Source organism: Cellulomonas humilata (assembly GCF_013359775.1).
In the GTDB taxonomy this organism is placed as follows: Bacteria; Actinomycetota; Actinomycetes; order Actinomycetales; family Cellulomonadaceae; genus Cellulomonas; species Cellulomonas humilata.
This window is the reverse complement of the sequence record NZ_JABMCI010000071.1, coordinates 57672-171673: the sequence shown is the minus strand read 5'-3', so window position 1 is coordinate 171673 and position 114002 is coordinate 57672. Positions and strand designations below refer to the sequence as shown.

Sequence of the window (114002 nt, the reverse complement as noted above, 5' to 3'; positions counted from 1 at the left end):
CGGCGCTGGGCGCCCGGCGTTCGCGGGCCCAGCGCCAGGCGACCAGCAGGAGCGGGCCGGTGTACTCGATGAGCAGGGCGATCGCGACCGGCAGCCGGTCGACCGCGAGGTAGTACATGGTCGACGCGGTGGCGACGCCGAGGATGCCGAAGCCGAGCACCGTGCGCCACTCGTCGCGGAGCACGTGCCAGCGCCCACGCAGTGCCCACGCCGCCGGACCGGCCAGCAGCAGGGCCGCGACCGACAGCCGCACGAGGATCGCGGAGCCGGGGGACCAGCCGGCCACGAGCAGGGGCTTGACCACGGGACCGCTGGTGGCGAAGGCCACGGCCGCGATGAGGCCGGCGACGATACCGGCGGCGCGACCGGGAGCGGCGGTGGTGGACATAGGGAGCCCCTGCCAGGGATGTCATGAGTGAAATAGCGTTACGCTCGTGACGCTAGCCCATCCCGCCGACAGGAGTCAAAGTGGTTTTCGCACCTGACACCGAGATGAGCATCGCCGCGGCCGTCGAGCTGGTGAACACCGCCCGTCGCCGGGACGGGCACGACGCCATGGCAACGGTCGCGGACGTGGACGAGTTCTACACGCGGTGGGGCTACACGGTCCGGCACGACGGTGACGCCGAGGAGCTCGCCGCGGTCCGCGACGCGCGCGACCAGATCGCCGCCCTGTGGGACGTCGACCGCGACACCGCGGCCTCCGTGCTCAACGAGCTGCTGGCCCGCGGGGGAGCCGTGCCCTTCCTCGTCCGGCACGACGACGTCGACTGGCACCTGCACGGCACCGCACCCGACGCGCCGCTGGGCACCGTGCTGCTCGTCGAGACCGCGATGGCGATGGCCGACGTGGTGCGCTCCGACGAGTGGGACCGGCTCCAGCGCTGCGAGGCCGACGACTGCGACGCGCTGCTCGTCGACCTGTCCCGCAACCGCTCCCGCCGGTTCTGCGACGTGAACGGCTGCGCCAACCGCGCCCACGTCGCCGCCTACCGGGCCCGACGCGCGGGCGGGCCAGCGCTCAGGTGAGGCGCGCGAGCAGTGCCGCGGTGTCGCGCTGGTGCCGGGGTGTCGGCATGTCGTACTCGAGGCACCACAGCAGCTGGTAGACCGCGGCGCGCTCCCGCCACCCGTCCGCGGCCGGGCGGTCGTGCCGGTAGACCGACCAGAACACGGGGTCGGTCATGTCGTCCCAGAACGCCATCCGCGCGACGTCCGACTCCGGCGGGCCGGCCCACGCCTTGTCCCAGTCGAGCACCGCCGCGAGGCGCCAGCCCGTCGCGTGCGGGCGGAACAGCAGGTTGGCGTGGTGCAGGTCGTCGTGCGTCAGCGTCGGCACCACCGGCTCCGCGAACAGGTCGGCGTGGCGGTCCAGCACCGCCTGCGCGAGCGCCCGGCGGTCCTCTCGCCGTGTCCGCAGCGCGATCCGGTCGTGCAGCGCGTCGAGCAGGGTGCGCCCGCCGGGGTCGTCGAGGCTGCCCCAGGAGGGGAGCGTCACGGACTGGATCCGCAGGACGGCCCGGGCGATGTCGGTCGACGCCGTCTCGATCTCCGCTGCGTCGAGCTGCGGGCGGACGTGCCGCCAGTCGACGCCCTCGACGTGCTCCTGGAGCAGGTGCTGGAGGACGCCGTCGTCGCCGACCGCCACGACGGCCGCGACGGGCACGCCGGCGGCCTCGGCCAGGCGATGTGCCGAGGCCGTCCTGGCGTAGTCGACGGCGGGCCGGGCGTCCGACCGCGCCAGCTTCAGCACGTGTCGGGTGCCGGGCGCGTCCACGCGGAGGACGGCGTGCTCTCTCGTCGAGTCGAGCACCTCGACGCGGGGGCGCGCGACGTAGCCGGTCATCAGCTCGCGCGTGATCCCGATCCAGTCGGGCGCCGCCACGGTGCCCATCTCAGCCCTCGACGCCCGTGGCCGCGTGCGGTGTGCCGACCGGCTTGGACTCCGGGGAGCCGCGTTCGCGCAGGTAGATCGACAGGACGACCATGGCAGCCACCGCCAGGAACTCCGACTGCCAGTTCTGCAGCGTGCGGCTCCAGAAGTCGGGCAGCAGCAGGTACTGGGACCAGGTGACCGGGTCCTGGAGGTCGTGCATCTGCTGCTCGCTGTACGCCACGGCGCCCGTCACGGACTGGGTCAACCAGGACAGGACGAAGATCGTGCCCATCACCAGGCTCAGCGATCGCGAGTAGAGGCTCAGTCGCCATCCCCGCACGCGGGCCCAGGCGGGGGAGTCGGCGGTGGAGAACTCGGCGACCTTCTGCTTCTCGTCGCTCTCACGGCCGGGGTCGTCGAGCGGCTTGGACTCGGGCGACCCGCGCTGGAGGAAGAACACGGTGGCGCCGACGAACAGCAGGAACTGGAGGAACTCGGACTGCCAGTTCTCGGTCACGTCGACCGCGAACGCCGAGGTGGTGACGTACTCGCCGATGCCGATCGGGTCGAGACCTGCGGACCGTTGCTCCTCGTTGAACAGCGCCACGCCCGAGATCGCCTGCCCGACGAGGGCAGCGACGAACAGCGCGCCGAAGAACAGGCTCAGGCTGTTCCGGCGGAGTCCCGAGCGCCGCGCGGTCATCGGTGCAGCACCCCGAGAGCGAAGCAGTAGACCAGCCCGAGCAGGATGCCGACGAGGCAGGTCCAGAAGAGCGCGCGCACCTCACGCTCCTTCCAGGACGCAGTCGTACGGCCGGTCCGGTCGCGGGTCGCACCCTGCCGCGACGATCCGCCAGGTGGTGCCGGAGACGGTCAGGAACAGGACGTCGTCGGCCAGCACGACCTGCGCCTGACGTCCCGCCACCGTCGCCGACCCCGACGCGTCGCCCGTCCGCGCGGTGAGCGTCTCGCCCACCTCGCCGTCGAGGACCGCCTCGCTGCACGACTCGTCGGCGTCGTCCTCCAGGCTCTCGACGGTGACCGGAGCCAGGAGGTCGCAGGCGGCACCGCCGTCCGCTCGGTCGACGGCGTCGTAGAACGCCACGGCGACGTCCACCGCCGAGGTCGACGCCGGGCGAGCGGGAACGCACGCCGCGAGCGCCGTCCCGACGACGACGACCGCGGCGCCCCGCGCCAGGCGTCGTCGCCGGTCACGTCCCTCGGTCACGCGCCGATCGTAGGTCGGCGCTCGCGGACCGGCGCGCTGACCCGGCGCCGCGGGGCTGCTCAGGGTGTGAGCTCGTCGAGGAGGCCGCGGTAGCGTGCACAGGTGGCGGAGTACACGCTCAACTCGGCGGCGGTGGAGCACCTGCGCGCGCTCATCGACGCCCGCCAGTACGTGCTGGACAGCGACTGGGGCGAGGCGCAGCCGGACGCCGCGGCGCAGAACGCGTACCTCGAGGGGCACCCGTGGTCGGACTACGCCTCGTGGCACCTGGGCCTCACCGTCGGCGCCTCGGACGAGACGAAGGCGCGGTACGCGTTCGTGGCCGGGGACTTCCGCCGGGTGCACCGCTCGGCGCTGATCGCGTGCGTGTACCGGGCGTCGGAGTGGCGGCACAAGGACGTCGAGCTCGCGGCGCACGACCTGCTCCAGCAGCTGGACCGCATCAGCGGCTGAGGGGGCGTCCTCTGCGCCAGTGCAGTGCACGCACGCTCTGCGCGTGCCAGAGGGCGAGCGCGGCCCGCGCCCACCTCCGCAGCCCGCTCTGCCCCTGCGCCACGCTCCAAGTCTGTGGCCGCGCGTCGTGGCGGGCGAGTCGAGGTCGCGCCGGCGCGTGCGGTGACGGAACCTGGGTGGCGTGCCCAACCGTCTGGTGAACGCGACGAGCCCGTACCTGCTCCAGCACGCCGAGAACCCCGTGGACTGGCAGGAGTGGGGGGACGCGGCCTTCGCGGAGGCGGTCGCGCGGGACGTCCCGGTACTGGTCTCGGTCGGCTACGCCGCCTGCCACTGGTGTCACGTCATGGCCCACGAGTCGTTCGAGGACGCGGGCGTCGCCGCCTTCCTCAACGAGCACTTCGTGTGCGTCAAGGTCGACCGCGAGGAGCGGCCCGACGTCGACGCCGTCTACATGGCCGCCACGCAGGCGATGACGGGTTCGGGTGGCTGGCCGATGACCGTGTTCACCACGCCGGCGGGGGAGCCGTTCTTCTGCGGGACGTACTTCCCCCCGCGGCGCGTCCAGCAGATGGCGTCGTTCTCGGAGGTGCTGGCCGCCGTCTCAGCGGCGTGGTCGGCGAGGAGGGAGGAGGTGCTGTCCACGGCGGAGGCGATCGTGGAGGCTCTCGCCGAGCGGCCCGCGGCGCGGCACCTGTCGGACGCACCGTACGGCGAGGTGGTCGAGGCGGCGCTGACCGGCATCGCGACGACGTTCGACCCCGCGCGCGGCGGGTTCGGCGGTGCGCCGAAGTTCCCACCGTCGATGGTGCTCGAGTGGTTGCTGCGACACCACGCGCGCACCGGCGACCCGCGTGCGCTCGACATGGTGGACCGCACGCTCGACCCGATGGCGCGGGGCGGCATGTACGACCAGCTCGCGGGAGGCTTCGCGCGGTACGCGGTGGACCCGACCTGGACCGTCCCCCACTTCGAGAAGATGCTCTACGACAACGCGCTCCTGCTCCGGGTGTACGCGCACGCCTGGCGCGCGACGGGCGCACCGCTGGCGCGGCGGGTCGCCCAGGAGACCGCGACCTGGATGCTCGAGGAGCTGGCCACGCCCGAGGGCGGGTTCGCCTCGTCGCTCGACGCGGACAGCGAGGGCCGGGAGGGCGCGTTCTACGCCTGGACCCCCGAGCAGCTGCGCGACGTGCTCGGCAGGGACGACGGGGCGTGGGCGGCCGGGGTGCTCGGGGTGACCGAGGAAGGAACGTTCGAGCACGGGACGTCGGTCCTCCAGCGGCGCGGCGACCCGGCCGACGAGGTCCGGTTCGCGGACGTCCGGGACCGGCTTCGCGCGGCGCGCGAGCTGCGACCGCGCCCCGCACGCGACGAGAAGGTGGTGACGGGGTGGAACGGACTGGCCGTCGCGGCCCTCGCGGAGTCGTCCGTGCTCCTCGACCGTCCGGAGCTCGCCGACGCGGCGGTCCGGGCGGCCGAGCTCCTCGTCACGACGCACGTGCGCCGCTCCTCCGACGGTTCGACCCGGGTGGTGCGCGCGTCTCGTGACGGCGTCCCCGGCGACGCGGCCGGCGTGCTCGAGGACTACGGGAACCTCGCCGAGGGGCTGCTGGCGCTCTCCGCCGTCACGGGTGACCAGCGGTGGTTCGAGGTGGCCGGCCGACTGCTGGACACCGTGCTGCACCACTTCGCGGCGGCGGACGGCGGCTTCCACGACACCGCGCAGGACGAGACCGACCCCGTCGTGACCCGCCTCGGCAGGCCGCAGGACCCCGCCGACGGTCCGACACCGTCGGGTCAGTCCGCCGCGGCGAGCGCCCTGCTCACCTACGCCGCGCTCACGGGGTCCGCGGGCCACAGGGAGGCGGCGGAGCGGGCGCTGCGCGGTCCGCTGGCCCTCGCGGTCCCGTACCCGCGCGCGGCGGGCGCAGCCCTGGCGGTGGTGGAGGCCGCGCTCGACGGCCCGCGGCAGGTGGCTGTCGTCGGACCCGTCGACGACCCACGCAGGGCGGCGCTGCACCGCGCCGCGATGCTGTCCACCGCCCCCGGGCTCGCGGTGGCGGTGGGGGAGCCCGGCGGAGGCGACGACAGCCCTGCGCTGCTGGACGACCGGCCGCTCGTCGGCGGTGCGCCGGCCGCCTACGTGTGCCGGGGATTCGTGTGCGACCTGCCCACGACCCGCCCCGACGACCTCGCTCAGCGGCTGTTCCGCGGTGCGGGAGGTGCGGATTCGGTCACCGCGACCGGGTAGCGGTCCGGGCGCGTTCGTGCGCCGACGCCTCGACGACGGCACCACCGGGCAGGACGACCGTGACCTCGACCCCGCAGGAGCCGCTGCGGCGCTGGAACTTGCCGATCGACGCGGCGGCACCGCTGCCGAGGTAGGACACCCCCTGGAGGTCGACCACCGCTCGTGCCGTGTCGCGGGCGCTGAGCGCGAGTGCATCGAGACGCGGCGAGAGGTCCTGGTAGCTGCCGAGATCGACGATCCCGCTCACCGTGAGGACCCGGTCACCGCGTGCGTTGCGCGCCAGGACCGCGACGACGGTCGTCGCGGGAGGAGCCGGCTCGGCGGCGCCGCCGTCCAGCGCGTGCAGCATCAGGTCGTCGACGTGCTCTCGGGTAGGGCTCGGGAGGCAGCCGGCGCCCTCGGCGCAGCTGACGATGCGGTCGGCCAGGACCCGGACCCGCACGTTGCGCTCCTGGGAGGCCGAGCGGAGCAGGCCGAACGCCGTGGCGGCATCCATCCCGTACTCGAGCATCAGCACACCCTTGGCCTGGTCCACCGTCGTCCGGGACTCCAGAGCGAGGCCGAGCTGCGCGTTGGTGCTCGTGGAGATGGCGCGGAGCCTCGGCGCGGTGGCGTCGGTCACCAGGCCGGTGATCGTCGTCCGCGCGCCGCTCACCGCGCTCCCCGCAGCCGCCAGGGTGGCCAGGTGCTCGGTGCCCTCGAGGTCGATCAGCCGGTAGTCGCACCCGACGTCGGTCTCCCACGACGCGGTGAGCGTGGCGTCGACCAGGTCGGCATCCTCCGGGTGCACGTGCCAGAGCAGGATCTCCCGGGTGGGGGCGACGTCACCGCGCGTGAGGCCGTGGATGGAGAACAGCGCGTCCGACCACCACCAGTGGTCCGACGGCCTCGACCATCGGAAGCTCCCCACGGTGCTCGGCGTCGCGATCATGGTCTCCCCTGGCCACCGGCACGTCCTGGGGTGGTGTCTCGAGGGGGCCGTCTGCGTGACCGAGGTGAGAGACGTCCGCCGTCGTGCACGGAGCCGTGCTCCGAGTATGTGCCCTCCGCGGCCCGGGAGCGCCGGATCGGGCCGTGCAATGTGCAGGGCCGCGGTACAGGCAAGATGGGGACCTCACCACTCAACCGCCGGCGCGAGAGGGACCTCATGGCAGCTGCTGCCCTGTACCTCGGCGCCGCGCTGCTCGGTGGGCTCGTCGCGGTGCTGTTGCGGCTGCCCCCGCTCGTGGGCTTCCTGGCCGCCGGGTTCGCCCTGGGCGCCGTCGGAGCCCCGACCCTGCCCTACCTCGAGCCGATCGCCGACCTCGGTGTGGTGCTGCTGCTGTTCGCCATCGGCCTCAAGCTCGACGTCCGCACGCTGCTGCGCCGGGAGATCTGGCTGACCAGCGTCGTGCACATGGCGCTGAGCGTCGCGATGGCGCTCGGCTTCCTGGGCCTGCTCGCGGTGATCGGGTTCGGCTACGTGGCCGACGAGTCGTTCGGCGCACTCGCCCTGGTCGGGTTCGCCCTCTCGTTCTCCTCCACCGTGTTCGTCGTCAAGGTCCTCGACGACCGCTCCGACACCACGTCCCTGTACGGACGCATCGCCGTCGGTGTGCTCGTCATGCAGGACGTCGCCGCCGTCGTCTTCCTGTCCATGTCCAGCGGCGAGCCGCCGAGCCCGTGGGCGCTGCTGCTCTTCCTGCTGATCCCCGGTGCGTGGGTGCTGCACCGCATCTGGGACCGCGTCGGGCACGGCGAGCTCCAGGCGCTGTTCGGCGTGTGCGTGGCGGTCGTCCTGGGCTACGGGCTGTTCGAGCTGGTCGGCATCGACGGGGACGTCGGCGCGCTCGTCGTCGGGGTGCTGCTGTCGTCGCACCCGCAGGCCGGCGAGCTGTCGCGGTCCCTGATGACCTTCAAGGACCTCATGCTGGTCGCGTTCTTCGTGCAGATCGGGCTGCACGGGACGCCGCACCTGTTCGAGATCGGCCTCGCCCTGCTGATCCTCCTGCTCCTGCCGTTCCAGGTCGCCGCCTACGCGCTCGTCCTGTGGCTGATGCGGTTGCGCCGGCGCACGTCGTTCCTCGCGGGACTGGTGCTGTCCAACTACTCCGAGTTCGGGATCATCGTCGTGGCCGTCGGCGCGAGCACCGGGCTGCTCGATGACCAGTGGGTGGTGGTGGTCTCGCTCGCCGTCGCGTTCAGCTTCGGGCTGTCCGCGGTCGTCAACCGCCGTGGCGTCGAGCTGGCCAGCCGGATGTCGCGCCTGCTCCCGGCACGCGACAGCGACCGGCTGCACCCCGACGACCGGCTGGTGGACATCGGCGACGCGGATGCCCTGGTCCTCGGCCTCGGGCGCGTCGGAGCGTCCACGTACGCGCGGCTGCGGGACGAGTACGGGCTCTCCGTCGTCGGCGTCGAGCACGACCAGACCCGGGTGCTCGCCCTGGAGGACGAGGGCTACGACGTCGTGCGCGCCGACGCCACAGACCTGGAGTTCTGGAACCGCGTGCAGCGGGCCGGCCGGGTCAAGATGGCCGTCCTCGCCATGCCGTTCCACAACGCCAACCTCATCGCCCTGGCCCGGCTCCAGGCCGCCGGCTTCACCGGCAAGGTCGCCGCCGTCGCGCGGTACGACGACGACGTCGCCGAGCTCCAGCGGCACGGCGCGGACGCGGTGTTCCACCTGTACGGCTCGGCCGGCTTCGCGCTCGCCGACCACGCGGCCGAGGTGCTGCTGGCCGCCCGCGGAGGGGCACCGCCGGAGCACCACGCACCGGCCCGCCCCGGCGACGAGCTCGACGTCCTCGACCCGCTCGACCGCCGCGCCGAGTCCGCCTGACCCGCGGGTCAGTGCGCGCCGGGGACGACGAGGCCCGTCTCGTAGGCGAGCACGACCGCCTGGGTGCGACCGCGCAGCCCGAGCTTGGTGAGCACCCGGCTGACGTGCGTCTTGACGGTCTCCTCGCCGACGACGAGGTGCGCGGCGATCTCCGGGTTGGACAACCCTTGGGCGACCAGGAGGAGCACCTCGCGCTCCCGCGGGGTGAGGGCGTCGAGCGCAGCGGTCGGGGCCGGGTGCCGGGACCGGAGCCTGGCGAACTCGGCCACCAGCCGCCGGGTCACTCCCGGTGCCAGCAGGGCGTCCCCGGCGGCGACCACCCGGACGGCGTCGAACAGCCGCTCGGCCGTGACGTCCTTGAGCAGGAACCCGCTGGCCCCGGCCTCGATCGCGTCGTAGACGTGCTCGTCGAGGTCGAACGTGGTGAGGATCAGGACGTGCGGGCACGGCTCCGCCGCCACGATGCGGCGCGTGGCCTCGATCCCGTCCATCACCGGCATGCGCACGTCCATGAGGACCACGTCGGGCTGCTCGTCGTGGCACACCCGCACGGCCTGCGCGCCGTCGGCCGCCGTGCCGACCACCGCGAAGTCGGACTGGGTGGCCAGCAGCGCGCCGAACGCCGCACGGACCACCTCCTGGTCGTCGACCACGACCACCCGCGTGGGCGTCACGGTGACCCCGGGACCGGCAGCTCCGCGCTCACCAGGAAGCCCCCTAGCGATCCGGCACCCGTCCGGACGGTCCCGCCGGCCATCGCGGCCCGCTCCCGCATCCCGGCGAGGCCGTGACCGGGATCGCCGTGACCGACGCCGTGACCGACGTCGCCGTCGATCGCCGCGGGTCCCGGACCGTTGTCCCGGATCCGCACCACCAGCCGGTCCGGTCGGTAGTCGAGCTCCACGTCCACCGCGGCGCCGGGCGCATGCCGCCGGGCGTTGGTGAGCGCCTCCTGCACGATCCGGTAGGCCGTCACCTCGATGCTCTGGTCGAGGGGGGCCACCTTCCCGCGCACGAGGAGGCGCGCCCCGCCCGGTCCGGCGTCGCGCACCTCGTCGAGCAGCTCCGTGAGCTGGGCCAGCCCGGGCTGCGGGCGGCGCGTGACCACGTCCGCCCCGTCGGCGTCCTCGCGCAGCACCCCGAGGAGCCGGCGCATCTCCGCGAGGGCCGTCCGCGCGGTCGCGCCGATCGCGAGCAGCCGCTTCTCGCCCTCGGGCGGCATGCCCGGCACCGTCAGCCGCGCCGCCTCCGCCTGGAGTGCGATCAGCGAGACGTGGTGGGCCACGACGTCGTGGAGCTCGCGGGCGATGCGGGCGCGCTCCCCGCGGGCCAGGTGCTCCAGCGTCGACTCGTGCGCGGCTTCGACGACTGCGTCGCGGCGTCGACCCTCGTCGCGCACCCGCCACGCGATCCCCCCGACGCCGGCCAGGAGGGCGACGCCGAGGACCACGACGGTCGCCGACACGTTCTCGACCGGCAGGGCGAGAGCGGCGACGAACGGCGCGACGAGGACGAGGACGGTGCGCACGCGGTGCCGGAGCCCGACCACGGCGTACACCGTGCCGAGCGCCAGCAACCCGCCGACGGTCGGCGGCACCTGCGCCCCGAGGCCCAGCAGGGTCGCCGCCGCGATCAGCATGGCGGCGACCACGGGCCAGGTGCCGGCGAGGGCGACGGGCGCGGTGGTCGCCAGCGCGAGCAGCACGGCGACCAGCACGTCCTGCGGCCGCTCCACCGTCGAGACCGCCGGCCCCGTGCCGACCGCCCCGGACACGGCCGCGTTCCCCCCGGCGGCCGCCTGCGCCACGGCGAGCACGGCGAGGACCACGGCCGCCACCGAGGCCCGGACCGTCGGCGCGGGTCGCCACGTCATCTGCCCATTGTCGCCGGGGTGTCATCCCCCGAGCGAGGGACCGGATCGCTCGTGCGAGGGGCCGCACAGATCCCGCACGGGCGTGACGACCCCGCGGCGCACCGTCCGTAGCGTCGTCGGCATGGAGCCATCGTTGGAGGTCCGGGACGTCCGCAAGACCTACCGCGGCGTCGTCGCCGTCGACGGTCTGTCGTTCACGGTCCGGCCCGGGGAGGTGACCGGGTTCGTCGGGCCCAACGGCGCGGGCAAGTCGACGACCATGCGGCTCCTGCTCGGGCTCGACGCCCCCGACCACGGCGAGGCGCTGGTGGACGGGAGCCGGTACGGCACCCTGGACCGGCCGCTGACCCGGGTCGGTGCGCTGCTCGACGCCGACGCCGTGCACCCGAGCCGGCGCGCACGCGACCACCTCCTGTGGATGGCGCGGAGCAACGGGATCGCGGACCGGCGGGCCGACGAGGTGCTCGATCAGGTCGGTCTCGCGGCCGTGGCCCACAAGCGCGCGGGGGGCTTCTCGCTCGGCATGCGGCAGCGCCTGGGGATCGCGGCGGCGCTGCTCGGTGACCCCCCGGTGCTGATGTTCGACGAGCCCACCAACGGGCTCGATCCCGACGGCATCGTGTGGATCCGGCTCCTCCTGCGCGCGCTGGCGTCGCAGGGCCGCGTCGTCCTGGTCTCCAGCCACCTCATGGGCGAGCTCCAGGACACCGCCGACCGGCTCGTCGTGATCGGCCGCGGGCGGCTGGTCGCGGAGACGGCCGTGCCGGACCTGCTGGCGTCCGTGTCGAGGGACCAGGTCGAGGTGGTCACGCCGCAGCGGTCGGAGGCGATGACGGTCCTGGCCAACGCCGGGGCGACGGTCACCGTGCAGGCCGCCGACGGGATCGTGGTGGAGGGTCTGCCGGGCAGCGAGATCGCGTCCCTGCTCGGTGCGGCCGGCGTCACGTTCGTCGAGCTGCGACGGCACCGCGCCTCTCTCGAGGAGGCCTACATGGAGCTCACGCGCGGCGCGGTGGAGTTCGCGACCGCGGACGAGGACGCCCGATGAGCGCCGTGCTGGCGGAGTGGACCAAGCTCCGGTCCGTGCCGCGGTGGATCGCCACGCTGGTCGGCGCGGCGGTGCTCACCGTCGGCCTGAGCGCGCTCGGGGCGGCCGGAGGCACCACGGACATCAACGACCACCCCAACTTCGTCACCGGCCCCGACGGCGACCCCGTCGCGGACGGCTTCGGCTTCGCGCACCGGACGGTGACCGGGGACGTGTCGGTGACCGTGCACGTCACATCCCTCACCCCGACGGGTGCCCGTGCGGACCGAGGAGGTCCGGACCGCGGCACCGTGGTGCCCCGGACACCGTGGACCGACGTCGCCGCCGGCATCACGCTCAAGGACGGCACGGAACCTGGGTCGTCGTACGTGTCCGTCCTGCTGACCGGCTCGAACGGCGTGCGGATGCAGTCCGACTTCACGCAGGACGTCGCCGGCACCCCGAGCGCCGACGACCGGTGGCTGCGGCTGACGCGCACGGGCGACGAGGTCACCGGGTTCGAGTCCGCCGACGGGGTGGAGTGGCAGCAGATCGCCACCATGACGCCTGCGGCCGTGCCGGACACCGCGGAGGTCGGGCCGGCGGTGCTCTCGGCCCCGGCCGTGTACGTGGCCCGCGGCATGGGCGGGGCGTCGATGGGGGAGCACCCGGAGAGTGCCGTGGCGACGTTCCAGGACGTCACCGTGACGCCGGCGTCCGACGGGACGTGGCGAGGCACCGCGGTCACCATGCCGATCACGGACGACCTGATCGCGATGGGCGCGGCCGAGGCGCCGTCCGGGCCGGTCCTCACCGAGCGCTCCGGGACGTACACGGTCACGGGCTCCGGCAAGGTCGGTCCGCAGGCGCCGGACGACGACGTGGTCGAGGCGGCGCTGCTCGGCGTGGTCGCCGGGCTGATGGCCCTCATCTGCGTCGGCGCCCTGTTCGGGACGTCGGAGTACCGGCGCGGCATGATCCGCACGACGTTCACGGCCGTGCCCCGGCGCGGGCAGGTCCTCGCCGCGAAGGCGACCGTGCTCGGTGCGGCGACGTTCGTGCTCAGCCTGGTCGCGGTCGTCGCGTCGTTCGTCGTCGCCGTGCCGATCCTCCAGGACAGCGGCATGGCGCCGCCCGCCTTCCCGACCCCGTCGCTGACCGACGCCGCCGTGGTCCGCGCGCTGGTGCTCACCGCCCTGTTCATGACGAGCGTGACCCTCGTGGCGCTCGCGGTCGGGATGCTCGTGCGGCGCAGCGCGGTGGCCATCACGTTCACGATCGTGCTCGTGGTCCTCCCGCTCGTCGCCGGCACGGTGCTCCCCGGCACGTCGCCGCGCTGGCTGATGTACACGACCCTCGCCGGCGGTCTGGCGACGCTGCGCGCGAAGCCCCCGACCGCGACGCTCGCCGAGCCGTGGGCGCTCATCGGGCCCGGCGCCGGCATCACCGTGGTCCTCTGCTACGCGGCGGCCGCGCTCGGTCTGGCGTGGTGGCAGCTGCGCCGGCGGGACGCATGACCGGCGCCCTGCGGGCGGAGTGGACCAAGGCGCGCTCGCTGCCGAGCACGGGGTGGCTGGTGTGCGTGGTCGCGCTGGGGATGGTCGCCCTGGGGCTGGCCGTCACCGGCACGCTGCGGGTCGACGAGTGCGGGGACGACCCGTGCGTGCTCGACACCGTGCGGCTCAGCCTGGCGGGCGTCAACGTCGCCCAGGTGGGTGCCGCGGTCCTGGGGGTGCTCCTGGTCACCGGCGAGTACGCGACCGGGACGATCCGACCCACGCTCGTCTCCGTGCCGCGGCGGGGGGAGGTGCTCGCCGCCAAGGTCGCCGTCGTGGGGGTGCTCACGGCGGGTGGCGCGGCGCTCGGCGTCGGCGGCGCGCTCCTGGTCGCGCGGGCCGTGCTGCCCTCGCGCGGGTTCACTGCCGAGGCGGGTTACCCGGACTCGACCTTGCTCCATGACCTGACGCAGCGCGCCGCGGTCGGGACCGTCCTGTACCTGGTGCTCGTCGCGCTGCTCGGCGTCGGGATCGGGCTGCTGGTCCAGGACACCGGCGGTGCGGTGACGCTCATGATGGCGGTGCTGTTCCTCGGCCCGGTGCTCGCCCTGTTCGTCTCCGACCCCGACTGGCAGGCCTGGCTCCACCGGTACGCCCCGACGGACGCCGGGTTGGCTGTCCAGGCGACCCGCGACCTCGCCGCGCTGCACATCGCCCCGTGGCCGGGCCTGGGGCTCGTCGCGGGGTACGCGGCGGCGGTCGTGCTCGCCGGCGGAGTGGTGCTCTGCCGGCGGGATGCGTGACGAACGGTCGATCGAGCGTTCAGGACGCGGCGCGCTGATGCTCCGCCGTGTCGGCGCTGCGGGCGGCCGTGCTGCGGGCGACGTGCGACCGGGCGTGCTCGAGCGCGGGTGCGAGGTCGTCGAACAGGTGCTCCTCGTGCCGCAGCTCGTCCAGCACGCCCACCCGGGTGAGCAGCTGGAGGTGCTGGGGCTGGACGCCCTTGACCAGGACGGTGACGCCGGAGAGCTCCAGGGCGGCCACGAGCTCGGCCAGGGCGTGCGCGCCCGTGGCGTCGACCAGGCGGAGCTGCGAGAGCCGCAGGACGACGACGAGGGCGTCGGCGCTCGCGCGGATCTGGGCACCGATCCGGTCGGCGGCACCGAAGAACATCGCGCCGTCCAGCCGGTAGAGCGCGATGTGCTCGTCGCCGGGCTGCGCCGGGCCGGGCAGCGGTTCGCGGTGCACCGAGGTCGCACGCGAGACGGAGCGCAACGTGAAGAACGCCGCGACCAGCAGGCCGATCTGCACGGCCTCGATCAGGTCGACCGCGATGGTGATCACCGCCGTGACCACGAGGACGAGCGCGTCCGCCCGGGTGGACATCATCACGGCGCGGACCGCGGCCACCGAGACCATCCGCGTGGCGGTGACCATCAGCACGCCGGCGAGGGCGGCGAGCGGGATCACGGAGACCGCTCCCGTGGCCAGGTAGATGACCCCCAGGATCACCACGGAGTGGGTGAGGGCGGCCAGCCGCGTCTGCGCGCCGGCGCGGACGTTGACCGCGGTCCGGGCGATGGCGCCGGTCGCGGGCATGCCGCCGAACGCACCGGAGGCGATCGAGGCCAGGCCCTGGCCCACGAGCTCCCGGTCGGGGTCGTAACGCCGGGAGTCGTCGTCCGGTGCACCGCCCGACGTGGGCATCGCAGCGGCGACCCGGGCAGATAGCAGGGACTCGATCGCGGCCAGCGCGGCGACGGCCACCGCCGGGCCGAGCAGGGCGCGGAGCAGGCCCAGGTCCACGGTCGGGAGCAACGGCAGCGGCAACGAGTCGGGCAGGGCGCCGATCCGAGCCAGCGGAGCGTCCGCGAGCTGGGAGACGGTGGTGACCAGGACGACCGCCACGAGCGACGGGGGCAGGCCGGGCGCGAACCGGGGGAGCACGAGCATGACCGCCGCGACGACCGCGACGGACCCGAGCGCCCACCACAGCGACGCCCCGGCGTGCGCGACCGCGTCGATCGCGACGACGAGCGGGTTGCCCCCGACAGAGGCGTGGACTCCGACTGCGGCGGGAACCTGCTGGAGGAAGATGATCGTCGCGATGCCGAGCGTGAACCCCTCGACCACCGGCCACGGGATGAACGTGACCACGCGTCCCAGCCTCGTGGCGCCGGCCAGCAGCACGATGGCGCCCGCGAGGATGGCGACGAGCGGGACCGCGCTGGGGCCGTGCGTCGCCACGATGGGCGCCAGCACGACGGCCATGGCACCGGTGGGTCCGGAGACCTGGACCCGCGAGCCCCCGAAGACCGCCGCGACGATGCCGGCGACGACGGCCGTGATCAGCCCGGGGGCCGGGCCGACGCCGGCGCTGGCGCCGAACGCGAGAGCCAGCGGGAGCGCGACGATGCCCACGGTGACCCCGGCGACGAGGTCGGCCCGGACCGTACGTGGGCGCAGGTCGACGTCGGCGCGGCTCGGGAGCAGCCCGCGTGGTGACCAGCTCAGGACCCGTCACCGCCCCCGTGAACGTCCGAGAGCGGCGGGAGGTCGTCGGCTGCGGCCAGCTGCGCGCCGGACTCGCTGAGGATCTCCCGCAGGAAGGCACGCGCCACGACGAGCAGCTCGGCCACGAGCGGGCGGCTCAGCCGGTACACGACCGCGTTCCCCGTCCGCGCCGACGCGACGACGCCTGAGCGCTTGAGGACCGCGAGGTGCTGCGACAGGGCGGAGGCCTCGGCGCCGGTGGCAGCCAGGAGCGTGCTCACGGAGGCGGCGTGGTCCGGCGCGGCGCTGAGGACCTCGAGCACCTGGATGCGCGTGGGGTGGGCGAGCGAGCGGAACAGGTCGGCCTTGATGGCGTAGAGCGGCGCGGTCAGTTCGGTGGTGGGCACGTGACCTCCTCGATTGAGGAGTTTAGCAAACCCTCAAGCCACTCTCGACCGCGTCAGTCAGTCGGGGTGGCCGGGGAGTGCGGGAACGGGTGCGCCAGCGGCTCGTCGGCGCCGGGACCACCGCCGACGATCGTCATCGTGATGCCGTGCGCGGCGCTCTGGCGCAGTGCGGTCGTCAGGACGTCGGCGGCCGCGGACCCGATGCGCACCACGCCGCGCAGATCGACCGTGACGGTGCCCCCGGCGGACGCGCGCAGCAGCGCCAGCGTGATCGCGGACGCCAGGTCGTCCCGGTTGGACAGGTCGACCCGGCCCAACGCACGCAGGATCGACGTGTCGCCCTCCCTCTCGGTCCGCAGCTCCAGGATCGGGCTGCGCCGGGCCTGGGGCGCAGGGGGGTCCTCGGCGAACACGGTGCTCAGCGCCTCGTCCAAGCGTTCGCGCGCGGTGGACTCCAGACCGGCGGCCGCGGCGTCGATCACGCGCCCGGCGAGCGACCGCAGGCGGACGTTGCGCTTCTGAGAGCTCTGCTTCAGGAGCCGGAAGGCAGCCTCGTCGTCGACGCCGTAGATGAGCATGAGGATGCCCTTCGCCTGGTCGATCGCGGCGTGGGACTCCAGCGCGAGCGCGAGGTCCGCGTTGACGCGCTCGGCGAGCAGGGTGTCCCGCGCGGCGGTGACGTCGACGAGGAACCCGGTGACGTCGTCTCCCGCGCCACCCGCGGCCGCGAGCACGACGCGGTGGGCCTTGCCGGACAGGTCGAGCAGGGAGTACTCGCACCCGCGCGTGTCGGAGCCCGCGACGCTCTGGTCGAGGACGTCGGCGACCACCTGTCGGTCGTCGTGGTGGACGTGGGCCAGGAGGAGCTCGCGGGTCGGCACCACGTCGCCCGGACGCATCCCGTGGATGAGGAACATCTGGTCGGACCACCACCAGCGCTCGCCGGCGGACGCACAGCGGAACTGACCCACACACGTCGTCGTCGCCGTCATCGAATCCCCCAGAGTGGTGTCGGACGAGCCTGCGGGACGCCGGGTCGCGCCCGCCACGGACGTTTCTTCCGAGACTAGGCCCGAGGCGTGCGCCGAGCATGCGGGTTCGGGCTCGGCTCCCGCCGTCCGTGGGCCGCCCGCCGGCCGTGCTGGGTGGAGGATGGGCGGATGGAGCTCAGGTCGGTGGAACCGTGACCAACCGCAGCGCGGTCCTGGCCCGGCTCGCCAGGCTGGTAGCCGCGGGGGACCGCGACCTGCCTCTCGCCTCGCGGCTGTGTGCGGCCTGCGTGGAGATCCTCGGCGCCGACGGGGGAGCGATCACCCTCGCGTCGACCCGCCCGGAACGGCTCACGGTGAGCACGTCCGACGGGACGTCCGCGCGGATCGAGGACCTTCAGGACGTCCTCGGGGAGGGCCCCGGGCAGGAGGCGTTCCGCGAGGGCCGGGCGGTGGTCACCCACGTCGACGGTGCGGAGGGCGGCCCCTTCCCGATGTTCACGGAGATGGCGGGGGACATCGCCGGCCCGGTCACGGTCTGGGCGATCCCGATGCACCCCGGCGGTACGACGATCGGGGTGATCACGCTCTACCGGTCCGCCGGTCCGCTGACCGAGAGCCTCGACGACGCCCAGTTCCTCGCCGACGCCGTCGGTGCGGCGCTGCTCGACGAACGCGCGACGGACGGGTCGGCACCGTTCGCCGCCTGGTCGGACCGCGCGCGCGTGCACCAGGCGGCCGGGATGATCGTGGCCCAGCTGGCGATCGCGCCCGCCGACGCGCTCGCCATCCTGCGCGCGCACGCCTACGCGAGCAGTGCGACTCTCGACGAGATCGCCGCCGACGTGGTCCACCGGCGCCTGAGCTTCACCCACACGAACCAAGGTGTGTCCCACGACGCGGCATCCTCGGACGACAGCACGGGAAGTGGTGAGCGATGACCGCACGGACATCGGCGCAAGCCCTCGCGGACGTGGCGAGCGCCCTGGTCGAGGACCACGAGATCACCGGGCTCCTGGCGCGCCTCGTGTCGGACTGCGCGGCCCTGCTCCCTGCCGACGCCGCGGCCGTGCTGGTGCGCACCGGGGACGGCGCCTTCGAGCTGCTCAGCGCGACGTCCCACCGCGTCGACGAGCTCGAGCTCTACCACGCGCAGCGGGACTCCGGTCCGTGCGTCGACGCCGCCCGCACGGGTGAGCGGTCGAGCGCGGTCGGCAGCGACGCGATCGTGTCGCGCTGGGGCGACGTCGGCAGGGAGATCGTCGACGCAGGCTTCCTGTCGGTGCACGCCTTCCCGATGCACTGGCGCGGCCACGCGATCGGCGGGCTCAACCTGTTCTCCGTCACCGCAGCGGACCTCACCGAGCCGTCCGCCGTGCTCGCGCAGAGCTTCGCCGACTTCGCGACTCTCGCCATCGTGCAGCCGGCGGCCCTCGGCGACGAGGACCTCGCGGAGCGCGTCACCGAGGCGCTCGAGGGACGGGTCGTCGTGGAGCAGGCCAAGGGCGTGCTCGCGTTCCAGCTCGGCCTGGAGATGGCCGAGGCCTACGACGAGCTGATCGCCCGGGCGTCCTCGAACGGGTCCACCCTGGCGCAGGTGGCGCAGCACGTGGTCCGGACCGCTCAGGAGCGCTGACGCCCGGGTGCCGGTACTAGTACCAACGTCTGATGGTGCGCACTACCTCCTTCAGGGGAGAAAGGACTCGTCAACGCACACCGTTCGAGGAGTCCTGATGATGAAGCGCATGATCGTGTTCACCGCGGCCGCCGCCCTGGCCGCCATCCCCGCTGCGGCGGGTCTGGCCGGCAACAGCAGCCTCAGCCCGTCCGTGCCCGTGGACCCTCCGACGCAGGCGGTCGTCGTGGACGACCGCGGTGGCCTGACCGCCCGGGACGACCGGACCGAGGACGGCGACGACCGCGCGGTGCAGGGCGGTGTGCCCAGCCCGTCCGCGACGCCCTCGCCGTCGGCCGGCGATGACAACGGCGGGTCGGCCGACCGCGACGACCGTGTCGAGGTGGGGGACGACCGCGACGTCAACGGGAGCCTCCCCGCCCCGGTGCCCGCTCCGAGCGCGACCATCTCGACGGACGACTCCGGCCACCGTGGCAGGAGCGGCGACGACTCGGGATCGGGTGGCGGCGGCGCGGACGACGGGGTGGGGCACGACGTCGGCGACGACCACGGTGGTCATGGCAGCGACGACTGACCCGGCGGGCTCCGCGGGCATCGACCCGCCGCAGCACGGCCTTAGGGTGAGCCCCGTGCGGACCACTTCCGACCGGCCCGTCGAGACCGGATGGGTCCCGGTCGGGCGGGTCGGTGCCGGGCGGGCCGGGGCCGAGGAGCGCCCAGTCCGGACCTGGCGGGTGTTCGGCCAGCTGGTCGGCGCGGCTGCCGTCGTGCTCGTCCTCGTCGCCTTGCTCGGGCTCACCGCGAGCCGCCGCATCGCCGAGCAGGAGTCGGTCAACGACGCCGCTCGCCGCACCGACCTGATCGCCGACGCCGTGGTCCAGCCTGCGCTCCTCGACGGACTGCCGACCGGTGACCCGGCCGCCGTCGCGGCTCTGGACGCGGTGGTCCGCGGCGGCGTGCTGAGCGACGGGATCATCCGGGTCAAGGTCTGGGACCGTGCCGGGCGGATCGTCTACTCGGACGACGACCGCCTGATCGGTCGGACGTTCCCGCTCGACGACGACGAGACGGCCGTGCTCACGGCGCCGGCCACCGAGGCAGAGGTGAGCGACCTCGGCAAGCCCGAGAACGTGTACGAGCGAGGGCAGGGCAAGCTGCTTGAGGTGTACCGGCCCGTGTGGACCCCGGACGGCACCCCGCTGCTGTTCGAGACCTACAGCCGGTACGACGTCGTCACGGACCGCTCGACCGCCCTCTGGCGCGGGTTCGCCGGCATCACCGTGACGAGCCTGCTGCTGCTCGTCGTGCTCATGCTCCCCGTCCTGTGGACGCTGCTGGACCGGTTGCGTCGCGGACAGCGGCAGCGCGAGGTGCTGCTCCAGCACGCGGTCGAGGCCTCCGACCAGGAACGGCGGCGCATCGCGGCCACCCTGCACGACGGCGTGGTGCAGGAGCTCGCCGCGTCGTCCTTCGTGCTGGCGGGTGCGGCGGAGCGCGCGGAGAGGTCGACGGCTCCCGAGCTCGGCGAGCCGCTGCGGGAGGCGTCCGAGACCGTGCGGGCCAGCATCAAGGGCCTGCGCTCGCTCCTGGTCGACATCTACCCGCCCAGCCTCCGGACCGCCGGGCTCGGGGCCGCCCTGACCGACCTCGTCGGCGGGCTGGCCGCCCGCGGGAGCGAGGTCCGTCTCGACCTCGACGCGGACGCGGCCGTCGGGCTCGCTCCCGAGCAGGAGCAGCTCGTCTACCGGGTGGCCCATGAGACGGTGCGCAACGCCGTGGACCACGCGCGTGCCCGTGCGGTCGTCGTGCGCCTGACGCGCGACGGCGGCCAGGTGGTGCTCGAGGTCGAGGACGACGGGGTCGGCTTCGACGTGCTGGAGGTCCTTGCCGCACCGCCCGAGGGACACTTCGGGCTGCGGCTGCTGGGCGACCTCGCGACCTCGGCCGGCGCGGAGCTCGCGGTGCGTTCCGCGCCGGGGCAGGGCTGCCGATGGCGGTTGAGGGTGGACGGGGGGACCTATGAGTGACGACGACGTGACCGTCCTGCTGGCCGACGACCACCACCTGGTGCGGTCCGGTCTGGCGGGTCTGGTCGACGGCGCCGCGGGCCTCCGTGTCGTCGGCCAGGCCGCCGACGGCGCCGAGGCCGTGGCACTGGCAGCGGCGCTGTTCCCGCAGGTCGTCCTGATGGACCTGTCGATGCCCGTGCTCGACGGGGTGGAGGCCACACGCCGGATCGTCACGGCGCAACCGGGGACGCACGTCGTCGTGCTCACGTCGTTCTCCGACACGACCCGGGTGGGCGACGCGCTCGCCGCCGGTGCGATCGGCTACCTGCTCAAGGACTGCGACCCGCGGGACCTGATCGCCGCTGTGCGCTCGGCGGCGCTGGGCTTCGCGCCACTGGATCCCCGCGTCGCGCGAGCGCTCCTGCCGTCGACCACGGTCTCGCCGGCGGACGGGCTGAGCCCGCGCGAGCTCCAGGTGCTGCGGCTCCTCGGCAAGGGGATGGCGAACAAGCAGATCGGACGTGCGCTGGGGATCAGCGAGCGCACCGTGAAGGTCCACGTGGGGCACGTCTTCCGCCAGATCGGCGTCACCGACCGCACGAGCGCCGCGCTGTGGGGGACGCAGCACCTCCCCGACGAGTGAGTCGCCGGGGTCGAACTCCGTCGATCAGCCTCCGCGCGGCGCGTGTCGCCCCCGCGGGCGGGGCACCCCGGCCGCACGCAGGTCGGCGCCGCACGAGGCGAGCAACGCCAGCTGTCCCGTCGCGCCCGCCGCGGGACAGGGGGTGTGCACGAGGACGCGCTGGCCCGGGTCCTCCGGCAGCGGGATCGAGTGCGTCTCGAGCGTGAGGTGCCCGACGAGGGGATGGTTGATCTCCCGCACCCCGGCAGTGTCGGAGGCCACGTCGTAGGCGGCCCAGCGCGTCCGGAAGTCGGTGCTGTGGGCCCTCAGCTCGGTGATGAGGCCGGCGAGCCCGGGATCGACGGGGTCCCGGCCCGAGCTGCCCCGCAACAGCGAGACGGCCAGGTCGGCCATCGCGTCCCAGTCGCTCCAGTAGTCCCGGGACGCCGCGTCGTAGAACGTGAAGCGCGCCTGGTTCACGGGCCTGTCGGCACTCTCGTAGAGCGGGAGGTACAACGCGCGGGCCAGGTCGTTGGCGGCCAGGACGTCGAGCCGGTCGTCGAGCACGCAGCACGGCAGGCTCGTCGCGGCGAGCAGCTCTTGGACGAACGGTCGCACCGCGTGCGCCGGTGGGGCCGGGTGGCCGAGCCGGCTCGGTGACGAGCCCCGCACCAGGTCGGCCAGGTAGGCACGCTCCGCGTCGTTGAGCTGCAGGGCCCGGGCGAGTCCGGCCAGCACCGACGCCGAGATCCCGCCGACCACCCCGCGTTCCACCCGCTTGTAGTAGCCGGGGCTGATCCCGGCCAGGGCGGCGACCTCGGCGCGGCGCAGGCCGACGACGCGGCGCCGATCGCTGGGCGACGGGAGGCCAGCACGTTCCGGGGTGATGCGAGCCCGACGCACCATGAGGAACTGGCGGAGCGCTTCGTTGCGCACACTCGATGCTAGACCGGGCTACCCGACCCTCCGAGCATCGGCACCGGGGAGGGGGACCACACTTGGTCCCCCCTCGGGGGTCGACGACCGCGCGGTGACCGGAGTGTCATCGGCAGGATCCGGACCGTGACCCAAGGACCCGCCCGGGATCCGGGTGCGCGGACCGTGCTCGAGGGGGAGGGGCTGGCGATGACCTCGGTGCGCAGTGGTCGGAGTGGACGCAGGGGACGACGCCTGGCGGCGGGAGTGGCGGCGGCCGCCGTGGTCATCACGGTGCAGACGGGCTCGCCGGGCGCGGCGGCACCGGGTGACCCGTGGATGAACACGGCGTTGTCACCCGACCAGCGTGCGGTGCTGCTGCTCCAGGCGATGACGCTGGAGGAGAAGGTCGAGCTCATGGCGGGCGACCAGGGTTCCGGGCCGGCGGCGTTCTACAGCGCACCGATCGAGCGGCTGGGCATCCCCGAGCTGAGCATGGCCGACGCCACGGACGGCATCGCCTCCCGGGGGTGGGTGCTCCCCGACACCGCGAACACCGCGACGGCCATGCCGGCCACCCTGGCGCTCGCGGCGACGTGGGACCCGGCCCGGGCCCGCGACTACGCGGGGGTGGTGGCCGACGAGGCGCGCCAGACCGGGCACGAGGTCCTGCTCGGCCCCAACTCCGACCCCACCCGCAACCCGTTCTGGGGCCGGCAGGCCGAGTCGGCGAGCGAGGACCCGCAGCTCAACTCCGCGATCGTTGTGCCGTTCGTCCAGGAGGTGCAGGCGCGCAACGTCATCGCGGACCTGAAGCACTACACCGCCTACACCCAGGAGCGGTACCGCGGCGGTGAGCAGAACGTGGTCGTCGACGAGCGCACCCTGCGCGAGGTGCACACCGCGGCCTACGAGGCGGCCATCCGCGACGCGAACCTCGGCTCGGTGATGTGCTCGTTCAACAAGATCAACGGGGTCTACTCGTGCGAGAACGAGTCCACCCTGAACGAGATCCTGCGCGAGCAGCTCGGGTTCCAGGGCTTCGTGCTCACCGACTTCGGGGCGATCCACTCCACCGAGGCGTCGATCGTGGCCGGGACGGACATGGAGACCGGCACGCGGGCGTTCTACGCCGACGCGCTGCTCGACGCGGTGAACGGCGGCAGTGTGCCCGTCGCGCTCGTGGACCGGTCGGTGCTGCGGATCCTGCGCACCATGTTCGCGATCGGGATCTTCGACAACGACTACACCCCGACGGCCATCCCGGTCGAGGAGCACGGAGCCGTGGCACGCGAGGTGCAGGAGGACGCGATCACCCTGCTGAAGAACGACGCGGCGGCGCTGCCGCTCGACGGCGACGCGATCGACTCGATCGCCGTCGTGGGCGCCGACGCCACCATCCCGTCCGCGCTCGGCGGTTCGGCGTACATCCAGCCGACGTACGAGGTCTCGCTGCTCGACGCCCTGCGCGAGCGGGGTCAGGAGATCGGTGCGCAGGTGCGCTACGCCCAGGGGAACGACCCGGTCAACGGCGCGAACATGATCGAGACGCTCGACATGACGGCCGTGCCGTCGTCCGTGCTTCGTCCCGAGCGGGGGATCGGTGACGGGCTCACCGCGCGGTACTACCCCAACGCGACGTGGTCGGGCGCCGCCGGGCTGACCCGCACCGAGCACCAGGTCGCGTACGACGTCGGGTTCATCGGAGGGCAGCCCGCCTTCGCGAGCCTCTACGGCTCGCAGGTGCAGCCGACGCCGGCCCTCGACGGACTCGGCCCGGCCGGCAACGGCGACCAGTCCGTGCGGTACACCGGCGGACTCGTCGCACCGAGCACCGGCGCCTACGTCCTGGGGGCGACGGGGTGGGGCGACGCCAAGGTCTACCTCGACGGCGGCCTGATCATCGACATGACCGGCGAGGACGGTCGTCGCGACGTCCGCTCCGAGCCGCAGCAGCTGACGGCCGGGCAGGAGTACGACCTCGTCGTCGAGTACACCCAGAACCGCCCGCTCGTCGGCCTCCAGCCGGGGACGTTCCTGCTCCAGTGGTCCACCCCGGCCGACGCCGTGCCGCCGTCCGTGGCGGAGGCGGCCGACGCGGCCGCGGCGAGCGACGTCGCCGTGGTCTTCGTCCGCACCTATGAGAGCGAGGAGCGGGACATGGTCTCGCTCAAGCTGCCGCAGAACGCCGACCAGCTCATCCGTGCGGTCGCCGCGGCCAACCCGAGGACCGTCGTGGTGGTCTCCACCGGTGCCGGGGTCATCATGCCGTGGGCCGAGGCCGTGCCGGCGGTGCTCCAGAACTACTTCGGCGGGCAGGAGGAGGGCCACGCGCTGGCCGCCATCCTGTTCGGCGACGAGGACCCGTCCGGTCGGCTCCCGGTCTCCTACCCGAGCAGCGAGGACGCGCTGCCGGCGGGGGTGCAGAACCCGTGGCTGGACGACCCGGACGTCGAGTTCACCGAAGGGCTGAACGTCGGCTACCGCGGCTATCTCGCGGCTGGTGTCGCCCCACAGTTCGCGTTCGGCGAGGGGCTGTCCTACACGCAGTTCGAGATGGACCGGCTCCGCGTCGGCAACGTCATCCGGGCGACCGGCGGTCAGGACACGGTCGACGCGCGGGTGCGGCTGCGCAACGTCGGCGACCGGGACGGCACCGAGGTCGTGCAGGTGTACCTCGGGCCGCTGCCGGGCGTCGCCTCTCCGCTGCGCAAGCTCGCGGGGTTCGCCAAGGTCGAGCTCGGTGCGGGCGACCGCCAGCAGGTGCGGATCGAGCTGGACCGCCGGGACTTCTCGTACTGGGACGCCGACGCCGACCAGTGGGTCACCCCGACGGGCCAGGTCGCCGTCTACATCGGACGCTCGTCCGTCGACACCGAGCTGGCGGGCGCGGTCCGCGTGCGTCCCTGAGGCCGCGAGAACGCCGGTCCGTGGTCAGATCCGGCCGCGGACCGGTGTCCGCTCGCTGGGGTCCGCGTCCTGAGGCATCGTCATCTCGGCGCGCACCCCCAGCAGCCGGACCTCGCGGTCCTCGAGGGTGTCCGCCAGCGCCATGACCGCGCCGACGATGGTCTGCGCGTCGCGGGTGGGCGCCGGGAGCTTGCGGCTCGTGCTCTTCGTGACGAACGGCGCGTAGCGCACCTTCAGCGCGACACGCTCGACCGACCGGCCATCCTCGGCAGCGTCCTCGACCACGTCGTTCGCCAGCCGGAGCACGGCCTCGCGCACCTGGTCGGGGGTGGTGAGGTTCTGCTGGAACGTCGTCTCCCGGCTGTGGCCGCGCGGGATCCAGGGGCTGTCGTCCACGGTCGTCGGGCCGATCCCTTGTCCGAGCTCGTGGTACCAGACGCCCATCTTCGGCCCGAACTCTGCGATCAGGGCGTCGACCTGCGCGGCGGCGAGCTCGCGGACCGTCGTGACACCGAGGGCGGCGAGCCGGCGCGACACCTTGGTCCCGACGCCCCACAGGGCGATCGTCGGTCGGTCGCCCATGACGTCGAACCAGTTCTCCGCGGTGAGCCGGAACAGCCCGGCGGGCTTGCCGAACTCCGTGGCGATCTTGGCGCGGACCTTGTTGTCGCCGATGCCCACGGAGCAGTGCAGCTGCGTCTCGTCGAGGACCGCCGCCTGTGCCTGCCGGGCCAGCGACTCGGGGTCGTCGGTCGTGGCACCGAGGAAGGCCTCGTCCCAGCCGAGCACCTCCACGACGGCCCCCAACGACCGCAGCGCCTCCATCACCCGTCCCGACACGGCCTCGTACTCGGCGCCGTCGACGGGCAGGAACACGGCGTCGGGGAGCTTGCGGGCCGCGATCCGCAGGGGCATCCCCGAGCGGACACCGAACGCACGGGCCTCGTAGGACGCGGTCGAGACGACGCCCCGCTCCGTCGGATCCCCGCGGCCTCCGACGACGACCTGCCGGCCCGCCAGCTCGGGGCGGCGCAGCACCTCGACCGCCGCGACGAACTGGTCGAGGTCGACGTGCAGCACCCACGCCTCACGCGTGCCCATGCGCCGAGTCTGCCCGGTGTCCGGCCTCTGCGTCGCCCGGTATCGTCGCGAACGACCGGTCAGGAGGCCATCCCCGGTCGCAGCACCGTCCGTCGCGGAGTGTCGCCGAGCGAAGGGGCCACCATGGTGAACGAGCAGCTCGATCAGCGTGTGACGACCGGAGAGATCGATCCACGGTACGGAGACCCGTCGGCCACGGCACCGACGTGGTCCGCCATCGAGGGACGGCTGGCGGACGCGCAGCTCTACTGGATCATCACGGTGCGGACGGACGGCCGTCCGCACGCCGTTCCCCTCGTGGGCGTCTGGGTGGACGGGGTGTTCGCCTTCTGCACGGGCGCCGAGGAGCAGAAGACGCGCAACCTCGACGGCAACGCTCGCGTCGCGGTGACCACGGGAAGTACCGGCGCGGGCGGCTGGGACAGCGGCACCGAGCTGGTGGTCGAGGGGACCGCGGCGCGGGTGACCGAGCCGGACGCCCTGCAGAGGCTGGCGGACGCCTGGTTCGCCAAGTACGGCGACGACTGGAAGTTCGAGGTCCGCGGCCAGGGGTTCGTCGAGGCCGGCGACACCGGCGGCGGGTCCGACGGTGCGTGGGTCTACCGGGTCGTCCCCGCGAAGGTGCTCGCCTTCGGTGGCGGGCACGGCCAGACGGCGTACCGGTTCTGATCCGGTCGCGCGGGCGCTGCAGAACGCCGCGCTGCTGACTTCTCCGTCGATCGACGGCCGGGGTTGGCACACTGTCCGGCATGACGGATCGTGCCGCGCGGGAGGGCGTCGTCCGCGTGCGGGACACCCCCCGCGGACGCGTGCGGCTGTTCGCCGCCGCCGCCTTCGCGGTGGCCGCCCTGGCGCTCGGGGCGGCGGCGGCCAGCTATGTGCTCGACAACGCGGCACTGCGCCGTGACGGGGTGGTCACCACGGGCACCGTCGTCGAGCACACCTACGGCGGCAAGTGGGGTTCGCACGTCGCTGGGTACGTCGTGCGGTACGCCCTACCCGGCGCGGACGCGATGCGCGGAGAGGTCCCCTCGGACGACGACGACCCGCTGCTGGCGGTGGGGGAGCCTCTCGATGTGCTCGTCAACCCGTCAGAGCCCGAGGACCTCGCGCGCGCGGACAGTGGGCCCGACGACACGGCCGCCGTGGTGAGCATCGTCCTGACGGTGCTCGCGGTGCTGGCCGCGGTCGCGTCGGTGCCGAAGCGCCCTCGGCACCCCCTCGTCAACGCCTGAGTCCGGGGGCCGGCCGGCGCAGCCCGTGCATGACTGGACCCTGCTCGCCGAGCCGCACCGAGCTGACCCGGACGAACCCGTGCGACTCGTAGAGGCGCACGTTCGCGTCCACGGTGGTGTTGACATGGGCGGGTAGGTCCGCGGGGATCGCGGCGAGGCCGGCCTCGATGAGCGTCCCCCCGATGCCCTGGCCGCGCCGGTCGGCGTCGACGCCCAGGAAGTGCAGCAGGGCGTGGGGTTCCTCCGGCAGCTGCCCGTGCATGGCCGCGAAGCCCGAGCGGACGAGTGCGACGTGGTCCGCGGGCACCAGCAGGTCCACCATCGCGCGCCCCGGGAGCTCAGGGCCGCCGTCCGCGGCGGTCGGCTGGGTCACGGGCACGGACCACGCGGCCGCCCCCACGGCGCGCTCGTCATCGATCACCAGCCAGGCGGTGCCGGCCAGGGTGTACGCCTCGATGGGCGCCCACAGGAACGCCGCGACCACGGCCTCACGGCGGGGGTGGGACCCGAAGATCCAGTCCATCAGCGGGTCGTGCGCGAGGGCGCGCGCCAGCACGGCGCGGGTCGCGGGCAGGTCCGTCGCACGGGCGGGCCGCACGTGACTCGGCGTCCCGCGCGCACCGTCCGACACCACCACCGCGACTCCTCACCGGGACCGTCCACCGGGCCGACGTCCGCGGCGGCGGAACCATCGTGGCGCGCCGCGGCCGGTCGTGTCACCCTCCTGGTGCACGACGCGCGGGGTCACCGCACGATGTGGACGTCCTCGTGCTCGAGCGCGGAGATGTCCTCCGAGGTGGCCCGCAGCAGGCGGTCGGCGAGGTCGCGCAGCGCCCTGGCCGCGGCCAGCTCGTCGCCGATCTCCGGGACGTCGGGGTCCTGCGGTGCCCGACGGGCACGTCCCTGACCCTCGAGGCGGGTGCCGCTCGACGTGGTGAGCTCGGCGTGCGCCTTCGTGACGTCGCCGTCCCCCCGCAGGTCGTCGGTCTCGAACAGATCGATCCGGACTCTCCAGGTACGCGTCATCGCACTGCTCCCTTCCGCCCGTGGCAGCCCACCCGTGCGGCGGGCGGCCTCCCGTTCAGCGTCCGCCGGGACTCCGCCCGTGGCGTAGGGCCCAAGGTCCCCGCTCGCGGGTCCAGGGCCGAACGGCTCTACCGTCCGCAGCCACCCCGGTCGGACGATCGGTCCGACAGCCGAAGGAGCAGCGCCAGAGGTGGTGACCGTCGTGGCGGAGACAGTCCCGACCCCCGTGATCGTGGTGGGGGTGGACGGATCGGCCAGCGCTCTGGGTGCGGTAGCGGTGGCCGCCGCTGAGGCGCGACTGCTCGCGTACCCGCTCGAGGTCGTCCACGCGTTCGTCTGGACCGAGCTGCGGGTGCCTCAGGGATCCGCCGCGACGGGGTCCGGGGCGCCGGGGCTGCGCCACGAGGCCGAGCGCGTCGTGGCGGAGGCGGTCGAGGTGGCCCGTCGTGCCGCACCCGACGTCGCAGTCACCGGCCGGGTGGTGCCGGGTGCACCAGCGCCCGTGCTCCTGCGCGCGAGCGTGGACAGCGCGCTCGTGGTGGTCGCCGACCGCGGGCTGGGCGGGTTCACCGGGCTGCTCGTCGGCTCGGTCGCGGTTGCCCTGGTCACGCACGGGCGCTGCCCGGTGCTCGTGGTGCGCGGGCGCCCGGAGCCGCACGGTCCGGTCGTCGTCGGGGTCGACGGCAGCGACGCCGCCACGGCTGCGACCGAGCTCGCCCTCGCGTTCGCGGCTGCCCACGGATCCACGCTGAGGGCGGTCATGATCGCCTCGTCGGGGGCCGACGCGGGCGTCCTCGATCGCGCCCTGCGGCACCACGACCCGCGCGGGGTCACCGTCGTGCGGGTCGTCGTGGAGGGCGACGCTCGCCAGGCACTCATCGCTGAGAGTCGCGGCGCGAGCCTCGTCGTCGTCGGCTCTCGCGGTCGTGGGGGGTTCGCCGGCCTGCTGCTCGGCTCCGTGAGCCAGGCGGTGCTGCACCACGCCGACTGTCCGGTCGCCGTCGTCCCGCGCCTCGCGGGGCAGCAGCGGCTCGTCACGTCGTAGCCTGCTGCACCCGGGGGCGGCGGCGGTTCCTCAGTCGCTCGGGGCGTCAGGTGCTGCGCGCGCGCGTCGAGCGGCTTCGGCCACCCGGGTCGGGCCTGAGACGAGGGCTCTGCGCCAGGGCAGGACACCTTCGATCTCGACCTCGAGCGAGAAGCTGAGCACGGTGCGGATCAGGACGATCAGGCCCAGGACCACCACGTTCTCGAGCGTGGGCGCCACCGCGACCGTCCGGATGAGGTCGGCGGCCACCAGCACCTCGAGAGCGAGCAGGAGTGCCGCGCCGAAGGACCGTCGCAGCGTCACGAATCCGGTCTTGCCGTCCGACGTGCGGCGCCATGCGGAGCCGGCGAGCGCGAGCGACCACACGAACCCGAGCACGAGGATCAGTGCGCCGAGCGCCTCGAAGGCTCGGGCGACCTGCTCCATCACCTCCGAGAAGCTCACGCGGTCACCGCCCCCCAGGCGCGCCGTCGCACCGATGTGGCGACGGGGTGGCCGAGGACGTCGACGCTGTCGGTGCGTGCCGGACGGAGCGGCATGGCAGACCTCCTGGGTGAGCGCGTCGCCGGCCTCGATCGAGGCGATGATCGCGTGGATCGGGCTGCGTACGTCGTCACGCGTACTCGTTCCGGCGCAGCCAGCGCATCGCGGCCGCTCCCCAGACGGGTGGCAGGTAGAACGTGACGAGCCGGAAGGTGATGGCGGTCGAGACGGCGATCTCGCTGGGGACCCCGACGGCCTGGAGGCCGACGGTGAAGCCGACCTCGGCGACCCCCATCCCGCCGGGGACGGGCATGAGGCCGGCGAACAGGCTCACGGCGGTGTTGACGAGGATCAGCTGCGAGAACGAGACGGTCTGGCCGAACGACTGCAGGCAGAGCGCGAGGACGCCCGCCTGCAGGAGCTGTGCGCCGAGGTTCCCCCCGAGCATCGCGGCCACCTTGCCCGGCCTGCGGAGCACCCCGAGCGCGGAGCGCGCCGCACGACCCTGGTCGGCAAGCGCGGCCCGGGCGCGCGGGATCAGGGCGGTGAGGCGGTGACGCAGCCGGGGGACGAGCAGGGTGACCCCCACGCCGATCACGACGAGCGCCACCAGCAGGACGACGAGCGAGGGGCTGGTGGGGTCGGACCCCGCGGTGCTCGAGGCTGCGGGCAGTGCCGAGGTGAAGCCGGGCAGACCGCTGACGAGGATCAGCACGATCAGTGCGACCTGCACGACGAACCCGCTGACGCTGTCGATGAGGCCGAAGGACAGGGCGGTCGCGGCGGGGATGCCGAACTTCTGGAAGACCCGGACCTCGAGCGCGAGCCGGGCGGCGGTCGCGGGCAGCACGAGCGAGATGAACTGGATGGCGTACTGCAGCATGAGGACCGGGACGTACCGCAGCCGCGCGGTCGCCGCTCCCATGGTCGCGCCGGCGAGGGCCATCTGGATGGTCGGGGAGAGGGCCAGAGCTGCCACGAGCCAGGCCCAGTCCGCCGACGCGAGCGCCGAGGCGACGCTGGCGAGGTCGACGCCGGCCAGCAGGGTGACGAGCACGTAGACCAGGAGCCCGACGAGGAGCAGCCTCCCGATCGACCGCGGGGTCACCCGCCGCAGGCGCTCCAGCGGCGGATCCTCGACACCGGCGGCGGTGACGGCCGCCGCGCGCAGCTCGTCCAGCGTCCAGCTCGCTCCTCGCAGCTCGGCACGAGTCCGGCTCCCGAGCGCCGCCGGCTGCACGTAGGGCAGCACCGCCGCGAGGCCCTCGGGTCCGACGACGCCGACCGCCGCGGACAGCGCCCGGTCGATGCCGACCGCGAGCGCCGTGACGACCAGGAGCCGGGCCTGGTCGGTGCGCAGGTCACCCTCGTCGGAGGCATGGGCAGCGGCGTCGAAGTCCGCCAGGGCGACCGAACCGTCCGTGCGGACGACGACACTGCTGCTCTCGATCCGTCGGTGCGCGATCCCCGCGGCGTTGAGAGCCACCACGGCGCGCCAGACGTCGCCGAGCGTGTCGTCGCCCAGCGCCCCGGACTCGAGGAGGCCCAGGTGCGCGTGGGGCGTGCTCGTCACCAGCAGGGCGTCGCCCTGGTCCGCCAGCCCGACCGCGACGACGTCGAGCGTCGGCACGCCCACCTGCGCGGCGAGCATCGTGTAGAGGGCCTCGTGCTCCACGCGGGACCGGCGGGTGCCCCACACGTGTGCGCGCTCACCCCGACGCGTCAGGGCCGTCCACAGCGATCCGACGACCTGGCTGTCCCACGCGTCACGCCCGTAGACCTTGACGAGGAGATCCGTGCCCTGCTCCGTGCGCGCGACGAGGACGTTCTCCGCGGCGACGCGTGCCGGAGCAGCGGTCACCCGGGTGGCCAGGACGCCGAGGTCAGCGAGCGCGACCTGGACCTGCGCGTCGGTCAGTCGTCCCTGGGGCGACCCCATCACGAGGTGCGCGACTGCGGCCGCGGCGATCCCGACGGCGATGGCCGCGCTCGCACCGATGAGGTTGGTCGCATGCAGCCCGATCGCTGCCACGGCGCCCAGCCCGACGACGAGCCGGCTCGCGTACCTCCAGGGTCGGGCCAGGTGCGGCGAGGCCGTGACGACGACGGCGGTGACGATGGCGACCCGGGTCGCGACGTAGACCACCGGTGGGCCGGAGGACACCAGGCCGTCGACGATCAGCGACGGGTCGGTCCCGGCGAGTGCCCCCGCTCCGAGCGCGGCACCGAACGCCACCGCCGAGGCGATCAGCTGGTCGACCAGCAGCAGCCGCCGTCCTCGGCTCGCGGCGGCGAGCAGGACGACGCCCACTGCCCAGAGGGTCAGGACGGCGTAGACGATGCTCCACAGCCAGCCGAACAGCGGTTCGAGCCGCGCGAGAGCCGCGTCGAGCGCGTGGTCGGCACCGGTCGGCCCCGGCGCCGCCAGGGCGAGGAGCCCGAGGGCGAGGAGGGAGGTGACCAGCAGGAGGACGTCGGTCGGCCGACGCAACCTCGGGGCGTCGGCCGCGGACGACCAGACGCGGACCAACCCGCTGTCGCGAGCCTGATCCGCGGTGACGGCCATCGAGCCTCCTGGCATGACGACTGACCTGAGGCGGTGCGGCCGAGAGTGCGGCAGGTCAGCACGAGGCTACTGGGCACCAGGGCTCCGGCGTCGGATCTTCGCCGGACGTTCGGACGTACCGGTCAGCGAGTTCCTGCGTGCGCCACGAGGAGGAACTGCCCACCGCCCGGCTCGACGGTGGCGGTCGCCCGAAGCTGAGGCGCGAACCGCGAGAGCCGGTCCACGAGCCACACGGCTGCCTCCTCGGCGTCCGCCCTCGTCGGGCAGCGACCCACGACCTCACGCCCGCCCTTGCGCGTCAGCCGTTCGACGGTCGACACGATCGGCGCGGGCTCCACGACGAACAGGGTGGGCGACCAGGCCACGACGGGCTTGACGGCTCCCTTGCGGGTGTTGCAGGCCCGGTGCGCCAGCCGCTCGGAGCCCGGTGCCGCCTTCTTGCCCTTCGGGGTGGCACCGCCGTCGATGCTCGGGCCGCGGTCGGAGTTGACAGACGCGTCGGGGTCGACCGGCTCGTCGCACAACCAGCACCGCCATGCGTCGCGCTCGCCGACCTCGTCAAGGGTGCTCATGGCCGGAGGCTACGGGGCTCCGGGAGCCGATCCAACTCGTCCCGCGGAGCGCCGGGACGTGTGGTCCCGACCGGCGCCCACGAGTCCGCGCGAAGCCCGTCGACGATCATCGGGCGCGGGCGACCGCGTTGCTGCGCCTACGACCGCTGTCACGACACGCCGAAGACATGAGGCGCCGTGTCCCTCGTGGGTGTGAACGGACGGGTGAATGGCCTCGGCCGTCGTCCCATGACCGCCCGGCGTCGGCGATGCTGGCTCCCATGGGCAACGACGAGACGGCGTGGCGGCTCGACGTCACGGACGACGACATCCGCGCTGCGAAGCGAGCCTGGCTGGATGCGGGCGATCACGGTGCCGACAACGACGAGATCGCGTCGCGGTACGCGACCTACCGGCAGCTCGTGGTGGGTCAGGCTCAGCAGATCGCCGACAACTTCCGCGCACGCCGCGCGAGCTGAGCCGGGATCGTCGCCTCCGACGAGTACGCGAGCGACGCGACGGCCGGCCCGCCCCTGACCTCTCACGTGCGCCCGAACCGGGCGGCGAGCTCCTCGGACCCCTGGGCGAGCAGCGTCACGTCGGCGCCGACGAGCACGAACGAGGCGCCGGCCCTGGCGTACGCGTGCGCCAGGTCCGGGTCGAACGCGTTGACGCCGACCGGCTTGCCTGCCGTACGCACGGCGTCGAACGCGCGGTGGACGGCGGCGACCACGTCCGGGTGGTTCTGCTGGCCGAGGAGCCCCATCGAGGCGGCGAGGTCGGACGGCCCGACGAAGACCCCGTCGACCCCGTCGACCCCCGCGATCGCCTCGGCGGCGGCCACGCCCTCGGCCGTCTCGATCTGCACGAGGACCGACACGTGCTCGTCGGCGTGCGCCAGGTACCCCTCGACGCGGTTCCAGCGGGCCGACCGGGCGATCGCCGAGCCGACGCCCCGGCGGCCGCGGGGTGAGTAGCGCACGGCCTCGACGACGGCCCTGGCCTGCTCCGCCGACGACACCATGGGCACCAGGAGGTTCTGCGCCCCGAGGTCCAGGACCTGCTTGATCGTGACGACATCGTCGGTCGGAACCCGGACGACCGGCGTCACCGGGTAGGCGGCGACGGTCTGGAGCTGCGCGAGCACCGACTCCAGCCCGTTGGGGGAGTGCTCCATGTCGACGAGCAGCCAGTCGAGCCCGGAGCCCGCGCAGATCTCGGCGACGAGCGGGCTGGCCGTGCACACCCACATCCCGAGGAACGGACCGCTGGTCGGCCCGGTGGCGTGCGCGGCGAGGGCGTCGCGGAACGTCGGCGTCAGGCGAATCGGCATGTGATCGTCCCCAGGTCGCGGTAGTCGGCGAGCACGGTGTCACCCGGCTGCACCCAGATCGGGCGCGTGAACGAGCCCGCGAGCACGATCTCACCCGCCTCCAGGCGGTCGCCGTGCTGGGCCAGCTTGTTCGCCAGCCACGCGACTCCGAGGCCGGGGTGGCCCAGCACCGCACCCGCGACGCCGGACTCCTCGATGGTCCCGTTGCGGTGCAGCAGCGCGGCGACCCAGCGCAGGTCGACGTCCTCGGGCGCGACGCGGGAGCCGCCGACGACCATGGCCCCCATCGCCGCGTTGTCGCTGATCGTGTCGACGATCGTGCGGCCCGCGAGCTCGATGCGGGAGGACAGGATCTCCAGGGCGGGCACCACGTACTCGGTGGCCCGCAGGACGTCGTCCAGGGTGGCGTCCGGGCCGTCGACCGGCTCGGCCAGCGCGAATGCGAGCTCGACCTCGATGCGCACGTTCGAGAACCGGCCGTGCTCGATCACCGCGCCGTCCTCGTAGACCATGTCGTCGAAGATGGCCCCGTAGTCGGGTTCGTCGATGCCGGTCGCGGCCTGCATCACCTTGGACGTCAGGCCGATCTTGTGGCCCACCAGACGTCGACCGGCGGCCATGGCGCGGCGCCGCCACTCGCCCTGCACGGCGTACGCGTCGTCCACGGTCATGCCCGGGTGGCGAGCGGTCAGGAGCGGCATCATCGTCCGGCTCCGCTCCGCCGCGGCCAGCTCGTCGGCGATCGCCGTGACGGTCTGCGCCGGCAAGGACGTGCCGCTCACAGCTGGTGCCCCAGCTTGTACTCGCCCTGCTTCCAGCTGGGCAGCTCATCGGGGGCGTCGCCCTTGCGGGTGTAGGAGAACCCGTCGGCCCCGATGGTCACCTCCATCTCGCTGCTGTCCGTGCGCGCGACCACCGGCTGCGGGACGCCGTCGAGGTCGAGCACCAGCGACGCCTCGGTGTACCAGGAGGGGACCACGGGGTTGCCCCACCAGTCGCGGCGCTGGTTGTCGTGGACGTCCCAGGTGACCACGGGATTGTCCGGGTCGCCGGTGTAGTAGTCCTGCGTGTAGATCTCGATCCGGTGCCCGTCGGGGTCGCGCAGGTACAGGTAGAACGCGTTGGACACGCCGTGGCGGCCGGGGCCCCGCTCGATCCGGTCCGACATCCGCAGCGCGCCGAGCGTGTCGCAGATCGCGAGGATGTTGTGCTTCTCGTGGGTGGCGAAGGCGACGTGGTGCATGCGCGGGCCGTTCCCGCCGGTCATCGCGGTGTCGTGGACGGTGGGCTTGCGGCGCATCCAGGCGGCGTACGTGGTGCCCGCCTCGTCCTGGATGTCCTCGGTCACCCGGAAGCCGAGGTCCTCCATGTACTTCACGGCCCGCGGCACGTCGGGGGTGACCTGGTTGAAGTGGTCGAGCCGCACGAGCGTGCCCGGCGTGTACAGGTCGTAGCGCCACGCCAGCCGCTCGACGTGCTGGACGTCGTGGAAGAACTCGTACGGGAACCCCAGCGGGTCCTGCACCCGCACGGAGTCCCCGACGCCCGTCACGAACCCGTCGGCCCGCCGCTCCACCCGGCACCCGAGCTCGCGGTAGAACGCGACCGCCCGGTCGAGGTCCTCCGGGGATCGGACCCGGTAGGAGAGCGCGGCGGCGGCTGCGACCGGACCCGCGCGCAGGACGAGGTTGTGATGGATGAACTCCTCGTAGGTGCGCAGGTAGATCGCCTCGCCGTCCTCCTCGGTCACGACCAGGCCGAGGACGTCGACGTAGAAGTGCCGCGACGCCGCGAGGTCGGTGACGACGAGCTCCATCGAGGCGGCGCGCAGGATGTCCGGGGGCGGGGAGGACGGCGTCGGGATGGGGGTCGCGCTCACGTCAGTGTCCTTTGCCGAAGGTCGGGTTGTGCGCCTCGCCGAGCGTGACGTGCACGGCCTGCTGGTGCGTGTAGAAGTCGATCGAGCGGTAGCCGCCCTCGTGGCCGAGGCCGGACGCCTTGACCCCACCGAACGGCGTCCGCAGGTCCCGGACGTTGTTGCTGTTGAGCCACACCATGCCGACGTCGAGCGCCTGCGCGAAGGTGTGCGCCCGACGCAGGTCGTTGGTCCACACGTAGGCCGCGAGCCCGTACTGCACGCCGTTGGCGAGCGCGAGCGCCTCCTTGTCGGTGTCGAACGGGGTGATCGCGACGACCGGGCCGAAGATCTCCTCCTGGAAGATCCGGGCGTCGGCCGGGACGTCGGCGAAGACGGTCGGCGCCACGTAGTTGCCGGTGGGGAAGCCCTCGGGCCGACCGCCGCCCGCGACGAGCCGACCCTCGGTCCTGCCGAGCTCGATGTAGCGCATGACCTTCGCGTAGTGCTCCGGGTGCACCAGCGCACCGACCTCGGTCGTCGGCTCGTGCGGGGGGCCGACGACGACGCGCTGCGCCCGGGCGGCGTACCGCTCGACGAACTCGTCGTAGATCTCGCGCTGGACCAGGATCCGGCTGCCCGCCGTGCACCGTTCGCCGTTGAGCGAGAACACCCCGAAGATCGTCGCGTCGATCGCCGCCGCCAGGTCGGCGTCGGCGAACACGACGGCGGGGGACTTGCCCCCGAGCTCCATGGAGAGGCCCTTCAGGTGCGGGGCCGCGTTGGCGAAGATGAGCTGGCCGGTCCGGCTCTCACCCGTGAACGAGATGAGCGGCACGTCCGGGTGCTTCACCAGGGCGTCGCCCGCCTCCTCCCCGAGCCCGTGGACCAGGTTGAACACGCCGCTGGGCAGGCCGGCCTCCTCGAAGATCCCGGCCCACAGGGATGCCGACAGCGGCGTGAACTCCGCCGGCTTCAGGACGACCGTGTTGCCGGTGGCGAGCGCGGGTCCGAGCTTCCAGGACTCGAGCATGAACGGCGTGTTCCACGGGGTGATGAGCCCGGCGACGCCGATCGGCTTGCGGTTCACGTAGTTGAGCTGGCGTCCGGGCACCTTGAACGCGTCGTCGGTCTGGGCGACGACCAGGTCGGCGAAGAACCGGAAGTTCTCCGCGGCCCGGCGCGCCTGGCCGAGCGCCTGGGTGATCGGCAGACCCGAGTCGAAGCTCTCGAGCTCCGCGAGCCGGGCGTCGCGCGACTCGACGATGTCGGCGACCCGGTGCAGGACCCGCGAGCGCTCGCGCGGCAGCAGCTGCGGCCACGGCCCCTCCTCGAACGCCTGCCGCGCCGCAGCGACGGCCCGGTCGACGTCGGCCGCCTTGCCGGCCGCGGCGTGCAGGTAGGTCTCGTTCGAGACCGGGTCGAGGACCGCGAACGTCGAGCCGTCCGTGGAGTCGACGTGCGCGCCGCCGACGTAGTGCTGGAGGCGGTCGGGAAGGTCGGCAGGCATGGGTTGCCTCTCAGAGTGCGGCGGGCAGGCCGTCGGGGTGCTCGTGGCTGAGGTAGGCGGCGAGCGTGGCCGAGCGGTGCCCGCGAGCCGCACGCTCGATGTCCGGCAGGGGAGCGCCGGTCTCGATGAGGTCCAGCAGCACCTCGTGCTCGCGCACCGACTCCTGCGCGCGGCCGGGCACGAAGCTGAACGTGGAGTCGCGCAGGTGGCCCAGCCGGACCCACTCCGCCTCGACCAGCGCGAGCAGGCGCGTGTTCTGGCACGCGGCGAAGAGCACCGAGTGGAACGCGTGGTTGACGGACGTGAAGAGCCTCGGGTCGAAGTCGTCGAGCGACTCGACCAGCCGGCGGTTGAGCTCGCGCGCGTGCCGGAGGTCGTCGGCGGTCAGGTGCCTCGCCGCCAGCGCGGTGGCCGCCCCCTCCAGGATGGCCAGCGACTCCATGCTGTGCCGGTACCCGGTGTCGTCGATCATGGAGACGCGCGCCCCGACGTTCCGCTCGAACGTCACCAGACCCTCGGCCTCGAGCCGGCGGATCGCCTCGCGCACCGGGACGACGCTCATGTCGAGCTCGTCGGCGATCGACGCCAGGACGAGCCGGTACCCCGGCGTGAGCTCCTCGCCCGCGATCCGCTCCTTCAGCCAGAGGTAGGCGTGCTGCGACTTGCTGGGCGCCGCCCACTCCTGGTTCATCGGCCCGCGCGCCACGCGTCGAACCCCGCTCTCGACCGGGCGTCCATCGGGAAGAGTCCGTCGACCGGGTGACCGGCGGCGACCTGCTCCGCGATCCAGCCGTCCTCCTCCTCCTGGGCCAGGGCGGCGTCGACCACGTCCTCGACCAGCGCGGGCGGGATGACGACGACGCCGTCGCCGTCGCCGACGAGGATGTCGCCGGGCTCGACGGTCGTCCCGCCGCAGGCCACGGCGACGTCGACGTCCCACGGCACGTGCCGTCGGCCGAGGATGGCGGGGTGCGCGCCCGCCGAGTAGACGGGGATGCCGACCGCGGCGACCGCGGCATGGTCGCGGACACCGCCGTCGGTGACGATGCCGGCTGCGCCGCGGGCGTGGGCGCGCAGGGCGAGGATGTCCCCGAACGTGCCGGACCCGGCCTGGCCGCGGGCCTCGATGACGAGCACCTCGCCCTCGCCGACCGTGTCGAACGCGCGCTTCTGGGCGTTGTAGCCGCCGCCGTGGCGGGCGAACAGGTCCGCGCGCCCGGGCACGAGCCGCAGGGTGCGCGCGGTGCCGACCAGCCTGGCGTCGGGGTGCATGGGCCGGACCCCGTCGATCGTCACGTCGTCGAGCCCGCGCTTGCGCAGCTGCGCGCTGAGGGCTGCGACCGGGACCTGCAGGAGCTTCTCGCGCAGCTCGGGGGAGAGGCCCTCCGGCGCGAGGCCGGCGGCGGCGCGCGAGCCCCACGCCTCGACGCGCTGCGTGTCGTCGACGGCGGGCAGCGACCCGAGCGCGCCGTCGAAAGACTGCTCGCCCTGGGTGACGGTCGTGACGAGCCGTCCGGAGGTGGGCCCGCCGGGCGCGTCGACCTCGACCTCGATCACGTCTCCGGGGACGACGACGGAGGACCCCGCGGGGGTGCCGGTGAGGATGACGTCGCCCGGCTCGAGCGTGAGGTGCTGCGAGAGGTCAGCCACGAGCCGGGGCAGCGAGAAGAGGAGGCCTGCGGTCGTGTCGTCCTGCCGGAGCTCGCCGTTCACCCACGCGCGCAGCCGCAGGGCACCCGGGTCGACCGTCCGCGCGTCGAGGAGGCCAGGCCCGACGGGCGTGAACCCGTCACCGCCCTTGGACCGGAGGTTGGAGCCCTTGTCGTTCGCGCGCAGGTCGTACAGGCCGAGGTCGTTCGCCGCGGTGACCCACGCGACGTGGTCCCACGCCCGGTCCAGGGGCACGCGACGAGCCGTGGTGCCGATGACCAGAGCGATCTCGCCCTCGAAGGCGAGCAGCTCGGTGCCGTGCGGACGCTCGACACTCCCGCCGGAGGCCGCCACGGAGCTCGACGGCTTGAGGAAGTACGACGGCTGGGCGGGACGCCGTCCGCGCTGGTCGGCGCGGGACGCGTAGCTGAGGTGGACCGCGACGACCTTGCCCGGGCGTCCGGGCAGGGCGGAGAACCTGCGGTCCGTGCTGTCGTCGGTCATGAGCTCCCTTGCCGGTGGTGAGGAGTGGTCCTGCGTCGTCAGCCGCTCGCCCGGGAGATCTCCTCCCAGAAGGGGGCGACCACCGTGCCGGAGACCCGCAGGTCGAGGAGCAGGAACGGGCGGTCGGTCACCGGGCGGGCTCGCCACGCCGTCAGCGCCTCGAGGTCCTCGATGGTGCGGACAGCGACGCCCTGCGCGCCGAGCGCGGTGGCCACGCCGGCGAAGTCGACGTCCGGGATGAGCATCGGCTCCCGCGCCAGACCCTTGCGCCCGTAGAGGTGCATCTCCGCGCTGTACGCCCCGTCGTTCCACACGACCGCCATCCCGCGGCCGCCCGCCACCCGCACGGCCGACTCGAGGTCGGACAGGGCCATGAGCCCGCCGCCGTCGCCCGTCGTGAGGACCACCGTGGCCTCGGGCCGGGCGAGCGCCGCGCCGACCACGCTGGGGAAGCCGAGCCCGATCGCCTGGAACGCGGTGCCGACCATCACCATCCGGTTCGGGGCCGAGACGGGCCAGTACATGTTCGACCAGCCGAGGAAGTGCCCGCCGTCCGAGACGACCACGCGGTCTTCGGGCAGCAGCTCGGCGAGGCGTGACGCCGCGGAGCGCGGGTCGAGCCGGCCGTCGGGGGCGGTCCCGTCCCCGGGCTCTTGCCGTCGTGCGGCGGACAGGTCGACGGACTCGCGCCACCCGCTGGGCATGACCCCGTCGAGCTCCTTCAGGATTGCCTCCGCGACGACCGCGGCGTCCCCTCGGACGTATCCGCCGACGTGCGGGTGGGTGGCCGCGGGCGCGACATCGACCTGGAACACCCGGCAGCCGGGGGCGAACAGGTCGCCGAACCGCATCGTGAACTGGTTCAGGGACGCGCCCACGACGACGGCGACGTCGGCCTCGCGGACGAGCTCCATCGCCTCCCGGGCGCCGAACCCGCCGGCGACACCGAGGTCGAACTCGTCCCGCGGGAAGACTCCGCGCCCGAGCGCCGTCGTCGTCGTCAGCGCGCCGGTGGCGTCGGCGATCGCACCCAGCGCCTCGCCCGCACCCGCCACCCAGGCGCCGCGGCCGGCCAGGAGCAGCGGTCGGCGTGCGGCGGCGAGCGAGGCGGCGATCTCCCGCACGACGCCGTCGGCGAACGCGCCGCGCACGGCGAGCGGAGGGGGGAGGCGTGGGGTCGGCGTCTCGGGTACCGGCCCGGTGTCGAGCGTCGCGACGTCGTAGGGGATCGCGAGCACGGTGGGCACCCGGTAGGTCAGGGCGTGCTCGACGGCGATGACGGTCGTCGCGGCGGCGTCGGTGCGACCCACGGTGTACGTGCGGGCACCGACGGCCGAGGCCATGGCGATCTGGTCGACGTCCCAGGGGCGGGGCCCGGAGGTCGGCTCGTCGCCGACCACCAGGACGAGCGGTACGTGGGCCTGCACGGCCTCGGCCAGGGCGGTGAGGGTGTTGGTGAACCCGGCACCGTACGTGGTCGTCGCCGCGGCGAGCCTGCCGGAGGCCCGATGGAAGGCGTCGGCGGCGACCACGGCACCTGCCTCGTGCCGCACGGGGACGAAGCGGGCGTCCGTCTGGCACGTCAGGGCGTCGAGGAAGTAGGCGTTGCCGTTGCCCATGACCCCGAAGACATGGTCGACGTGCGCGGCGAGCGTGACCGCGACGTGCGCGGAAACCGTCGGCATCGATGTGGGCCTCTCGGACCGGGGCGACCGCGTCGTTGCGGCCTTCCAGGGATAATATACGATCCGTACCACCTCGACATCGGCGTCAGGGGAGTCGGTCCCATGCAGTTCCACCACCACGGCTACGTGTCCGGCGATCCCCGCGTCCAGCCCGCGGCGGGCGTCGGCCTCGACCGGCCCGAGGAGCTGCCCGACGAGGTGGACGTCCTCATCGTCGGGGCCGGGCCGGCGGGGATGATCGCGGCCGCCCAGCTCTCCCAGTTCCCGGACGTCACCACCCGGATCGTCGACCGCCGCGAGGGTCGGCTGGCCATCGGGCAGGCGGACGGCATCCAGGCCCGCAGCGTCGAGACCTTCCAGGCGTTCGGGTTCGCCGGCCGGATCGCCGAGGAGGCCTACCGCATCACCGAGATGTGCTTCTGGCACCCGGACCCCACCGACCCGTCGCGCATCGTCCGGGGCGAGCGCCCGCCCGACGACCCCCGCGGCATCAGCGAGTTCCCGCACCTCATCGTCAACCAGGCGCGGGTGCTCGACTACTTCGCCGAGTACATGGCGAGCTCGCCGAGCCGGATGGTGCCGGACTACGGGTACGAGTTCCGCGGACTCGAGCGGTTCGACGACCACGTCGACGTCACGCTCGAGCGGACCGGCCGGTCGAAGGTGGTCCGGGCCAAGTACGTCCTGGGCGCCGACGGTGCCCGCAGCCGGGTGCGGTCCGCCATCGGCTGCACCATGGAGGGGAACTCCGCGTTCCACGCCTGGGGCGTCATGGACGTCCTCGCGGTCACCGACTTCCCCGACATCCGGCTCAAGTGCGCGATCCAGTCGGGTGCGGGGGGCAGCATCCTGCTCATCCCGCGCGAGGGCGGCCACCTGTTCCGGATGTACGTCGACCTCGGGGAGGTCGACCCCGACTCCCACCACGAGGTGCGCGACACGACGATCGAGCAGATCGTCGCGCGGGCGCAGGCGATCCTGCACCCGTACACGCTCGACGTGCGGCACGTCGCCTGGCACAGCGTCTACGAGGTGGGGCACCGGCTGACCGACCGGTTCGACGACGTGCCCGTCGAGGAGCACGTCGACGGGCACGCCGCGCGCACGCCGCGTGTGTTCATCGCCGGCGACGCCTGCCACACCCACAGCGCCAAGGCCGGCCAGGGCATGAACGTGTCCATGCAGGACGGCTTCAACCTGGCGTGGAAGCTCGGCTACGTCCTCACCGGCCGGAGCCCGGAGAGCCTGCTCGCCACATACTCCGCCGAGCGACAGGTGGTCGCGCAGAACCTCATCGACTTCGACAAGGAGTGGTCCACGCTCATGGCGAAGACGCCGGAGGAGCTGGGCGATCCGGGTCTGCTCGCCGAGTTCTACGTGCGGACCACCGAGTTCCTGTTCGGGTTCATGACGCAGTACGCGCCGTCGATGGTCGTCGCCGAGCCCACCCACCAGGCGCTGGCCACGGGGTTCCCGGTGGGGAAGCGGTTCAAGTCCGCCCCGGTGGTCCGCGTCGCCGACGCCAACCCTCTGCACCTCGGGCACCAGCACCGAGCCGACGGCCGCTGGCGGGTCTACGCGTTCGCCGACCGGTACGCCTCCGCACTGGGGGCCTGGGCCGAGCGGCTGGCCGGCTCGCTGGCGCGCGAGCGCGTCTTCGACGTCAAGGTCGTGTACCAGCAGCGGCACGCCGACGTGGACATCGCGGCGGTACCGGAGCTGTTCCTGCCGCGGACGGGGCCGTTCCAGCTCGTCGACTACGAGAGAGTCTTCGCCGCGCATCCCGACGACGACATCTTCGAGCTGCGGGGCGTGGACCGAGCCGGGTGCGTGGTCGTCGTCCGGCCCGACCAGTACGTCGCTGCCGTCCTGCCGCTCGACGCCGCGGACGAGCTCGTGGCGTTCCTCCGGCAGTTCCTGCTCGACCGCTAGGCGGCGTCGTGGGCGAGCCGGGTGGGCGTCTCGTCGTCGAACCCGGCGAAGAACCCGCCCACCCGATCGGAGAGCTCGCCCATCCCGTCGCACGCGAACAGGATCGGCTGGTAGTGGCTGATGTCGTACGCCAGCGTGGCCATCTGGTGGAAGTCGACGGGCCGGATGTCAGCGCCGCGGAACTCCTCGATCTCGCCGTACGACGACAGCAGACCGGCGCCGTACGCACGCAGCTCGCCGTGCTCGTACATCACGCCGAACTCGATGGTGAACCAGAAGACGTCGGCCACGTACTGGAGCCCCTCGGGCGTCTCGCACCGCAGGGCGGCCTCCCCGGCCCTGCGCTTGACCTCGGCGATCGCGGGGTTGGCCAGCAGGTTGCAGTGCCCCACGACCTCGTGGATGACGTCCGGCTCCGGCGTGTACAGCGGCTGTGACGGGTGGCGCAGGTACTGGGTGGAGTGGAACACCCCGTCCGCGAGCGACCCGTAGAAGACGTCGAGAGGCACCAGGCCCGCCGCCGGGTGGAGCCGGAAGCCACTGAGCGGACCGAGGCCCGCGCTGACCTCGTCGAGCTGCGGCACGTGGTCGGTGGGCAGGGCCAGCGCCTCCTTGCCCTCCAGGTAGCCACGGATCGCGAGCCGCTCGTGCTTCGGCGCCAGCTCGCGGCACACCGTCCGCCAGATGTCGTTCTCGGAGTCGGTGTACTCCACGCGGGGCACCGGGTCCCCGGGCTGCCAGCCCAGAGCCGGGCCGGCGATCTCCTCCCGGCGGCGGCGGTACTCCGGGTCGTGCGCACCGGGATGGTCGTCGGCGAGGTGCACTGTGACCTTGCCGTCCTCGTCGGCGGTGACGGGGGCGTAGAGCTGTCCTTCGTCGAACATGCGATCCGTTCTACGCCGAAAGGCGACGGGACGCATCCCCCACACGACGAACCGTCACCCGAACGGGACGTCAAGGTCGGAGCCTGGGATGTCGTTGTCAGAGGAATGGCCTCTGGTCCCACGCAGAACTACGACGACGCGAGTCTCGGGGTATGGAAGGGCCGTCCCCTCTTGGCGGGGGCCGTGCGGGTGCTGATCGCCGCGATCCCCATCGCCCTGTCGGTCGGGACCGGGCTGGCTGCAGTGCACTGGCTCCCACCGAGCCGGCTCGGGGTCAACACGTGGATCTGGCTGCTCATCGAGATCTCTGTCGCGACGACCGTCCTGGTCCTCGCAACCCGGCTGAGTCGCCGGTTCCTGCCGTTGACGACACTGCTGCGGCTCACGCTCTACTTCCCCGACCGCGCTCCGTCGAGGCTCGCGGTCGCCATGAGCCACTACTCACCGGACGCCCTCCAGGCGAGGCTGGCCGTCTTCGGTCGCCGAGGGCCGCGCCCGGAGGGCGAGCACGCCGCGCGCATCCTCAGCCTCGTCGCGGCGATCAGCGACCACGACCAGCTCACCCGCGGTCACAGCGAGCGGGTCCAGGCCTACTCGGCGCTGATCGGCAAGGAGCTGGGCCTGTCCTCCCAGGATGCGGCCAAGCTCAGCTGGGCGGCCCTCCTGCACGACGTCGGCAAGCTGCGAGTTCCCGCGAGCGTCCTGAGCAAGCCCGGTGAGCCCACGCCGCGGGAGTGGAGCATCATCGCCGACCATCCCGAGGCGGGCATGGAGATCGCCCAGCCGCTGAGCGAGTGGCTCGGTCCGTGGCTGGACGTGATCGGGCAGCACCACGAACGCTGGGACGGCGCCGGCTACCCGGCAGGTCTGGCCGGCGTGGCGATCAGCAGGGGCGCCCGCATCGTCGCCGTCGCCGACGCCTACGACGTCATCACGTCGGCGCGCTCGTACAAGCGTGCCCTGCCCGCCTCGGCCGCTCGCGCAGAGCTGGCGCGGTGTGCCGGAGAGCAGTTCGACCCGCAGGTCGTCCGGGCGTTCCTGTCGATCGGCCTGGGCAGGTTGCGCCGCGTCGCCGGGCCGCTGAGCATCCTCTCGATCCTGCCCGGTCTGCCGCAGGTCACCGCCGACCTGCCGTCCATGGTGCAGCGACTGACCACCGTCGGCGCACTCAAGAGCACCGGAGCGATCGGCCTGGTGCTCTCGGTGTCGACAGCCACCGCGGGCGGAGCCCTGGCTGACGTCCCGCACCCACCCGGGCCACCCGCCTCGGTCGCGACGGACACCTCCGGGATCACGACGCCGCAGTCCGGGAAGGCCGACGACGAGGACGCCCCCGTGGTCGCGCCGACGTCGACCGACGCCATGGACGTACCGCAGAGCACGCCGCTCCCGTCCACGAGCGACTCGCCGCCTGCCCCGTCCACGGCGCCCACGGTCGTCCCGCTGGCCGTCGCTCCCTCGCCCGGCACGAGCGCTGCGAAGAACACCCAGGGAGTGCTCAAGAAGGCGCAGAACGCCAAGAACGCCAAGAACGCCAAGAACGCCGACGCGGCCAAGAACCCGTAGCGCCCGAGCGGCGAGCGTGACGGCGGCGGCTGGGACGACCACCGCCGACGAGGTCGCGTTCGTCTACTGCGACTCGGCACGCGCCTCGTCGGCCGCGGCCTTGATCTCGTCGGCCTCGGCCTTCTCGATCGCCTTCTCCACGATGGCGTCAGCCTTGTCCAGCGCCTTGCGGAGCGCGATCGCGCTGGGGTCGGAGACGAGGGCGACGATCCCGGAGTGCCCGGCGGCGATCGAGTCCTGGAGGTCCTCGGCCAGCTCCTTGCGATGGTGCAGCGCCACGCCCTTGCCGGTCGCAGCGCCGACGGCGCCGAGCGCGGCCGCACTGCCGATGATGCTCGGGGGGAAGATCAGCCCGAGCGCCACGCCACCGATGACTCCCCACTTCAGGCCGCGGCGGGTGCTGTGATCGGTCGACTTGAGGATCTCCAGCGTGCCGTCAGCCTCCCGCTTGACGACGAGGACGCCCTCGACGCTCAGGGTCCTGCCGTCCTCGGCTCCCTTGATCGCCTCGTACGCCTGCCAGGCGGTGTCGGTGTCGCTGAAGTCAGCGACGAACAACGTGTAGGCGCCGTCCGTGACGAGTGCGCCGGTGTCGATCTGGTCGTCGGACATCGTGGTGCTCCTTCGGGTGGTGTGTACGGACTTCCTGACGGTGCGGGTTGCGGGGTTGCGCGGGCCCTCGTCACGACCCGAGCGCGGCCGCCTTGAGCTTGGCGAACTCGGCCTGGTCGATGGCGCCCGAGTCGAGGAGCGCCTTGGCCTGGGCGATCTGGTCGGTGGCGGACGATCCCGTGGCGCTGCGGATCCGGTCGTCGAACGCGGACTGCGCGGCTTGCAGCTGTGCCGCCTGCCGCGCCCCCATGCCCTTACCCCGGACGATGAGGTACAGCAGGATCCCGAGGAACGGGAGGATGACGAGCAGGACGACCCAGAGCGCCTTGACGCCGCCGCCGGTGTCTGGGTCCCGGAACAGGTCGCCGAAGATGGCGATCAGCAGCCAGAACCAGATGATGAACAGGAAGAGCTCGAGCATCCAGAGCAGGATGTCGCCGTTCCCGAACGACGCGGTCAGGTTCACTGGGCCTCCTTGTGGGGTGGTCGCGACCCGTCAGGTCGCGGGGACGGCGGACGGCGGCTCATGGCGCGACCTGGGTCGCGGCGACGGGCGTGGCGGACGTCGGCAGGGTGAAGGAACCGGCGGCGGCGGACGCGGCCGAGTCGGCCAGCGTGCCCCGGGCTGCGCGTGCGCGGCGGCCCATGACGACGGCCATCGCGACTCCCAGGACGCTGAACGCGGCCATGAGCCACGAGGCTGCGGCGAGCCCGTCCGACAGGGCGTCCGCCTGGGGCAGGCCGGCGGCGGTCCGGTCGGCGATGACGCTGCCGTAGACCGTGGCAGCGAGGGCCGTCGCGACCGCGGCACCCACGTAGCGGGCCATGTTCGAGACGCCGGACGCTGCGCCGACCTCGGTGGCGTCGACCGACGCGGTGGCGGCCGCCGACGCCGGGCCGTTGGACAGTCCCATCCCGATGGCGACGGCGACGAGGGGAAGGACGAACGCCCCGTACAGCCAGGATCCCTCGGCGAAGCCGAGCATCGCGAAGCCGGCGGCGGTGATGGCGAAGCCGGCGCCGACCACCTGGCGTCCCCCGAACCGGGCGGCGAGGCGAGGGACGAAGGGCGCGACGAGCACGAGCCCGACCGTGGCAGGCAGCGTCGCCAGGCCGGCCTCCAGCGGGCTGAGCCCCAGCGTGCTCGGATCCTGGAAGTAGAGGCTGACCAGGTACATCAGTGCGTTGATCGTGCCCGCCCCGATGAGGATCGCGAGCGTGGAGCCGACCAGGATCCGGTTGCGCAGCAGCGCCAGGTCGAGCATCGGCACAGCCACCCGTCGCTCGACGGCGACGAAACCGACCCCCGCGGCGACGGCCAGCGCGAAGCAGCCGAGGGTCGCCACGGACGCCCAGCCCCACGCGCTGCCCTTGCTCAGCGCGAGGATGAAGGGCGTCAACGTCAGCGCCACCAGCACGCTCCCACCGAGGTCGATGGAGCGGGACCGGGCGGTGTCTCGTGACTCCGACACCGTGACGGCCGTCAGGACCATGACGCCCAGGGCGACGACCGCGTCGACCCAGAAGAGCGCGTGCCAGCCGGTGACCTCGACCAGGACGCCGCCCAGCAGGGGACCGGCGGCGGCCCCGACGGCTGCGGCGGCACCCCACAACGAGACGGCCCGGAGCTGTGCGGAACCGGTGTTCGCCACGGACAGCAGGCTGAGCCCGCAGGCCAGGATCGTCGCCCCGGCCGCACCCTGGATCGCGCGCCCAGCGATCACCATGCCCCCCGAGCTCGACAGCGCGATGAGGACGCAGGAGGCGACGAAGAGGAGCAGTCCGATCTGGAAGACGCGCTTCCGGCCGAAGACGTCGCCGAGCGACCCGGACGTGACGATCGTCGCCGCGCCCACCAGGGAGTACCCCGTCACCGCCCACTGCAAGGTCTCGACCGACATGCCGGTGTCGGCGGAGATGGCGGGCAGCAGGATGCTCACCGCGGACGTGTTCGCGTTGACGACCAGCGTGGACAGGCACGCGGCGACCAGGACCCCGCGTGCTGTCGACCGCCCCGAGGATGCCTGGGTCACAGGCGCCGACCCAGGTTCTGCAGCAGGAGCGCCTGCGCGACGACCATCGTCTCGATCTCGGCGGGGTCGACGCTCTCGTCGGACGCGTGGATCCGGGACAGCGCGACGTCCTCGGGACCCCAGAGGATGAACTCCGCGCGGGGGGCGACGGACTCGAGCGTGCGCAGCAGCGGGATGGAGCCGCCGCAGCCGGCCTCGCCGACGGACGCGCCGAAGGCCTCGGTCATGGCCTCTCGGGCAGCGGCGTACGCGGGGCCGTCGGTCGCGCAGGTGAACGCGGGTGCGGCCTTGGTGCGCTGGACCTCGACCTTCGCGCCCCAGGGGACGTGCGCCTCCAGGTGCGTCACCAGGGCGTCGAGCTCCTGCTGCGGGTCGGAGCCGGGCACGATGCGCATGGAGATCTTGGCGCTGGCCTGGGGGATGAGGACGTTTGACGAGCCCGCGATGCTCGTCATGTCGAGCCCGATCACGTTCACCGAGTGGCGCGCCCAGAGCCGGGCGCTGATGGGACCCGTCCCGGTGAGGCTGACCCCGTCCAGCACGTCGGCGCTGGCCCGCAGGTCGTCGGCGCTCAGGTCCTCGCCCGCCCAGGTGGTCGACGTGACCCCGTCGACGGCCACGTCGCCGGCGTCGTCGTGCAACGTGGCCAGGAGACGGGCGAGCGCCATCATGGCGTCGGGTGCAGGGCCGCCGAAGACCCCGGAGTGCAGCGGGTGCTCGAGCGTGCTGACGGTGACCACGCAGGCGACGTCGCCGCGCAGCGCGGTGGTCAGGACCGGCTCACCGACGCGCAGGTTGCCCATGTCGCAGATGATGAACAGGTCGCAGTCGAACAGGTCCGGGTGCGCCTCGACGAAGGCCTCGAGGTTGCTCTCGGTCTCCTCCATCCCCTCCAGGATCAGCTTGACCGTGCACGGCGGCTTCCCGTCGAAGACGCCCAGGGTGCCGAGGTGGATGATCAGGCCTCCGATGTCGTCGGCGGCGCCCCGCCCGTAGATCCGTCCGTCGTCCTTGCGCGTCGCCGTCCACGGGTCGCTGGTCCAGCCCTGCTCGGCCGGAGCCGGCTGGACGTCGTAGTGGGCGTAGAGCACCACCACCGGCGAGCCCTCCGGTCCTTCGATCTCCCCGTAGATGGGGGAGTACCCCGTCGGCACGTCCATGAGGCGCGCGTCGGTGAAGCCGGCCGCCTGGAACAGGCGGAGCGTCTGCTCGCCCATCCGCTGCACGGGCTCGGCGGGGTAGCCGGGGAACGCGACGGAGGGGATGGCGACGAGCGTGTGCAGGTCCTCGAGGAGGCCGGGCATCAGGTCGGCCGCCTTGCCCGCGATCTGATCCTTCGTCTGCACGACGTGCTCCGTTCTCTCCTCGACAGGTCAGAAGAAGACAGCCCCGATGACGGAGCCGACGATGATCGTCGTCACCGACAGCACGAGCATCGGGATGAAGAAGCTGTGGTCGATCAGCTTGGTGCCCAGCTTCGTCGTGCCCGTGAGGTCGAAGTTCGCGGCGGCGATCTGCGTGCCGTTGGCCGGGAGGGTGTAGACGCCGCCCAGCGCACCGGCCCACATGCCGGTCACGACACCGGGTGGCAGGCCGACAGCGAGACCGATCGGCACCATGGTCCGCGTGGCCGTCGACTGGCTGGTGGTGAGCGCGGCGACGAGGAACACGGCGAGCGCGAAGAGGAACCGCCAGTCGGTGACCCAGGCCCCGACCGTGCTGATGATGAACTCCTCGTGCGCGGCGATGAACGTGGCCGTGAGCCAGGCGATGCCGAAGAGGGCGATCGCCGAGATCATGCCGGCCTTGAACACCGACTGGTCCGGCACCGTCTTCACGTCCGGGCCGCCCGACGAACAGGATGATGACGCCCACGACGAACATCACCAGGACGATGGTGTTGGTCATGTCGAGCGACACCGTGCCCACGTCGGTGACCTCGAACGAGGGGCGCAGCCCGGGGAACAGGCCGAGGATCACGATCGCCACGACCCCGGCGAAGAACACGAGCGCGGAGTTCCGACCGGCACGCGTGTAGGTGAGCTGCGCCGAGGCGGGTGTCGGCTCGGCGACCCCCGACGGACCGGTGACGTCCGGACCGAGGCCTGCGCTGCCGGACGACACCGCCCCGGCGGGGACCCCGACGGCCACGGCCGGGGGCGCGACGAGCTCCCCGGACGCGATCTTGGCCTGGACCTCGGGGTCGTCGTCGAGGTCCTTCCACATCCGGTTGACCACGAGGGACGTGACGACGATGCCGATCACGCACGCTGGGATCGTGATCGCGAGGATCTGGGTCAGCCCCAGGTTGTACGGCTCGACGTCGGTCAACGTCAGCATCGCGGCCATCGCCGCGGAGACGGGCGAGGCCGCGAGCGCGATGCCTGACTGCACCACGGTCACGGTCAGCGGGCGGGACGGTCGGATGTGGTTCTTGTAGGAGACGTCGTAGATCACCGGCAGCAGCGGATAGATGATGTTGCTCGTCCCGGCGCCCACGGAGAACGCGAAGGCGGTCAGGGGCGCGATGAGGGTGATCTGCTTCGGGCGCCGCTCGATGACCCGCGCCGCGACGCTGACCATCCAGTCGATCCCTCCGGCGGCCTGCATCAGGGCGGCGCTCGTGACGACGGCGAGGATGATCGCCATCGCGGCGGCGGGTGGCTCGCCCGGTGCCTCGCCGAAGACGAAGACGAGGACGAACGTGCCCAGGCCGCCCCAGAGCCCGACGCCGACACCGCCGGCCCGGGTGCCCATCACGATGGCGCCGAGCACCACCAGGGCCTCGAGTACGAAGCTCACGCTCATGCCGATTCCTCCGTCCCAGTCCCCAGCGCGGTCATCCGGTGGTGCACTGCGTGTCGAGCGACTCCGCCAGGGCCGCGAAGGCGTCCCGCACGTCGTCGACCGCCGCCGACAGCAGCGGCGCCGCGGAGTCCTGAGCCTCGGAGCCCGCGGCCAGCTGGAGGTCGTCGACGGCCGTGCGGAGCCGGGAGGCCGCGGCGTCGACGCGGTCCTCCGAGAGCGCCTCGAGCTGGTTCAGCTGCGCCTTCGCCGCGACCGCCTTGGCCGCCACGCTGGCGGGCTCACCGTCGGACTCGACCAGCTCTCGCAGGTCGTCGACCGTGGCGGTGAGCGCGGCGTAGCTCACGCAGGGGTCCTGTTCGGCAGGCTCGGAGCACCCGGCGACGGTCGCGGTGGCGACCACGACGACACCGAGCCAGGTGCTGGGCCGCGGCCTCATCGGGGGTCTCCGGTGACGATGGCCAGGAGCACCCGGCAGGCGAGGACCATGTCGTCGACGGCGATGTGCTCGGAGGTCGCGTGCTCGTCGACCATCCCGGTCGGCAGCGCGACGCAGGGGATGCCCTGGGCGTTGAAGAAGTTCCCGTCGGTCCCGCCGCCGGACTTGCGGGGCACCACGTCGAGGCCGACCGAGCGGATCGCTGCGGCCGCCTCGCGGTAGGGCACGGCGTCCTCGTCGATCTTGTAGGTCTGGTAGATGGTCTCGATGCCGAAGTCGACGGACGCGCCGTGGCGGTCGGCGGCGACCTGGCACGCGTAGCGCATGGCGTGGAGCTGACGGTCGAGCTTGTGCTGGTCGTGGCTGCGTGCCATCCCCTCGAGGACGACCGAGCCGGGCACGATGTTGCGCGCCTCGCCGCCCGTGAACGTCCCGATGTTCGCGACCGTCTCCTCGTCGATCCGCCCCAGCGGCATCGCGGCGACCGCCTCCGCGGCGACCTTCACGGCGTTGATGCCCTTCTCCGGCTCGACGCCGGCGTGGGCCTTCCTGCCGACGAAGGTGATCGTCAGGTACACGGACGTGGGCGACCAGTAGGTGATCGAGCCCATGGCTCCCGCGGTGTCGAGCACGAACCCGTGGCTCGCCCTGAGCAGCTCCACGTCGAGCTGCCGGGAGCCGACCAGCCCGCGCTCCTCGCCGACGGTGACGACGAACTCGATCGTGGGTGCGGTCACGTCAGGGTGGTCGCGCAGGAGCGTGAGGACCTCCAGGCAGCCGGCGATCCCGGACTTGTCGTCGGCACCGAGGATCGTCGAGCCGTCGGTCCGGACGATGCCGTCGGCACCCACGACCGGCCTGATGCCCCGATCGGTCCCGGCGGTGTCCATGTGCGTCGAGACGAGGATCGTGCGGTCGGGGGAGCCGGCACGGACGGCCACGAGGTTGCCGACGTGGTCTCGCCGCACGGCACAGCCCAGGTCGGCGAACCGGGCTTCCAGGTCGTGCCCGATCTCCTGCTCGTGACCCGTCGGACTGTCGATCGCGACGAGGTCGAGGAACGTGCGAAGGAGTCGCTCGCGATCGACGCCGTCTCGCAGCACCGTAGCCATCTGGCGAGAATGGCAGCCGCCCGGGTAGGTGGTCCCCATCCTCGACCGGGTGGGACGGACCGCCGACGCTCCGTCGGGCGTCGGTGCTGGTCATCGACCGACATGTCCGCAATGATCGAGTTCGAGCTAGAGCTCTTGCCGGTCAAGGGGGGGGTCCCGTGACGCGCAGCGGATCGGGCGGGCGCCTTCCCGCCGAGGCCGTGACCTCGGTCTGTGGGACGCGGCTCCATGCCCCACCCAACCCGGCCCGCTACGTGCGACGGCCCCGCCTGGTCGAGCTCCTCGACCAGGCCACGTGCGCACCCATCACCGTGGTGGTGGCGCCCGCGGGATCGGGCAAGACGTCGTTGCTGGCCGACTGGCTCTCGTCGGCCGCTGTCCCGAGCGCGTGGCTCTCGGTCGACGAGACGGACCGGGACGGCGGCCAGCTCTGGGCTGGTGTCACCGCCGCGCTCGGCGTGCTCGTCGACGGGTGGGAGCCCGTGGCCCGCGGCGCGCGTCGCCCTGGCTCACCGGACGCGGCGGTGGCCGTGCTCCTCGCCGGGCTGGAGCAGTCGGACCATCCGGACTCGGCGGTGCTGGTCATCGACGACGTCCACGTGGTCGACGACGACGACGGCATCGTCCGGTCCATGGCGCACTTCCTGACGTCGATCCCCGCCTGGCTCCACGTCGTGCTGCTGTCGCGACGGACGCCAAAGCTGCCCGTCGACCGGCTCCGCGTCCGCGGGCAGCTGTCCGAGGTCCAGTTCGCCGAGCTCCGGTTCTCCCCACAGGAAGCCACGTCGATGCTCGCCCGGCTGGATGCCTCCCTGGCGCAGGACCAGGTCGGCGAGGTGGTGGCTCGAGCCGGTGGCTGGGCCGCGGGTCTGCAGCTCTCGGCGCTCGCGTCGCGGTCGGACCGGGCGCAGCCCGCGGCCATGCCTCGAGTCGACACGCGGGGGCTCCTCTTCTCCGACTACGTGTGGCGCGAGGTGCTGGGCGCCGAGCGTCCCGACGTCGTGGACGTCCTGCTGGACACCTGCGTCGCCAAGCGGACCGATGCCTCGCTGGCTGCCGCGCTCACCGGGCGGGGCGATGCCGGGCAGCTCCTGCTGGAGGCCGAGGCACGCGGCCTGTTCGTCACCAGGCTCGGGCCGTCGGGATGGTTCGAGGTGCACTCCGTGGTCCGGGACGAGCTCCTCGCCGAGGCAGCGCGCAGGTCGCCGCAACGGGTGGCTGACCAGCATGCACGCGCAGCGCGATGGTTCGAGGAAGCCGACGAGGTGGCCACGGCCCTGGAGCACTGGATCCTCGCCGGCCGGCCACGCGACGCGCTGCGGCTGCTCGCCGGCCGCGTCGAAGAGCTGTACGACTCCGGGCGCGAGGCGACGATCGCACACACCCTCGCCCTGATCCCGCTCAATCTCGCCTCGACGGACCTGCAGGCGCTGATCGAGTTCGCGTGGTGCCATCTGCTCGTGGACAAGGGCCGCTTCCTCGAGACCGTCCGGGCGGGAGGGGCACGAGAGCACCGTGACGGGGAGGCTCGGACGCAGGTCGGGCGGCTGACGATGCTGCGGTCCATCGCCGCCACCGTGACCGGCGACTGGAGCAGGAGCCGTGAGCTGACGACGGAGTCGATGGCCCTGCTGGGGGAGGACGTCCGCTCCGACGAGCTGGGGCGGTTCGGCTGGAACATGCTCGCGCGCGAGGTGGCGCTCGACGAGCGGTGGGACGACGACTCCGGGCAGCTGGAGCAGATCCGGCTGGAGCTCGGCGCGGACCCGGAGCGTCGGCTCAGGTACGAGGGCATCCACGCCTTGGGCGAGGTGCTCGCGGGCCGACCGGTGGATGCGCTGCGCATCGCCGCGGGCGTCCGGGACGTCGTCGCGGTGGGCTCGATGACGATCCTGTCCGCGGAGCTGGGTATCGCCGAGGCGATCGCCCACCGCGAGCTGGGTGACCGAGCACGAGCCGTGACGGAGCTGACGTCCTGCTCCCCTCCGTGGCGCGACCCGGTCACGCACGCGCAGTGCCTGGCGATGCTCCAGCTGACCGAGCTCCGGATCGACGACGGGGATCTCGCGGCCGCCGACGAGTGCTTCGAACGCGCCCACGAGTTCGTGCGCAGCGAGTTCGCGGGACCGGGTGGCCTGACGTGGCTGGCGCGGACGGGGACCGTCCTGTGCCTCACCGCCGGCCGGATCGACGATGCGCAGAACTGGGCCGCGCAGGTGGAGGACCCCTTCTGGAGTGGGGTGGGGCTGGCCCGCGTCCGGCTCGCGGAGGGCGACGGGGCCGGCGCCGAGGCGCTGCTCGAGAAGGCGCTGCCGCGCTGCCCGCGCCACGAGGTGGTGCGCGAACTGCTGCGAGCCCGAGCAGCGGGATCCCGCTCGCTCGCCCTGGAGCGGGCCGCCAACGCTATCGCCCTGTCGACCGACGTCGGGCTCGTGCAGACGGTCGCCGCCGAGGGCGCCGACGTCCTCGAGCTTCTCGAGGTCCAGGCCGTCATGGCTCCCGCGACCTGGCTCGACCGGGTCAGGAGAGCAGCGTCACCGCACGCGGCGACGTCCGTGGCCGACCCGAGCCCGCCCGGAGAGCACCTCACCGAGCGCGAGCTCGGCGTCCTCCGGATACTGCCGAGCCGGCTGACGCTCCCCGAGATCGCCGACGATTTGTACATCAGCGTGAACACGCTGAAGTTCCACCTCAGGGTCATCTACCGGAAGCTGGGTGTCGGCTCGCGGTTCGAGGCGGCCGACATCGCCCGGCACCTCCACAGCGAGAGCAGAGTGCGGTGATCGGGAGCCGGCGCCGGGGCTGACGGTCGCGATCACCCCGTGCAGGGTGGTGTCAGCCCACCTGGCACGACCCGACGATGACACGGTGATTCCTCTCCTTCGCCCCGGACGAGTCGATGAGTGACGCGGCCGGTCGACGCCCGGTGGACGACGCACCCGACGCCGACCTGGTCGAGTACCTCGTCGTCGCCGTGCCCGACCTCGAAGCGCTGGACCGTCTGGTTCCCGCTCTCCGGGAGCTGGTCGAGGCCTCGGCCATCCGGATCATCGATCTCGTCTGCGTGACCAGGAGCGCGCAGGGGGGCGGACTGACGGTGCTCGAGCTCGAGGACGTCGACAGCCTGGCGGGCCTGCGCGACGTCGAAGGAGAGGTCGGGGGACTGCTCAGCGCCCACGACATCGCGACCGCGGCGCTGGCGGTCGGTCCTGGCTCGTCCGCGGTGGTGCTCCTGGTCGAGGGCTGCTGGGCGGCGCGCCTCTCGATGGCCGCCAAGCTTGCCGGTGGGCGCATCGTGGGAGGCGAGCGGATCGCCAGGCGGCGCGTCCAGACGGCGCTCGAGTCGCACACGTCCTCGCCCGGGACGCAGTGGTGAGCGCCGATGCACCGAGTTCCCGGATCCCGTACGGAGCACCCCGACCTGCTCACCCGCACCCGGCCGGCGAACCCGCCGGAGGACCCCTGGGCGGCCCTGCTCGTCGATCCGGCGGCCCAGCTGGCCGAGCTCGCCGACCTGGTCGAGCGCGGCCTCGCCACCCCCGAGGAGTTCGAGCGTCAGCGAAGGAAGGTCTTCGGTGACAGCGAACCCACCACCGGCACCACCACAACCACCACGAGCGAAGGATTCGACCATGAGTGAGCACCGCAGCGGGTTTGCCGTCGGCGTGACTGTCTTCGCCGCGACGATGTTGATGGTGACCGGTGCATTCCAGGTCATGCAGGGGCTGGTCGCGATCTTCGACGACACGTTCTACGTCGTCGGCCAGGAGTGGATCTTCTCCTTCGACGTCACGACGTGGGGCTGGATCCACACCATCGTCGGCGTCGTCGTCGTCCTCGCCGGCATCTTCGTGCTGGGCGGTGCGGTGTGGGCTCGGACCGTCGGCGTGATCGTGGCGTGCGTCAGCGCGGTGGTCACCTTCGCCTGGCTGCCCTACTACCCCGTGTGGTCGGTCGTGATCATCGCGATCGACGTGCTGGTGGTCTGGGCGCTGACCGTCCACGGCCGCGATGTCCTCAGCTAGCTGGTCCGTTCGTCGCTCGTGGAGACGCTCGGCTGAGAGAGCCCGCCGCGGTAGGGGATGAGGCGTCGGTCCACGCACGACCACACGATCGAAGGGAATCGACATGGGTGACGACCGGAGCGGTCGGGTCGGCGGCGAGAACACGGTCGCCCGGGTCGCGGCGTCCGTCATGGCCGGGGGTCTGCTGCTGCTCGTGACGGGGTGCACCGACCGGCCCGAACCAACGGAGGTGAGCATCGCGCAGGCGGACGTGACGGCCAAGACGGAGGCATTGGCCGACGCCGAGGCGGAGGCGGCCGACACGGCCGAGGCGTTCTGCGCGGCGAGCTCGACGTACATCACCGCGCTGGACCGCTACGGGGACGTGCTCAACCAGACGGCGACCACCGTCGGCGACGTCCGGGTGGCCGGCGAGGACCTTGCCGATCCCGCGGCGGAGACGCAGGACGCAGCCCAGGCCGCTGTCGACGCACGGGCCGCGCTCGCCCAGGCGCAGGCCGACCTCGCCGACGCCGAGGCCACGCTCGCGGCCGCGCAGGCCGCGGAAGCCGGCCAGCCTGCGCCCGAGACGACGTCCGGCGACACGAACCCGACTGCGTCAGCCGCCCCCGCCAGCGTCACCCGCGTCCAGCAGGCCGAGGCCGAGTTCGCCGACGCCCGGGCCGGGATCACCGACGAGACACCGCTGCCCCAGGCGGCGGAGCAGTTCAACGCGGCCGCGGTCGCCCTCGAGATCGCGTGGATGCGGCTCTTCGCCGACTCCGGGTGCCTCTCCGACGAGCAGCAGGTCCAGGCGAGCGCGACAGTGAGCGCCTACACCGTCGCGCTCCAGCAGTCGCTGAGCGACGCCGGGTACTACGCAGGGGAGATCGACGGGATCTACGGCCCCCAGACGGTCGCCGCGGTCCGGGCCCTGCAGGAGGCCAACGGGCTGCCCGAGACCGGGACGATGGACAAGGCGAGCGAGGCAGCACTGCGCTCCACCCTCGAGGCACTGGGCGGCGCTGCTGCCCAGGCAGCAGCGGCCTCGACCGCCGCGCTGCAACAGACGCTCAAGCTCGCCGGGTACTGGGACGGCCCTGTCGACGGTCAGTGGACGGACGCCCTCACCGCCGCGGTGGGCGCTCTGCAGACCGATCTCGGCGTCCCCGTCACGGGAACGGTCGACGCCGCCACGATCGCGGCGTTCCAGAGCGCGCTCGCGGCCGCCGGGGAGGAGCCCACGCCGGAGCCGTCGCCCACGGAGTCGACGGACGGCTGAGCCTGCCTCGATGGCTGGCTCTTGGTTGATCTCCTGGAAGGAGCGTCTGCCGGCACCTACCCGGGCGTCGCGGACGTGGATACGGTCAGACCGTGACGAACCTCGTGGAGAAGCTGGCGGAGTCGGTCTCGTCGTGGGGCACGAAGGTGGCGTACGGCGAGAAGGTGACGTTGGGCGGGCAGGAGCTCGTCCCTGTCGCGCTCGTCGGCTTCGGCTTCGGCGCGGGCGAGGGCTCGAGCGAGATGTCGGACGGCGGCAAGGTCCCGTCGGGGGAGGGCAACGGCGGTGGCGGAGGCGGCTACGCGGTGCCCATCGGGGCCTACGTCGGCGGTCCGGACGGGCTGAGGTTCCGCCCCAACGTCATCGCGCTGGTGGTCGTGGCCGCGCCGTTGGTGTCTGCCTCGGGCATGGCGCTCGCGCAGATCATCCGAGCGATCCGAGGTCGCGGGACGAGCTGATCGGCTCATCGCGACCCCCAGGAGTACACGGCGCCGATCGCCTCGGTCGCGACGTGTGACTCCCGATCACATCGGCGCCGGCACGGATGGCGCGGTCGGGGGCCTTCCTGGTCCGATGGGCGCCGCCTAGCCTGGGCGGATGAGTCTCGCCGACGGTCCGCACCGCCTGCGACGGATGACCGGTCGAGACCCCGACGAGCCTCGTCGGACCGCGACGCCGCTCGAGCTGCTGTTTGACCTCACGTTCGTCGCAGCGTTCGCGCAGGCGGCCGACCAGGCAGCGCACCTCCTGGCCGAGGGGCACTTCGGCAGCGCGGCTGTCGCGTTCGTCTTCGTGACGTTCGCCGTGTGCTGGTCGTGGGTCAACTTCTCGTGGTTCGCCTCGGCGTTCGACACCGACGACTGGTTCTGCCGTCTCACGACCATGGTGCAGATGATCGGGGTCCTGGTGCTGGCCCTCGGCGTGCCGGCGGTCTTCGAGTCCATCGACAGCGGCGCACCGCTGGACAACGGCGTCCTCGTGGCCGGATACATCGTCATGCGAGTGGCGGTGATCGCCCAGCTGCTCCGGGTGGCGGTGCAGGATCCGCGGCACCGGCGGTTCGTCCTGGCCTTCGCGGCGTCGATAGCGGTCGCGCAGGTGGGGTGGACCGTGGTCCTGTTCCTGCATCTCACGATCGGCCAGCTGCTTCCGATCCTCGTCGTGCTCTACGTGATCGAGCTAGGCGCTCCGGTGCTCTCCGCGCGCCTCGGTCGGTTCCCGCCGTGGCACGCGCACCACATCGCCGAGCGCTACGGATTGTTCGTCATCATCACCTTGGGAGAGGTCATCCTCGGCACCATCGCGACCGTCGCTGCGGTGGTGGGCCGTGTCGGGTGGAGCGCGGAAGCGGTTCTCGTGGTGGTGGCGGGCACCGGCCTGGTCTTCGGCGTGTGGTGGAGCTACTTCGTCGTGCCGATGGGCGACATCCTGCACCGGCACCGGCGTCGTGCCTGGGTGTGGGGCTACGGCGGCATCGTGATCTTCGCGTCCATCGCAGCCATGGGCGCGGGTCTGCACGTGGCGGGCTTCGTCGCCGGGGGCGAGGCGACCATCGGTGTGGTCCAGGCCGTCCTGACCGTCGCCGTCCCCGTCCTGGTCACACTGGTCGCGTACTTCGCGATCTACGCCGGCCTCGTGCGTGCGGTGGACCCGTTCCACCTGGTTCTCGTCGGCTGCGCCGTCGTGGCGCTCGCCGGCGCGGTCGTGCTCGCCGTGCTGGGCGCCGGGTTCGGGGCGTGCCTCATCCTCGTGATGCTCGCGCCGGCGATCGTCGTGATCGGGTACGAGACCGTCGGGCACCGGCACATGGCTGCGGCGATGGAGCGGGTACTGCGCTGACGATCCCACCCGAGCCGCTCAGTCCCGTCGCGACGGCGAGGTGCGGTCCGGCCTCCGCGACGAAGCGGCGCCGACGTGGCCACGTCGTGACACGAGGATGCAGGACAGACGGGTGCCCCGAGTGGGATTCGAACCCACACTGGATCGGGTTTGAGCCGAACGCCTCTGCCGGTTGGGCTATCGGGGCCGTGCAGCAGGATAGCCCGACCGAACGATCACCTCGGCGCGCGTATCCGGACCACGGTGAACGGATCGGGCTGCTCTCCGGCTGCCCGCTCGCCGAACTGGCTGTTCACCACGAGCAGTGACCGACCCACGAGCGCGGCGGTGGTGGGGTCGTCGAACCCCGGGTCGGTGGTCCGGGAGACGACCGTGCCGCTCCGCAGCTGACGATCCAGCGCGATGGTCACGACGTACCCCACGGATCCCTGGCGCTCGACGGCGTACAGCGTGCGGCCGGTGAGGACGAGCCCGTCGCCGGCGACGGGCTCGCCGCCGAGGTCGACCACGGTGACGCTCCGGTCGCGGAGGCTGATGCGGAACAGGGTGGCGGTGTTCGACTGCGCGACCACCGCATACCGGCCGTCGGGCGTCACCACGATGCCGTTGACGTTGAAACCGGTCGTGTACTGCAGCGCCGTCCCGGTGAAGTCGAGGAACGTCGGTAGCAGCGTCACACCGGACGCGCGGCGGTCGGAGGCGTCGATCCGATAGAGCACGGGCCGCAGCGAGTCGGTGACGTACACGTCGCCGCGCGGACTGATCGCGATGTCGTTGAGGAACGTCGGAGCACCGGACTGCTCGACCTGCCAGGAGCCGGTGAGCTGGCGCGTTCGCACGTCGTACGCGAAGACGCGTCCGGTGGCGCCGCCGGCCACGAACAGGGTGCGCCCGTCCACCTTCATCCCGACCGCTGACGTCCGGCCGTCGACGCCCCCGAGCAGGAACGGCGTCGCGGTGGGGGAGTGCAACGTGCCGCGATAGATCGTCCCGTCGGTGGTGCTGCCGACGTAGAAGGTGTCGCCACGCGCGGCGATGCCCTCCGGGTAGATGTCGTCGACCGCGGGGCCGGCCGGGTCGAGCAGGTAGCTGTCCGGCCGGTCGTCGGCGACGGCCGCGGGGGCGGCGACGCCGAGCAGCAGCAGGGCGGTGGCGGCTGCAAGGGCCGCGCGGACGGATCGGTGGCTGCGCATCATCGGGCCTCCTCGGACGAGTCCGGTCTCCTCGAGGCTACGTCCGGGGCGGATCGATGGGCACCCCGTGGGCTGCCTCACAGGTGCAACCGCTGCGAAGTACGCGGTACCGACCACTACTCTGTGCACGTGAGCACCGACGCGACCCCCGACCCCACCGAGGCGGCCCCTGACGCCCTCGACCTGAGCACTCCCGCTCCGACGGGTGAGCCGACGGCACCGGCACCGGGCCGTCCGGCACGTCGCGCGGTCGTGGCGGAGGATGAGGCGCTCATCCGCATGGACGTCGTCGAGACGCTGCGGGATGCAGGTTTCGACGTGGTGGGTGAGGCCGGTGACGGCGAGCACGCCGTGCAGCTGGTCACCGAGCTCAAGCCTGACGTCGTCGTGATGGACGTGAAGATGCCCGTGCTCGACGGCATCTCTGCTGCGGAGCGCATCGGCAAGCTGCACCTGGCTCCGGTGGTGCTCCTCACGGCGTTCTCGCAGAAGGAGCTGGTGGAGCGGGCGCGCGACGCCGGCGCCATGGCGTACGTGATCAAGCCGTTCAGCCCGGCGGACCTGCTGCCTGCGGTGGAGATCGCGATCTCGCGGTACGCGCAGATCAGCGCCCTGGAGTCGGAGGTCGCGGACCTGGCGGAGCGGTTCGAGACGCGCAAGCGCGTGGACCGCGCCAAGGGTCTGCTGATGACCAAGATGGGCCTGACCGAGCCGGAGTCGTTCCGGTGGATCCAGAAGACGTCGATGGACCGTCGGCTCACCATGCGTGAGGTGGCCGACGCGGTCATCGAGCAGGTGGGTGGCGCGTCCTCCTGACGCGAGCGTGACGAGGCCGGCCGGAGCTCATCCGGCCGGCCTTCGTCGTTCAGCGACGGGCCGCGTCGAGGACGAGCGCTCGATGGTCCGACAGGCCGGTGTCGACCGCGCGGGCGGGACCGGTGGGCGTGATCGGTCCGTCGCCGAGGATGTGGTCGAGCTGCCGGGCCGGTTCCGCGACCGGGAAGGTGGCGGCAGCGGCCAGTGAGCGGAGGCCGGACGTCTTCACCGCGGCGTCGGCCTCCATGTTCAGGTCGCCCATCAGCACCAGCGGTCGGGGGTGCGCCCGCAGGAGCCCGACGAGCTGGCGCAGCTGCCGGCGGTTCCAGCCGGGGATGTAGGTCAGGTGGGTGTCGACGACGGTGATCAGTCCGGTCGGGTGCTCGACGACGGCGACGAGGGCAGCGCGGGGCTCGTCACGGACGAGCGTCGGCCAGCGCGCGTCCGGCCAGCGCACCGGGGCTCGGCGGCGCAGGACGGGGAGCTGGAGCACGTGCCAGGACCGGACCGGGTGCCGGCTGAGCAGCGCGATCCCGTAGCTCGCCACGGCCGGCTGATGGGCGCCGGTCGCGGCGGTCCACAGCCCCGGCTCCCCGTGCAGGGTGGCGACGAAGCGGTGCTCGGGAGCGCCCATCGCCTCGGCGGCCACGACCGTCAGGTCGGCACCGTGCGACCGCGGCTGGTCACGATCGACCTCCTGGAGCGCGAGCACGTCGGCGTCGAGGTCGCGCACGGCGTCGCCGAACCTCCCGACGTGGACCTCACCGTCGACGAGCGATCGTCCGTGCAGGATGTTGAAGGTGGCCAGGCGCACCCTGGTGATTGTCCTGGCCGACCTGCGAGCCCGCGCGTCGACGTGTAGACAGTCGTTCCATGAGCCAGCAAGGCGCCCTGGTCGATCCGCCCGACGACCGCACCGCCCTCCAGGACGGGCTGCGGCTCGTCGCGGTCGCGCTGATGGACGCGCAGATCCCGTTCGCCCTCGTCGGCGGGTACGCGGCCTGGGCCCGGGGCGCTCCGGAACCGAGCCACGACGCCGACTTCGCGGTCACGCCCGAGGACGTGGAGCGCGCCAAGGAGGCGGTCGCGGCGGCGGGGCTGGTCGTCGAGCAGCCGGCCGAGAACTGGCTGTTCAAGGCGTTCCACCACGGGCAGCTGGTGGACATCCTCTTCCGGATGGTCGGCGAGCCGGTCACGCGGGAGCTCCTCGACCGCAGCGACGTGCTCGAGGTGCTGGCGGTGCGGATGCCCGTGCTCCAGGCCACCGACATCGTCTCGGCGAAGATGCGGGTGCTGGGGGAGCACGCGTGCGACTTCGGCCGGCTGCTGGCGATCGTGCGGGCGCTGCGCGAGCAGATCGACTGGCCGCGGATCCGCGAGGACGCGATCGGGCACCCGTACGCGCGGGCGTTCCTGTTCCTCGCCGACGAGCTCGGGATCACGGACGCCGGCACGTCCCCGACCTCGGCAGATGTGGCACCCGGGGCGGCTGCGCCGGCGTCCTGAGTCCGGTCACGCGTCCAGCTCCCCTTGTTACTGGTTGGTCACAACTCGGCAACAACACGTCGTGAGACACCCAGATTCACATCGCGGACACAAACAATGAGTACCTTCGCGCCACACCTGCTGGATCCCTACCGGGTTCCAGTGGATCGCAGTACTCACAGAGGGGTACCAGGCATGATTCGTTCGACCCACGTAGTCCGCGCCGCCGCCTTGGCCGGCGCTGTCGCCCTCGCCCTGACCGCGTGCAGCGGCTCGGACGAGCCGGCCGACGGCGAGAGCTCCGCAGCGCCCACCGCTTCGGGCCCGCTCAAGATCGGCTCCCTGCTCCCCGTGACGGGCAACCTCGCGTACCTCGGCCCGCCCGAGATCGCCGGCGTCGACCTGGCCATCAAGGACATCAACGACGCCGGTGGCGTCAACGGCGTCCCCGTGACCGTCTCGCACAAGGACTCGGGCCCCACGTCCGACCTGGCGACCATCGGCACCCCGTCCGCCAAGGCGCTCATCGAGGAGGGTGTGCACGTCATCATCGGCGCCGCGTCCTCCGGCCTGTCGCTCGGTGTCGTCGGCCCGATCACGGACGCCGAGATCGTGCAGATCTCGCCCGCTAACACGGCGGCGGACCTGTCCGGCATCAGCCCGTACTACTTCCGTACCGCCCCGCCGGACGAGGTCCAGGGCCAGGCGCTCGCCACGCAGATCATCGCGGACGGGCACAAGAACGTCGGCATCCTCGTGTTCGACGACCCGTACGGCACGGGCCTGCGCGGCTTCGTCCAGCAGAACCTGGAGCCCGCGGGCGTCACCGTGACCTACGGTGCCGAGGACGCAGGTCAGGACTTCCCGCCGGAGCTGCAGGACTACTCCACCGAGGTGGGCGAGGTCGTCGCCACGAACCCCGACGCGATCGTGATCATCACGTTCGACGAGGTCCGCGTCATCGTTCCTCAGCTGGTCCAGGCCGGCTACGACATGTCGAACGTGTACCTCGTCGACGGCAACGTGGCCAGCTTCAAGCAGGACCCGGCCGACAGCGCCAAGTTCTTCTTCGACCCGGGCACCATGGAGGGCGCGCAGGGCACCAACCCGGGCGCCAACCCGACCGACGACTTCAAGGCTCGCCTGCTTGAGGTCAACCCGGACCTGAAGGACTTCAACTACGGTCCCGAGTCCTACGACGCGACCATCCTGGCGGCCCTCGCGGCGGTCAAGGGCGGTCAGAACGACGGCCCGACCGTGCAGGCCAACATGGCTGCCGTGTCCGGCACGACGGACGGCGAGGAGTGCGCGACGTTCGCGGACTGCGTCGCCCTGATCGAGGACGGCAAGGAGATCACCTACCAGGCTGTCTCCGGCGTCGGCCCGTTCAACGACAACAACGACCCGTCGTCGGCGTTCGTCGGCATCTACAAGTACGACGCCGAGAACGTGCCCGTGTGGCAGAAGGCGGAGTTCGGCGAGGTCAAGGGCAGCTGACGACAGTCAGCCCCGCATGACGCGAGGCCCGGCAGGGGAGAGATCCCCTGCCGGGCCTTCGTCGTTCCTCGTCGTTCCGGCACTGGGCGCACGAGAAGGCCCGGCCGGGATGGTCTCCGGCCGGGCCTCGTCGTGCGAGCGTCAGGCGTCGGGGGCGATCTCGTCCGCCGCCAGCGTGCCGAGGTACAGCTCCACCACCTTGGGGTCGTGCATGAGCTCGCGCCCGGTGGCGGTGTACGCGTTGCGCCCCTGGTCCAGGACGTAGCCGCGGTCGCAGATCTGGAGCGCCCGACGGGCGTTCTGCTCGACGATGATGATGGAGACGCCCGCCCGGTTGATCTTGCGGGTACGGATGAACGTCTCGTCCTGGCGCACGGGCGAGAGACCCGCGGAGGGCTCGTCGAGGAGCAGGACCTTCGGGTCCATCATGAGCGCGCGCCCCATGGCCACCATCTGGCGCTCGCCGCCGGACAGCGAGCCGGCACGCTGTCCGCGACGGTCCTTGAGGTTGGGGAACAGGTCGATGATGAAGTCGAGCCGCTCCGCGAACTTCCCGGGCTTGAGGAACCCGCCCATCTGGAGGTTCTCCTCGACCGAGAGGGACGGGAAGACGTTGTTGTTCTGCGGGACGCACCCGACCCCGCGGGCGACCAGGTCGTTCGCCTTGAGGTTGGTGATGTCCTCACCACCCAGCGTCACCGACCCGGTGCGCACGTGCACCAGGCCGAAGATCGCCTTGAGCAGGGTCGACTTGCCGGCGCCGTTGGGGCCGATGATGCCGACCAGCTCACCCGGGTACAGGTCGAGGTTGCACCCGTTGAGGATGTTCACCCCGGGGATGTAGCCGGCGACGAGCTCGTCGGCGCGCAGCAGCGGCTCGCCACGGTCCACGGGGGACGGTGCGGCAGCGGACTCGGTGACGGTCATTCCGTGGCCTCCTCGGCCTCGAGCTGCTCGAGCACGCCCTCGGCCATGACGCTCTCGTCACCGAGGTCGGTGTCGTGGTGGGCGCCGAGGTACGCGTCGACGACGGCAGGGTTCTCCATGACGGCGGAGGGTGGTCCCTCCGCGACGATCTTGCCCTCGGCCATGACGACCACCCAGTCGGCGATGCGGCGGACCATCTGCATGTCGTGCTCGACGAACAGCACCGTGGTGCCCTCGTCGCGCACGGTCTGGATGTGCCCCAGCAGGGACTGCGTCAGCGCGGGGTTCACGCCGGCCATGGGCTCGTCGAGCATCACCAGCTCGGGCTTCGCCATGAGTGCGCGGGCCATCTCCAGGAGCTTGCGCTGGCCGCCGGACAGGGACCCGGCGAAGTCGTCGCTCTTGGCGTCGAGCTTGAACCGGACCAGCAGCTCCTCGGCCTGGGTGGTGATCTCCTGCTCGCGCGCCGCCCAGAGCGGCTTGACCAGCGAGGTGAAGAAGCCCTCGCCGGGCTGCTTGGTGGCGCCGAGCTGCATGTTCTGGAGCACTGTGAGCCGGGAGAGCGCCTTGGTCAGCTGGAACGTCCGCACCATGCCGGCGCGGGCGACCCGGCCTGCCGAGACGCCGTTGAGCCGGCGACCGTTGAACTCCCAGTTGCCGGAGTTCGGCTTGTCGAACCCGGTGAGCAGGTTGAACAGGGTCGTCTTGCCGGCGCCGTTGGGGCCGATCAGCGCGGTGATCGCGCCGCGCTGCACCTCGAGGTGACGGACGTCGACGGCGGTCATGCCGCCGAACCGGCGCACGACGTCGTCGGCGACGATGATCGGGTCCGGCTTGGCGACGCCGGGCTCGGGGGAGACGCCGGCGAGCGCCTGTGCCGCCGTCTGCGCGAGCGGGGTGGGCGAGGACAGCTCAGCGGACATCGAGCATCAGCTCCTTCTTGTCACCGAAGATGCCCTGCGGCCGGAAGATCACCAGGAGCATCAGCGTGATGCCCACCAGGATGCCCGCGAGCGGCTCGAGCTGCTCGGGCCGCAGGACGGACGGCAGCACGTCGCGCATCACCGTCTTGATGAACATCAGCGCGACGAAGAAGATCATCGATCCGATCACGGGACCCCACAGGGTGGCGGCGCCACCGAGCAGCAGGATCGTCCAGATGAAGAAGGTCATCGACCGCCCCATCGCGTCGGGCTGGACGCTGGCGGGCATCACGAACAGGATCCCCGCGAAGCCGGCCATCGCGCCACCGAGCACGAGCGCCTGCATCTTGTAGCCGTACACGCTCTTGCCGAGCGAGCGCACGGCGTCCTCGTCCTCACGGATGCCCTTGAGCACCCGCCCCCACGGGCTGGACATGAGGCGCCAGACCAGCAGCACGGCGAGCAGGACGGCGGCCCACGCGACGATGCGCGTCCACCAGCCGTCGCCGACGTTGTTGGCGTACGAGAACGGCCCGAGGGCGGTCCTGCCGTCCGGGAGCACCGACAGGCCGAGGAAGTCCTTGTTGAACCTGCTGGCGGGGATGCCGGCGGCGCCGTTGGTGATGTCGGAGAGCACCGACGACCGGCCGATGAGCCGGACGATCTCCGCAGCGGAGATGGTGACGATCGCGAGGTAGTCGCCTCGCAGCTTCAGCGTCGGTATGCCGAGGATGAGCGCGAAGACGACCGAGCAGGCCACCCCGACCAGCGCGGAGAGCGGGAAGCCCTGCCCGGCCTGGGCCGTGGCGGCGAACCCGTAGGCGCCGACGAGCATGAACCCCGCCTGCCCCATGTTGAGCAGCCCGGTGAAGCCGAAGTGGATGTTCAGGCCGATGGCCGCGAGCGCGTACGCCGCGGTGGTGGGGGCGATCAGCTCGCCCGCGGTGAGGGACAGCAGGTCCGACCAGTTCATGGGAGTCTCCTAGCCGACCCGCTCGGCACGGCCGAGGATGCCTTGAGGTCTGATGAGCAGGACGAGGATCAGGATCAGCAGGGCGACGGCGAACTTGAGGCTGGACGGCAGCCACAGGGTCGACATCTCGACGACGACGCCGATGATCAGTGACCCGATCAGGGCGCCGTACGCCGTGCCGAGCCCGCCGAGCGTCACCGCGGCGAACATCAGCAGCAGCATCTGGAGGCCGAGGTCCCAGGCGGCTCCGTTGAAGGCCAGCGCGAGGAGCGCGCCGCCGAGGCCGGCGAGGCCGGTGGCCAGGATCCACACGAGCCGGATGATCTTGTCCACGTCGATGCCCGACGCGGCCGCCAGCGCGGGGTTGTCGGAGATGGCGCGCGTGGCGCGGCCGGTGCGGGTGCGCTGGAGGAAGAGCGCGACGCCGACGAGCACGAGGGTGGCGCACCCCATGGCGATGTAGGACGGGATCGACAACCGGATCGGGCCGATGCTCCAGGACTTGGCGATCGAGGGCAGGACCTGAAGGGTGCTGCCGCCGAAGCGGAACTGGAAGGCGTACTGGAGCGCCAGCGAGAGCCCGATGGTGACGATCATCAGCTGGACCAGGCCCACTCTGCGTCTCCGCAGCGGCTTCCAGAGGATCACGTCCTGGAGCCAGCCGCTCGCCGCGGACAGGATCACCGAGGCCAGCACCGCCAGCACGATCGGCCAGTGCAGCTGGATGGAGAAGACGAACGTCAGCAGTGCGCCCAGGGTGACCTGCTCGCCGTGCGAGAAGCTGGACAGCCCGGTGGTGCCGTAGATGAGGGAGAGCCCGACCGCGGCGAGCGCCAGGATCAGGCCGTACCGGATCCCGAGCGCGAACTGCTGGAGCAGGCGGGTCGGTGTGACGGTGCCCGTGGCCGTGGACGAGCTGCCGCCGGTGTTCGGGGTGGCGTCCAGGACGAGGTTGAAGTCGACCGTCGACGAGGCGCCTGCGACGGCGAGCTTCTCGACCGGGTTCACCGCCGTGTCGGCCAGGACCGCGGTCGACGGGAGCGTCGACTCGTCGAGCTCGACCGTGTACCGCGCGCGGCCGGGGATGGCGACGGCCCAGGTGCCGTTGGCGGCGGTGGTGGCCGACTCCTCGAAGTCGTCGTCCTCGTTCGACACCGTGATGGTGACGCCCTCGACGGGTCCCGCCGTGTTCTGCAGGGTCCCGCCGATGCAGCCGGTCTCGGCGTCGGCGACGCACGGCACTGCCGCCGCGGTGGCAGTGGCGGAGGCGGACTCGGCTTGCAGGCCGATGACGCCGACGAGCGCTGCCGCGAGCATGCTCAGCGCGATCAGCAATCGAGTTCTGCGGGGCCTGTCCGTCGTCGCGACATGCGGCACGGTGGGTCTCCGTCCAGGTTCTAGGGGGCCGGGCTCGTGCACGGGTCCGACGGCATTGTCGAACCAGTGCGACACCTGCCGTGTGGCAGGACGATAGGCAGGGATTGTGTCTTGTTCATTTCGCGATGGCGAGTGTCGGGGCCTTGCGGGCCTGAGCGTGTCGGGTTTTGTGGTCAGACGTCCAGTTTGACCCACCCCCGACTCGGTGCCCCTCTCCCGGGGGCTAGGCATACGGTGGTGGCTGCGTCATGATCGAGAGCGGCGCCGTCGTGGGCAGAGGAGGCGTCACCCCGACCGGATCCCCCTCGTCCCGTCTGGAGGTACCACTGCCGTGCGTCTTGGAGTGCAAGTCCGCGAAGCCCTGCCGGGCGACCTGGAGAGCCTCGTCGCGCTCTGTCTGACCGCGCGCCAGGAGGCTGGTGTGGGTTCCCAGCTGTGCACGGACGACGCCGACCGCCTGCGCGACCAGCTGGGCGCGCTCCTCGCGGTGCCGGGCGGACGCGTGCTGCTGGCACTGCTCGACGACGACCCGGCCGGCCTGCTGCTCGCCCGCGTGGTCGGGGCCGGACCGTTCACCGACGTCGTGAGCCTGGACATCGAGGCCGTGTACGTGCTGCCGGCCGCGCGCCGTCGTGGCCTGGGGCACGCGTTGCTGGTCGGCGCGACGACGGTCGCGGAGGAGGCCGGCGCGACGGAGCTGTACTCGTCACCCCTGCCGGGATCCCGCGGGATGCAGCGCTTCCTCGCCCGGCTGGGCTTCGCCCCGGCGGCGTCGCACCGGGTGGTGACGGCCGCAGCGCTCCAGCGCAAGCTCGCGCACGACCAGGGCCACACCGGTGCCGCAGGGACGGTGCGACGCTCCGGCCCGCGGGGGCTCGAGGACCTCATCGCCCGGCGTCGACAGGCAAGGGCCGCGCGCCAGCCCGTCGAGGAGCCCGTGCAGGCCGCGCGCGCGTCCGGCGCGGATCAGGGGCGCGCGTCGATCAGCATGCAGGTCAGCCGGGCCGTGCAGACCAGCCGACCGCCGTCGTCCTCGACGACGACCTGGTAGGTCGCGAGCGTCCTGCCGAGGTGCAGCGCGGTCGCCGTCCCGGTGACCAGGCCTGAGCGTGCCGACCGGTGGTGGGTGGCGTTGAGCTCGATCCCGACCGCCGCCCGTCCCTCGCCGGCGTGCGCCATGGCGCTGATGGAGCCCAGCGTCTCGGCCAGCACCGCGGACGCGCCGCCGTGCAGCAGGCCGTAGGGCTGCGTGTTGCCGGCGACCGGCATGGTGGCCACGGTGCGCTGCGCGGAGGCTTCGGTCACCACGATGCCCATGCGCTCGATGAGGGTGCCTGTGAACGTGGAGAGCAGGGCTGGCGATGGCGTGGTGGTGTCGGACATGGCAGATAGGTTGGCACTCGTGAGCGACGCACTGCCAGCGGTTCCGCCGGCCACTCCCGGTACGCCTGCCCGACTCCTCCTGATCGACGGTCACTCGATGGCCTACCGGGCGTTCTTCGCGCTGCCGGTGGACAAGTTCGCGACGTCGTCCGGTGAGCCCACCAACGCGGTGTTCGGGTTCTTCTCCATGATCGCCAATCTGTTGCGGGACGAGGCGCCGACGCACGTGGCGGTCGCCTTCGACGCGGGCCGGACGACGTTCCGGACCGAGGTCTACGAGGCGTACAAGGGCAACCGCGATGCCACGCCCGCCCCGTTCAAGGGACAGGTGGCGGTCATCCAGCGGGTGCTGGAGACCATGCACATCCCGTACCTGTCCAAGCCGCAGTTCGAGGCTGACGACATCCTGGCCACGCTCTCGGTCCAGGCGCGCGCGCAGGGCATGCAGGTGCTCATCTGCACCGGCGACCGCGACGCGCTCCAGCTGGTCAACGAGGACGTCACGGTGCTCTACCCGGTCAAGGGCGTCTCGGAGCTGGCACGGATGACGCCGGCGGCCGTCGAGACCAAGTACGGCGTCCCGCCGGAGCGCTACCCTGACCTGGCTGCGCTCGTCGGCGAGACCAGCGACAACCTGCCGGGCATCCCCGGGGTCGGACCCAAGACGGCGGCCAAGTGGATCGTGCAGTACGACGGGCTCGACGGGATCCTCTCGGCCGCGGAGCAGGTGCCCGGCAAGGCGGGGGAGTCGTTGCGGGACAACCTCGACCAGGTGCGCCTGAACCGCCAGCTCAACGCGCTGCTCACCGACATCGAGCTCCCGCTGGGCCCGGAGGACCTCGCGGCGCGGCCCTGGGACCGGCCCGCGCTGCACGCCGTGCTCGAGGAGCTCGAGTTCCGCGCCATCCGGGACCGGCTCTTCGCCATGCTGCCCGACGAGGACGGCGACGGACCGGGGACGGTGGCCGCCGCGCAGCTCGACCTCACGGTCCTCGGCTCGGGCGAGCTCGCCGGCTGGCTCGACGCCCGGGCAGGCAAGGCTCTGGGTGTCGACGTGCGCGGCTCGGGAGCGCCCGCGGGCGGCGACGCCTGGGGCATCGCGCTGGCGGACCCGGACGGCCAGGCGGCCGCGTTCGACCTCGCCGAGATCCACCCGCCGGACGAGACCGCGCTGGCGGCCTGGCTCGCGGACCCGTCGGCGCCCAAGATCGTGCACGCCTCGAAGGAGGCCTGGCACGCCCTGGCCGGCCGGGGTCTGCCCCTGGCGGGCGTGGTGTTCGACACCGAGCTCGCGGCGTACCTGTGCCAGCCCGACCGTCGCGCGTACGACCTGACCGACCTCGCGATCGGCTACCTCCACCGGGAGCTGGGCGCCGACGAGGCGGCGGACGGCGCTCAGGGTGCCCTCGACCTCGAGCTGGACGGCAGCGACGAGGGCCGACGCGCAGCGGTCCGTGCGGCCGCGGTCCGGGACCTGGCCGACGTGCTGGGCGGCGAGGTCGCCGACCGGGGCGCCACCAGCCTCCTGGAGACGCTCGAGCTGCCGCTGGTCGACGTGCTCGCCCGGATGGAGCGGACCGGGATCGCCATCGACTCGGGCTACCTGTCGGGGTTGGAGAGGTCGTTCGACAGCCAGGTGCAGAACGCGGCTGCGGAGGCCTACGCGGTCATCGGGCGCGAGGTGAACCTCGGCTCGCCCAAGCAGCTCCAGGAGGTGCTGTTCGACCAGCTCGGCATGCCGAAGACGAAGAAGATCAAGACCGGGTACACCACCGACGCGGCCGCGCTCACCGACCTGTTCGCGCGCACGCAGCACCCGTTCCTGGAGCACCTGCTGGCACACCGCGACGCCATCCGGCTGCGGCAGACCGTCGAGGGGTTGCTGCGCTCCATCGCGGCCGACGGGCGCATCCACACCACGTTCCAGCAGACCATCGCCGCGACGGGCCGGCTGTCCTCGGCGGACCCGAACCTGCAGAACATCCCCATCCGCACCGAGGCAGGCCGGCAGATCCGGCGGGCGTTCGTCGTCGGCGACGGGTACGAGACGCTGCTGACCGCCGACTACTCGCAGATCGAGATGCGGATCATGGCGCACCTCTCGGGCGACGAGGGGCTCATCGCCGCGTTCCGCTCGGGGGAGGACCTGCACAGCTACGTCGGCTCGCGCGTGTTCGGCGTCCCGACCGACGAGGTCACGCCGGCCATGCGCTCGAAGATCAAGGCCATGAGCTACGGCCTCGCGTACGGGCTGTCGTCCTACGGCCTCGCGCAGCAGCTCACGATCGAGGTGTCCGAGGCCGCGGCGCTCATGCAGGACTACTTCTCGCGGTTCGGCGGGGTGCGCGACTACCTCACGGGTGTCGTCGACGTCGCCCGGCAGACCGGCTACACCGCCACCATCCTGGGCAGGCGTCGGTATCTCCCGGACCTGACCAGCGACAACCGCCAGCGTCGCGAGGTCGCGGAGCGGATGGCCCTGAACGCGCCGATCCAGGGCAGTGCCGCCGACCTGATCAAGGTGGCGATGCTCGGGGTGGACCGCGAGCTCGCCCGGCGTGGCCTGGGCTCGCGGATGCTGCTCCAGGTGCACGACGAGCTGGTGCTCGAGGTGGCTGCGGGGGAGCGGGACGAGGTCGAGGCGCTCGTGCGGGAGCAGATGGGCGCAGCGGGGGACGCTGCCGCGGACGGCCCGCTCGACGTGGCGCTCGACGTCACGGTCGGCGCGGGCGGCTCCTGGCACGACGCCGGGCACTGAGCTGTCCCTCGATCGTGGGAAATCGGGGCTTTCGGCAGGTTCGTCGTAACTATCGGGTGCACTTTGGAGTGATCTGCGCCACAGTGTCGGGCACACAGTGGCGACGGAGCCACTGACGTCCCTGCTGGGAGGCGCTGGTGACCGACACCTTCGGAGATCGCGAGACCGACTACCAACGAGTGCAGAACGGCGCGGAGTTCCAGGCCCTCAAGCGCCGGTTCCGCCGCTTCGTCTTCCCGATGACGGCCTTCTTCCTGTCCTGGTACTTCCTGTACGTGCTGCTCGCCAACTACGCGCACGACTTCATGGCGACCAAGGTCTGGGGCAACATCACCGTCGGCCTGCTGTTCGGGCTCGGCCAGTTCGTCTCGACCTTCGTCATCACGATGGTCTACGCGCGCTGGGCCAACAACAAGCAGGACGCGGTGGCCGAACGGCTGCGGCTGCACATCGAGGACGGCACCGCCCTGGACGGAGGTGCCGCATGACCGCCTCGCTGAGCAGCCTGCTGCGGGCCGCCGAGTCGGAGGACATCGGCAACCCGGCCCTCAACATCGCGATCTTCGGAGCCTTCGTGCTCCTCACGCTCGTGATCGTCTTCCGCGCCTCCCGCAACAACAAGACCGCCGCCGACTACTACGCCGCCGGGCGCTCGTTCACCGGCCCGCAGAACGGCACCGCGATCGCGGGCGACTACCTGTCCGCGGCGTCGTTCCTGGGCATCTGCGGCGCGATCGCCATCAACGGGTACGACGGCTTCCTGTACTCGATCGGCTTCCTGGTGGCGTGGCTCGTCGCGCTCCTGCTGGTCGCCGAGCTGCTCCGGAACACCGGCCGGTTCACGATGGCCGACGTCCTGTCGTTCCGGCTCAAGCAGCGGCCCGTCCGCATGGCCGCCGCGCTGGCCACCCTGACGGTCGTCTTCTTCTACCTGCTGGCGCAGATGGCGGGTGCCGGCGGTCTCGTCGCCCTCCTGCTGGGCATCGACGGGGTGGCCGGGCAGGGTCTCGTCATCGCCGTCGTCGGCGCGCTCATGATCCTGTACGTGCTGGTCGGCGGCATGAAGGGGACCACCTGGGTGCAGATCATCAAGGCGATCCTGCTCATCGCCGGCGCCGCGGTCATGACGATCTGGGTGCTCGCGAAGTTCGGGTTCAACCTGTCCGACCTGCTCCAGGGCGCCATCGACACGGCCGGAGAGGGCGGCGAGGCCCTCATCGCACCGGGCAAGCAGTACGGCGTGAGCGCCATGACCCAGCTGAACTTCCTGTCGCTCGCCCTCGCGCTCGTGCTGGGCACCGCCGGCCTGCCGCACGTGCTCATGCGCTTCTACACGGTGCCGTCCGCCAAGGAGGCGCGGCGCTCGGTCGTCTGGGCCATCTGGCTCATCGGCATCTTCTACCTGTTCACCCTGGTGCTCGGGTACGGCGCCGCGGCGCTGGTCGGACCGGAAGTCATCAAGGCGGCACCCGGCGGCGTGAACTCGGCGGCACCGCTGCTCGCGTTCGAGCTGGGCGGCGTGATCCTGCTGGGCGTCATCTCGGCGGTGGCGTTCGCCACGATCCTCGCGGTCGTCGCGGGCCTGACCATCACCGCCGCGGCGACGTTCGCGCACGACATCTACGCCTCGGTGATCAAGCACGGCGAGGTCTCGCCCGACGGCGAGGTGCGGGTCGCGCGGATCACCGTGGTGGCCATCGGCATCCTCGCGATCATCGGCGGCATCTTCGCCAACGGCCAGAACGTGGCGTTCCTGGTGGCGCTGGCCTTCGCGGTCGCCGCGAGCGCCAACCTGCCGACGATCCTCTACTCGCTGTTCTGGAAGAGGTTCAACACGTCGGGCGCGCTGTGGAGCATGTACGGGGGACTCATCTCCTGCATCGTGCTCATCACGTTCTCGCCGGTGGTGTCCGGCAAGGTCGACCCGGTGACCGGCGCGAGCCTGTCGATGATCAAGAACACGAACGTCGACTTCGCCGTGATCCCCCTGGAGAACCCGGGCCTGATCTCGATCCCGCTCGCGTTCGTCCTCGGGATCGTCGGCACCTACCTGAGCAAGGAACCGCCGCACCCCGAGAAGTACGCCGAGATGGAGGTCCGGTCGCTGACCGGCGCCGGCTCCGAGAAGGCGACGGTGCACTGACGCTCTGACCGCGGGCGGCCGTCTACCGCGGCGGCCGCCCGCGGTGCGTCACGAAGATCGCGGTCCCGGGCAGGCGTGCGCCGCGGACCGGCCCCCACCCGCCCCACGTGCGGTCGTGCCCGGTGGGCCACTCGGGCTCGACCAGCCTGTCGAGGACGAACCCCGCGGCCACGAGCTCGGCCACGTGGTCGCCCAGCGTCCGGTGGTACTCGGCGTACAGCACGCGTCCCGACTCGCCGATCTCGGCGTAGGGCGTCCGGTCGAAGTACGACCGCGTGGCTGTCAGACCCGCCTCGCCGGGGTCGTCGGGGAACGCCCACCGGATCGGGTGGGTGACGGCGAACACCCACCGACCGCCGGGCCGCAGCACCCGGGCGACCTCCGCGTGGACGCGGTCGGCGTCGGGCACGAACGGGAGCGCGCCGAACGCGGTGAACGCGACGTCGAAGGACGAGTCGGCGAACGGCAGCGCGCGGGCGTCGGCCTGGACCATGGGCGTCGTGCGACCGACGCCGCCGTCGTACCGGGCGCCCGCCGCGAGCATCCCGAGCGACACGTCGGTCGCGACCACCTCGACACCCTCGCCGACGAGCCAGCGGGCGCACTGCGCGGCACCGGAACCCACCTCCAGCACCCGCAGCCCTGTCAGGTCACCGAGCAGGTGCGCATCCCCCTCACGGACCCCCTCCGGGCACCAGCAGAAGTCGCCAGGCCCGAGGAACGTGCCATGCTCGTCGAGGTACTCCTCGGCGTTGGCGTCCCACCAGCCGCGGCTCGCGGATCCGCCCGCCGCGGACGGGACGTCGAGGTAGCCTGCCTCGGCCAGGTGGTCGTCCGTCATGGGACCAGTGTCACGTCTGAGCACCACTTCGCGCGGATACGCTGTCGCAAGGCAGCCCGACGACGCGCTTCCCCCCCAGTTGTTCCCGCGATCAAGGAGTGCCAGCGTGCGAGTCGGTCTGCTCACGGGCGGCGGCGACGTCCCCGGCCTGAATGCCGCGATCCGCGCCGTCGTGAAGCGTGGCGAGGGCGAGTACGGCCACACGATCACCGGCTTCCGCAACGGGTGGCGCGGCGTGGTCGACGGCCTCTCCATGCCCCTGACGCGCGAGCACATCCGCAACCAGCTGGCGGTCGGCGGGACCCTGCTCGGGACCGCCCGGTACCACCCCCACGCGGACAACGGCGGTCTGGACGCGGTGCTGTCCACGCTCGAGTCGGAGAAGATCGAGGCGCTGATCTGCATCGGTGGCGACGGCACGCTGCACGCCGCGAGCAAGGTGGCCGAGGCCGGCATCCGGATCGTCGCGATCCCCAAGACGATCGACAACGACGTCTGGGGCACGGACCAGTCGATCGGGTTCGACACCGCGGTGTCCATCGCGACCGAGGCGATCGACCGCATCCACACCACCGCGGAGAGCCACAACCGCGTGATGATCGTCGAGGTCATGGGGCGGCACGCGGGCTGGATCGCGGCGACGTCGGGCATCGCCGGGGGAGCCGAGATCGTGCTGGCGCCCGAGGCGCCGTTCGACATCGACAAGATCGAGAAGTTCCTCAAGCACCGGCACCGCGCGCACGCCAGCTTCTCGATCATCGTCGTCGCCGAGGGCGCCGTGCCCGCGCAGGGCACCTCGATGGACTACGAGACGCCGATGGGCAAGTTCGGGGACATCGTCGCCGGGGCCATCGGTCAGCGGCTCAAGGTGGAGATCGAGAGCCGCACCGGCTTCGACACCCGTGTGGTCGTGCTGGGGCATGTCCAGCGCGGCGGCATCCCCACGCACGTCGACCGGATCCTGGGCTCGCGGTTCGGGGTCGCGGCCATCGACGCCGCCAGCGCCGGCCAGTCCAACGTCATGACCGCGCTGCGCGGGGAGTCCGTCGTGATGGTTCCGCTGAGCGAGGTGGCAGGCAAGGTCAAGTACGTGTCCGACGAGCTGTTGGCGGTCGCCCGCGCGCTCGCCTGATCGACTTTGACCTGCCCATCGCCACACCGATAGGGTGGACGGCGGTGCCGCGCGCCTTGTTGCGTCGGCGTGTCCTCACTCGTACTGCTCGTGCGAGGGCCCTCTCCGGGGGGTCGAGGGCGTCCCATCAGATCGCGATCACCATCTTGTCTGTCCTACGCATGTCACCGTGCCGCCGGCACACACGTTCAGTCCGTACAACTTCCCTGTCCGCATCGGAGCCCATCCCTACATGAGCATCACCACCCCCGCGAAGCCCGCCACCCCGCAGGTCGCGATCAACGACATCGGCTCGGCCGAGGACTTCCTCGCCGCGATCGACGCCACCATCAAGTACTTCAACGATGGCGACATCGTCGAGGGCACCATCGTCAAGGTCGACCGCGACGAGGTCCTGCTCGACATCGGTTACAAGACCGAGGGCGTCATCCCCTCCCGTGAGCTGTCCATCAAGCACGACGTGGACCCCGGTGAGGTCGTCAAGGTCGGCGACGTGGTCGAGGCCCTCGTCCTCCAGAAGGAGGACAAGGAAGGCCGGCTGATCCTGTCCAAGAAGCGCGCACAGTACGAGCGCGCCTGGGGCACGATCGAGAAGATCAAGGAAGAGGACGGCGTCGTCACCGGCACCGTCATCGAGGTCGTCAAGGGCGGCCTCATCCTCGACATCGGGCTGCGCGGCTTCCTGCCCGCGTCGCTGGTGGAGATGCGTCGCGTCCGCGACCTCCAGCCGTACGTCGGCAAGGAGATCGAGGCCAAGATCATCGAGCTCGACAAGAACCGCAACAACGTGGTCCTGTCGCGCCGTGCCTGGCTCGAGCAGACGCAGTCCGAGGTGCGCTCCACCTTCCTGCAGACGCTCCAGAAGGGTCAGGTCCGCCCCGGCGTCGTGTCCTCGATCGTCAACTTCGGTGCGTTCGTGGACCTGGGTGGCGTGGACGGGCTCGTGCACGTCTCCGAGCTCTCCTGGAAGCACATCGACCACCCGTCCGAGGTCGTCGAGGTCGGCCAGGAGGTCACCGTCGAGGTCCTCGACGTCGACTTCGACCGCGAGCGTGTCTCCCTGTCGCTGAAGGCGACGCAGGAGGACCCGTGGCAGGCCTTCGCCCGGACGCACGCCATCGGCCAGGTCGTTCCCGGCAAGGTCACCAAGCTGGTTCCGTTCGGTGCGTTCGTGCGCGTCGAGGACGGCATCGAGGGCCTGGTGCACATCTCGGAGCTGGCCGTGCGCCACGTCGAGATCCCGGAGCAGGTCGTCCAGGTCGGCGACGACGTCTTCGTCAAGGTCATCGACATCGACCTGGAGCGTCGCCGCATCTCGCTGTCGCTCAAGCAGGCGAACGAGGGCTTCGACCCGGCCAGCGAGGACTTCGACCCCGCGCTGTACGGCATGGCGGCCGAGTACGACGACGCCGGCAACTACAAGTACCCCGAGGGCTTCGACCCGGCCACGAACGAGTGGCTCGAGGGCTTCGAGGCCCAGCGCGAGGTGTGGGAGGCGCAGTACGCGCAGGCCCACGAGCGCTGGGAGGCGCACCGCAAGCAGGTCTCCGACGCGGCGAAGGCCGACGCGGAGGCTGCCAGCGGCGCCGTCGAGGGTGCTACGGCATCGTCCAGCTCGTCGTCGAGCTCGTCTGCCGGCCCCGTGCCGTCGACGTACTCGTCGTCCACCGAGGAGGCCGCGGGCACCCTCGCGTCCGACGAGGCGCTCGCCGCTCTGCGCGAGAAGCTCACGGGTAACTGAACCCACCCGCTCGATGGCCGGTCACCTTCCGAGGTGGCCGGCCATCGGCGTTCCCGGACACTGCGCTCCCGGGCGGCGCAGGGCAGGATGGTCGGATGCAACGCATCGGTCTGACAGGCGGGATCGCGGCCGGCAAGTCCGTCGCGGCGCGGCGACTGGCGGAGCTCGGGGCGGTGGTGATCGACTCCGACGTCCTGGCGCGCGAGGCGGTGGCGCCCGGGTCCGCCGGGCTCGACGCCGTGGTCGAGGAGTTCGGCCCCGGCGTGCTCGGGGCCGACGGCTCGCTCGACCGGGCGGCGCTCGCCGCGATCGTGTTCACCGACCCGGCGGCCCGGGCACGGCTGGACGCGATCGTGCACCCGGTGGTCCGTCGGCTCTCCGCCGAGCGTGAGGCGGCCGCCGCGGTGACCGACCACGGAGCCGTCGTGGTGCACGACATCCCGCTGCTGGTCGAGACCGGCCAGGCGGACGCGTTCCACGTGCTCGTCGTCGTGCACGCCCCCGCGGTGCTGCGCGTCGAGCGTCTGGTGCGGCTGCGCGGCATGGACCGCGGCGAGGCCGAGGCGCGGGTGTCGGCGCAGGCGAGCGACGACGCGCGCCTCGAGGTCGCGGACGTGGTGCTGGACGGCACGGGCAGCGACGACGCCCTGCGAGCGCAGGTGGACGAGCTCTGGGACCGGCTCGCCGTCGAGCGGGCCGACGAGCTCGCGGCCGAGACCCCGTGACGCGCGTCCTGCTGACGGGCTTCGGCCCGTTCGACGGGCAGAGCGTGAACGCGTCGTGGCTGGCGGTGTCCGAGGTGGTCGCGCGGTGGACGGGTCCCGACGAGCTCGTGGCCCGGGAGCTCCCGGTGTCGTTCCGGGGTGCGCGTCAGCAACTGCGGGTCGCCGTCGCGGAGATCGAGCCGGACCTGGTCGTGTGCGTCGGCGAGGCAGACCGCAGGAGTGCGGTCGGCGTCGAGCGGGTGGCCGTGAACCTCATCGACGCGCGGATCCCGGACATCGACGGCTCCGCGCCGGTCGACGTCCCGGTCATCGCCGGTGCGCCCGCGGCGTTCTTCTCCACGCTGCCCGTCAAGGCGTGCGCCGCGGCCGTCGCGGAGGCCGGCGTCCTGGTCGAGGTGTCGAACACGGCAGGGCTCTACGTCTGCAACGCCACGTTCTACGCGCTCCAGCACCTGCTGGCCGCGACGTCAGTGCGCAGCGGGTTCGTGCACGTGCCCCGCACCCCTGCCCAGGTGGTCGGCGACGGCCCGTCGCTCTCGGTCGACGAGGCCGCGACCGCGGTGCTCGCGGTGCTGCGCGCGGCGCTGTCGACCCGCACGGACCTGCGCGTCTCGGCGGGCACCCTGGCGTAGCGCGTCGCGTGTCGGTGGTGGCACGTACGGTTGTGGCATGCGTCCAGTCACCGATCTCCAGCGGACCGTCGCGCCGTTCGAGGTGATCTCCGAGTACACGCCGTCGGGCGACCAGCCGAAGGCGATCAAGGAGCTGACGGCGCGGATCAAGGCGGGGGAGAAGGACGTCGTCCTGCTGGGCGCCACGGGCACCGGCAAGTCCGCGACGACCGCCTGGCTCATCGAGCAGGTGCAGCGTCCGACGCTCGTCATGGCCCCGAACAAGACGCTCGCGGCGCAGCTGGCCACGGAGTTCCGGGAGCTGCTGCCCAACAACGCCGTCGAGTACTTCGTGTCGTACTACGACTACTACCAGCCCGAGGCGTACATCGCGCAGACGGACACCTACATCGAGAAGGACTCGTCCATCAACGACGAGGTCGAGCGGCTGCGGCACTCGGCCACCAGCTCGCTGCTCACCCGGCGGGACGTGATCGTGGTCGCCTCCGTCAGCTGCATCTACGGTCTCGGCACGCCGCAGGAGTACGTCGACCGCATGGTGACGCTCTCCGTCGGCGACCAGGTGGACCGCGACCAGCTGCTCCGCAAGTTCGTCACCATGCAGTACACCCGCAACGACATGGCGTTCACGCGCGGCACGTTCCGCGTGCGGGGGGACACGGTCGAGATCATCCCGGTGTACGAGGAGCTGGCCATCCGGATCGAGTTCTTCGGCGACGAGATCGAGGCGATCGCGACGCTGCACCCGCTCACGGGCGACATCGTGCACTCCGAGCACCAGATGCACATCTTCCCGGCCACCCACTACGTCGCAGGCCCCGAGCGCATGGAGCGGGCGATCCGCGGGATCGAGCTCGAGCTCGAGGAACGCCTGGCCGAGCTGGAGCGGCAGAACAAGCTCCTCGAGGCCCAGCGGCTGCGCATGCGGACCACCTACGACATCGAGATGATGCGCCAGATCGGCTCGTGCTCCGGCATCGAGAACTACTCGCGGCACATCGACGGTCGCAGCCCGGGCACGGCACCCAACACGCTGATCGACTACTTCCCCGAGGACTTCCTGCTGGTCATCGACGAGTCGCACGTCACGGTCCCGCAGATCGGGGCGATGTTCGAGGGCGACATGTCGCGCAAGCGCGCGCTGGTGGACCACGGCTTCCGGCTGCCCAGCGCCACGGACAACCGGCCGCTGCGGTGGGAGGAGTTCGTCGAGCGGATCGGCCAGACGGTCTACCTCTCGGCCACGCCGGGCAACTACGAGATGTCGATCTCGGACGGGGTGGTGGAGCAGATCATCCGCCCGACCGGGCTGGTCGACCCCCAGGTCGTCGTCAAGCCGACCACGGGACAGATCGACGACCTGCTGGGCGAGATCCACGACCGGGTCGAGAAGGACGAGCGCGTGCTGGTCACCACGCTCACCAAGAAGATGGCCGAGGACCTGACGGACTACTTCCTGGAGAAGGGCGTCCGCGTGCGCTACCTGCACTCGGAGGTGGACACGCTGCGTCGCGTGGAGCTCCTGCGTGAGCTGCGGCTCGGGGAGTACGACGTGCTCGTGGGCATCAACCTGCTGCGCGAGGGGCTGGACCTGCCGGAGGTGTCGCTGGTGGCGATCCTCGACGCGGACAAGGAGGGCTTCCTGCGCTCCGGGCGGTCGCTCATCCAGACGATCGGGCGCGCGGCGCGCAACGTCTCCGGTGAGGTGCACATGTACGCCGACCGGATCACCGACGGCATGGCACTGGCCATCGAGGAGACCAGCCGCCGGCGCGAACGCCAGGTCGCCTACAACCTCGAGAACGGCATCGACCCGACTCCGCTGCGCAAGAAGATCGGCGACATCACGGACCTGCTGGCACGCGAGGACGCGGACACCGCCGAGCTGCTCGGTGGGGCGGGCCGGCAGTCCAGCCGCGGGAAGGCCCCGGTCCCCGGGTTCGGGTCGAAGGGCGGACCGCGCGACGAGCGCACGCGCCTGACGGGCGTCGCGGCGGGAGAGCTGGCGGATCTGATCCAGCAGCTGTCGGACCAGATGCACGCCGCGGCGGGCGAGCTCCAGTTCGAGCTGGCCGCCCGCCTGCGGGACGAGATCTCGGGGATGAAGAAGGAGCTCCGGCAGATGCAGGCGGCGACGGCCTGATCGGGCGCGCTGTGGGCACGTCACGTGCCGGACACATGCGTGGCTTATGCTTGCCGACGTTGAAGGGGAGTACCCCACACACGATCCCGTCGTCATCACGGACCCGCTAGCGCGGTGCCCGGTGGGATCGGTCCGCTGCGGAACGTCGCGCGGGCGGGGGAGACCTTCGGTACCGAAGCAACTCTCGTACCGGAGGTTTCTGCATGGATGTGTCCGGCTGGGTCTGGGCAGGGACGGCGGTCTTCGTCGTCGGGTTGATCTTCTTCGACTTCTTCGCGCACGTGCGCACGCCGCACGCCCCGAGCTTCCAGGAGTCGGCGCGCTGGTCGATCTTCTACATCGGTCTCGCGCTGGTCTTCGGTGTCGTCGTGGGGATGGCCTGGGGGTGGGGGCCGGGCACCGAGTACTTCGCCGGGTACGTCACCGAGAAGAGCCTCTCGGTCGACAACCTCTTCGTCTTCCTCATCATCATGACGAAGTTCGCGGTGCCACGGGAGTACCAGCAGAAGGTGCTCCTGGTCGGCGTCGTGATCGCCCTGGTCCTGCGGACGATCTTCATCCTGGCGGGTGCCGCCGCGATCGAGCAGTTCTCCTGGGTCTTCTACATCTTCGGCCTGTTCCTCGTGTACACGGCGGTGAAGCTGGCTCGTGAGCACCACGACGCGGAGCACCCGGACCCTCGGATGGAGCGCGACGGCTTCGCGGTGCGCATGCTCAAGCGCGTGCTCCCGACGACGGAGGAGTACCACGGCGACCGCCTCACGGTGCGGATCGACGGCAAGCGGCTGCTCACCCCGATGCTCCTGGTGATGGTGGCCATCGGGTCGACCGACATCCTGTTCGCGCTCGACTCGATCCCCGCCATCTACGGCCTGACCGAGGAGCCGTACATCGTCTTCACGGCCAACGCGTTCGCCCTGCTGGGCCTGCGCCAGCTGTACTTCCTCATCGGCGGGCTGCTCGAGCGGCTGGTCTACCTGTCGCAGGGGCTCGCCGTCATCCTCGGGTTCATCGGCATCAAGCTGGTGCTCCACGCGTTGCACGTCAATGAGCTGCCCTTCATCAACAACGGCGAGCACGTCGAGTGGGCGCCCGAGATCCCCATCTGGCTGTCGCTCACGGTCATCCTCGGCACCCTTGCCGTGGCCACCGTGGCCAGCCTCCTGAAGACCCGCACCGACGAGCGCATCGCCTCGTCGACCGAGAGCTGAGGACTGCTACGTGAACGTCGACCCCCTGGTCTGGATCGTCTCCCTCGGGCTGGCCGGTGCCCTGCTCGTGGTCGACGTCGCCATCGTCGGACGTCGTCCGCACGTGCCGACGACGGCGGAGTGCGTGCGCTACCTGACCCTCTACATCGGCCTCGCGGTGCTCTTCGGGGTCGGAGTCTGGGTGACGTCAGGTGCGGAGTTCGCGGGTCAGTTCTTCGCGGGCTGGCTCACCGAGTACTCGCTGTCGGTGGACAACCTCTTCGTCTTCCTGCTGATCATGGGCAAGTTCGCGGTGCCGCGCGCGTACCAGCAGACCGCGCTGCTCATCGGGATCATCCTGGCGCTGGTGTTCCGCGGCCTGTTCATCTGGGCGGGCGCCGCGGTCATCGACGCGTTCAGCTGGGTGTTCTACCTGTTCGGCGCGTTCCTCGTCTACACGGCCTGGAAGGTGGGGCGTGAGGGCGAGGTGGACCCGGACGACGAGTTCCACCCGCCGCTCCTGCTGCGGATCGTGCAGCGGATCTTCCCCGCCACGCCGGACTACCACGGCGTCAAGCTCACGGTGGTCGAGGGCGGCCGCCGGCTCATGACCCCGATGTTCGTGGTGCTGGTCGCCCTCGGTGCGACCGACCTGCTGTTCGCCTTCGACTCGATCCCGGCGATCTTCGGGCTCACCAGCGAGCCGTACCTGGTGCTCATGGCCAACCTGTTCGCCCTGATGGGCCTGCGCCAGCTGTACTTCCTGCTGGGCGACCTGCTGACGCGGCTGGTCTACCTCAACATCGGGCTGGCGGTCCTGCTCGGCTTCATCGGCGTCAAGCTGGTCCTGCACGCCCTGCACGAGAACGAGGTGCCGTTCATCAACGGCGGCGAGCCGGTCGCCTGGGCGCCCGAGATCCCGATCTGGCTGTCCCTGAGCGCGATCGTGCTCATCCTTGGGGTGACCGCCGTCGCCAGCATCGTCAAGACGCGCGTCGACGAGCGCCGTGCGGTGACGGCTCCCGAGGAGCCTGTGGTCGAGGCGACCGACTGACTCAGGCGCTCCAGGGGCCGAGGACGACGTCCCAGGCCCGCACGTCGCTGTGCGCGACGAGGCCCTCGCGGACGAACGGGTCGTCCGCGAGGATCGCGTCGAGGACCTCCGGCGAGGCCGCGCGGAAGACCAGGAGGGCACCGGGGTCGCCGTCCGTGAACGGGCCGGAGCCCAGGAGCGTGCCGTGCTCGGCCAGCGCGGTGAGGTACGCGCGGTGCTCGGGTCGGACCTGGTCGCGCACGTCGGTGCGCTCGTCGTAGGTGTAGCGGACGGCATAGGTGGGCATGGCGTCATCCTGCCCGAGCCGGTGGCAGAGTGCTGACATGGCTCGGACGTTGCGCACGCTGCTCACCCAGGACCTGCTGGACCGGATCCATGAGCGTGCACCGCAGCACGACCGGGACAACACGTTCCCGCACGACGACCTCGCGGACCTGGTCGCCGCCGGGTACCTGACCGCGTTCGTGCCCACCGAGCTGGGCGGCGCGGGGCTGACGCTCGAGGAGGTCGCGCGCGAGCAGGTTCGGCTCGCCGCTGCGGCGCCGGCCACCGCGTTGGCGGTCAACATGCACCTGGTGGTGACGGGGCTCGCCGCGTTGTTGGTGGCTCGCGGCGACGACTCCGTCGAGTTCGTCCTGCGGGACGCCGCCGCGGGGGAGGTCTTCGCGTTCGGCAACTCCGAGCCGGGCAACGACCTGGTGATGTTCGGCTCGCGGACGCGTGCGGAGCGGCAGCCCGACGGCTCGTACCGGTACACCGGGACCAAGATCTTCACGTCGCTGTCGCCGGTGTGGACGCGGCTGGCGACGTTCGGTCTGGACGACTCCGACGCCGACGACCCCCGGCTCGTGCACGGCGTCGTCTCCCGCTCCGACGGTGGTATCGAGGCGCGCGACGACTGGGACACCCTCGGGATGCGCGCCACCCAGTCGGCGACCACGGTGCTGGACGGCGCGCTGGCCCCGGCGGACCGCGTCTACCGGTCGCTGCCGCCAGGCCCGAGCGCGGACCCGTTCGTGTTCGCCCTCTTCGCCGTGTTCGAGATCCTGCTCGGTGCGGTCTACACCGGCATCGGCCGGCGGGCGATCGAGCTGGGCATCGAGGCGGCGCGCCGTCGGACCTCGATGAAGTTCGACGGTCGTGCCTACGCGCAGGACCCCGACATCCGCTGGCGGATCGCCGACGCGGTGCTGGCGCAGGACGGGGCCGAGCTCCAGGTGTTCGCCCTCGCTCGCGACGTCGACGAGCAGGTGGACCACGGCGCGCGCTGGTTCGCCCAGCTGGTGGGGCTCAAGGTCCGCGCCACGGAGTCCGCGCGGGTGGTCGTGGACAACTCGATCCGCGTCTCCGGCGGAGGGTCCTACTTCTCGGGGAGCGAGCTCGGGCGGTTGTACCGCGACGTGCTCGCGGGGATGTTCCACCCGTCCGACGACGAGTCGGCGCACGCGACGCTCGCGACGTCGGTGCTGGGACCGCCGGAGGCCTGACGTGGAGCTGCCCGGCGTGCTGGACCTGCCCGGAGCACGGCTGCGCGCACTGCGGGAGGACGACTGGGCGCTCGACCACTCCCTCTCCCGCGTCGCCGACGTGGCGCAGTGGACGTACTACCCGGCGGACGTCGGCGTGGACGAGGCGCGCGAGCGCGTGGCACGGAGCCTGACCCAGCGTGCCGAGGGTCGCGGCGGGCGGTTCGTCGTCGAGCGGTCCGGGGTCCCGCTGGGCACGATCGGGCTGTCGCTGCGTGTCGACGGCCCCCACCTGTACTACGCGTTCCTGCCCGCCGGCCGCGGGCTGGGTCTGGCCACGGAGGCCGTCCGTGCCCTCTCGCGATGGGCTCTGGAGCACGGCGCGGACGTCGTGCACGCCCGGACGATGGTCGGGAACGTGGCGAGCGAAGGGGTGCTCGAACGGGCGTCGTTCGACCGTGGTCCCCTCGACGTGGAGCCCGACGGCGTGTCCGTGACGCGGTGGTCGCGCCGGGCGGACTCACAACCTACTCTCAAGTAACCTACGCACCCGTAGGTTACGATCGGGGGATGACGACCGTGGGACCCAGCCGACCGAACGCCGCCTCGACGGGTGCCCCGCGAGACGTCGCGATCCCCGACGAGCCGCTCACCGCGGCGCTCGACCGGGCAGCCCAGCGGTGGCCCGGGCGGACGGCCGTGGACTTCCTCGGAGCGTCCACGACGTACGCGGAGCTGGCCGACGCCGTCGCGCGCGGGGCGCAGGTGCTGCTCGACCTCGGCGTCCGGCCGGGGGACCGGGTCGCCCTGGTGATGCCGAACTGCACCGGGCACGTGATCGCCTTCTACGCGGCGCTCCGCATCGGTGCGGTCGTCGTCGAGCACAACCCCACCTACTCGGCGGGCGAGCTCGCGCACCAGCTGGCCGACTCGGGGGCCGTCGTCGCGCTCGTGTGGGAGAAGGCGGTGCCGCGTGTCCTCGAGACGCTTGCGCGGACGTCGCTCAAGGCCGTCGTCGCCGTGGACCTCTCCGCCGACCTGCCCCGGGGCAAGCAGCTCGCCCTGCGCCTGCCGCTGCCCAGCGCCCGCCGAGCCCGGCACGCCATGTGCGGCGCGGTGCCGCCGGCGTTCCCCATGTGGCACCGGCTCGTCGCCAAGGCCGCGCCCCTCGACCCGGCGCACCCGACGCCGTCGTCGTCGGACGTCGCACTGCTCCAGTACACCGGCGGCACCACCGGGACGCCCAAGGGCGCCATGCTGACGCACCGCAACCTGGTGGCCAACGCGGTGCAGGGTCACGCCTGGACCGGCGTGGAGCCCGGCACCGACGTCGTCTACGGGGTGCTGCCGTTCTTCCACGCCTTCGGGCTGACGCTCTGCCTGAGCTACGCGATGCGGGTCGGCGCGACGCTCGTCGCGTTCCCGTCGTTCGACCCCGCGATGGTCCTCTCCGCCCAGAAGCGCCTCCCGGGGACCTTCCTGCCGGCCGTGCCGCCGATGCTCGACCGACTGGCCGTCGCCGCCGCGGCGTCCGGCGCGGACCTCACGTCGTTCCGGTACGCGATCTCCGGTGCGATGGCGCTCCCCGCGGCGACCGCGAAGAAGTGGGAGGACGTGACCGGCGGGCTCGTCGTCGAGGGGTACGGGATGACCGAGACGTCGCCCGTCGCGCTGGGCAACCCGCTGACGGGAGCGCGCCGCCCCGGCACCCTCGGCCTGCCGTTCCCGAGCACCAGTATCCGGGTCGTGGACCCCACCGACGTCACCCGCGAGGTCGAGCCGGGGGAGCGTGGGGAGCTGCTGATCCGCGGCCCGCAGGTGTTCGCCGGCTACTGGGGTCGGCCCGACGAGACCGCGGAGCAGCTGCTCGACGACGGGTGGCTCCGGACCGGCGACATCGTGACGGTCGACGGGACCGGGTGGGTCGTGCTGGTGGACCGGATCAAGGAGGTCATCGTCAGCGGCGGCTTCAAGGTCTACCCCTCGCAGGTCGAGGACCACCTGCGCGGCATGCCTGGCGTGGCGGACGTCGCGGTGGTCGGGGTCCCCGGGGGCGATCTCGGCGAGACCGTGGTCGCCGCCGTCGTGCTCGAGCCCGGCGCCCGCGGGATCGACCTGGACGCCGTCCGCGCATGGGGCGAGCGGCACCTGGCGCGCTACGCGCTCCCGCGCCGGCTGGTTTTCCTCGACGAGCTGCCGCGGTCGCAGGTCGGCAAGGTGCTGCGCCGCGTCGTGCGGGAGTCGGTCCTCGCCGGCTGACCCCGACGGCATACTGCTCGGCGTGGACGACCTCAAGGACCGCGTTCGTGACGCCTTCCGATGGCGGGGAGATCGGACCGACGAGTTACGCCGCGCTGATGTCACCGGGTGGTGGCGCGACGCCGATGTCCTGAAGCGTCTGGGTCCGGCTCTGGCGGCTCTGGCCCCGGACGTCTCGCCGACGGTCGTCCTGGGTCCGCAGTCACGCGGGTACCTGGTCGGAGCGCTGGTCGCGCGCGAGCTTCGGACCGGCTTCGTCGAGGTACGCAAGGATCCCGGCCGATCGGCCGACAGCGACGCCTGGTGGGAGGTGTCGACCGGCCCCGACTACCGCGACCGGAACCTCTCGCTCGGAGTCCGTCGGGACCACCTGCGCGCGGGTGACCGGGTCCTCTTCGTCGACGAGTGGGTGGACACCGGGGCGCAGGCCGAGGCCTGCCACCGTCTGGTCGGGGCCAGCGGCGCGACCTGGCTCGGAGCCGTCGTGATCGTCGACGCGCTGGACCGGCCGAGCCTTCGCCGCGAGCTGCGGCTCCGGTCCCTCCTGCACGTCCGCGAGCTCGGCTGAGTCCTCACCAGCCGCGGGCGCGCCACTCGTCGAGGTGCGGGCGTTCCGCTCCGAGCGTGGTGTCCGCCCCGTGGCCGGGGTAGACCCAGGTGTGGTCGTCGAACCGGTCGAACACGCGCGCGACCACGTCGCCGTACAGCTGGTCGAACGCCTCCGGGCTCGTCGTGCGGCCGACGCCGCCCGGGAAGAGCGAGTCACCGGTGAACAGATGGGTGCGCCCGCCGGGCTCGACGTAGGCGAGCGCGATCGACCCGGGGGTGTGGCCGCGCAGCGCGATGACGTGCAGGGCGAGGTGGCCCACGTGCAGGACGTCGCCGTCGTGCAGGCGCCGGGCGACCGGGACGTCGGTCGCCTCCGCGACCGCCGCGGCGTCGTCGGCACCCGCCGCGGACGAGGCGCCGGTGACGGCCACCAGCGACTCGAGAGCACGGTGGTGGTCGGCGTGCCGGTGCGTGGTGACGACGAGGTCGAGCTGGGACGATCCCTCGCGGACCAGCTCGAGCAGGCGGTCCGGCTCGTCCGCCGCGTCGACGAGCACCTGGGACCGGTCGGAGCGGCACGTCAGCAGGTAGGCGTTGTTGTCCGTCGAGCCGACGGCGGCCTTGCGGATCTCGATCTCGTCGAGCACACGGAGGTCGGTCGGCCCGCCGGCCCGCACGTCACCGGTGTACGTCACGGCGACCTCCTCTCGAGCGCCTTGTCGTGGCTGTGCACCGCCCGCACGAGCGCCAGGTGGGACAGCGCCTGGGGCAGGTTCCCGGCCATCCTGCGTCCGACCGGGTCGTACTGCTCGGCCAGGAGCCCGACGTCGTTGGCGAGGCCGACGAGGACGTCGAGCACGGCGGTGGAGCCCTCGACGTCGTCCGTCCGCGCGAGGGCGTCCGCGAGCCAGAACGAGCACGCGAGGAAGGCGTGCTCGTCGCCGGCGACGCCGTCGTCCGTGCGTTCCGTGCGGTAGCGCCGTAGCAGCCCGGGGGAGACCTCGAGCTCCTCGCGGATCGCCGCCAGCGTGGCCAGGACGCGGGCATCGTCGGACGGCAGGAAGTCGACCTGGGCGATCTGCAGCAGGGCCGCGTCGGTGTGCGTGGCGCCGTAGGCCTGCACGAACGTCCCGCGCTCGGCGTTCCAGCCGTGCGCCAGCACGTCGGCACGGATCGCGTCACGCTCCGCGCGCCACCTGTCGACCGGTCCCTCGAGGCCGTGCATCTCGACCGCACGTACCGCGCGGTCGACGGCGGCCCACGCCATGACCTTCGAGTGCGTGAAGTGCCGCGGCTCGCCGCGGACCTCCCAGATCCCCCGGTCCGGCTCCCGCCAGCGGCGCAGGAGGTCCTCGACGAGGTGGCGCTGGAGCGACCAGGAGTCGGCGGTCTCCCGCAGCCCGGATGCGCGCGCCAGCTCGAGGGCGCACATCACCTCGCCCAGCACGTCGTTCTGCACCTGCCCGACGGCGGCGTTCCCCACCCGGACGGGACGCGACCCTGCGTAGCCGGTGAGGTGGTCCAGCTCGGTCTCGGGGAGGTTCCGACCGCCGTCGACGCGGTACATGATCTGGAGGTCGGCAGGGCTGCCCGCCACCGCGCGCAGCAGCCAGTCACGCCACTCCGTCGCCTCCTCGCGGTAGCCGTGCTCGAGCAGCGCCTCGAGCGTCATCGCCGCGTCCCGCAGCCAGCAGTACCGGTAGTCCCAGTTGCGCTCGCCGCCGAAGTCCTCCGGCAGCGAGGTCGTGGCGGCTGCGACGATCCCTCCGGTCTCGTGGTCGGTGAGCAGGCGAAGGACCAGCAGCGAGCGGACGACGGCCTCGCGGTAAGAGCCCTGGTACGCGCAGTTTCGCGCCCACAGGCCCCACTCGATCTTGGTGGAGTCGATCCGGTCCTCGATGGTCTGCCGGGGCACCACGGGGTCCCACGAGCGCGTCCAGGTCAGCGCCAGCTCGACCGCCTCGCCCTCGCGCAGCGTGAACCGGTCCGCGTGCCGGTGGTCCGCGGGGGCGGGGAGGCGGTCGCCGCGCAGCAGCAGGGAGTCCGGCCCCGCGATCGCCCGGATCGCCTCGTTCCCTTCCTGGTCCGTGAGGCGGCGGACCCAGGGGACGACCGAGCCGTAGCCGAACCGGACCACCCACTCGTGCTCCACCTCGACGGTTCCGCGCGTGCAGGCGAGCCGGCGTACGAGGTCGGACCGCCCGTCGCTCAGCGGCATCGTCTCGAGCACGACGGCAGTCCCGTGCGCGGTCTCGTACGTGGTCTCCAGCACGAACGAGTCGTCGAGGTAGCGCCGGGTCACGGACGTCGCGTCCCGGACCGTGAGGAGCCAGCGCCCGTTGTCCGAGGTGCCCAGCAGCCGGGCGAACGCGGCCGCCGAGTCGAACGTCGGCAGGCACATCCAGTCGATCGAGCCGCGCAGCGAGACGAGGGCGGCCGTCCTTCCGTCGCCGAGCACGGCGTAGTCCTCGATGGGCACCAGCGGGGGGTCGACGACGGCGTCGGGTCTGTCCACGAGGTGAGCATCCTCCGGCGCCGGGGGAGCGGCACGTCGACCGGCTGTGGTTCCGCTCACGTCGAACAGATGTGCGATTGTCGGTGGGGCCACGTAGACTCCCCGCCGTGAACGAACGACTGGTGGTGCAGGGCGCCCGCGAGCACAACCTTCGGAACGTCGACCTCGATCTCCCGCGTGACAAGCTCATCGTGTTCACCGGTCTGTCCGGTTCCGGGAAGTCGTCGCTGGCCTTCGACACCATCTTCGCGGAGGGCCAGCGGCGGTACGTCGAGTCGCTCTCCGCCTATGCGCGGCAGTTCCTCGGGCAGATGGACAAGCCCGACGTGGACTTCATCGAGGGCCTGTCGCCGGCGGTGTCGATCGACCAGAAGTCCACCAACCGGAACCCGCGGTCCACGGTCGGCACGATCACCGAGGTCTACGACTACCTGCGCCTGCTGTTCGCCCGCGCCGGCACGCAGTACTGCCCGGTCTGCGGCGAGCGCGTCACCGCCCAGACGCCGCAGCAGATCGTGGACCGGCTGCTGGAGCTGCCGGAGGGCACGCGGTACCAGGTGCTCGCCCCGGTCGTCCGCGGTCGCAAGGGCGAGTACGCCGACCTCTTCAAGGAGCTCCAGAGCAAGGGGTTCGCGCGCGCCCGCGTGGACGGTGAGGTCGTCCAGCTCACCGAGCCGCCCGCGCTCGAGAAGAAGCTCAAGCACGACATCGAGGTGGTCATCGACCGCCTGGTCGCCCGCGAGGGGGTCCAGCGCCGGCTCACCGACTCCGTCGAGACCGCCCTCGGCCTGGCCGGCGGGCTGCTCGTCGTCGAGCTGGTGGACGCCGACATCGACGACCTCACGCGCGAGCGCCGTTTCTCGGAGCACCGCGCCTGCCCGAACGACCACGTGCTCACGCTCGACGAGATCGAGCCCCGGACGTTCTCGTTCAATGCCCCGTACGGCGCGTGCCCGGAGTGCACCGGCATCGGGTCGCGGCTCGAGGTGGACCCGGACCTCGTGGTGCCCGACGAGGACCTCTCGCTCGACGACGGAGCCGTCGCCCCCTGGTCGCAGATCTCCAGCGAGTACTTCGGCCGGGTGCTCAGCGCGCTCGCCTCGGACATGGGCTTCTCCACGTCCGTGCCGTGGCGCGCGCTGCCGCAGCGGGCCAAGGACGCGGTGCTGCACGGCCAGAACCACGAGGTGAAGGTCCGGTACAAGAACCGCTGGGGTCGCGAGCGGCAGTACTCGACGGGCTTCGAGGGCGTCATCACGTTCCTCGAGCGCCGGCACAACGAGACCGACTCGGACTGGAGCAAGGAGAAGTACGAGGCCTACATGCGCGAGGTCCCGTGCCCCGTGTGCGAGGGCGCGCGGCTCAAGCCCGAGGTGCTCGCGGTCAAGGTCGGCGGCAAGTCGATCGCCGAGGTCTGCACCCTGCCCATCCGGGAGGCCCGCGAGTTCCTCGACGCGCTCCAGCTGGGCGAGCGCGAGCGCGCGATCGCCGCGCAGGTGCTCAAGGAGATCCAGGCGCGCCTCGGCTTCCTGCTCGACGTCGGGCTCGACTACCTCTCCCTGACCCGCCCCGCCGCGACGCTGTCGGGCGGCGAGGCGCAGCGCATCCGGCTGGCCACGCAGATCGGCTCCGGCCTGGTGGGCGTGCTCTACGTGCTCGACGAGCCGAGCATCGGCCTGCACCAGCGGGACAACCGCCGCCTGATCGACACGCTCACGCGCCTGCGGGACCTCGGCAACACGCTGATCGTGGTCGAGCACGACGAGGACACCATCCGCACGGCGGACTGGATCGTCGACATCGGCCCGGGTGCGGGCGAGCACGGCGGACGCGTGGTGCACTCCGGCGACCTGGCGGGCCTGCTGGCCTCGGCCGAGTCCGTGACCGGCGCGTACCTGTCCGGGCGCCGCTCGATCCCGATGCCGCCGCTGCGCCGACCGGTCGACGCCAAGCGCCAGCTCACGGTGATCAACGCGCACGAGCACAACCTCCAGGGGATCGACGTCTCGTTCCCGCTCGGCGTGCTCACCGCGGTGACCGGCGTGTCCGGCTCGGGCAAGTCCACGCTGGTCAACGCGATCCTCTACACGGTGCTCGCCAACGAGCTCAACGGCGCGCGCCAGGTGGCGGGCCGGCACAAGCGCGTGACCGGTCTGGAGCACCTGGACAAGGTCGTGCACGTGGACCAGGGCCCCATCGGCCGGACGCCGCGCTCCAACCCGGCGACGTACACCGGGGTCTGGGACCACGTCCGCCGGCTGTTCGCGGAGACCACCGAGGCCAAGGTCCGCGGCTACGCCCCCGGCCGGTTCTCGTTCAACGTCAAGGGCGGCCGCTGCGAGGCGTGCTCCGGCGACGGCACCCTGAAGATCGAGATGAACTTCCTCCCGGACGTGTACGTCCCCTGCGAGGTCTGCCACGGCGCCCGGTACAACCGCGAGACGCTCGAGGTGCACTTCAAGGGCAAGACGGTGGCCGACGTGCTCAACATGCCGATCGAGGAGGCCGCCGAGTTCTTCGCCGCGGTCCCCGCGATCTCGCGGCACCTACGCACGCTCGTCGACGTCGGCCTGGGGTACGTCCGGCTCGGTCAGCCGGCGCCGACGCTCTCCGGCGGTGAGGCGCAGCGCGTCAAGCTCGCCGCGGAGCTCCAGCGCCGCTCGACGGGCCGGACGATCTACGTGCTCGACGAGCCGACCACCGGCCTGCACTTCGAGGACATCCGCAAGCTGCTCGGGGTGCTCCAGTCGCTGGTCGACAAGGGGAACTCGGTCATCGTGATCGAGCACAACCTGGACGTCATCAAGAACGCCGACTGGGTGATCGACATGGGTCCCGAGGGCGGCAGCGGCGGCGGGCTCGTCATCGCCGAGGGCACCCCCGAGCACATCGCCTCGGTCGAGGCGAGCCACACGGGACGGTTCCTCGCCGAGGTGCTGGAGCCCGTCGCGACGCCGGTGAAGCGCCGCGCGGTCAAGCAGCGCGTCCCGGCGTGACCCGACCTGTGCAGCGGCTCGGCTACGTCCGCGAGCCGCGCCGGTCGAGCCTGCGTCGACCGTGAGCGGCTCAGTGCGCGACGGTCTGCGCCATGCGCACCGGCACGGGCTCGTGGCGCACGGGGAAGTTCACCGAGCGCGAGATGAAGCAGTGCTCGTGGGCCTGGTGATGGATGCCGGCGAGCACGTCGTCGGTGACCGCGGCGCCCGTGGGCAGGTGCGCGCCCGCGGCCACCGTCACGCGCGGCCTCAGGACGACCTCGCGGAACTGGCCCTGACCCGCGGCCTCGACGCGCATCGTGCCCACGGCCTGGTCCTCGTACGCGACGACGGTCACTCCCGCCGCGGAGGCGAGGTGCAGGAACCAGAGCATGTGGCACTGCGCGAGCGCGCTGACCAGGAGCTCCTCGGGGTTGTACCGCGACGGGTCGCCGCGGAACGCAGGGTCCGACGACCCCAGCAGGGGCGGCTTCGACCCGATCCGCACCTCGTGGTCGCGGCTGTACGCGGTGTAGCTCGAGGTGCCGGTCCGGCCGGCGCCGGTCCACGTGACGTCGACGGAGTACGTGTGCAGGGGGCCCATCAGGCCACGGTAGCGGTCCTGCCGTTCGGTGACGTGGGTGCTGCGAACTACGCTCGACCGCATGGCTGATCCCGCCACGTACCGTCCCGCACCGGGGGAGATCCCGGACTCGCCGGGCGTGTACCGCTTCCGTGACGAGCACGGCCGAGTGATCTACGTCGGCAAGGCCAAGAGCCTGCGGTCGCGCCTGTCCAGCTACTTCCAGGACCTGTCCGGCCTGCACCAGCGCACCCAGCAGATGGTGACCACGGCGGCCTCCGTGCAGTGGACGGTGGTCGGGACCGAGGTCGAGGCACTGGCGCTGGAGTACTCCTGGATCAAGGAGTTCGACCCGCGGTTCAACGTCAAGTACCGCGACGACAAGTCGTACCCGTACCTGGCCGTGACGCTGGCCGACGAGTTCCCCCGCATCCAGGTGATGCGGGGCGCCAAGCGCAAGGGCACGCGCTACTTCGGCCCGTACGCGCACGCGTGGGCCATCCGGGAGACGGTCGACCTGCTGCTGCGAGTGTTCCCGGTCCGTACGTGCTCGGCGGGCGTGTTCAAGCGCGCGCACCAGCAGGGTCGGCCGTGCCTGCTCGGCTACATCGACAAGTGCTCGGCGCCGTGCGTCGGCCGCATCTCGCCGGACGACCACCAGCAGCTCGCGCAGGACTTCTGCGACTTCATGGCGGGCGACACCGCGAAGTTCACGCGCCGGCTGACGGCGCGCATGAAGGAGGCGGCGGCGGAGCTGGACTACGAGCGTGCGGCGCGGCTGCGCGACGACATCGCGACACTGGAGCGGGCCACCGAGAAGAACGCGGTGGTGCTGGCGGACGGGACGGACGCGGACATCTTCGCGCTCTCCGGCGACGAGCTGGAGGCGGCCGTGCAGGTGTTCCACGTGCGCGACGGCCGGATCCGGGGCCAGCGCGGCTGGGTCGTGGAGAAGGTCGAGGACGTCACCGACGCGGAGCTCGTGGAGCACCTGCTCCAGCAGATCTACGGGAGCGAAGCGGAAGCGAGCGGCCGTGCTGAGGGATCGGGAGCGGGCTCGTCGGCGGTCCCGCGCGAGGTTCTCGTTCCGGTGCTGCCGCCCGACGTCGAGCAGGTGCAGGCCTGGCTGACCGGGCTGCGCGGCAGCAAGGTGTCGGTCCGGATCCCGCAGCGGGGCGACAAGCGGGAGCTGGCGGCGACGGTGCACCGGAACGCCGAGCACGCGCTCGTCCTGCACCGGACCCGTCGCGCGGGGGACCTGACGACGAGGAGCCAGGCGCTCCAGGAGATCCAGGAAGCGCTCGACCTCCCGTCGGCCCCCTTGCGGATCGAGTGCTACGACGTCTCGCACAACCAGGGCACGTACCAGTCGGCATCGATGGTGGTGTTCGAGGACGGCCTCGCCCGCAAGAGCGAGTACCGCCTGTTCACCATCCGCGGCCCCGAGGGGCAGGGCGCCCGCGACGACACCGCGGCGATGCACGAGGTCATCACGCGACGCTTCCGCCGCTACCTGGCCGACCGTGCGGACGCGCGGGACATCGAGCTGGGGACCGGCGAGGACGACGACGGGCTGCCGCTGCGGTCGGGACCCATCGACGAGGTCACGGGCAAGCCGGTCCGGTTCGCGTACCCGCCGAACCTCATCGTCGTCGACGGCGGCCCACCCCAGGTCGCCGCGGCCGCCGCCGCGATGGCGGAGCTCGGCATCGACGACGTCGCGCTGGTCGGGCTGGCCAAGCGGCTGGAGGAGGTGTGGCTGCCGGGGGAGGCGTACCCGGTCATCCTGCAGCGCAGCTCGGAGGGTCTGTACCTGCTCCAGCGGCTGCGTGACGAGGCCCACCGCTTCGCCATCACGGCGCACCGCAAGCGCCGGAGCAAGGGCATGACGACGTCCGTGCTGGACGGGGTGCCCGGTCTCGGGCCGGCGCGACAGGCGGCGCTGCTGCGGCACTTCGGGTCGGTCAAGCGGCTGCGGGCGGCCTCGGTCGAGGAGATCGCCTCGGTGCAGGGGATGGGGGACCGCACGGCGGTGGCGGTCGTCGCTGCGCTGGCGTCCCCGGGAGTGGCGTCGGACCAGGTCGCCGAGTCGGCTGGCATGCTGGAGGCATGAGCGACGAGCCTTCGCCGATCACGGTGCCCGCCGGGATCCCCGCCCTCGAGGCGGCCACCGAGGCGCCCCACCTGAGCCAGCCGCAGGTCCTGATCATCACCGGGATGTCGGGGGCCGGCCGCACGCGAGCCGCCGCCGTCCTGGAGGACCTCGACTGGTACGTGATCGACAACCTCCCCGCGCAGATGCTCACGCACCTCGTCGGGATGCTCACCAGCGGCCCGGCCGGCGCGGGGGCGCAGCGGCTCGCCGCCGTGATCGACGTGCGGGGCCGGGAGTTCTTCCGCGACCTGTCGCCGGTGCTCCAGGGCCTGCGCGAGTCCGGGGTCGAGTACCGGATCCTGTTCCTCGACGCCTCCGACGAGGTGCTGGTCCGGCGGTTCGAGCAGGTCCGGCGCCCGCACCCGCTCCAGGGTCAGGGTCGGATCCTCGACGGCATCGCGGAGGAGCGCGCGATCCTCGCGGACCTGCGCGAGCGGGCCGACACGCTCATCGACACCTCCGAGCTCAACGTGCACGACCTCGCCCGCGAGGTGCGCTCGGTCGTGGCCAGCGGTGCGGAGGACGTGCTGCGGATCTCCGTCGTCTCGTTCGGGTTCAAGTACGGGCTGCCCCTGGACGCCGACCACGTGGTGGACATGCGGTTCCTGTCCAACCCGTACTGGATCACCGAGCTGCGGCACCTCACGGGCCGTGACGCCCCGGTCCGCGACTACGTGCTGGGCCTGCCGGGCGCCATCACCTTCGTCGACCGGTACGTCGACGCTCTCGAGCCGGTGCTCGCCGGCTACCTGCACGAGGAGAAGCGGTACGTGACGATCGCCGTGGGGTGCACGGGCGGCAAGCACCGGTCGGTCGCCGTGAGCGAGGCCATCGCCGCGAGGTTGCGGGACCGGGGACATCTCGTCGCCGTGTCGGCCCGCGACCTCGGCAAGGAATGAGGGCGGCCGCCCCGGCCGTCGTCGCTCTCGGTGGTGGCCACGGCCTGTCGGCGTCCCTGTCCGCGCTGCGCCTGATGACCGACCGGATCACCGCGGTGGTCACGGTCGCCGACGACGGCGGATCCTCCGGGCGGCTCCGCGACGAGCTCGGCGTCCTGCCGCCCGGGGACCTGCGGATGGCCCTGGCCGCCCTGTGCGACGAGTCCGACTGGGGCCGGACCTGGCGCGACGTGCTGCAGCACCGGTTCAGCTCCACGGGTGACCTGGACCAGCACGCGGTCGGCAACCTGCTCATCGTGGCGCTCTGGGAGCTGCTGGGGGACACCGTCGAGGGTCTCGACTGGGTGGGCAGGCTGCTGGGCGCCCGGGGCCGGGTGCTGCCGATGTCGTCGGTGCCGCTGCTCATCGAGGCCGACGTGGTCGACCGGACCGGTGCCACGAGGCGCGTGGTCGGCCAGAGCGCCGTGGCGGCGACCACGGGGACCGTCGCCCAGGTCCGGCTCGAACCGGCGGACCCGCCCGCGTGCCCGGAGGCCGTCGCGGCGATCGAGGCGGCCGACTGGGTCATCCTCGGCCCCGGGTCCTGGTACACGTCCGTGCTGCCGCACCTGCTGGTCCCGGGCCTCAAGGACGCCCTGCACCGGACGGCGGCCCGCACGATCGTCACGCTCAACCTCGCGTCGGGTGAATCGGGGGAGACCGCCGGGATGCGCTCCGAGCAGTACCTGGACGTGCTGAGGTCGCACGCGCCGGAGCTGCGGATCGACGCGGTCGTCGCGGACCCGACGGCCGTCGAGGACGTGTCGGCGCTGTCCGCCCGCACCGCGGACCTGGGCGCGCGCCTGCTGCTGCGCCAGGTCAGCCGCGGCGACGGGACCGCCAGGCACGACCCGTTGCGCCTCGCGGGCGCGTACTCGGACGTCCTCGACGGGTTCCTCGGCGACGTCGGCACGCGCGAGAACCCACCCGAGTAGGTGACGGGACCGGTCCCGGACACGCGTCTTGCAATGGCAGGATGCACCCCATGGCGTTGACGGCACAGGTGAAGGACGAGCTCGCCCGGCTGAAGGTGGACAAGACGTCCTCACGGAAGGCCGAGGTCTCGGCCACTCTGAGGTTCGCGGGGGGCCTGCACATCATCTCCGGCCGGATCGTCATCGAGGCGGAGCTGGACACGGGCATCGCGGCTCGTCGGCTCCGGCAGGCGATCTCCGAGGTGTACGGGCACGAGAGCGAGATCATCGTCGTGTCGGGCGGCGGCCTGCGCCGGGGGAGCCGGTACGTGGTCCGCGTGGTCAAGGACGGCGAGTCCCTCGCGCGCCAGACGGGCCTCCTGGACAACCGTGGGCGACCGGTCCGCGGTCTGCCGCCGCAGGTGGTGTCGGCCGGGGTCGCGGAGGCGGAGTCCGCCTGGCGCGGCGCGTTCCTCGCGCACGGCTCGCTCACCGAGCCCGGCCGGTCGTCGGCCCTCGAGGTCACATGCCCCGGTCCCGAGGCGGCGCTCGCCCTCGTGGGTGCGGCGAGACGTCTGGGGATCGCCGCCAAGGCGCGCGAGGTGCGCGGCATCGACCGCGTCGTCATCCGGGACGGCGACGCGATCAGCGCGATGCTGGCTCGGCTCGGTGCGCACGAGACCATGCTCGTCTGGGAGGAGCGCCGCGTCCGGCGCGAGGTCCGCGGGACCGCCAACCGGCTGGCCAACTTCGACGATGCCAACCTGCGCCGGTCCGCCCGCGCGGCGGTGGCAGCCGGCGCACGCGTCGAGCGGGCGTTCGAGATCCTCGGCGACGAGCTCCCGGAGCACCTGCGCGAGGCCGGCGAGCTGCGCCTGGCGCACAAGGAGGCGTCCCTCGAGGAGCTCGGCAAGCTCGCCGTGCCGACCCTCACCAAGGACGCCGTGGCCGGCCGGATCCGCCGCCTGCTGGCCACCGCCGACAAGCGCGCCGCCGAGCTCGGCATCCCCGACACCGAGGCCGGCCTGAGCCCTGACCTCCTCGACCTCTGACGTCCGGCCTGACCTGGGGCATCATGGTCGACGGCGTCTCATCAGGGACCTTCGTCACCGCGTGAGCCTGGTCACTGGTATAGGGTTCATGTCATCCGAACGTCACACGACGGTCATGTGTTGGGCACGAGAATTCGCCTATGCCGCCGACGTCCGGAGCGCACAGCGGCGTGCGTGACCCCATCACCAAAATGTGTGCGCCGGCCCCTCGTCGGCGCTGCCGAGGAGGGCAAGTGACCATCCGCGTCGGTATCAACGGCTTCGGCCGTATCGGGCGTAACTTCTACCGGGCCATCCTGGCTTCCGGTGCCGACATCGAGATCGTCGGCGTGAACGACCTCACGGACAACAAGACGCTCGCGCACCTGCTCAAGTACGACACCGTGCTGGGCCGGTTCCCGTTGAGCGTCGACTTCGACGACGAGAACATCATCGTCGACGGCAAGAAGATCCGTGCGCTCGAAGAGCGGGACCCGGCGAAGCTGCCGTGGGCCGAGCTCGGTGCGGACATCGTCATCGAGTCGACCGGCTTCTTCACGGACGCCACCAAGGCCAAGGCTCACCTCGAGGCCGGCGCCAAGAAGGTCATCATCTCCGCCCCGGCGAAGAACGAGGACGGCACGTTCGTCGTCGGTGTCAACCACACCGACTACGACGCCGCGACGCAGCACATCATCTCCAACGCGTCGTGCACCACGAACTGCCTCGCCCCGGTGGCCAAGGCGCTCAACGACTCGATCGGCATCGAGCGCGGTCTCATGACCACGATCCACGCCTACACGGGTGACCAGAACCTGCAGGACGGCCCCCACAAGGACCTCCGTCGTGCGCGCGCCGCGGCGCAGAACATCGTCCCGACCTCGACCGGTGCGGCCAAGGCCGTGGCGCTCGTGCTCCCGGAGCTCAAGGGCAAGCTCGACGGCTTCGCGCTGCGCGTCCCCGTCATCACGGGCTCGGCCACGGACCTGACGTTCACGGCCTCGCGTGAGGTCACCGTCGAGGAGGTCAACGCTGCGGTCAAGGCCGCCGCGGACGGCCCGCTCAAGGGCATCCTCGAGTACGTCGAGGACGAGATCGTGTCGAGCGACATCGTCACCAACCCGCACCAGAGCATCTTCGACTCCAAGCTCACCAAGGTGAGCGGCGACCTGGTCAAGATCATCGCCTGGTACGACAACGAGTGGGGCTACTCGAACAGCCTCGTCGCCCTCACGTCGTACGTCGGCGAGCGTCTCTGACGCTCACGTCGTCCCACGAGTGACGGTCATGCGTCCGCGTGCGCCCCGGCCCCTCGGCCCCGGCGCACGCGGACGCAGCCATGTCTGCCCCCGCTCGATCGAAGGTAGGAATCCATGAAGACCATCGAGGACCTCGGTGACCTGCGCGGCAAGCGCGTCCTGGTCCGCTCCGACTTCAACGTGCCGCTCGACGGCACGACCATCACGGACGACGGCCGCGTGCGCGCGGCGCTCCCGACGCTCCAGGCGCTCCTGTCCGCCGGTGCCCGTGTCGTCGTGATGGCGCACCTCGGCCGCCCCAAGGGCGCGCCCGAGGACAAGTACTCGCTCAAGCCGGTCGCGGACCGGCTCTCCGAGCTGCTCGGGCAGCCGGTCGCGCTGGCCACCGACGTCGTCGGCGACTCGGCCAAGGCGACCGTCGCCGCGCTCCAGGACGGCGAGATCGCGCTGCTCGAGAACATCCGGTTCGACCCGCGTGAGACGTCCAAGGTCGACGCCGAGCGCGCCGAGCTGGCGGGGGAGCTGGCCGGCCTTGCTGATGTCTTCGTGTCCGACGGCTTCGGCGTCGTGCACCGCAAGCAGGCGTCCGTGTACGACGTCGCGCTGGTGCTCCCGCACGCGGTCGGCAAGCTCGTCCTCAAGGAGGTCGCGTCGCTGCGCAAGGCGACCGACGACCCGGCGCGGCCCTACGTGGTCGTGCTCGGTGGCTCCAAGGTGTCGGACAAGCTCGGCGTGATCGCCAACCTGATCACCAAGGCGGACCGCCTGCTCATCGGTGGCGGCATGCTCTTCACGTTCCTCGCGGCCAAGGGCTACTCGGTGGGCAACTCGCTCCTCGAGGAGGACCAGGTCGAGACCGTCAAGGGCTACCTCGCGCAGGCGGAGGCTGCCGGCGTCGAGATCGTGCTGCCGACGGACATCGTCGTCGCCGACGAGTTCAAGGCCGACTCCCCGGCGCAGGTCGTCGCGGCCGACGCCATCCCGGACGGCAAGATCGGCCTGGACATCGGTCCCGACTCCAGCGCGCTGTTCGCGAGCAAGATCGTGGACGCCAAGACCATCGTCTGGAACGGTCCGGCGGGCGTCTTCGAGTTCGAGGCGTTCTCCGGCGGCACGCGTGCCGTCGCGCAGGCGCTGGTCGACGCCGGCACGAACGGTGGCTTCACGATCGTCGGTGGTGGCGACTCCGCCGCGGCCGTGCGCACGCTCGGCTTCGACGAGGCCGGGTTCGGACACATCTCGACCGGTGGTGGCGCGAGCCTCGAGTTCCTCGAGGGCAAGACGCTCCCCGGTATCGCGGTTCTGGAGGACTGAGCGTTGACCACTCGCACCCCGCTGATGGCGGGCAACTGGAAGATGAACCTGGACCACCACCAGGCCACGCACACCGTGCAGAAGCTCGCGTGGACGCTCAAGGACGCCCGCCACGACTTCGCGGCCGTCGAGGTCTGTGTGCTGCCGCCCTTCACCGACCTGCGCAGCGTGCAGACGCTGGTCGACGCGGACAAGCTGGAGCTCGTCTACGGCGCGCAGGACGTCTCGGCGCACGCGTCGGGCGCCTACACCGGCGAGATCTCGCCGCTGTTCCTGGCCAAGCTCGGCGTCACGTACGTCGCGGTCGGTCACTCGGAGCGTCGTGAGTACCACAACGAGTCCGACGAGCTCATCAACGCCAAGGTGAAGTCGGCGCTCGGCGCGGGGATCATCCCGATCCTGTGCGTCGGAGAGGTGCTCGACGTCCGCAAGGCCGGCGAGCACGTTCCGCACACGCTCGCACAGCTGGACGGCGCGCTCGCCGGCCTCACGGCCGAGCAGGTCAAGACGATCGTCGTGGCCTACGAGCCCGTCTGGGCCATCGGCACGGGCGAGACGGCGACCCCCGAGGACGCCCAGGAGCTGGCGGCCGCCATCCGGACGCGCATCGGCGAGCTCTACGACGCCGAGACGGCCGACGCGGTCCGCGTGCTCTACGGCGGCTCGGTGAAGTCGTCCAACGTCGCGTCGATCATGGCGAAGCCCGACGTCGACGGCGCGCTCGTCGGTGGCGCGAGCCTGGACCCCGAGGAGTTCGCCGCGATCGCGCGGTACAAGTCGCACGCTGTGGGTCTCTGAAACCGGAGCCGGCAGGTCGCCTGGTCCATCAGGCGACCTGCCCGGCCACGGTGGTGGCTTATCGCCCCACTCGTCGCCTACCCTGTACCGCGGTCCACCGCAGCGTCGCTGGCTCTACCGCCGTCGACGTGCCCGCCCAGTAAGGAACTGACACCGACGTGACTGGCCTTCGTATCGCCCTCCAGGTGCTGCTGGTGCTGACCAGCCTCCTGCTCATCCCGCTCGTCCTGCTGCACAAGGGCAAGGGTGGCGGCCTCTCCGACATGTTCGGTGGCGGCATCACGAGCAGCGCGGGGAGCTCCGGCGTGGCGGAGCGGAACCTGAACCGCATCACGATCGGGACCGCGCTCGTGTGGACCGCGATCATCATCCTGCTCGGTCTCATCGAGCGCACGGTCTGAGGGGTAGGCGATGGCGAGCGGGAGTGCGATCAGGGGGTCGCGAGTCGGCGCCGGCCCGATGGGCGAGGCCGAGCGTGGGGACACCGCTCCACGGATCTGGGTGTCGTACTGGTGCGCGAACGGCCACGAGACCCGGCCCAGCTTCGCCGAGGAGGCCGCTCTCGAGGCTCCGGCGACGTGGGACTGCCCGCGCTGCGGGTTCCCCGCCGGGCAGGACCAGGAGAACCCCCCGTCTCCGTCCAAGAACGAGCCGTACAAGACGCACCTGGCCTACGTGAAGGAGCGGCGGTCCGACGAGGACGGCGCCGCGATCCTGGACGAGGCCCTCGCTGCGCTCCGCGCCAAGCGCGGCGGCTGAGCCTGCCGCTGCGGTGAGTGGCGAGAGCCCTCAGCACGACCTGCCGGCCGAGACACCGGTCCTCTCCGTGATGCTCGCCGTGCCGGACGCCGGCGCGGCGGCGCGCTGGTACGCCCAGGCTGTCGGCGCCACCACGCTGTGGGACCTGGGGAGCGTGGTCGGCCTCAGCATCGCCGGCGCGCCGTTCTTCCTCGGCCAGCCCGAGGGCAACGGATGGGACACCCCGGCCGGGCTGGGCGGTCGCACCGTCCGCGTGGAGATCTTCGTCGACGACCCCGACCGGTTGATCGCCCGCGCGGTCGCCGCCGGCGCCGACGGCAGCGTCGACGAGATCCGCGACCACGAGTCGCCGTGGGGCACGCACCGGCAGGGCGGGTTCATCGACCCGTTCGGCCACCTGTGGCTGGTCGGGGACCGGTCGCCCCTGGCAGCGCACCCCGACCGCTGAGCACTCTCGCGGTCGAGAGACCGCCTATCCGCGCACCCGGAGCAGAGCGAAGCCGTCGTAGCCCTTGCTGCCGACCGTCTGCACGACCGTGGCGTCGTACCTCGGGTGGTCGGTGAGCAGCTCGACCATCCTGCGGACGCCCTGCACCCGCTCGTCGGTGTGGTCCGCGTCCAGCACGGCACCGCCCCGGACGACGTTGTCGACGACGACCAGCGAGCCCGGGTGCGTCAGCTCCAGGGTCTGCTCGAGGTAGCGGGGGATCGACTGCTTGTCGGCGTCGATGAACACGAGGTCGTAGGGGTCGGTGCCGTCCGCGATCAGCCCGTCCAGCGTGTCCGCGGCCGGACCGACGAGGACGTCCACCAGGGCATCGACGCCCGCCTGCGTGAGCGAGTCGGTGGCGATGCGCGCGTGCTCAGGGTCGATCTCGAGGGTGGTGAGCCGGCCGTCCGCCGGCAGGGCCCGGGCGAGCCACAGGGTGCTGTAGCCGCCGAGCGTGCCGATCTCGAGGATCCGCCGGGCTCCGGCCGTCTGGGCGAGCAGGTGCAGGAGCTTGCCCTGGTTGGGCGCGACAGCGATGTCGGGCAGTCCACCGGCCGTAGCCGCGTGCCGCGTCTCGACCAGGGCGACGTCCTCCGGCGCGAGGGCGGCGAAGTAGTGGTCGACCTGCGTCCAGAGCTCGCTGGGCGCCTGCGGGGCCGCGGGGAACGCCGCGGCGGTGGTGGAGATCGCCGACGGCGTCCCGAGGCGCTCGGTGGCGGCGATGTCCACCAGCCAGAGCGTCCGCTCGGTGCCCAGGGCGCCCGCCGCCGGAGTCGTCGCGACCGGGGCCCCACGGAGCGCCGAAGCGACGGCGTCGGCCTTCTCCGCGCCGGACGCCACCACCCACACCTCGCGGGCGGAGCGGATCGCGTCGAACGTGAGGGAGACCCGCTCCGGGGGCGGCTTGGGGGAGCCGTGCACGCCGACCGTGGCGCGGCCAGTGACCTCGAGCGCGTCGTGGCCCGGGAAGAGGGAGGCGACGTGACCGTCGGGACCCATGCCGAGCAGGACCACGTCGAACGCCGGCGAGCCCGCTGCGCCCAGCTCCTGCGCGTACGCGTCGGCGGACGCCTCGGGCGTCGACACGTCCTCGGTGCGCGCCGGCATCGGGTGGACGTTCTCGGCCGGCAGGGCGTCCCCCAGCGCGTCGAGAAGGGCGTCGCGGGCCTGGGTCTCGTTGCGGTCGGGGTCATCCTCGGCCAGGAACCGCTCGTCGCCCCACCACAGGTGCACGCCCGACCAGTCGACCGCGTCGCGCACCGGGCTGGCGGCGACGGCCGCGAGGGACGCGATGCCGACCGTGCCGCCGGTGAGGACCACGTGGACGGGGGAGCGGTGCGACTGCACGTCGACCAGGTGCGTGAGCAGGCGGGCCGCGACGGACTCGGCCAGCACCCGGGCGTCCGGGTGGACCACCACGTCGCGGTTCACGCGTCGATCCTCGCGAGGCCCTTCTGCAGCACCTCGCCGTAGACCTCGTCCGCGTCGAGCCGGCGCAGCTCCTCCGCCAGGCACTCCCGCAGCTGGCGGATGGGCAGGGCGATGCGGTGCTCGGGCTGGTCGGGCTGGCGCAGGGCCGCCGTCTTGCCGTCCGGTCGGTCGAGCACGATGTCGCCCGACGAGCGCTCCAGGCGCACCTGCGTGATCGCGGGGGCGTCCTTGATGCGCTCGATCTCCACCGGGCAGCGCAGCGCGTACGCGAGCCACGCCGCCATGAGGTCCACGGACGGGTGCGTGCTCTCGCCCACGACGACGGCCTTGTGCACGGGCTCGAAGGGCGGCTGGTCGAGCGTCGCCGCGATGAGCCCGCGCCAGAGCGTGGCGCGCGTCCAGGCCAGGTCGGTGTTGCCCGGCGCGTGCTCGGCGGCCAGCTTGCGGAGCGCGGCGTTCGGGCGGGTGACCTGCGTCGAGTCGGTGATCCGCCGTGCGGCCATCCTGCCGATCGGGTGCTCGGCGACGTTGTCGGGGATCTCGTACGGCCACCACGCGACGATCGGCGCATCCGGGAGCAGCAGCGGGATCACCAGGGTGTCCAGGTGACGCTCCAGCTGGCCGGACGGGCGCAGCACGAGGACCTCGCTGGCACCCGCGTCGCCGCCGAGCCGGATCTGGGCGTCGAGGTTGGATGCACGGTCCGCCGCGTCGTTGGCGATGACGATGACGCGACAGGGGTGCTCGCGGCTGGCGTCGTTGGCCGCGTCGATCGCCTCGTCGGGGTCGCGGTCGCCCACGGGGATGATGAGGGTCAGCACGCGACCGAGGGCGATCGCGCCGCCCTCGTCGCGCTCCTTGAGGAGCCGCTTGTTGATGTCCCTGGTGGTCGTTCCAGGCATCTCGATGATCATGGCCGCCTCCAGGCTCGTCCGTCGCGGGCCATCATCTTGTCCGCCGACTCCGGTCCCCACGTGCCGGACCGGTACTCGTCAGGCTTGCCCTGCTTGGCCCAGTAGGCCGTGATCGGGTCGAGCACCTTCCAGGACAGCTCGACCTCCTCGTGCCGCGGGAACAGCGGCGGGTCGCCCAGCAGGACGTCCAGGATGAGCCGCTCGTAGGCCTCCGGGGAGGACTCCGTGAACGCGTGGCCGTACCCGAAGTCCATGGTGACGTCGCGCACCTCCATGGCCGTGCCGGGCACCTTGGCGCCGAACCGCAGCGTCACGCCCTCGTCGGGCTGCACGCGGATGACCAGGGCGTTCTTGCCCAGCTCCTCCGTGGCGGTCGACTCGAACGGGAGGTGCGGAGCGCGCTTGAAGACCACGGCGATCTCCGTGACGCGACGGCCCAGGCGCTTGCCGGTGCGCAGGTAGAACGGCACCCCGGCCCAGCGGCGGTTGTCGATGTCGACGCGGATCGCGGCGAACGTCTCGGTGGTGGACTCCGGGTTGAAGCCCTCCTCCTCGAGGTAGCCGACGACCTTCTCGCCGCCCTGCCACCCGGCCGCGTACTGCCCGCGGGCGGTGTGCTTGCCGATGTCGCGCGGGAGCTTGACCGCCGAGAGGACCTTGATCTTCTCCGCCCGCAGACCCTCGGCCTCGAACGACGCGGGCTCCTCCATCGCGGTCAGAGCGAGCAGCTGCATGAGGTGGTTCTGGATGACGTCCCGGGCCGCACCGATGCCGTCGTAGTACCCCGCGCGCCCGCCGATGCCGATGTCCTCGGCCATGGTGATCTGGACGTGGTCCACGTAGTTGGCGTTCCAGATGGGCTCGTACAGCTGGTTGGCGAAGCGCAGCGCCAGCAGGTTCTGCACCGTCTCCTTGCCCAGGTAGTGGTCGATCCGGAAGATGTCGTCGGGCCGGAAGACGTCCGACACGATGTCGTTGAGCTCGCGGGCGCTGGCCAGGTCGTGCCCGAACGGCTTCTCGATGACGACGCGCCGCCAGGTGTCCCCGGACGGCTGCGAGAGGCCTGAGCGGGCGAGCTGCTTGCAGACCACCGGGAAGGAGCTGGGCGGGACCGAGAGGTAGAACGCGTGGTTGCCGCCGGTCCCGCGGGACACGTCGAGCTCCTCGACGGTGTCGCGCAGCCGGTCGAACGCGTCGTCGTCGTCGAAGGTGCCCTGGACGAACCGGATGCCCTCGGACAGCTGGCGCCACGTGGCCTCACGGAAGGGGGTCCGGGCGTGCTCCTTGACCGAGTCGTGCACGATCTGCGCGAAGTCCTGCGTCGCCCAGTCGCGGCGGGCGAACCCCGTCAGCGCGAAGCCGGGCGGGAGCAGACCGCGGTTGGTCAGGTCGTACACGGCCGGCATCAGCTTCTTGCGCGCGAGGTCGCCCGTGACACCGAAGATCACGAGGCCGCACGGGCCGGCGATCCGGGGGAGGCGGCGGTCGCGCGGGTCGCGCAGCGGGTTGTGGCCCGCGGACACCTTGCTCGGGCTCACCTGGCGACCCCGGCCTCGTTCTGCTGTGCAGCACCCGTGAGGCCGTCCGAGACGGTGCTCAGGAGCTCACCCCAGCTCGCGGTGAACTTGTCCACGCCCTCGACCTCCAGCTGCTCGGTGACCTCGTCGATGTCGATGCCCAGGTCCCGCAGCCCGGCGATGACGGACTCCGATCCCTGGTGCGTTCCGGTGACCGTGTCGTGGGCGTCGCCGCCGTGGTCCGCGACCGCGTTGAGCGTGGCCTCGGGCATCGTGTTGACGACACCGGCCACGACCAGCTCGTCGACGTAGAGCGTGTCGGGGTACGCCTTGTCCTTGACGCCCGTCGAGGCCCAGAGCGGCCGCTGCGGGTGCGCACCGGCGCTCGCGAGTGCCGCCCAGCGGTCGCCCGCGACGACCTTGCGGTAGAGGTCGTAGGCGAGCCGGGCGTTCGCGATCGCCGCCTTGCCGCGCAGGGCCGCGGCCTGGGGAGTGCCGATCGCGTCGAGCCGGGGGTCGATCGCCGCGTCGACCCGCGAGACGAAGAACGACGCCACCGAGGCGATGGGTGCCAGGTCGTGCCCGTTCGCCCGCGCCTCCTCCAGGCCGCTCTGGAACGCGTCGAGGACCGCGCCGTACCGCTCGAGCGAGAAGATGAGGGTGACGTTCACGCTGATCCCCTCGGCGAGCACCGCGGTGATGGCCGGCAGCCCTTCGAGGGTGGCCGGGATCTTGATGAAGACGTTCGGGCGGTCGACCGTCGACCACAGCGACTTCGCCGACGCGATCGTCCCGTCGGTGTCCTTGGCCAGGCGCGGGTCGACCTCGATCGACACGCGGCCGTCCACGCCGTCCGTGGCGTCGTAGACCGGCCGCAGGACGTCGGCAGCCTGCCGGACGTCGTCCGTGGTGATCCGGAAGACGGCCGCATCGACGTCGGCGCCGTCCGCGGCGAGCTCGCACAGCTGCTCGTCGTAGGCGTCGCCCTTCGAGAGCGCGCTGGCGAAGATGGACGGGTTCGTGGTCACCCCGACCACGCCCTTGTCCGCCACCAGGTCGGCGAGGTTCCCCGTGCGCAGACGTTCGCGCGAGAGGTCGTCCAGCCAGATCGCGACGCCGGCCTCGGCCAGCCGTGCCAGAGGGGTGCTGCTCGGTGCCATGTCGATCCCCTTCTCCCGCTCGCCGGCCCCGGTCGTGACCGGGGCCGGCGGGCCCGTTCAGACTCAGACCTGCTGGTCGCCCGTCAGCCCCACGTTCTCGGGCAGACCGGCGCTGCTCGCGGGGCCCTCGCCGCCGCGTGCTGCCGCGATCGACTCGTGCGCCGCCGCGACGACCGCCTCGGGCGTGAACCCGAACTCGCGGAAGAGCGTGTCGGCGTCGGCCGACGCTCCGTAGTGCTCGATCGAGACCGAGCGGCCGGCGTCGCCGACGAGCTTGTGCCACGACAGCGCGATGCCGGCCTCGACCGAGACGCGCGCCTTCACCGACGAGGGCAGCACTGACTGCCGGTAGTCCTCGTCCTGCTCGGCGAACCACTCGAGCGACGGGGCGGACACCACGCGGGTGGCCACGCCGGCTGCCTCGAGCGTCTCGCGCGCCGCGACGGCGAGCTGGACCTCGGACCCGGTGCCGACGAGGATGACGTCGGGCGTGCCGGAGCTCGCTTCGAGCAGCACGTAGGCGCCGCGGGCGACACCCTCGGTCGTCGCGAACCCGTCCTCGCCGCGCGGGAACGTCGGGACGTTCTGGCGCGTGAGGATGAGGCCGACCGGGCCGTCGGTGTGCGCGAGGATCGCACCCCACGCGGCCGCGGTCTCGTTGGCGTCGGCCGGCCGCACGATGGTCAGACCGGGGATGGCGCGGACGGCGGCGAGGTGCTCGATCGGCTGGTGCGTCGGGCCGTCCTCGCCCAGACCGATGGAGTCGTGCGTCCACACGTAGATCGCCGGCACGCCCATGAGCGAGGCCAGACGGACGGAGCCGCGCATGTAGTCGCTGAACGTGAAGAACGTCCCGCCGTACGGCCGGGTCAGGCCGTGCAGGCGGATGCCCGACAGGATCGCGCCCATGGCGTGCTCGCGGATGCCGAAGTGCAGCGTCCGGCCGAACTCGTCCCCGGCGAACTCGTGCGTCGAGCGTTTGGCGGGGATGAAGGACGGCTCGCCCTTCATGGTCGTGTTGTTGGAGCCGGCCAGGTCGGCCGAGCCGCCCCAGAGCTCGGGCAGCACGGGCGCCAGCGCGCTGAGCACCTCACCGGAGGCCGCGCGTGTGGCGACGGCCTTGCCCGCGGGGAAGACCGGGAGCGAGTCGGACCAGCCGTCGGGCAGGTCTCCTGCGACCAGCCTGTCCAGGAGTGCCGCGTTCTCGGGGTTGGCGGTGCGCCAGGCGTCGAACGCGCTCTGCCACTCGGCCTTGACCGGCGCCGTGCGGGCCGAGAGCCCGCGGGTGTGGGCGATGACCTCGGGGTCGACCTCGAAGGTCTTGTCCGGGTCGAAGCCGAGCAGCTCCTTGAGCCCGCGGATGGCGTCCCCGCCCAGCTTGGAGCCGTGCGACGAGTGGTCGTTCGTCTTGGTCGGCGTGGGCCAGGCGATCAGGGTGCGCAGCCCGATGAAGGACGGGCGGTCGGTGACGGCCTTGGCGGCCTCGATCGCGGCGTGCAGGGCGTCGACGTCCTCCTGGTAGCCGTCCGGGCCACCGGTCCAGTCGACGAACTGCACGTGCCAGCCGTACGCCGCGTAGCGCGCGACGACGTCCTCGGTGAACGCGATCTCGGTGTCGCCCTCGATCGAGATGTGGTTGTCGTCCCACACCACGATGAGGTTGCCCAGCTCCTGCGTGCCCGCGATGGACGAGGCCTCGGAGGTCACGCCCTCCTGGAGGTCACCGTCGGACGCGATCACGTACACGAAGTGGTCGAACGGGCTGGTGCCCGGCGCCGCCTCGGGGTCGAGCAGGCCGCGCTCGCGCCGGGCCGCCATGGCGAACCCGACCGCCGACGCCAGGCCCTGGCCGAGGGGACCGGTGGTGATCTCCACGCCGGTGGTGTGCTTGTACTCCGGGTGACCCGGGGTCTTCGAGCTCCACGTGCGCAGCGCCTCCAGGTCCTCGAGCTCCAGGCCGAAGCCGGCGAGGTAGAGCTGGATGTACTGGGTCAGGCTCGAGTGGCCGGCGGACAGGACGAACCTGTCGCGGCCGAGCCAGTGGGGGTCGGCCGGGTCGTGCCGCAGCACGTTCTGGTAGAGCAGGTAGGCCGCGGGAGCGAGGCTGATCGCCGTCCCGGGGTGGCCGTTGCCGACCTTCTCGACCGCGTCGGCGGCCAGGACACGCACCGTGTCCACCGCCCGCAGGTCGACGTCGGTCCAACCGACCGTCTGGGCCAAGGGAGCCTTCGCGTTCACCGCACCTCATTTCCACCCGAGCAAGGGGGCCGGGTGTCGTGTCGAACGAGATCGACATCCGCGTCGGGATGCCGGGCAAGGTGGGACGTCGCGCCGTCGCGGCGGTCGTCGGACCGTGCGTTCCGACCTTATAGCGCACCTGGGTGAGGGCGCCGGGCGTGACCATCCCGGGGAGCGGAGCGACCGATCTCACACGCCAGGCCGCACGGATCCACGGCCCCGCGTCGCGCCTCCGCCCAGGCGCAGGCCGTAGCATGGCTGCGCGACCCACCCCGCTTGGAACAGGAACGGAACCGCAGCGCGTGCGCCTCAGCAGCCCCCTGTCAGTCGATGACGCCGGAGCGTCCTCCGCGTCGACCCCTGGGCCTGCTGACACCCTCGTCACCGTCGCGCCGAGCGGCCCGCTCGCCCGGCTGCGCAGGACCGTCGGGCCGTACGTCGCGCTGACCAAGCCCCGGGTGATCGAGCTGCTCCTCGTCACCACGCTGCCGACGATGATCCTGGCGCAGGGCGGGTTCCCCAGCCTCGGGCTCGTCGTCGCGACGCTCGTCGGCGGTGCCGCCGCGGCAGGTTCGGCCAACGTGCTGAACTGCTACCTCGACCGCGACATCGACAAGATCATGAACCGCACCAAGCGGCGGCCGATCGTCACCGGGGAGGTCTCGCCGCGGGCGGCCCTGATCTTCGGGATCGCGCTGGGCGTCCTCTCGCTCGCGTGGCTTGCCGTCATGGTGAACCCGGCGTCGGCCTGGCTCACCGCTGCGGCGATCCTCATCTACGTCGTCGGCTACACCATGATCCTCAAGCGCCGCACGCCGCAGAACATCGTGTGGGGCGGTGCGGCCGGGTGCATGCCCGTGCTCATCGGCTGGTCCGCGGTCACCGGTGGCGTCTCGTGGACGGCCGCGCTGCTGTTCGGGGTCATCTTCTTCTGGACGCCGCCGCACTACTGGCCGCTGTCCATGAAGTTCCGCAAGGACTACGCCGCGGCGGGCGTCCCGATGCTCCCGGTCGTGGCCAAGGACACCCGGGTCGCGCGCGAGATGATCGCCTACACGATCGCGATGATCGCCTGCTCGCTCCTGCTGGTCCCCGTGCAGGGCATGACCTGGGTGTACGGCGTCGTCGCCCTCGGTCTCGGGCTCTGGTTCCTCTGGTCGTGCATCGGCCTGCTGCGCCGCGCTGAGCACCCGGAGTCGGGCAAGCTGCACGCGATGCGCGTGTTCCACGCGTCGATCACCTACCTCACGCTGCTGTCCGTCGCGATCGCGGTGGACGTGTTCCTGCCCCTCTGAGCGTGACTGTCACCGCGATCGACTCGGCGCTGGAGCTGTACCTCGCCCACCTCACCGTCGAGCGGGGTCTGTCCACCAACACGCTGCTGGCCTACCGCCGTGACCTGACCCGGTACACGGCCTTCCTCGACTCCCGCGGGTACCGCGAGCCGGCCGAGGTCGCCGAGCTCGACGTCGAGGACTTCCTGCTCGCCGTCCGCACGGGGTCCGACGGGCGCACCGCGCTGTCCGCCTCGTCGGCGGCCCGGATCGTCGTGGCGGTCCGCGGCTGGCACAAGTTCCTGCTGCTCGACGGCGTCACCGGCCTCGACCCCGCCCGCGCCGTGAAGCCCCCCGCCCAGCCGAAGCGCCTGCCGAAGGCGATCTCCGTCGGGGACGTCGAGCGCCTGCTGGACGCCGCCGGGCTCGGCGACGGCCCGGTGCCGCTGCGGGACCGGGCGCTCCTCGA

106 protein-coding genes, 1 tRNA gene and 1 pseudogene (2 of these 108 cut by a window edge) are annotated in these 114002 nt (G+C 72.1%); 57 read left to right on the top strand and 51 right to left on the bottom strand.

Annotated elements, in window-relative coordinates:
* Positions 1 to 388: the 5' end (the start) of an EamA family transporter gene (locus HP550_RS21040; RefSeq protein ID WP_175349635.1), read on the bottom strand. Its footprint begins 584 nt before the window's first position; 388 of the gene's 972 nt are visible here — the first part of the coding sequence; the start codon lies at positions 386 to 388; its stop codon lies beyond the left edge, outside the window.
* Positions 389 to 468: 80 nt separating this feature from the next.
* Here HP550_RS21040 and HP550_RS21035 point away from each other — a divergent pair, with 80 nt between their 5' ends.
* Entirely contained in the window at positions 469 to 1029 is a 561-nt protein-coding gene (locus HP550_RS21035) for a CGNR zinc finger domain-containing protein (protein WP_175349634.1), read from the top strand.
* Here the strand turns inward: HP550_RS21035 and HP550_RS21030 are convergent.
* From HP550_RS21030 to HP550_RS21020, 3 genes are all read right to left on the bottom strand, one after another.
* Positions 1022 to 1894, bottom strand: coding sequence for a phosphotransferase family protein (locus HP550_RS21030; RefSeq protein ID WP_175349633.1), 873 nt, complete (start codon positions 1892 to 1894; stop codon positions 1022 to 1024). The genes HP550_RS21035 and HP550_RS21030 overlap by 8 nt on opposite strands.
* A gap of 1 nt (position 1895) precedes the next feature.
* Positions 1896 to 2579: a DUF6766 family protein gene (locus HP550_RS21025; protein WP_175349632.1), complete on the bottom strand. Its 684-nt coding sequence runs from the start codon at positions 2577 to 2579 to the stop codon at positions 1896 to 1898.
* Between the two features lie 81 nt (positions 2580 to 2660).
* Positions 2661 to 3104: a hypothetical protein gene (locus HP550_RS21020; RefSeq protein ID WP_343048308.1), complete on the bottom strand. Its 444-nt coding sequence runs from the start codon at positions 3102 to 3104 to the stop codon at positions 2661 to 2663.
* A gap of 102 nt (positions 3105 to 3206) precedes the next feature.
* Here HP550_RS21020 and HP550_RS21015 point away from each other — a divergent pair, with 102 nt between their 5' ends.
* Both HP550_RS21015 and HP550_RS21010 read left to right on the top strand, forming a co-directional pair.
* A complete protein-coding gene (locus HP550_RS21015) occupies positions 3207 to 3557 on the top strand; it encodes a hypothetical protein (protein ID WP_175349631.1) in 351 nt (116 codons plus the stop codon).
* A 181-nt stretch (positions 3558 to 3738) separates the two neighbouring features.
* The gene (locus HP550_RS21010) at positions 3739 to 5811 is read left to right on the top strand and encodes a DUF255 domain-containing protein (protein WP_175349630.1); all 2073 of its coding nucleotides are present in this window, start codon (positions 3739 to 3741) and stop codon (positions 5809 to 5811) included.
* Here the strand turns inward: HP550_RS21010 and HP550_RS21005 are convergent.
* The gene (locus HP550_RS21005) at positions 5795 to 6742 is read right to left on the bottom strand and encodes an ANTAR domain-containing protein (RefSeq protein WP_175349629.1); all 948 of its coding nucleotides are present in this window, start codon (positions 6740 to 6742) and stop codon (positions 5795 to 5797) included. The two genes, HP550_RS21010 and HP550_RS21005, sit on opposite strands and share 17 nt — an antisense overlap.
* Before the next feature lie 216 nt (positions 6743 to 6958).
* Between HP550_RS21005 and HP550_RS21000 the strand changes: the two genes are divergently transcribed.
* Positions 6959 to 8632: a cation:proton antiporter family protein gene (locus HP550_RS21000; protein ID WP_175349628.1), complete on the top strand. Its 1674-nt coding sequence runs from the start codon at positions 6959 to 6961 to the stop codon at positions 8630 to 8632.
* 8 nt (positions 8633 to 8640) lie between these two features.
* Here HP550_RS21000 and HP550_RS22020 read toward each other — a convergent pair whose 3' ends face one another.
* Both HP550_RS22020 and HP550_RS22015 read right to left on the bottom strand, forming a co-directional pair.
* Entirely contained in the window at positions 8641 to 9306 is a 666-nt protein-coding gene (locus HP550_RS22020; RefSeq protein ID WP_343048307.1) for a response regulator, read from the bottom strand.
* A complete protein-coding gene (locus tag HP550_RS22015; RefSeq protein ID WP_210768362.1) occupies positions 9303 to 10505 on the bottom strand; it encodes a sensor histidine kinase in 1203 nt (400 codons plus the stop codon). The genes HP550_RS22020 and HP550_RS22015 overlap by 4 nt, the downstream gene beginning before the upstream one ends.
* A 121-nt stretch (positions 10506 to 10626) precedes the next feature.
* Between HP550_RS22015 and HP550_RS20990 the strand changes: the two genes are divergently transcribed.
* From HP550_RS20990 to HP550_RS20980, 3 genes are read left to right on the top strand one after another with little or no spacing between them, the layout of a single operon-like run.
* The gene (locus tag HP550_RS20990) at positions 10627 to 11553 is read left to right on the top strand and encodes an ABC transporter ATP-binding protein (protein WP_175349627.1); all 927 of its coding nucleotides are present in this window, start codon (positions 10627 to 10629) and stop codon (positions 11551 to 11553) included.
* Positions 11550 to 13049: a DUF1349 domain-containing protein gene (locus HP550_RS20985; protein ID WP_175349626.1), complete on the top strand. Its 1500-nt coding sequence runs from the start codon at positions 11550 to 11552 to the stop codon at positions 13047 to 13049. The genes HP550_RS20990 and HP550_RS20985 overlap by 4 nt, the downstream gene beginning before the upstream one ends.
* On the top strand, positions 13046 to 13831 hold the full coding sequence (locus HP550_RS20980; RefSeq protein WP_175349625.1) for an ABC transporter permease: 786 nt from the start codon (positions 13046 to 13048) through the stop codon (positions 13829 to 13831). The genes HP550_RS20985 and HP550_RS20980 overlap by 4 nt, the downstream gene beginning before the upstream one ends.
* 19 nt (positions 13832 to 13850) lie before the next feature.
* Here HP550_RS20980 and HP550_RS20975 read toward each other — a convergent pair whose 3' ends face one another.
* From HP550_RS20975 to HP550_RS20965, 3 genes are read right to left on the bottom strand one after another with little or no spacing between them, the layout of a single operon-like run.
* Entirely contained in the window at positions 13851 to 15542 is a 1692-nt protein-coding gene (locus HP550_RS20975) for a SulP family inorganic anion transporter (protein WP_175349783.1), read from the bottom strand.
* Complete coding sequence (locus HP550_RS20970) at positions 15539 to 15928, bottom strand: metalloregulator ArsR/SmtB family transcription factor (RefSeq protein WP_175349624.1); 390 nt, start codon at positions 15926 to 15928, stop codon at positions 15539 to 15541. Before HP550_RS20970 ends, HP550_RS20975 begins: the two co-directional genes overlap by 4 nt.
* A gap of 53 nt (positions 15929 to 15981) precedes the next feature.
* Positions 15982 to 16920 (bottom strand): ANTAR domain-containing protein, encoded by a 939-nt coding sequence (locus HP550_RS20965; RefSeq protein WP_175349623.1) that lies wholly within the window; start codon positions 16918 to 16920, stop codon positions 15982 to 15984.
* A gap of 191 nt (positions 16921 to 17111) precedes the next feature.
* Here HP550_RS20965 and HP550_RS20960 point away from each other — a divergent pair, with 191 nt between their 5' ends.
* From HP550_RS20960 to HP550_RS20940, 5 genes are all read left to right on the top strand, one after another.
* Complete coding sequence (locus HP550_RS20960; RefSeq protein WP_175349622.1) at positions 17112 to 17858, top strand: GAF domain-containing protein; 747 nt, start codon at positions 17112 to 17114, stop codon at positions 17856 to 17858.
* Positions 17855 to 18553, top strand: a complete 699-nt coding sequence (locus tag HP550_RS20955; protein ID WP_175349621.1) for an ANTAR domain-containing protein — start codon at positions 17855 to 17857, stop codon at positions 18551 to 18553. The genes HP550_RS20960 and HP550_RS20955 overlap by 4 nt, the downstream gene beginning before the upstream one ends.
* A gap of 97 nt (positions 18554 to 18650) precedes the next feature.
* On the top strand, positions 18651 to 19127 hold the full coding sequence (locus HP550_RS20950) for a hypothetical protein (RefSeq protein ID WP_175349620.1): 477 nt from the start codon (positions 18651 to 18653) through the stop codon (positions 19125 to 19127).
* A gap of 55 nt (positions 19128 to 19182) precedes the next feature.
* Positions 19183 to 20580: a histidine kinase gene (locus HP550_RS23165; protein WP_175349619.1), complete on the top strand. Its 1398-nt coding sequence runs from the start codon at positions 19183 to 19185 to the stop codon at positions 20578 to 20580.
* Positions 20573 to 21205: a response regulator gene (locus HP550_RS20940; protein WP_175349618.1), complete on the top strand. Its 633-nt coding sequence runs from the start codon at positions 20573 to 20575 to the stop codon at positions 21203 to 21205. Before HP550_RS23165 ends, HP550_RS20940 begins: the two co-directional genes overlap by 8 nt.
* Before the next feature lie 24 nt (positions 21206 to 21229).
* On the opposite strand, the gene HP550_RS20935 is transcribed toward HP550_RS20940, so the two are convergent.
* Positions 21230 to 22120, bottom strand: coding sequence for a helix-turn-helix domain-containing protein (locus tag HP550_RS20935; RefSeq protein WP_210768361.1), 891 nt, complete (start codon positions 22118 to 22120; stop codon positions 21230 to 21232).
* Positions 22121 to 22246: 126 nt separating this feature from the next.
* Here HP550_RS20935 and HP550_RS20930 point away from each other — a divergent pair, with 126 nt between their 5' ends.
* A complete protein-coding gene (locus tag HP550_RS20930) occupies positions 22247 to 25009 on the top strand; it encodes a glycoside hydrolase family 3 C-terminal domain-containing protein (protein WP_175349617.1) in 2763 nt (920 codons plus the stop codon).
* Positions 25010 to 25033: 24 nt separating this feature from the next.
* On the opposite strand, the gene HP550_RS20925 is transcribed toward HP550_RS20930, so the two are convergent.
* The gene (locus HP550_RS20925; RefSeq protein ID WP_175349616.1) at positions 25034 to 26110 is read right to left on the bottom strand and encodes a DNA polymerase IV; all 1077 of its coding nucleotides are present in this window, start codon (positions 26108 to 26110) and stop codon (positions 25034 to 25036) included.
* Positions 26111 to 26233: 123 nt separating this feature from the next.
* Here HP550_RS20925 and HP550_RS20920 point away from each other — a divergent pair, with 123 nt between their 5' ends.
* Positions 26234 to 26779: a pyridoxamine 5'-phosphate oxidase family protein gene (locus HP550_RS20920; protein WP_175349615.1), complete on the top strand. Its 546-nt coding sequence runs from the start codon at positions 26234 to 26236 to the stop codon at positions 26777 to 26779.
* Between the two features lie 80 nt (positions 26780 to 26859).
* A complete protein-coding gene (locus HP550_RS20915) occupies positions 26860 to 27345 on the top strand; it encodes a DUF3592 domain-containing protein (RefSeq protein WP_175349614.1) in 486 nt (161 codons plus the stop codon).
* Here HP550_RS20915 and HP550_RS20910 read toward each other — a convergent pair.
* Both HP550_RS20910 and HP550_RS20905 read right to left on the bottom strand, forming a co-directional pair.
* Positions 27335 to 27982 carry a GNAT family N-acetyltransferase gene (locus tag HP550_RS20910; protein ID WP_175349613.1) on the bottom strand — a complete coding sequence of 216 codons (648 nt, stop codon included), beginning with the start codon at positions 27980 to 27982 and terminating at the stop codon, positions 27335 to 27337. The two genes, HP550_RS20915 and HP550_RS20910, sit on opposite strands and share 11 nt — an antisense overlap.
* A gap of 107 nt (positions 27983 to 28089) precedes the next feature.
* Positions 28090 to 28371, bottom strand: a complete 282-nt coding sequence (locus tag HP550_RS20905) for a dsRBD fold-containing protein (RefSeq protein WP_175349612.1) — start codon at positions 28369 to 28371, stop codon at positions 28090 to 28092.
* 190 nt (positions 28372 to 28561) lie between these two features.
* Here HP550_RS20905 and HP550_RS23160 point away from each other — a divergent pair, with 190 nt between their 5' ends.
* A complete protein-coding gene (locus HP550_RS23160) occupies positions 28562 to 29416 on the top strand; it encodes a universal stress protein (protein WP_210768360.1) in 855 nt (284 codons plus the stop codon).
* A 30-nt stretch (positions 29417 to 29446) separates the two neighbouring features.
* Here HP550_RS23160 and HP550_RS20895 read toward each other — a convergent pair whose 3' ends face one another.
* From HP550_RS20895 to HP550_RS20885, 3 genes are all read right to left on the bottom strand, one after another.
* Positions 29447 to 29860 (bottom strand): DUF1622 domain-containing protein, encoded by a 414-nt coding sequence (locus HP550_RS20895; RefSeq protein ID WP_343048305.1) that lies wholly within the window; start codon positions 29858 to 29860, stop codon positions 29447 to 29449.
* 169 nt (positions 29861 to 30029) lie between these two features.
* Positions 30030 to 32465: a lysylphosphatidylglycerol synthase transmembrane domain-containing protein gene (locus HP550_RS20890; protein ID WP_175349611.1), complete on the bottom strand. Its 2436-nt coding sequence runs from the start codon at positions 32463 to 32465 to the stop codon at positions 30030 to 30032.
* Positions 32466 to 32587: 122 nt separating this feature from the next.
* Positions 32588 to 33037, bottom strand: a complete 450-nt coding sequence (locus HP550_RS20885) for a hypothetical protein (RefSeq protein WP_175349610.1) — start codon at positions 33035 to 33037, stop codon at positions 32588 to 32590.
* A 260-nt stretch (positions 33038 to 33297) separates the two neighbouring features.
* Between HP550_RS20885 and HP550_RS20880 the strand changes: the two genes are divergently transcribed.
* Positions 33298 to 33495, top strand: a complete 198-nt coding sequence (locus HP550_RS20880; protein WP_175349609.1) for a hypothetical protein — start codon at positions 33298 to 33300, stop codon at positions 33493 to 33495.
* A 62-nt stretch (positions 33496 to 33557) separates the two neighbouring features.
* Here the strand turns inward: HP550_RS20880 and HP550_RS20875 are convergent, their stop codons facing one another.
* From HP550_RS20875 to HP550_RS20845, 7 genes are all read right to left on the bottom strand, one after another.
* On the bottom strand, positions 33558 to 34349 hold the full coding sequence (locus HP550_RS20875; RefSeq protein WP_175349608.1) for an HpcH/HpaI aldolase family protein: 792 nt from the start codon (positions 34347 to 34349) through the stop codon (positions 33558 to 33560).
* Complete coding sequence (locus tag HP550_RS20870) at positions 34334 to 35053, bottom strand: fumarylacetoacetate hydrolase family protein (protein ID WP_175349779.1); 720 nt, start codon at positions 35051 to 35053, stop codon at positions 34334 to 34336. Before HP550_RS20870 ends, HP550_RS20875 begins: the two co-directional genes overlap by 16 nt.
* A gap of 74 nt (positions 35054 to 35127) precedes the next feature.
* Positions 35128 to 36228 carry a 3,4-dihydroxyphenylacetate 2,3-dioxygenase gene (hpaD, locus tag HP550_RS20865; RefSeq protein WP_175349607.1) on the bottom strand — a complete coding sequence of 367 codons (1101 nt, stop codon included), beginning with the start codon at positions 36226 to 36228 and terminating at the stop codon, positions 35128 to 35130.
* A 1-nt stretch (position 36229) separates the two neighbouring features.
* On the bottom strand, positions 36230 to 37714 hold the full coding sequence (gene hpaE / locus HP550_RS20860; protein ID WP_175349606.1) for a 5-carboxymethyl-2-hydroxymuconate semialdehyde dehydrogenase: 1485 nt from the start codon (positions 37712 to 37714) through the stop codon (positions 36230 to 36232).
* A gap of 10 nt (positions 37715 to 37724) precedes the next feature.
* The gene (locus HP550_RS20855; protein WP_175349778.1) at positions 37725 to 38405 is read right to left on the bottom strand and encodes a GntR family transcriptional regulator; all 681 of its coding nucleotides are present in this window, start codon (positions 38403 to 38405) and stop codon (positions 37725 to 37727) included.
* A complete protein-coding gene (locus tag HP550_RS20850; protein ID WP_175349605.1) occupies positions 38402 to 39868 on the bottom strand; it encodes a fumarylacetoacetate hydrolase family protein in 1467 nt (488 codons plus the stop codon). Before HP550_RS20850 ends, HP550_RS20855 begins: the two co-directional genes overlap by 4 nt.
* 38 nt (positions 39869 to 39906) lie before the next feature.
* Positions 39907 to 41553: a thiamine pyrophosphate-binding protein gene (locus HP550_RS20845; RefSeq protein ID WP_175349604.1), complete on the bottom strand. Its 1647-nt coding sequence runs from the start codon at positions 41551 to 41553 to the stop codon at positions 39907 to 39909.
* 102 nt (positions 41554 to 41655) lie between these two features.
* Here HP550_RS20845 and HP550_RS20840 point away from each other — a divergent pair, with 102 nt between their 5' ends.
* On the top strand, positions 41656 to 43485 hold the full coding sequence (locus HP550_RS20840) for an FAD-binding monooxygenase (protein WP_175349603.1): 1830 nt from the start codon (positions 41656 to 41658) through the stop codon (positions 43483 to 43485).
* Here HP550_RS20840 and HP550_RS20835 read toward each other — a convergent pair.
* Positions 43482 to 44369 (bottom strand): phenylalanine 4-monooxygenase, encoded by an 888-nt coding sequence (locus HP550_RS20835; protein ID WP_175349602.1) that lies wholly within the window; start codon positions 44367 to 44369, stop codon positions 43482 to 43484. The genes HP550_RS20840 and HP550_RS20835 overlap by 4 nt on opposite strands.
* A 105-nt stretch (positions 44370 to 44474) precedes the next feature.
* Between HP550_RS20835 and HP550_RS20830 the strand changes: the two genes are divergently transcribed.
* Positions 44475 to 45935, top strand: coding sequence for an HD-GYP domain-containing protein (locus HP550_RS20830; protein WP_175349601.1), 1461 nt, complete (start codon positions 44475 to 44477; stop codon positions 45933 to 45935).
* A gap of 63 nt (positions 45936 to 45998) precedes the next feature.
* Here HP550_RS20830 and HP550_RS20825 read toward each other — a convergent pair whose 3' ends face one another.
* The 8 genes and pseudogenes from HP550_RS20825 to HP550_RS20795 form a co-directional block, all read right to left on the bottom strand.
* Positions 45999 to 46547 carry a DUF1269 domain-containing protein gene (locus HP550_RS20825; RefSeq protein ID WP_175349600.1) on the bottom strand — a complete coding sequence of 183 codons (549 nt, stop codon included), beginning with the start codon at positions 46545 to 46547 and terminating at the stop codon, positions 45999 to 46001.
* Positions 46548 to 46617: 70 nt separating this feature from the next.
* Positions 46618 to 47013, bottom strand: coding sequence for an SHOCT domain-containing protein (locus HP550_RS20820; protein ID WP_343048304.1), 396 nt, complete (start codon positions 47011 to 47013; stop codon positions 46618 to 46620).
* Between the two features lie 58 nt (positions 47014 to 47071).
* Positions 47072 to 48580, bottom strand: coding sequence for an MFS transporter (locus tag HP550_RS20815; protein ID WP_175349599.1), 1509 nt, complete (start codon positions 48578 to 48580; stop codon positions 47072 to 47074).
* Complete coding sequence (locus tag HP550_RS20810) at positions 48577 to 49926, bottom strand: M20/M25/M40 family metallo-hydrolase (RefSeq protein WP_175349598.1); 1350 nt, start codon at positions 49924 to 49926, stop codon at positions 48577 to 48579. The genes HP550_RS20815 and HP550_RS20810 overlap by 4 nt, the downstream gene beginning before the upstream one ends.
* A gap of 27 nt (positions 49927 to 49953) precedes the next feature.
* Complete coding sequence (locus HP550_RS22835) at positions 49954 to 50409, bottom strand: anaerobic C4-dicarboxylate transporter family protein (RefSeq protein ID WP_343048303.1); 456 nt, start codon at positions 50407 to 50409, stop codon at positions 49954 to 49956.
* 79 nt (positions 50410 to 50488) lie between these two features.
* Positions 50489 to 51337, bottom strand: a pseudogene (locus tag HP550_RS22830) (SLC13 family permease); the annotation flags it as partial.
* Positions 51338 to 51419: 82 nt separating this feature from the next.
* On the bottom strand, positions 51420 to 51824 hold the full coding sequence (locus HP550_RS20800; protein WP_175349597.1) for a hypothetical protein: 405 nt from the start codon (positions 51822 to 51824) through the stop codon (positions 51420 to 51422).
* The gene (locus HP550_RS20795; protein ID WP_175349596.1) at positions 51821 to 52936 is read right to left on the bottom strand and encodes a M20/M25/M40 family metallo-hydrolase; all 1116 of its coding nucleotides are present in this window, start codon (positions 52934 to 52936) and stop codon (positions 51821 to 51823) included. Before HP550_RS20795 ends, HP550_RS20800 begins: the two co-directional genes overlap by 4 nt.
* 254 nt (positions 52937 to 53190) lie before the next feature.
* On the opposite strand from HP550_RS20795, the gene HP550_RS23155 reads away from it, so the two are divergent.
* The 7 genes from HP550_RS23155 (at position 53191) to HP550_RS20760 (ending at position 60061) form a co-directional block, all read left to right on the top strand.
* Complete coding sequence (locus HP550_RS23155) at positions 53191 to 55719, top strand: winged helix-turn-helix domain-containing protein (protein ID WP_175349595.1); 2529 nt, start codon at positions 53191 to 53193, stop codon at positions 55717 to 55719.
* A gap of 116 nt (positions 55720 to 55835) precedes the next feature.
* Complete coding sequence (locus tag HP550_RS20785; protein ID WP_175349594.1) at positions 55836 to 56312, top strand: DUF6325 family protein; 477 nt, start codon at positions 55836 to 55838, stop codon at positions 56310 to 56312.
* 6 nt (positions 56313 to 56318) lie between these two features.
* A complete protein-coding gene (locus HP550_RS20780) occupies positions 56319 to 56576 on the top strand; it encodes an SHOCT domain-containing protein (RefSeq protein ID WP_175349593.1) in 258 nt (85 codons plus the stop codon).
* Positions 56569 to 56961, top strand: a complete 393-nt coding sequence (locus HP550_RS20775) for a DUF7144 family membrane protein (protein ID WP_175349592.1) — start codon at positions 56569 to 56571, stop codon at positions 56959 to 56961. Before HP550_RS20780 ends, HP550_RS20775 begins: the two co-directional genes overlap by 8 nt.
* A 103-nt stretch (positions 56962 to 57064) precedes the next feature.
* Entirely contained in the window at positions 57065 to 58222 is a 1158-nt protein-coding gene (locus HP550_RS20770) for a peptidoglycan-binding domain-containing protein (protein WP_246281158.1), read from the top strand.
* A 92-nt stretch (positions 58223 to 58314) separates the two neighbouring features.
* Positions 58315 to 58680, top strand: a complete 366-nt coding sequence (locus tag HP550_RS20765) for a hypothetical protein (protein ID WP_175349591.1) — start codon at positions 58315 to 58317, stop codon at positions 58678 to 58680.
* 139 nt (positions 58681 to 58819) lie between these two features.
* Complete coding sequence (locus HP550_RS20760; RefSeq protein ID WP_246281157.1) at positions 58820 to 60061, top strand: low temperature requirement protein A; 1242 nt, start codon at positions 58820 to 58822, stop codon at positions 60059 to 60061.
* A gap of 113 nt (positions 60062 to 60174) precedes the next feature.
* Here the strand turns inward: HP550_RS20760 and HP550_RS20755 are convergent.
* Together HP550_RS20755 and HP550_RS20750 are read right to left on the bottom strand one after the other, a co-directional pair.
* Positions 60175 to 60248: transfer RNA gene (locus HP550_RS20755), tRNA-Leu, on the bottom strand.
* Between the two features lie 28 nt (positions 60249 to 60276).
* Positions 60277 to 61257: an SMP-30/gluconolactonase/LRE family protein gene (locus tag HP550_RS20750; RefSeq protein ID WP_175349590.1), complete on the bottom strand. Its 981-nt coding sequence runs from the start codon at positions 61255 to 61257 to the stop codon at positions 60277 to 60279.
* A 126-nt stretch (positions 61258 to 61383) separates the two neighbouring features.
* Here HP550_RS20750 and HP550_RS20745 point away from each other — a divergent pair, with 126 nt between their 5' ends.
* A complete protein-coding gene (locus HP550_RS20745; protein WP_175349589.1) occupies positions 61384 to 62070 on the top strand; it encodes a response regulator in 687 nt (228 codons plus the stop codon).
* 49 nt (positions 62071 to 62119) lie between these two features.
* Here the strand turns inward: HP550_RS20745 and HP550_RS20740 are convergent, their stop codons facing one another.
* Positions 62120 to 62884 (bottom strand): endonuclease/exonuclease/phosphatase family protein, encoded by a 765-nt coding sequence (locus tag HP550_RS20740; RefSeq protein ID WP_175349588.1) that lies wholly within the window; start codon positions 62882 to 62884, stop codon positions 62120 to 62122.
* A gap of 59 nt (positions 62885 to 62943) precedes the next feature.
* On the opposite strand from HP550_RS20740, the gene HP550_RS20735 reads away from it, so the two are divergent.
* Both HP550_RS20735 and HP550_RS20730 read left to right on the top strand, forming a co-directional pair.
* Positions 62944 to 63576 (top strand): nucleotidyltransferase family protein, encoded by a 633-nt coding sequence (locus tag HP550_RS20735; RefSeq protein ID WP_175349587.1) that lies wholly within the window; start codon positions 62944 to 62946, stop codon positions 63574 to 63576.
* A gap of 174 nt (positions 63577 to 63750) precedes the next feature.
* Positions 63751 to 65052 (top strand): ABC transporter substrate-binding protein, encoded by a 1302-nt coding sequence (locus HP550_RS20730; protein WP_175349586.1) that lies wholly within the window; start codon positions 63751 to 63753, stop codon positions 65050 to 65052.
* A 141-nt stretch (positions 65053 to 65193) separates the two neighbouring features.
* Here the strand turns inward: HP550_RS20730 and HP550_RS20725 are convergent, their stop codons facing one another.
* The 4 genes from HP550_RS20725 to HP550_RS20710 are packed head-to-tail and all read right to left on the bottom strand — an operon-like array spanning position 65194 to position 69192.
* Positions 65194 to 65979: an ABC transporter ATP-binding protein gene (locus HP550_RS20725; protein WP_175349585.1), complete on the bottom strand. Its 786-nt coding sequence runs from the start codon at positions 65977 to 65979 to the stop codon at positions 65194 to 65196.
* Positions 65976 to 66902 carry an ABC transporter ATP-binding protein gene (locus HP550_RS20720; protein WP_175349584.1) on the bottom strand — a complete coding sequence of 309 codons (927 nt, stop codon included), beginning with the start codon at positions 66900 to 66902 and terminating at the stop codon, positions 65976 to 65978. The genes HP550_RS20725 and HP550_RS20720 overlap by 4 nt, the downstream gene beginning before the upstream one ends.
* Complete coding sequence (locus HP550_RS20715; RefSeq protein ID WP_175349583.1) at positions 66892 to 67875, bottom strand: branched-chain amino acid ABC transporter permease; 984 nt, start codon at positions 67873 to 67875, stop codon at positions 66892 to 66894. Before HP550_RS20715 ends, HP550_RS20720 begins: the two co-directional genes overlap by 11 nt.
* Before the next feature lie 9 nt (positions 67876 to 67884).
* Complete coding sequence (locus HP550_RS20710) at positions 67885 to 69192, bottom strand: branched-chain amino acid ABC transporter permease (protein WP_175349582.1); 1308 nt, start codon at positions 69190 to 69192, stop codon at positions 67885 to 67887.
* A 481-nt stretch (positions 69193 to 69673) separates the two neighbouring features.
* On the opposite strand from HP550_RS20710, the gene HP550_RS20705 reads away from it, so the two are divergent.
* Entirely contained in the window at positions 69674 to 70303 is a 630-nt protein-coding gene (locus tag HP550_RS20705) for a GNAT family N-acetyltransferase (protein WP_343048301.1), read from the top strand.
* On the opposite strand, the gene HP550_RS20700 is transcribed toward HP550_RS20705, so the two are convergent.
* Entirely contained in the window at positions 70219 to 70635 is a 417-nt protein-coding gene (locus HP550_RS20700) for a PaaI family thioesterase (protein WP_175349580.1), read from the bottom strand. The two genes, HP550_RS20705 and HP550_RS20700, sit on opposite strands and share 85 nt — an antisense overlap.
* On the opposite strand from HP550_RS20700, the gene polA reads away from it, so the two are divergent.
* From polA to HP550_RS20685, 3 genes are all read left to right on the top strand, one after another.
* Positions 70634 to 73393 carry a DNA polymerase I gene (gene polA / locus HP550_RS20695; RefSeq protein WP_175349579.1) on the top strand — a complete coding sequence of 920 codons (2760 nt, stop codon included), beginning with the start codon at positions 70634 to 70636 and terminating at the stop codon, positions 73391 to 73393. The two genes, HP550_RS20700 and polA, sit on opposite strands and share 2 nt — an antisense overlap.
* A 137-nt stretch (positions 73394 to 73530) precedes the next feature.
* Entirely contained in the window at positions 73531 to 73881 is a 351-nt protein-coding gene (locus HP550_RS20690; protein WP_175349578.1) for a DUF485 domain-containing protein, read from the top strand.
* Positions 73878 to 75536 (top strand): solute symporter family protein, encoded by a 1659-nt coding sequence (locus HP550_RS20685; RefSeq protein WP_175349577.1) that lies wholly within the window; start codon positions 73878 to 73880, stop codon positions 75534 to 75536. The genes HP550_RS20690 and HP550_RS20685 overlap by 4 nt, the downstream gene beginning before the upstream one ends.
* 22 nt (positions 75537 to 75558) lie before the next feature.
* Here the strand turns inward: HP550_RS20685 and HP550_RS20680 are convergent, their stop codons facing one another.
* Positions 75559 to 76377: a class I SAM-dependent methyltransferase gene (locus HP550_RS20680; RefSeq protein WP_175349576.1), complete on the bottom strand. Its 819-nt coding sequence runs from the start codon at positions 76375 to 76377 to the stop codon at positions 75559 to 75561.
* Between the two features lie 106 nt (positions 76378 to 76483).
* Here HP550_RS20680 and HP550_RS20675 point away from each other — a divergent pair, with 106 nt between their 5' ends.
* The 7 genes from HP550_RS20675 to HP550_RS20645 all read left to right on the top strand — a co-directional run bounded on the left by HP550_RS20675 (position 76484) and on the right by HP550_RS20645 (position 84994).
* A complete protein-coding gene (locus HP550_RS20675) occupies positions 76484 to 77509 on the top strand; it encodes an ATP-dependent 6-phosphofructokinase (protein WP_175349575.1) in 1026 nt (341 codons plus the stop codon).
* Positions 77510 to 77741: 232 nt separating this feature from the next.
* Positions 77742 to 79250, top strand: a complete 1509-nt coding sequence (gene rpsA / locus HP550_RS20670) for a 30S ribosomal protein S1 (RefSeq protein ID WP_175349574.1) — start codon at positions 77742 to 77744, stop codon at positions 79248 to 79250.
* A gap of 95 nt (positions 79251 to 79345) precedes the next feature.
* Complete coding sequence (gene coaE / locus HP550_RS20665; RefSeq protein WP_175349573.1) at positions 79346 to 79975, top strand: dephospho-CoA kinase; 630 nt, start codon at positions 79346 to 79348, stop codon at positions 79973 to 79975.
* Positions 79972 to 80607: a pyroglutamyl-peptidase I gene (gene pcp, locus HP550_RS20660; protein ID WP_175349572.1), complete on the top strand. Its 636-nt coding sequence runs from the start codon at positions 79972 to 79974 to the stop codon at positions 80605 to 80607. Before coaE ends, pcp begins: the two co-directional genes overlap by 4 nt.
* A gap of 37 nt (positions 80608 to 80644) precedes the next feature.
* Complete coding sequence (uvrB, locus tag HP550_RS20655) at positions 80645 to 82750, top strand: excinuclease ABC subunit UvrB (protein ID WP_175349571.1); 2106 nt, start codon at positions 80645 to 80647, stop codon at positions 82748 to 82750.
* Positions 82751 to 82953: 203 nt separating this feature from the next.
* Positions 82954 to 83961, top strand: a complete 1008-nt coding sequence (locus tag HP550_RS20650) for a TerC family protein (RefSeq protein WP_175349570.1) — start codon at positions 82954 to 82956, stop codon at positions 83959 to 83961.
* A 10-nt stretch (positions 83962 to 83971) separates the two neighbouring features.
* Entirely contained in the window at positions 83972 to 84994 is a 1023-nt protein-coding gene (locus HP550_RS20645) for a TerC/Alx family metal homeostasis membrane protein (protein ID WP_175349569.1), read from the top strand.
* Between the two features lies 1 nt (position 84995).
* On the opposite strand, the gene HP550_RS20640 is transcribed toward HP550_RS20645, so the two are convergent.
* Entirely contained in the window at positions 84996 to 85280 is a 285-nt protein-coding gene (locus HP550_RS20640; RefSeq protein ID WP_175349568.1) for a YciI family protein, read from the bottom strand.
* A gap of 37 nt (positions 85281 to 85317) precedes the next feature.
* Here HP550_RS20640 and HP550_RS20635 point away from each other — a divergent pair, with 37 nt between their 5' ends.
* The 4 genes from HP550_RS20635 to HP550_RS20620 are packed head-to-tail and all read left to right on the top strand — an operon-like array spanning position 85318 to position 89287.
* A complete protein-coding gene (locus HP550_RS20635; protein ID WP_175349567.1) occupies positions 85318 to 86481 on the top strand; it encodes an acyl-CoA dehydrogenase family protein in 1164 nt (387 codons plus the stop codon).
* A gap of 1 nt (position 86482) precedes the next feature.
* Entirely contained in the window at positions 86483 to 87001 is a 519-nt protein-coding gene (locus tag HP550_RS20630; RefSeq protein ID WP_175349566.1) for a GNAT family N-acetyltransferase, read from the top strand.
* 29 nt (positions 87002 to 87030) lie between these two features.
* Complete coding sequence (locus tag HP550_RS20625; RefSeq protein ID WP_175349565.1) at positions 87031 to 88719, top strand: AMP-binding protein; 1689 nt, start codon at positions 87031 to 87033, stop codon at positions 88717 to 88719.
* 22 nt (positions 88720 to 88741) lie between these two features.
* Positions 88742 to 89287, top strand: coding sequence for a phosphoribosyltransferase family protein (locus HP550_RS20620; protein ID WP_175349564.1), 546 nt, complete (start codon positions 88742 to 88744; stop codon positions 89285 to 89287).
* A gap of 4 nt (positions 89288 to 89291) precedes the next feature.
* On the opposite strand, the gene HP550_RS20615 is transcribed toward HP550_RS20620, so the two are convergent.
* Positions 89292 to 89963, bottom strand: coding sequence for an MBL fold metallo-hydrolase (locus tag HP550_RS20615; RefSeq protein WP_175349563.1), 672 nt, complete (start codon positions 89961 to 89963; stop codon positions 89292 to 89294).
* Positions 89960 to 91783 (bottom strand): glycoside hydrolase family 15 protein, encoded by a 1824-nt coding sequence (locus tag HP550_RS20610; protein ID WP_343048299.1) that lies wholly within the window; start codon positions 91781 to 91783, stop codon positions 89960 to 89962. Before HP550_RS20610 ends, HP550_RS20615 begins: the two co-directional genes overlap by 4 nt.
* Before the next feature lie 107 nt (positions 91784 to 91890).
* Between HP550_RS20610 and uvrA the strand changes: the two genes are divergently transcribed.
* Entirely contained in the window at positions 91891 to 94779 is a 2889-nt protein-coding gene (gene uvrA, locus HP550_RS20605) for an excinuclease ABC subunit UvrA (protein WP_175349562.1), read from the top strand.
* Between the two features lie 70 nt (positions 94780 to 94849).
* Here uvrA and HP550_RS20600 read toward each other — a convergent pair whose 3' ends face one another.
* Positions 94850 to 95362, bottom strand: a complete 513-nt coding sequence (locus tag HP550_RS20600) for an OsmC family protein (RefSeq protein ID WP_175349561.1) — start codon at positions 95360 to 95362, stop codon at positions 94850 to 94852.
* 61 nt (positions 95363 to 95423) lie between these two features.
* Between HP550_RS20600 and uvrC the strand changes: the two genes are divergently transcribed.
* The 10 genes from uvrC (at position 95424) to HP550_RS20550 (ending at position 104957) form a co-directional block, all read left to right on the top strand.
* Positions 95424 to 97454, top strand: a complete 2031-nt coding sequence (gene uvrC, locus HP550_RS20595) for an excinuclease ABC subunit UvrC (RefSeq protein WP_175349560.1) — start codon at positions 95424 to 95426, stop codon at positions 97452 to 97454.
* Positions 97451 to 98395 (top strand): RNase adapter RapZ, encoded by a 945-nt coding sequence (rapZ, locus tag HP550_RS20590; protein ID WP_175349559.1) that lies wholly within the window; start codon positions 97451 to 97453, stop codon positions 98393 to 98395. Before uvrC ends, rapZ begins: the two co-directional genes overlap by 4 nt.
* Positions 98392 to 99369 carry a gluconeogenesis factor YvcK family protein gene (locus tag HP550_RS20585; protein ID WP_175349558.1) on the top strand — a complete coding sequence of 326 codons (978 nt, stop codon included), beginning with the start codon at positions 98392 to 98394 and terminating at the stop codon, positions 99367 to 99369. Before rapZ ends, HP550_RS20585 begins: the two co-directional genes overlap by 4 nt.
* A gap of 50 nt (positions 99370 to 99419) precedes the next feature.
* Positions 99420 to 100400, top strand: coding sequence for a DNA-binding protein WhiA (whiA, locus tag HP550_RS20580; RefSeq protein ID WP_056094552.1), 981 nt, complete (start codon positions 99420 to 99422; stop codon positions 100398 to 100400).
* Positions 100401 to 100633: 233 nt separating this feature from the next.
* Entirely contained in the window at positions 100634 to 101638 is a 1005-nt protein-coding gene (gene gap, locus HP550_RS20575) for a type I glyceraldehyde-3-phosphate dehydrogenase (RefSeq protein ID WP_056094555.1), read from the top strand.
* Between the two features lie 114 nt (positions 101639 to 101752).
* A complete protein-coding gene (locus tag HP550_RS20570; protein WP_175349557.1) occupies positions 101753 to 102952 on the top strand; it encodes a phosphoglycerate kinase in 1200 nt (399 codons plus the stop codon).
* 3 nt (positions 102953 to 102955) lie between these two features.
* Complete coding sequence (gene tpiA / locus HP550_RS20565) at positions 102956 to 103750, top strand: triose-phosphate isomerase (RefSeq protein WP_175349556.1); 795 nt, start codon at positions 102956 to 102958, stop codon at positions 103748 to 103750.
* Between the two features lie 158 nt (positions 103751 to 103908).
* A complete protein-coding gene (secG, locus tag HP550_RS20560; protein WP_175349555.1) occupies positions 103909 to 104151 on the top strand; it encodes a preprotein translocase subunit SecG in 243 nt (80 codons plus the stop codon).
* 10 nt (positions 104152 to 104161) lie between these two features.
* Positions 104162 to 104509 (top strand): RNA polymerase-binding protein RbpA, encoded by a 348-nt coding sequence (locus HP550_RS20555; protein ID WP_175349554.1) that lies wholly within the window; start codon positions 104162 to 104164, stop codon positions 104507 to 104509.
* 13 nt (positions 104510 to 104522) lie between these two features.
* Complete coding sequence (locus HP550_RS20550) at positions 104523 to 104957, top strand: VOC family protein (RefSeq protein ID WP_175349553.1); 435 nt, start codon at positions 104523 to 104525, stop codon at positions 104955 to 104957.
* Positions 104958 to 104981: 24 nt separating this feature from the next.
* Here the strand turns inward: HP550_RS20550 and pgl are convergent, their stop codons facing one another.
* The 5 genes from pgl to tkt form a co-directional block, all read right to left on the bottom strand.
* Positions 104982 to 106430, bottom strand: coding sequence for a 6-phosphogluconolactonase (gene pgl / locus HP550_RS23150; protein WP_175349552.1), 1449 nt, complete (start codon positions 106428 to 106430; stop codon positions 104982 to 104984).
* Positions 106427 to 107344: a glucose-6-phosphate dehydrogenase assembly protein OpcA gene (locus HP550_RS22565; protein WP_175349551.1), complete on the bottom strand. Its 918-nt coding sequence runs from the start codon at positions 107342 to 107344 to the stop codon at positions 106427 to 106429. The genes pgl and HP550_RS22565 overlap by 4 nt, the downstream gene beginning before the upstream one ends.
* Positions 107341 to 108882 carry a glucose-6-phosphate dehydrogenase gene (zwf, locus tag HP550_RS20535; RefSeq protein WP_175349550.1) on the bottom strand — a complete coding sequence of 514 codons (1542 nt, stop codon included), beginning with the start codon at positions 108880 to 108882 and terminating at the stop codon, positions 107341 to 107343. The genes HP550_RS22565 and zwf overlap by 4 nt, the downstream gene beginning before the upstream one ends.
* On the bottom strand, positions 108879 to 110021 hold the full coding sequence (tal, locus tag HP550_RS20530) for a transaldolase (RefSeq protein WP_175349549.1): 1143 nt from the start codon (positions 110019 to 110021) through the stop codon (positions 108879 to 108881). The genes zwf and tal overlap by 4 nt, the downstream gene beginning before the upstream one ends.
* A gap of 63 nt (positions 110022 to 110084) precedes the next feature.
* Positions 110085 to 112259 carry a transketolase gene (gene tkt, locus HP550_RS20525; RefSeq protein ID WP_175349548.1) on the bottom strand — a complete coding sequence of 725 codons (2175 nt, stop codon included), beginning with the start codon at positions 112257 to 112259 and terminating at the stop codon, positions 110085 to 110087.
* Between the two features lie 302 nt (positions 112260 to 112561).
* Between tkt and HP550_RS20520 the strand changes: the two genes are divergently transcribed.
* Both HP550_RS20520 and HP550_RS20515 read left to right on the top strand, forming a co-directional pair.
* Positions 112562 to 113554 (top strand): heme o synthase, encoded by a 993-nt coding sequence (locus HP550_RS20520; RefSeq protein WP_425484469.1) that lies wholly within the window; start codon positions 112562 to 112564, stop codon positions 113552 to 113554.
* A gap of 2 nt (positions 113555 to 113556) precedes the next feature.
* A protein-coding gene (locus HP550_RS20515; RefSeq protein WP_343048298.1) for a site-specific tyrosine recombinase XerD crosses the window boundary here: on the top strand, positions 113557 to 114002 show its 5' end (the start). 496 nt of this gene lie beyond the right edge of the window; the window shows 446 of its 942 coding nt (coding positions 1-446); the start codon lies at positions 113557 to 113559; its stop codon lies beyond the right edge, outside the window.

Excerpts from the sequence above, each read along its gene's own strand:
- HP550_RS21030 (WP_175349633.1), bottom strand. The coding sequence starts at position 1,894 with ATGGGCACCGTGGCGGCGCCCGACTGGATCGGGATCACGCGCGAGCTG.
- HP550_RS21025 (WP_175349632.1), bottom strand. The coding sequence starts at position 2,579 with ATGACCGCGCGGCGCTCGGGACTCCGCCGGAACAGCCTGAGCCTGTTC.
- HP550_RS21005 (WP_175349629.1), bottom strand. The coding sequence starts at position 6,742 with ATGATCGCGACGCCGAGCACCGTGGGGAGCTTCCGATGGTCGAGGCCG.
- HP550_RS21000 (WP_175349628.1), top strand. The coding sequence starts at position 6,959 with ATGGCAGCTGCTGCCCTGTACCTCGGCGCCGCGCTGCTCGGTGGGCTC.
- HP550_RS22015 (WP_210768362.1), bottom strand. The coding sequence starts at position 10,505 with ATGACGTGGCGACCCGCGCCGACGGTCCGGGCCTCGGTGGCGGCCGTG.
- HP550_RS20990 (WP_175349627.1), top strand. The coding sequence starts at position 10,627 with ATGGAGCCATCGTTGGAGGTCCGGGACGTCCGCAAGACCTACCGCGGC.
- HP550_RS20985 (WP_175349626.1), top strand. The coding sequence starts at position 11,550 with ATGAGCGCCGTGCTGGCGGAGTGGACCAAGCTCCGGTCCGTGCCGCGG.
- HP550_RS20980 (WP_175349625.1), top strand. The coding sequence starts at position 13,046 with ATGACCGGCGCCCTGCGGGCGGAGTGGACCAAGGCGCGCTCGCTGCCG.
- HP550_RS20965 (WP_175349623.1), bottom strand. The coding sequence starts at position 16,920 with ATGACGGCGACGACGACGTGTGTGGGTCAGTTCCGCTGTGCGTCCGCC.
- HP550_RS20955 (WP_175349621.1), top strand. The coding sequence starts at position 17,855 with ATGACCGCACGGACATCGGCGCAAGCCCTCGCGGACGTGGCGAGCGCC.
- HP550_RS20950 (WP_175349620.1), top strand. The coding sequence starts at position 18,651 with ATGATGAAGCGCATGATCGTGTTCACCGCGGCCGCCGCCCTGGCCGCC.
- HP550_RS20940 (WP_175349618.1), top strand. The coding sequence starts at position 20,573 with ATGAGTGACGACGACGTGACCGTCCTGCTGGCCGACGACCACCACCTG.
- HP550_RS20925 (WP_175349616.1), bottom strand. The coding sequence starts at position 26,110 with ATGGGCACGCGTGAGGCGTGGGTGCTGCACGTCGACCTCGACCAGTTC.
- HP550_RS20920 (WP_175349615.1), top strand. The coding sequence starts at position 26,234 with ATGGTGAACGAGCAGCTCGATCAGCGTGTGACGACCGGAGAGATCGAT.
- HP550_RS20915 (WP_175349614.1), top strand. The coding sequence starts at position 26,860 with ATGACGGATCGTGCCGCGCGGGAGGGCGTCGTCCGCGTGCGGGACACC.
- HP550_RS20905 (WP_175349612.1), bottom strand. The coding sequence starts at position 28,371 with ATGACGCGTACCTGGAGAGTCCGGATCGATCTGTTCGAGACCGACGAC.
- HP550_RS20890 (WP_175349611.1), bottom strand. The coding sequence starts at position 32,465 with ATGGCCGTCACCGCGGATCAGGCTCGCGACAGCGGGTTGGTCCGCGTC.
- HP550_RS20885 (WP_175349610.1), bottom strand. The coding sequence starts at position 33,037 with ATGAGCACCCTTGACGAGGTCGGCGAGCGCGACGCATGGCGGTGCTGG.
- HP550_RS20880 (WP_175349609.1), top strand. The coding sequence starts at position 33,298 with ATGGGCAACGACGAGACGGCGTGGCGGCTCGACGTCACGGACGACGAC.
- HP550_RS20875 (WP_175349608.1), bottom strand. The coding sequence starts at position 34,349 with ATGCCGATTCGCCTGACGCCGACGTTCCGCGACGCCCTCGCCGCGCAC.
- HP550_RS20870 (WP_175349779.1), bottom strand. The coding sequence starts at position 35,053 with ATGATGCCGCTCCTGACCGCTCGCCACCCGGGCATGACCGTGGACGAC.
- hpaE (WP_175349606.1), bottom strand. The coding sequence starts at position 37,714 with ATGCCTGCCGACCTTCCCGACCGCCTCCAGCACTACGTCGGCGGCGCG.
- HP550_RS20855 (WP_175349778.1), bottom strand. The coding sequence starts at position 38,405 with ATGAACCAGGAGTGGGCGGCGCCCAGCAAGTCGCAGCACGCCTACCTC.
- HP550_RS20850 (WP_175349605.1), bottom strand. The coding sequence starts at position 39,868 with ATGACCGACGACAGCACGGACCGCAGGTTCTCCGCCCTGCCCGGACGC.
- HP550_RS20845 (WP_175349604.1), bottom strand. The coding sequence starts at position 41,553 with ATGCCGACGGTTTCCGCGCACGTCGCGGTCACGCTCGCCGCGCACGTC.
- HP550_RS20840 (WP_175349603.1), top strand. The coding sequence starts at position 41,656 with ATGCAGTTCCACCACCACGGCTACGTGTCCGGCGATCCCCGCGTCCAG.
- HP550_RS20835 (WP_175349602.1), bottom strand. The coding sequence starts at position 44,369 with ATGTTCGACGAAGGACAGCTCTACGCCCCCGTCACCGCCGACGAGGAC.
- HP550_RS20830 (WP_175349601.1), top strand. The coding sequence starts at position 44,475 with ATGGCCTCTGGTCCCACGCAGAACTACGACGACGCGAGTCTCGGGGTA.
- HP550_RS20825 (WP_175349600.1), bottom strand. The coding sequence starts at position 46,547 with ATGTCCGACGACCAGATCGACACCGGCGCACTCGTCACGGACGGCGCC.
- HP550_RS20800 (WP_175349597.1), bottom strand. The coding sequence starts at position 51,824 with ATGAGGCCGCGGCCCAGCACCTGGCTCGGTGTCGTCGTGGTCGCCACC.
- HP550_RS20795 (WP_175349596.1), bottom strand. The coding sequence starts at position 52,936 with ATGGCTACGGTGCTGCGAGACGGCGTCGATCGCGAGCGACTCCTTCGC.
- HP550_RS20785 (WP_175349594.1), top strand. The coding sequence starts at position 55,836 with ATGAGTGACGCGGCCGGTCGACGCCCGGTGGACGACGCACCCGACGCC.
- HP550_RS20780 (WP_175349593.1), top strand. The coding sequence starts at position 56,319 with ATGCACCGAGTTCCCGGATCCCGTACGGAGCACCCCGACCTGCTCACC.
- HP550_RS20775 (WP_175349592.1), top strand. The coding sequence starts at position 56,569 with ATGAGTGAGCACCGCAGCGGGTTTGCCGTCGGCGTGACTGTCTTCGCC.
- HP550_RS20770 (WP_246281158.1), top strand. The coding sequence starts at position 57,065 with ATGGGTGACGACCGGAGCGGTCGGGTCGGCGGCGAGAACACGGTCGCC.
- HP550_RS20760 (WP_246281157.1), top strand. The coding sequence starts at position 58,820 with ATGAGTCTCGCCGACGGTCCGCACCGCCTGCGACGGATGACCGGTCGA.
- HP550_RS20750 (WP_175349590.1), bottom strand. The coding sequence starts at position 61,257 with ATGATGCGCAGCCACCGATCCGTCCGCGCGGCCCTTGCAGCCGCCACC.
- HP550_RS20735 (WP_175349587.1), top strand. The coding sequence starts at position 62,944 with ATGAGCCAGCAAGGCGCCCTGGTCGATCCGCCCGACGACCGCACCGCC.
- HP550_RS20730 (WP_175349586.1), top strand. The coding sequence starts at position 63,751 with ATGATTCGTTCGACCCACGTAGTCCGCGCCGCCGCCTTGGCCGGCGCT.
- HP550_RS20725 (WP_175349585.1), bottom strand. The coding sequence starts at position 65,979 with ATGACCGTCACCGAGTCCGCTGCCGCACCGTCCCCCGTGGACCGTGGC.
- HP550_RS20720 (WP_175349584.1), bottom strand. The coding sequence starts at position 66,902 with ATGTCCGCTGAGCTGTCCTCGCCCACCCCGCTCGCGCAGACGGCGGCA.
- HP550_RS20715 (WP_175349583.1), bottom strand. The coding sequence starts at position 67,875 with ATGAACTGGTCGGACCTGCTGTCCCTCACCGCGGGCGAGCTGATCGCC.
- HP550_RS20710 (WP_175349582.1), bottom strand. The coding sequence starts at position 69,192 with ATGCTCGCGGCAGCGCTCGTCGGCGTCATCGGCCTGCAAGCCGAGTCC.
- polA (WP_175349579.1), top strand. The coding sequence starts at position 70,634 with ATGGCAGATAGGTTGGCACTCGTGAGCGACGCACTGCCAGCGGTTCCG.
- HP550_RS20700 (WP_175349580.1), bottom strand. The coding sequence starts at position 70,635 with ATGTCCGACACCACCACGCCATCGCCAGCCCTGCTCTCCACGTTCACA.
- HP550_RS20685 (WP_175349577.1), top strand. The coding sequence starts at position 73,878 with ATGACCGCCTCGCTGAGCAGCCTGCTGCGGGCCGCCGAGTCGGAGGAC.
- HP550_RS20680 (WP_175349576.1), bottom strand. The coding sequence starts at position 76,377 with ATGACGGACGACCACCTGGCCGAGGCAGGCTACCTCGACGTCCCGTCC.
- rpsA (WP_175349574.1), top strand. The coding sequence starts at position 77,742 with ATGAGCATCACCACCCCCGCGAAGCCCGCCACCCCGCAGGTCGCGATC.
- coaE (WP_175349573.1), top strand. The coding sequence starts at position 79,346 with ATGCAACGCATCGGTCTGACAGGCGGGATCGCGGCCGGCAAGTCCGTC.
- uvrB (WP_175349571.1), top strand. The coding sequence starts at position 80,645 with ATGCGTCCAGTCACCGATCTCCAGCGGACCGTCGCGCCGTTCGAGGTG.
- HP550_RS20650 (WP_175349570.1), top strand. The coding sequence starts at position 82,954 with ATGGATGTGTCCGGCTGGGTCTGGGCAGGGACGGCGGTCTTCGTCGTC.
- HP550_RS20640 (WP_175349568.1), bottom strand. The coding sequence starts at position 85,280 with ATGCCCACCTATGCCGTCCGCTACACCTACGACGAGCGCACCGACGTG.
- HP550_RS20635 (WP_175349567.1), top strand. The coding sequence starts at position 85,318 with ATGGCTCGGACGTTGCGCACGCTGCTCACCCAGGACCTGCTGGACCGG.
- HP550_RS20625 (WP_175349565.1), top strand. The coding sequence starts at position 87,031 with ATGACGACCGTGGGACCCAGCCGACCGAACGCCGCCTCGACGGGTGCC.
- HP550_RS20600 (WP_175349561.1), bottom strand. The coding sequence starts at position 95,362 with ATGGGCCCCCTGCACACGTACTCCGTCGACGTCACGTGGACCGGCGCC.
- uvrC (WP_175349560.1), top strand. The coding sequence starts at position 95,424 with ATGGCTGATCCCGCCACGTACCGTCCCGCACCGGGGGAGATCCCGGAC.
- rapZ (WP_175349559.1), top strand. The coding sequence starts at position 97,451 with ATGAGCGACGAGCCTTCGCCGATCACGGTGCCCGCCGGGATCCCCGCC.
- HP550_RS20585 (WP_175349558.1), top strand. The coding sequence starts at position 98,392 with ATGAGGGCGGCCGCCCCGGCCGTCGTCGCTCTCGGTGGTGGCCACGGC.
- whiA (WP_056094552.1), top strand. The coding sequence starts at position 99,420 with ATGGCGTTGACGGCACAGGTGAAGGACGAGCTCGCCCGGCTGAAGGTG.
- HP550_RS20570 (WP_175349557.1), top strand. The coding sequence starts at position 101,753 with ATGAAGACCATCGAGGACCTCGGTGACCTGCGCGGCAAGCGCGTCCTG.
- HP550_RS20555 (WP_175349554.1), top strand. The coding sequence starts at position 104,162 with ATGGCGAGCGGGAGTGCGATCAGGGGGTCGCGAGTCGGCGCCGGCCCG.
- HP550_RS22565 (WP_175349551.1), bottom strand. The coding sequence starts at position 107,344 with ATGATCATCGAGATGCCTGGAACGACCACCAGGGACATCAACAAGCGG.
- tal (WP_175349549.1), bottom strand. The coding sequence starts at position 110,021 with ATGGCACCGAGCAGCACCCCTCTGGCACGGCTGGCCGAGGCCGGCGTC.